Origin of the sequence: Acinetobacter sp. MD2(2019) (assembly GCF_035615615.1) — a bacterium.
In the GTDB taxonomy this organism is placed as follows: Bacteria; Pseudomonadota; Gammaproteobacteria; order Pseudomonadales; family Moraxellaceae; genus Acinetobacter.
In genome coordinates this window covers 1-115343 of record NZ_VTDU01000004.1, presented here as the reverse complement: position 1 = coordinate 115343, position 115343 = coordinate 1, and the positions used below count along the sequence as shown (strand labels likewise).

General features: G+C 40.5%; 102 protein-coding genes, 9 tRNA genes, 1 other RNA gene and 1 pseudogene (1 of these 113 running past the window's edge). 57 read left to right on the top strand and 56 right to left on the bottom strand.

The annotated features are described in order from the left end of the window. Nucleotides 1-729: the 5' portion of a diacylglycerol/lipid kinase family protein gene (locus I2F62_RS03735; protein ID WP_324625677.1), read on the bottom strand. The gene continues 213 nt to the left of window position 1, outside the view; only the first 729 of its 942 coding nucleotides appear in the window; it begins with the start codon at nt 727-729; the stop codon falls past the left edge of the window. A 380-nt stretch (nt 730-1109) separates the two neighbouring features. Here I2F62_RS03735 and I2F62_RS03730 point away from each other — a divergent pair, with 380 nt between their 5' ends. Then, nucleotides 1110-2954 carry a phosphoenolpyruvate carboxykinase (GTP) gene (locus tag I2F62_RS03730; RefSeq protein ID WP_324625742.1) on the top strand — a complete coding sequence of 615 codons (1845 nt, stop codon included), beginning with the start codon at nt 1110-1112 and terminating at the stop codon, nt 2952-2954. A gap of 84 nt (nt 2955-3038) precedes the next feature. Continuing rightward, nucleotides 3039-3443 carry a hypothetical protein gene (locus tag I2F62_RS03725; protein WP_324625676.1) on the top strand — a complete coding sequence of 135 codons (405 nt, stop codon included), beginning with the start codon at nt 3039-3041 and terminating at the stop codon, nt 3441-3443. A gap of 78 nt (nt 3444-3521) precedes the next feature. Here the strand turns inward: I2F62_RS03725 and I2F62_RS03720 are convergent, their stop codons facing one another. Further along, complete coding sequence (locus tag I2F62_RS03720) at nt 3522-4820, bottom strand: MFS transporter (RefSeq protein ID WP_324625675.1); 1299 nt, start codon at nt 4818-4820, stop codon at nt 3522-3524. Nucleotides 4821-5054: 234 nt separating this feature from the next. Between I2F62_RS03720 and I2F62_RS03715 the strand changes: the two genes are divergently transcribed. Both I2F62_RS03715 and I2F62_RS03710 read left to right on the top strand, forming a co-directional pair. Further along, nucleotides 5055-5477 carry a hypothetical protein gene (locus I2F62_RS03715; RefSeq protein ID WP_324625674.1) on the top strand — a complete coding sequence of 141 codons (423 nt, stop codon included), beginning with the start codon at nt 5055-5057 and terminating at the stop codon, nt 5475-5477. 52 nt (nt 5478-5529) lie between these two features. Then, entirely contained in the window at nt 5530-6363 is an 834-nt protein-coding gene (locus I2F62_RS03710) for a DMT family transporter (protein ID WP_324625673.1), read from the top strand. On the opposite strand, the gene I2F62_RS03705 is transcribed toward I2F62_RS03710, so the two are convergent. After that, complete coding sequence (locus I2F62_RS03705) at nt 6360-7034, bottom strand: class I SAM-dependent methyltransferase (RefSeq protein WP_324625672.1); 675 nt, start codon at nt 7032-7034, stop codon at nt 6360-6362. The two genes, I2F62_RS03710 and I2F62_RS03705, sit on opposite strands and share 4 nt — an antisense overlap. 81 nt (nt 7035-7115) lie before the next feature. Next, nucleotides 7116-7964, bottom strand: coding sequence for a bifunctional methylenetetrahydrofolate dehydrogenase/methenyltetrahydrofolate cyclohydrolase FolD (gene folD / locus I2F62_RS03700; protein ID WP_324625671.1), 849 nt, complete (start codon nt 7962-7964; stop codon nt 7116-7118). Between the two features lie 153 nt (nt 7965-8117). Here folD and I2F62_RS03695 point away from each other — a divergent pair. The 6 genes from I2F62_RS03695 (at nt 8118) to lon (ending at nt 12410) form a co-directional block, all read left to right on the top strand. Then, nucleotides 8118-8191, top strand: a tRNA-Cys gene (locus I2F62_RS03695). 10 nt (nt 8192-8201) lie between these two features. Continuing rightward, nucleotides 8202-8287, top strand: a tRNA-Leu gene (locus tag I2F62_RS03690). Nucleotides 8288-8676: 389 nt separating this feature from the next. Then, a tRNA-Leu gene (locus tag I2F62_RS03685) sits at nt 8677-8762 on the top strand. A 252-nt stretch (nt 8763-9014) separates the two neighbouring features. After that, nucleotides 9015-9100: transfer RNA gene (locus tag I2F62_RS03680), tRNA-Leu, on the top strand. Nucleotides 9101-9262: 162 nt separating this feature from the next. Then, the gene (locus I2F62_RS03675) at nt 9263-9856 is read left to right on the top strand and encodes a 5-formyltetrahydrofolate cyclo-ligase (protein ID WP_324625670.1); all 594 of its coding nucleotides are present in this window, start codon (nt 9263-9265) and stop codon (nt 9854-9856) included. Between the two features lie 124 nt (nt 9857-9980). Next, the gene (gene lon, locus I2F62_RS03670) at nt 9981-12410 is read left to right on the top strand and encodes an endopeptidase La (RefSeq protein ID WP_324625669.1); all 2430 of its coding nucleotides are present in this window, start codon (nt 9981-9983) and stop codon (nt 12408-12410) included. Between the two features lie 83 nt (nt 12411-12493). On the opposite strand, the gene I2F62_RS03665 is transcribed toward lon, so the two are convergent. Continuing rightward, a complete protein-coding gene (locus I2F62_RS03665; protein ID WP_324625668.1) occupies nt 12494-12862 on the bottom strand; it encodes an RcnB family protein in 369 nt (122 codons plus the stop codon). A gap of 300 nt (nt 12863-13162) precedes the next feature. Here I2F62_RS03665 and rlmH point away from each other — a divergent pair, with 300 nt between their 5' ends. Beyond that, nucleotides 13163-13642, top strand: coding sequence for a 23S rRNA (pseudouridine(1915)-N(3))-methyltransferase RlmH (gene rlmH, locus I2F62_RS03660; protein WP_324625667.1), 480 nt, complete (start codon nt 13163-13165; stop codon nt 13640-13642). 33 nt (nt 13643-13675) lie between these two features. Next, nucleotides 13676-14452, top strand: coding sequence for a class III extradiol ring-cleavage dioxygenase (locus I2F62_RS03655; RefSeq protein WP_324625666.1), 777 nt, complete (start codon nt 13676-13678; stop codon nt 14450-14452). A 13-nt stretch (nt 14453-14465) separates the two neighbouring features. On the opposite strand, the gene I2F62_RS03650 is transcribed toward I2F62_RS03655, so the two are convergent. Beyond that, a complete protein-coding gene (locus I2F62_RS03650; RefSeq protein ID WP_324625665.1) occupies nt 14466-15284 on the bottom strand; it encodes a class III extradiol ring-cleavage dioxygenase in 819 nt (272 codons plus the stop codon). A 213-nt stretch (nt 15285-15497) separates the two neighbouring features. On the opposite strand from I2F62_RS03650, the gene yegQ reads away from it, so the two are divergent. After that, nucleotides 15498-16871, top strand: a complete 1374-nt coding sequence (yegQ, locus tag I2F62_RS03645; protein WP_324625741.1) for a tRNA 5-hydroxyuridine modification protein YegQ — start codon at nt 15498-15500, stop codon at nt 16869-16871. 2 nt (nt 16872-16873) lie between these two features. Further along, complete coding sequence (locus I2F62_RS03640) at nt 16874-17122, top strand: YfhL family 4Fe-4S dicluster ferredoxin (protein WP_324625663.1); 249 nt, start codon at nt 16874-16876, stop codon at nt 17120-17122. 44 nt (nt 17123-17166) lie between these two features. Here I2F62_RS03640 and ahpF read toward each other — a convergent pair whose 3' ends face one another. The 3 genes from ahpF to glyA form a co-directional block, all read right to left on the bottom strand. Beyond that, a complete protein-coding gene (gene ahpF, locus I2F62_RS03635) occupies nt 17167-18732 on the bottom strand; it encodes an alkyl hydroperoxide reductase subunit F (protein ID WP_324625662.1) in 1566 nt (521 codons plus the stop codon). Between the two features lie 113 nt (nt 18733-18845). Continuing rightward, nucleotides 18846-19964 carry an acyltransferase gene (locus I2F62_RS03630; RefSeq protein ID WP_324625661.1) on the bottom strand — a complete coding sequence of 373 codons (1119 nt, stop codon included), beginning with the start codon at nt 19962-19964 and terminating at the stop codon, nt 18846-18848. Between the two features lie 78 nt (nt 19965-20042). Further along, nucleotides 20043-21296 (bottom strand): serine hydroxymethyltransferase, encoded by a 1254-nt coding sequence (glyA, locus tag I2F62_RS03625; protein WP_324625660.1) that lies wholly within the window; start codon nt 21294-21296, stop codon nt 20043-20045. Between the two features lie 309 nt (nt 21297-21605). On the opposite strand from glyA, the gene I2F62_RS03620 reads away from it, so the two are divergent. The 3 genes from I2F62_RS03620 (at nt 21606) to I2F62_RS03610 (ending at nt 24891) form a co-directional block, all read left to right on the top strand. After that, the gene (locus tag I2F62_RS03620) at nt 21606-22295 is read left to right on the top strand and encodes a putative quorum-sensing-regulated virulence factor (protein ID WP_324625659.1); all 690 of its coding nucleotides are present in this window, start codon (nt 21606-21608) and stop codon (nt 22293-22295) included. 155 nt (nt 22296-22450) lie between these two features. Further along, entirely contained in the window at nt 22451-23440 is a 990-nt protein-coding gene (locus I2F62_RS03615) for a LysR family transcriptional regulator (RefSeq protein WP_324625658.1), read from the top strand. 119 nt (nt 23441-23559) lie between these two features. Then, nucleotides 23560-24891, top strand: a complete 1332-nt coding sequence (locus I2F62_RS03610) for a hemolysin family protein (protein WP_324625657.1) — start codon at nt 23560-23562, stop codon at nt 24889-24891. 586 nt (nt 24892-25477) lie between these two features. Here I2F62_RS03610 and lysS read toward each other — a convergent pair. Next, entirely contained in the window at nt 25478-27007 is a 1530-nt protein-coding gene (lysS, locus tag I2F62_RS03605; RefSeq protein ID WP_324625656.1) for a lysine--tRNA ligase, read from the bottom strand. A gap of 254 nt (nt 27008-27261) precedes the next feature. On the opposite strand from lysS, the gene I2F62_RS03600 reads away from it, so the two are divergent. Together I2F62_RS03600 and I2F62_RS03595 are read left to right on the top strand one after the other, a co-directional pair. Next, the gene (locus tag I2F62_RS03600; RefSeq protein ID WP_324625655.1) at nt 27262-27774 is read left to right on the top strand and encodes a YqiA/YcfP family alpha/beta fold hydrolase; all 513 of its coding nucleotides are present in this window, start codon (nt 27262-27264) and stop codon (nt 27772-27774) included. Between the two features lie 52 nt (nt 27775-27826). Beyond that, nucleotides 27827-28270, top strand: coding sequence for a GNAT family N-acetyltransferase (locus I2F62_RS03595; RefSeq protein ID WP_324625654.1), 444 nt, complete (start codon nt 27827-27829; stop codon nt 28268-28270). 41 nt (nt 28271-28311) lie between these two features. On the opposite strand, the gene I2F62_RS03590 is transcribed toward I2F62_RS03595, so the two are convergent. Continuing rightward, nucleotides 28312-28854 (bottom strand): adenine phosphoribosyltransferase, encoded by a 543-nt coding sequence (locus I2F62_RS03590; protein ID WP_324625653.1) that lies wholly within the window; start codon nt 28852-28854, stop codon nt 28312-28314. Between the two features lie 399 nt (nt 28855-29253). Here I2F62_RS03590 and rubA point away from each other — a divergent pair, with 399 nt between their 5' ends. From rubA to oxyR, 4 genes are read left to right on the top strand one after another with little or no spacing between them, the layout of a single operon-like run. Next, nucleotides 29254-29418, top strand: a complete 165-nt coding sequence (gene rubA / locus I2F62_RS03585) for a rubredoxin RubA (RefSeq protein ID WP_324625652.1) — start codon at nt 29254-29256, stop codon at nt 29416-29418. Between the two features lie 60 nt (nt 29419-29478). Continuing rightward, on the top strand, nt 29479-30654 hold the full coding sequence (locus I2F62_RS03580; protein WP_324625651.1) for an FAD-dependent oxidoreductase: 1176 nt from the start codon (nt 29479-29481) through the stop codon (nt 30652-30654). A 29-nt stretch (nt 30655-30683) separates the two neighbouring features. Then, a complete protein-coding gene (locus I2F62_RS03575; protein WP_324625650.1) occupies nt 30684-31622 on the top strand; it encodes an alpha/beta hydrolase in 939 nt (312 codons plus the stop codon). Between the two features lie 15 nt (nt 31623-31637). Then, entirely contained in the window at nt 31638-32540 is a 903-nt protein-coding gene (gene oxyR, locus I2F62_RS03570; RefSeq protein WP_324625649.1) for a LysR family transcriptional regulator OxyR, read from the top strand. Nucleotides 32541-32733: 193 nt separating this feature from the next. Here oxyR and gyrA read toward each other — a convergent pair whose 3' ends face one another. Together gyrA and glnA are read right to left on the bottom strand one after the other, a co-directional pair. Next, nucleotides 32734-35439, bottom strand: coding sequence for a DNA gyrase subunit A (gene gyrA, locus I2F62_RS03565; RefSeq protein WP_324625648.1), 2706 nt, complete (start codon nt 35437-35439; stop codon nt 32734-32736). A 365-nt stretch (nt 35440-35804) separates the two neighbouring features. Then, nucleotides 35805-37214: a type I glutamate--ammonia ligase gene (glnA, locus tag I2F62_RS03560; RefSeq protein ID WP_324625647.1), complete on the bottom strand. Its 1410-nt coding sequence runs from the start codon at nt 37212-37214 to the stop codon at nt 35805-35807. 753 nt (nt 37215-37967) lie between these two features. Here glnA and I2F62_RS03555 point away from each other — a divergent pair. From I2F62_RS03555 to I2F62_RS03540, 4 genes are all read left to right on the top strand, one after another. Next, entirely contained in the window at nt 37968-38552 is a 585-nt protein-coding gene (locus I2F62_RS03555; protein WP_324625646.1) for an aminodeoxychorismate/anthranilate synthase component II, read from the top strand. Next, nucleotides 38553-39602, top strand: coding sequence for an anthranilate phosphoribosyltransferase (trpD, locus tag I2F62_RS03550; protein ID WP_324625645.1), 1050 nt, complete (start codon nt 38553-38555; stop codon nt 39600-39602). It abuts the gene before it with no gap. A 10-nt stretch (nt 39603-39612) separates the two neighbouring features. Beyond that, complete coding sequence (trpC, locus tag I2F62_RS03545; protein WP_324625644.1) at nt 39613-40419, top strand: indole-3-glycerol phosphate synthase TrpC; 807 nt, start codon at nt 39613-39615, stop codon at nt 40417-40419. 143 nt (nt 40420-40562) lie between these two features. Then, nucleotides 40563-41267 carry a Smr/MutS family protein gene (locus I2F62_RS03540; protein WP_324625643.1) on the top strand — a complete coding sequence of 235 codons (705 nt, stop codon included), beginning with the start codon at nt 40563-40565 and terminating at the stop codon, nt 41265-41267. Between the two features lie 10 nt (nt 41268-41277). Here the strand turns inward: I2F62_RS03540 and xdhC are convergent, their stop codons facing one another. The 3 genes from xdhC to xdhA are packed head-to-tail and all read right to left on the bottom strand — an operon-like array spanning nt 41278 to nt 46152. Further along, complete coding sequence (gene xdhC / locus I2F62_RS03535) at nt 41278-42258, bottom strand: xanthine dehydrogenase accessory protein XdhC (protein WP_324625642.1); 981 nt, start codon at nt 42256-42258, stop codon at nt 41278-41280. Nucleotides 42259-42272: 14 nt separating this feature from the next. Further along, nucleotides 42273-44654, bottom strand: coding sequence for a xanthine dehydrogenase molybdopterin binding subunit (gene xdhB / locus I2F62_RS03530; protein WP_324625641.1), 2382 nt, complete (start codon nt 44652-44654; stop codon nt 42273-42275). 1 nt (nt 44655) lies between these two features. Beyond that, nucleotides 44656-46152, bottom strand: coding sequence for a xanthine dehydrogenase small subunit (gene xdhA, locus I2F62_RS03525; RefSeq protein WP_324625640.1), 1497 nt, complete (start codon nt 46150-46152; stop codon nt 44656-44658). 392 nt (nt 46153-46544) lie between these two features. Between xdhA and folE the strand changes: the two genes are divergently transcribed. Beyond that, nucleotides 46545-47093 carry a GTP cyclohydrolase I FolE gene (gene folE / locus I2F62_RS03520; RefSeq protein ID WP_324625639.1) on the top strand — a complete coding sequence of 183 codons (549 nt, stop codon included), beginning with the start codon at nt 46545-46547 and terminating at the stop codon, nt 47091-47093. 34 nt (nt 47094-47127) lie between these two features. On the opposite strand, the gene I2F62_RS03515 is transcribed toward folE, so the two are convergent. Further along, nucleotides 47128-47952, bottom strand: a complete 825-nt coding sequence (locus I2F62_RS03515; protein ID WP_324625638.1) for a DUF817 family protein — start codon at nt 47950-47952, stop codon at nt 47128-47130. A 4-nt stretch (nt 47953-47956) separates the two neighbouring features. Then, complete coding sequence (gene hemE / locus I2F62_RS03510) at nt 47957-49030, bottom strand: uroporphyrinogen decarboxylase (RefSeq protein WP_324625637.1); 1074 nt, start codon at nt 49028-49030, stop codon at nt 47957-47959. Nucleotides 49031-49354: 324 nt separating this feature from the next. Here hemE and I2F62_RS03505 point away from each other — a divergent pair, with 324 nt between their 5' ends. Then, nucleotides 49355-50587, top strand: coding sequence for a L,D-transpeptidase (locus I2F62_RS03505; RefSeq protein WP_324625636.1), 1233 nt, complete (start codon nt 49355-49357; stop codon nt 50585-50587). 68 nt (nt 50588-50655) lie between these two features. On the opposite strand, the gene sohB is transcribed toward I2F62_RS03505, so the two are convergent. From sohB to I2F62_RS03470, 7 genes are all read right to left on the bottom strand, one after another. Next, the gene (gene sohB / locus I2F62_RS03500; protein WP_324625635.1) at nt 50656-51618 is read right to left on the bottom strand and encodes a protease SohB; all 963 of its coding nucleotides are present in this window, start codon (nt 51616-51618) and stop codon (nt 50656-50658) included. 269 nt (nt 51619-51887) lie between these two features. Next, nucleotides 51888-52721, bottom strand: a complete 834-nt coding sequence (gene pstB / locus I2F62_RS03495; protein WP_324625740.1) for a phosphate ABC transporter ATP-binding protein PstB — start codon at nt 52719-52721, stop codon at nt 51888-51890. Between the two features lie 100 nt (nt 52722-52821). Continuing rightward, a complete protein-coding gene (gene pstA / locus I2F62_RS03490) occupies nt 52822-54207 on the bottom strand; it encodes a phosphate ABC transporter permease PstA (RefSeq protein ID WP_324625634.1) in 1386 nt (461 codons plus the stop codon). Further along, nucleotides 54204-55583: a phosphate ABC transporter permease subunit PstC gene (gene pstC, locus I2F62_RS03485; RefSeq protein ID WP_324625633.1), complete on the bottom strand. Its 1380-nt coding sequence runs from the start codon at nt 55581-55583 to the stop codon at nt 54204-54206. Before pstC ends, pstA begins: the two co-directional genes overlap by 4 nt. A 71-nt stretch (nt 55584-55654) precedes the next feature. Further along, complete coding sequence (locus I2F62_RS03480) at nt 55655-56683, bottom strand: substrate-binding domain-containing protein (protein WP_324625632.1); 1029 nt, start codon at nt 56681-56683, stop codon at nt 55655-55657. 317 nt (nt 56684-57000) lie between these two features. Continuing rightward, nucleotides 57001-58533 carry an aspartate aminotransferase family protein gene (locus I2F62_RS03475; RefSeq protein ID WP_324625631.1) on the bottom strand — a complete coding sequence of 511 codons (1533 nt, stop codon included), beginning with the start codon at nt 58531-58533 and terminating at the stop codon, nt 57001-57003. 3 nt (nt 58534-58536) lie between these two features. Next, entirely contained in the window at nt 58537-59907 is a 1371-nt protein-coding gene (locus I2F62_RS03470; RefSeq protein WP_324625630.1) for a diaminobutyrate--2-oxoglutarate transaminase, read from the bottom strand. A gap of 506 nt (nt 59908-60413) precedes the next feature. Between I2F62_RS03470 and I2F62_RS03465 the strand changes: the two genes are divergently transcribed. Together I2F62_RS03465 and I2F62_RS03460 are read left to right on the top strand one after the other, a co-directional pair. Then, complete coding sequence (locus I2F62_RS03465; protein ID WP_324625629.1) at nt 60414-61118, top strand: SIMPL domain-containing protein; 705 nt, start codon at nt 60414-60416, stop codon at nt 61116-61118. A 27-nt stretch (nt 61119-61145) separates the two neighbouring features. After that, a complete protein-coding gene (locus I2F62_RS03460; RefSeq protein WP_324625627.1) occupies nt 61146-61508 on the top strand; it encodes a hypothetical protein in 363 nt (120 codons plus the stop codon). 32 nt (nt 61509-61540) lie between these two features. Here the strand turns inward: I2F62_RS03460 and I2F62_RS03455 are convergent, their stop codons facing one another. Both I2F62_RS03455 and I2F62_RS03450 read right to left on the bottom strand, forming a co-directional pair. Next, entirely contained in the window at nt 61541-62635 is a 1095-nt protein-coding gene (locus tag I2F62_RS03455; RefSeq protein WP_324625626.1) for an acyl-CoA desaturase, read from the bottom strand. A 15-nt stretch (nt 62636-62650) separates the two neighbouring features. After that, nucleotides 62651-63718: an iron-sulfur cluster-binding domain-containing protein gene (locus I2F62_RS03450; RefSeq protein ID WP_324625625.1), complete on the bottom strand. Its 1068-nt coding sequence runs from the start codon at nt 63716-63718 to the stop codon at nt 62651-62653. Between the two features lie 225 nt (nt 63719-63943). On the opposite strand from I2F62_RS03450, the pseudogene fabR reads away from it, so the two are divergent. Beyond that, nucleotides 63944-64567: pseudogene (fabR, locus tag I2F62_RS03445) on the top strand (HTH-type transcriptional repressor FabR); the annotation flags it as partial. A gap of 191 nt (nt 64568-64758) precedes the next feature. Continuing rightward, a complete protein-coding gene (locus I2F62_RS03440) occupies nt 64759-65772 on the top strand; it encodes an AI-2E family transporter (protein WP_324625624.1) in 1014 nt (337 codons plus the stop codon). A gap of 40 nt (nt 65773-65812) precedes the next feature. On the opposite strand, the gene I2F62_RS03435 is transcribed toward I2F62_RS03440, so the two are convergent. The 7 genes from I2F62_RS03435 to I2F62_RS03405 form a co-directional block, all read right to left on the bottom strand. After that, nucleotides 65813-66133, bottom strand: a complete 321-nt coding sequence (locus I2F62_RS03435; RefSeq protein ID WP_324625623.1) for a hypothetical protein — start codon at nt 66131-66133, stop codon at nt 65813-65815. Nucleotides 66134-66256: 123 nt separating this feature from the next. After that, nucleotides 66257-69094: an RNA polymerase-associated protein RapA gene (rapA, locus tag I2F62_RS03430; RefSeq protein ID WP_324625622.1), complete on the bottom strand. Its 2838-nt coding sequence runs from the start codon at nt 69092-69094 to the stop codon at nt 66257-66259. 130 nt (nt 69095-69224) lie between these two features. Then, nucleotides 69225-69869 (bottom strand): RluA family pseudouridine synthase, encoded by a 645-nt coding sequence (locus I2F62_RS03425; RefSeq protein ID WP_324625621.1) that lies wholly within the window; start codon nt 69867-69869, stop codon nt 69225-69227. Nucleotides 69870-70103: 234 nt separating this feature from the next. After that, on the bottom strand, nt 70104-71408 hold the full coding sequence (gene hemL, locus I2F62_RS03420; protein ID WP_324625620.1) for a glutamate-1-semialdehyde 2,1-aminomutase: 1305 nt from the start codon (nt 71406-71408) through the stop codon (nt 70104-70106). A gap of 25 nt (nt 71409-71433) precedes the next feature. After that, the gene (thiE, locus tag I2F62_RS03415; RefSeq protein WP_324625619.1) at nt 71434-72063 is read right to left on the bottom strand and encodes a thiamine phosphate synthase; all 630 of its coding nucleotides are present in this window, start codon (nt 72061-72063) and stop codon (nt 71434-71436) included. A gap of 108 nt (nt 72064-72171) precedes the next feature. Next, nucleotides 72172-72963, bottom strand: a complete 792-nt coding sequence (locus tag I2F62_RS03410) for an OmpW/AlkL family protein (RefSeq protein WP_324625618.1) — start codon at nt 72961-72963, stop codon at nt 72172-72174. Between the two features lie 187 nt (nt 72964-73150). Continuing rightward, the gene (locus I2F62_RS03405) at nt 73151-73909 is read right to left on the bottom strand and encodes an OmpW/AlkL family protein (protein ID WP_324625617.1); all 759 of its coding nucleotides are present in this window, start codon (nt 73907-73909) and stop codon (nt 73151-73153) included. A 306-nt stretch (nt 73910-74215) separates the two neighbouring features. On the opposite strand from I2F62_RS03405, the gene I2F62_RS03400 reads away from it, so the two are divergent. Next, nucleotides 74216-75661, top strand: coding sequence for a CHAD domain-containing protein (locus I2F62_RS03400; RefSeq protein ID WP_324625616.1), 1446 nt, complete (start codon nt 74216-74218; stop codon nt 75659-75661). 55 nt (nt 75662-75716) lie between these two features. On the opposite strand, the gene I2F62_RS03395 is transcribed toward I2F62_RS03400, so the two are convergent. Continuing rightward, nucleotides 75717-76349: a hypothetical protein gene (locus tag I2F62_RS03395; protein WP_324625615.1), complete on the bottom strand. Its 633-nt coding sequence runs from the start codon at nt 76347-76349 to the stop codon at nt 75717-75719. Nucleotides 76350-76453: 104 nt separating this feature from the next. On the opposite strand from I2F62_RS03395, the gene I2F62_RS03390 reads away from it, so the two are divergent. Next, nucleotides 76454-76837, top strand: coding sequence for a DUF3144 domain-containing protein (locus tag I2F62_RS03390; RefSeq protein ID WP_324625614.1), 384 nt, complete (start codon nt 76454-76456; stop codon nt 76835-76837). 55 nt (nt 76838-76892) lie between these two features. On the opposite strand, the gene I2F62_RS03385 is transcribed toward I2F62_RS03390, so the two are convergent. The 6 genes from I2F62_RS03385 to I2F62_RS03360 all read right to left on the bottom strand — a co-directional run bounded on the left by I2F62_RS03385 (nt 76893) and on the right by I2F62_RS03360 (nt 85516). Then, nucleotides 76893-79664, bottom strand: a complete 2772-nt coding sequence (locus tag I2F62_RS03385) for a M16 family metallopeptidase (protein ID WP_420713711.1) — start codon at nt 79662-79664, stop codon at nt 76893-76895. Between the two features lie 153 nt (nt 79665-79817). Beyond that, nucleotides 79818-80936, bottom strand: a complete 1119-nt coding sequence (locus I2F62_RS03380; RefSeq protein ID WP_324625612.1) for an acyltransferase — start codon at nt 80934-80936, stop codon at nt 79818-79820. A gap of 149 nt (nt 80937-81085) precedes the next feature. After that, complete coding sequence (gene pgaD / locus I2F62_RS03375) at nt 81086-81499, bottom strand: poly-beta-1,6-N-acetyl-D-glucosamine biosynthesis protein PgaD (protein WP_324625611.1); 414 nt, start codon at nt 81497-81499, stop codon at nt 81086-81088. Nucleotides 81500-81513: 14 nt separating this feature from the next. After that, nucleotides 81514-82779, bottom strand: coding sequence for a poly-beta-1,6-N-acetyl-D-glucosamine synthase (gene pgaC / locus I2F62_RS03370; RefSeq protein WP_324625610.1), 1266 nt, complete (start codon nt 82777-82779; stop codon nt 81514-81516). Nucleotides 82780-82787: 8 nt separating this feature from the next. Beyond that, nucleotides 82788-84794 carry a poly-beta-1,6-N-acetyl-D-glucosamine N-deacetylase PgaB gene (gene pgaB / locus I2F62_RS03365; RefSeq protein ID WP_420713709.1) on the bottom strand — a complete coding sequence of 669 codons (2007 nt, stop codon included), beginning with the start codon at nt 84792-84794 and terminating at the stop codon, nt 82788-82790. Nucleotides 84795-85177: 383 nt separating this feature from the next. Then, the gene (locus I2F62_RS03360; RefSeq protein ID WP_324625609.1) at nt 85178-85516 is read right to left on the bottom strand and encodes an FKBP-type peptidyl-prolyl cis-trans isomerase; all 339 of its coding nucleotides are present in this window, start codon (nt 85514-85516) and stop codon (nt 85178-85180) included. A gap of 373 nt (nt 85517-85889) precedes the next feature. Between I2F62_RS03360 and I2F62_RS03355 the strand changes: the two genes are divergently transcribed. Then, on the top strand, nt 85890-86162 hold the full coding sequence (locus tag I2F62_RS03355; protein WP_324625608.1) for a hypothetical protein: 273 nt from the start codon (nt 85890-85892) through the stop codon (nt 86160-86162). Between the two features lie 63 nt (nt 86163-86225). Here the strand turns inward: I2F62_RS03355 and I2F62_RS03350 are convergent, their stop codons facing one another. Next, a complete protein-coding gene (locus I2F62_RS03350) occupies nt 86226-86756 on the bottom strand; it encodes an acyl-CoA thioesterase (protein WP_324625607.1) in 531 nt (176 codons plus the stop codon). A gap of 279 nt (nt 86757-87035) precedes the next feature. On the opposite strand from I2F62_RS03350, the gene aqpZ reads away from it, so the two are divergent. Next, nucleotides 87036-87731, top strand: a complete 696-nt coding sequence (gene aqpZ / locus I2F62_RS03345; protein ID WP_324625606.1) for an aquaporin Z — start codon at nt 87036-87038, stop codon at nt 87729-87731. A gap of 188 nt (nt 87732-87919) precedes the next feature. Here the strand turns inward: aqpZ and I2F62_RS03340 are convergent, their stop codons facing one another. Further along, nucleotides 87920-88936 carry a patatin-like phospholipase family protein gene (locus tag I2F62_RS03340; RefSeq protein WP_324625605.1) on the bottom strand — a complete coding sequence of 339 codons (1017 nt, stop codon included), beginning with the start codon at nt 88934-88936 and terminating at the stop codon, nt 87920-87922. A gap of 135 nt (nt 88937-89071) precedes the next feature. On the opposite strand from I2F62_RS03340, the gene I2F62_RS03335 reads away from it, so the two are divergent. Further along, entirely contained in the window at nt 89072-89863 is a 792-nt protein-coding gene (locus tag I2F62_RS03335; protein ID WP_324625739.1) for a YdcF family protein, read from the top strand. A gap of 44 nt (nt 89864-89907) precedes the next feature. Here I2F62_RS03335 and eat read toward each other — a convergent pair whose 3' ends face one another. Beyond that, the gene (eat, locus tag I2F62_RS03330; protein ID WP_324625604.1) at nt 89908-91281 is read right to left on the bottom strand and encodes an ethanolamine permease; all 1374 of its coding nucleotides are present in this window, start codon (nt 91279-91281) and stop codon (nt 89908-89910) included. A gap of 233 nt (nt 91282-91514) precedes the next feature. Here eat and I2F62_RS03325 point away from each other — a divergent pair, with 233 nt between their 5' ends. Both I2F62_RS03325 and I2F62_RS03320 read left to right on the top strand, forming a co-directional pair. Next, nucleotides 91515-92522: a phosphotransferase enzyme family protein gene (locus I2F62_RS03325; protein ID WP_324625738.1), complete on the top strand. Its 1008-nt coding sequence runs from the start codon at nt 91515-91517 to the stop codon at nt 92520-92522. A gap of 393 nt (nt 92523-92915) precedes the next feature. Then, nucleotides 92916-93953: an AraC family transcriptional regulator gene (locus tag I2F62_RS03320; RefSeq protein ID WP_324625603.1), complete on the top strand. Its 1038-nt coding sequence runs from the start codon at nt 92916-92918 to the stop codon at nt 93951-93953. Here the strand turns inward: I2F62_RS03320 and I2F62_RS03315 are convergent. Then, the gene (locus I2F62_RS03315; RefSeq protein WP_324625602.1) at nt 93900-94232 is read right to left on the bottom strand and encodes a hypothetical protein; all 333 of its coding nucleotides are present in this window, start codon (nt 94230-94232) and stop codon (nt 93900-93902) included. The two genes, I2F62_RS03320 and I2F62_RS03315, sit on opposite strands and share 54 nt — an antisense overlap. 375 nt (nt 94233-94607) lie before the next feature. Beyond that, complete coding sequence (locus I2F62_RS03310) at nt 94608-95951, bottom strand: aspartate aminotransferase family protein (RefSeq protein WP_324625601.1); 1344 nt, start codon at nt 95949-95951, stop codon at nt 94608-94610. Between the two features lie 182 nt (nt 95952-96133). On the opposite strand from I2F62_RS03310, the gene I2F62_RS03305 reads away from it, so the two are divergent. Further along, a complete protein-coding gene (locus I2F62_RS03305; protein ID WP_324625600.1) occupies nt 96134-96910 on the top strand; it encodes a DeoR/GlpR family DNA-binding transcription regulator in 777 nt (258 codons plus the stop codon). A 39-nt stretch (nt 96911-96949) separates the two neighbouring features. Here I2F62_RS03305 and I2F62_RS03300 read toward each other — a convergent pair. From I2F62_RS03300 to coaD, 4 genes are all read right to left on the bottom strand, one after another. Continuing rightward, nucleotides 96950-97026: transfer RNA gene (locus tag I2F62_RS03300), tRNA-Met, on the bottom strand. A gap of 61 nt (nt 97027-97087) precedes the next feature. After that, an RNA gene (gene rnpB, locus I2F62_RS03295) (RNase P RNA component class A) lies at nt 97088-97444 on the bottom strand. 20 nt (nt 97445-97464) lie between these two features. Then, a complete protein-coding gene (locus tag I2F62_RS03290; RefSeq protein ID WP_324625599.1) occupies nt 97465-97734 on the bottom strand; it encodes a YfhL family 4Fe-4S dicluster ferredoxin in 270 nt (89 codons plus the stop codon). Nucleotides 97735-97744: 10 nt separating this feature from the next. Continuing rightward, the gene (gene coaD / locus I2F62_RS03285) at nt 97745-98233 is read right to left on the bottom strand and encodes a pantetheine-phosphate adenylyltransferase (RefSeq protein ID WP_324625598.1); all 489 of its coding nucleotides are present in this window, start codon (nt 98231-98233) and stop codon (nt 97745-97747) included. A gap of 147 nt (nt 98234-98380) precedes the next feature. On the opposite strand from coaD, the gene smpB reads away from it, so the two are divergent. Continuing rightward, nucleotides 98381-98857 (top strand): SsrA-binding protein SmpB, encoded by a 477-nt coding sequence (gene smpB, locus I2F62_RS03280; RefSeq protein ID WP_324625597.1) that lies wholly within the window; start codon nt 98381-98383, stop codon nt 98855-98857. Nucleotides 98858-98959: 102 nt separating this feature from the next. Continuing rightward, complete coding sequence (locus I2F62_RS03275) at nt 98960-99607, top strand: TonB family protein (protein ID WP_324625596.1); 648 nt, start codon at nt 98960-98962, stop codon at nt 99605-99607. Between the two features lie 53 nt (nt 99608-99660). On the opposite strand, the gene I2F62_RS03270 is transcribed toward I2F62_RS03275, so the two are convergent. Genes I2F62_RS03270 through rluD form a run of 3 tightly spaced genes read right to left on the bottom strand, consistent with a single transcriptional unit; the run spans nt 99661 to nt 102101 of the window. Next, nucleotides 99661-100212, bottom strand: coding sequence for a flavodoxin family protein (locus I2F62_RS03270; protein ID WP_324625595.1), 552 nt, complete (start codon nt 100210-100212; stop codon nt 99661-99663). Nucleotides 100213-100255: 43 nt separating this feature from the next. Then, entirely contained in the window at nt 100256-100993 is a 738-nt protein-coding gene (gene pgeF / locus I2F62_RS03265) for a peptidoglycan editing factor PgeF (RefSeq protein ID WP_324625594.1), read from the bottom strand. A gap of 55 nt (nt 100994-101048) precedes the next feature. After that, on the bottom strand, nt 101049-102101 hold the full coding sequence (gene rluD, locus I2F62_RS03260) for a 23S rRNA pseudouridine(1911/1915/1917) synthase RluD (protein ID WP_324625593.1): 1053 nt from the start codon (nt 102099-102101) through the stop codon (nt 101049-101051). Between the two features lie 72 nt (nt 102102-102173). Here rluD and I2F62_RS03255 point away from each other — a divergent pair, with 72 nt between their 5' ends. Together I2F62_RS03255 and I2F62_RS03250 are read left to right on the top strand one after the other, a co-directional pair. Next, nucleotides 102174-103238, top strand: a complete 1065-nt coding sequence (locus tag I2F62_RS03255; RefSeq protein WP_324625592.1) for an outer membrane protein assembly factor BamD — start codon at nt 102174-102176, stop codon at nt 103236-103238. Between the two features lie 128 nt (nt 103239-103366). After that, on the top strand, nt 103367-105232 hold the full coding sequence (locus tag I2F62_RS03250) for a DNA primase (RefSeq protein WP_324625591.1): 1866 nt from the start codon (nt 103367-103369) through the stop codon (nt 105230-105232). Between the two features lie 66 nt (nt 105233-105298). Here the strand turns inward: I2F62_RS03250 and I2F62_RS03245 are convergent, their stop codons facing one another. Beyond that, nucleotides 105299-105589 carry a hypothetical protein gene (locus tag I2F62_RS03245; protein WP_324625590.1) on the bottom strand — a complete coding sequence of 97 codons (291 nt, stop codon included), beginning with the start codon at nt 105587-105589 and terminating at the stop codon, nt 105299-105301. Between the two features lie 257 nt (nt 105590-105846). Beyond that, nucleotides 105847-107139: a glutamyl-tRNA reductase gene (gene hemA / locus I2F62_RS03240; protein ID WP_324625589.1), complete on the bottom strand. Its 1293-nt coding sequence runs from the start codon at nt 107137-107139 to the stop codon at nt 105847-105849. 150 nt (nt 107140-107289) lie between these two features. Between hemA and I2F62_RS03235 the strand changes: the two genes are divergently transcribed. The 12 genes from I2F62_RS03235 (at nt 107290) to I2F62_RS03180 (ending at nt 115192) form a co-directional block, all read left to right on the top strand. Beyond that, complete coding sequence (locus I2F62_RS03235) at nt 107290-108963, top strand: tetratricopeptide repeat protein (RefSeq protein WP_324625737.1); 1674 nt, start codon at nt 107290-107292, stop codon at nt 108961-108963. After that, nucleotides 108947-109543 (top strand): lipoprotein insertase outer membrane protein LolB, encoded by a 597-nt coding sequence (lolB, locus tag I2F62_RS03230; protein ID WP_324625588.1) that lies wholly within the window; start codon nt 108947-108949, stop codon nt 109541-109543. The genes I2F62_RS03235 and lolB overlap by 17 nt, the downstream gene beginning before the upstream one ends. 12 nt (nt 109544-109555) lie before the next feature. Beyond that, nucleotides 109556-110386 carry a 4-(cytidine 5'-diphospho)-2-C-methyl-D-erythritol kinase gene (gene ispE, locus I2F62_RS03225; protein WP_324625587.1) on the top strand — a complete coding sequence of 277 codons (831 nt, stop codon included), beginning with the start codon at nt 109556-109558 and terminating at the stop codon, nt 110384-110386. 2 nt (nt 110387-110388) lie between these two features. Beyond that, nucleotides 110389-110463, top strand: a tRNA-Gln gene (locus tag I2F62_RS03220). A gap of 26 nt (nt 110464-110489) precedes the next feature. Then, nucleotides 110490-110564: transfer RNA gene (locus I2F62_RS03215), tRNA-Gln, on the top strand. An 18-nt stretch (nt 110565-110582) separates the two neighbouring features. Continuing rightward, nucleotides 110583-110657: transfer RNA gene (locus tag I2F62_RS03210), tRNA-Gln, on the top strand. A gap of 75 nt (nt 110658-110732) precedes the next feature. Then, a tRNA-Gln gene (locus tag I2F62_RS03205) sits at nt 110733-110807 on the top strand. 38 nt (nt 110808-110845) lie between these two features. Continuing rightward, entirely contained in the window at nt 110846-111799 is a 954-nt protein-coding gene (locus I2F62_RS03200; protein ID WP_324625586.1) for a ribose-phosphate pyrophosphokinase, read from the top strand. Nucleotides 111800-111898: 99 nt separating this feature from the next. After that, complete coding sequence (gene rplY, locus I2F62_RS03195; protein WP_324625585.1) at nt 111899-112195, top strand: 50S ribosomal protein L25; 297 nt, start codon at nt 111899-111901, stop codon at nt 112193-112195. Nucleotides 112196-112217: 22 nt separating this feature from the next. Then, nucleotides 112218-112799, top strand: coding sequence for an aminoacyl-tRNA hydrolase (gene pth, locus I2F62_RS03190; RefSeq protein WP_324625584.1), 582 nt, complete (start codon nt 112218-112220; stop codon nt 112797-112799). 117 nt (nt 112800-112916) lie between these two features. Continuing rightward, a complete protein-coding gene (gene panD, locus I2F62_RS03185) occupies nt 112917-113297 on the top strand; it encodes an aspartate 1-decarboxylase (protein WP_324625583.1) in 381 nt (126 codons plus the stop codon). Between the two features lie 92 nt (nt 113298-113389). After that, the gene (locus I2F62_RS03180) at nt 113390-115192 is read left to right on the top strand and encodes a hypothetical protein (RefSeq protein ID WP_324625582.1); all 1803 of its coding nucleotides are present in this window, start codon (nt 113390-113392) and stop codon (nt 115190-115192) included. A gap of 7 nt (nt 115193-115199) precedes the next feature. On the opposite strand, the gene I2F62_RS03175 is transcribed toward I2F62_RS03180, so the two are convergent. Next, on the bottom strand, nt 115200-115343 hold a 144-nt coding region (locus tag I2F62_RS03175), incomplete at its 5' end, for an integrase core domain-containing protein (protein WP_324625736.1).

Here is a 115343-nt window from a genome sequence, read left to right as displayed (position 1 = left end):
CAAAACAGCCAAAGGTGTGCTTTTTGCAACCACAATACCCGCCAGTCGTCCCTCTTTTGCACCCTGAGCAATTTTTAAATTGAGCTCTTGTAATTGTAATGTATTATTGCCAAAAAAAATGAGCGGCGTTTTGACCGGATATTTTTCTCCATCGACAACAATTTCTAGCTTTAACTCTGGATATTTCCGAAACAACACATCTAAAGCAGAAGTATATGCATGAATTTTAAAGCGCCCTAACCACCGATTGTAATATTCCCGTTTTTCGATAAATAACGGATACAAGCCCAAACTGGCATTATTTAAATACACCAAATGATTCAACCGTGCCACATGAATGGGTAAGCTTTGCCCGGTCGCAATCACCTTTGCAGCATCCAATAAATTTAAAGGAATGTTATAGGCGCGAGCAACATAGTTAAATGTGCCTAATGGCAAAACCCCCAGAGGAATATCGGTTTTCATTAAATATCCTGCCACTGAATTTAAAGTACCATCACCACCTGCGGCAACCACAACGCCCTTATTTTCAAATTGCTGATGGCGATGCAGAATTTCTTGCATCGCCTGATCAATGGATTTTTTTTCGCAAAACTCGAAAACTTGTATTTCAAATCCGTAATCTGTAAAAATTGTCATCATTTGTTCATACACATCTTCTTTTTGTTGTGCATGAAATCCAGATTTTTCGTTATATAAAATTGAAAGTGGCTTCAGCAATTTGACCATTTCACCCTCCTTTTTGTTTATTGTGATTGTTTTTTATCCACAAAAAAGTGATTTTATGTAAAAATAGCACAGATAAAAGCAATCTGAAGTTAATTTTTGGAACATTTACTCTAATTATTAAATATATGAAATAAATTAACATTTTAAAAATAAATGTTTTTATTTTTAATATTTTAATTAGAAATAACAAGAAACAACAAACCTAAGCACATGTTTTAAAACAATAATATTTTCTGCACTTTTCCTGTATCAAGTTCAGCCACATTCCAACATCTTAAATTCTGTTCATGTTTATGTTTTAATAGCCGCACTTTTCAACACACTCACGATCAGCGCTTGTTGTTATCTAGGTGTGTTTGGTTTCCTTATTATCAAAGGCCATCAACATGACTCAAGTGAATGCACCTGAATTCGTACGCCATCCTAAGCTGATTGCATGGGTGGAAGAAATTGCTCAATTAACCAAACCAGCAAAAATCGAATGGTGTGACGGCAGCGAAGAAGAACATCAACGTCTTATTGATTTGATGATTGCGAACGGCACGATGCAAAAACTGAACCAAGAAAAGCATCCAGGTTCTTATTTAGCTAATTCAGACCCTTCTGACGTTGCACGTGTTGAAGACCGTACTTATATCTGTTCAGAAAAACAAGAAGATGCTGGCGCAACGAACAACTGGGAAGACCCGGCAATCATGCGCGAAAAATTAAATGGCTTGTTTGATGGTGCTATGCAAGGCCGTACCATGTACGTGGTTCCTTTTTCTATGGGCCCACTCGGTAGCCATATTGCACATATTGGCATTGAAATTACAGATTCTCCGTACGTTGCGGTTAGCATGCGTAAAATGGCGCGTATGGGTAAAGCGGTATATGACGTATTAGGTACCGATGGCGAGTTTATTCCTTGTGTACATACCGTTGGTGCACCTTTGGCTGAAGGTCAAGCTGACGCTGTTTGGCCGTGTAACAAAGAAAAATATATTGTTCATTACCCGGAAACTCGCGAAATCTGGTCTTTTGGTTCGGGTTATGGCGGCAACGCATTACTCGGCAAAAAATGTCTTGCGCTACGTATTGCATCGGTAATGGGCCGTGAGCAAGGTTGGTTAGCTGAACATATGCTTATTTTGGGCGTAACCAATCCAAAAGGTGAAAAACACTATATCGCAGCAGCATTCCCTTCTGCATGTGGTAAAACCAACTTTGCAATGCTCATTCCACCTGCAGGTTATGAAGGTTGGAAAATTGAAACTGTAGGCGATGATATTGCTTGGATTAAACCAGGCGAAGATGGCCGCTTATATGCAATTAACCCTGAAGCAGGTTTCTTTGGTGTTGCACCAGGTACAAATACCAAAACCAATCCAAACTGTATTGCAACCATGCATAAAGACGTGATCTACACTAACGTTGCAGTTACAGATGATGGTCAAGTGTGGTGGGAAGGCTTAACTAAAGAAGTTCCAGCAAACCTAACCACATGGAAAGGTCAGCCATACGCTGAAGGTGAAAAAGCAGCTCACCCTAACTCACGTTTCACGGTATCGGCTTCACAATGTCCATCAATTGATGCAGACTGGGAAAATCCAAAAGGTGTTCCTATTTCAGCATTTATCTTCGGTGGTCGCCGTGCGGACACTGTGCCGTTAATTAGCGAAGCATTCGATTGGGTGGATGGTGTTTATAAAGCTGCAACGATGGGTTCTGAAACCACTGCAGCTGCTGTGGGTCAGCAAGGTGTTGTCCGCCGCGACCCATTTGCAATGTTGCCGTTTACAGGCTACAACATGGCAGATTACTTTAACCATTGGTTAGAACTTGGTCAAACCGTAGGTGCTAAAGCGCAAGCAGCTGGCAATCAATTACCAAAAATCTTTAACGTGAACTGGTTCCGCCGCGATGAAAATGGTCAATTCGTATGGCCGGGCTTTGGTCAAAATACACGTGTTCTAGAGTGGATTATTGACCGTGTTGAAGGTCGTGCCAATGCAGTTGAAACACCAATCGGTTTCGTTCCAACCTATAACGACATTAATTGGACAGGTACAGATTTCTCTGAAGCCGACTTTGAAAAAGTCACTTCTCAAGATAAAGCTCTTTGGTTAAAAGAAATTGAAAGCCACACAGAATTGTTCGACAAACTTGGTAAACGTTTACCAAAAGCGTTAAAGCAACGTCAAGCAGAGTTGTTACAAGCACTTGAAGCATCAGATGCCGCTTAAAAGCAAATGAGAAATAAAAGCCACCTAATGTGGCTTTTATTTTGCTCCATTCAATTTATAACTAGACCATTAAAGGATAATCCTTTGAAAAAATATTTAATGCTCACAGGCTTAAGCTTAATGCTAAGCAGTCAAATTTATGCAACTACGCCTAATGCTCAAACAAACGCAAGCACCAATACTCAAGTAAAGCACTTGGCACCAGTTTGTTTAATTGAAGGCGTCCCGACAACAGCCTATACCGAAATTAAGCGTATCAAAATTGCCAAAGGCACTTTTGGTAGTGTGACTGACCTTTACCCACGCATTCAAGAAAGAGCACAACATTTAGGTGCTACTGCCATTATTAACTACCATTCAACACAACGTTTTGGTTTTTGGCCTTGGCGATTTGTTCGACCTGTAATGACAGGAACAGCAGTTAAATGGCAATCCAACACAGCTCCTGACTGCAAAACCTTAGGTGGTCTCGAACTTAAAGGCAGCTAATTAACATATTCTCTGCAATAAAAATACCAGCCAATGATTGGCTGGTATTTTTATTATTGAGTGCGTTAACAGCAAAAACTAGTGATCATGATGTAAATATTCAGGTTCTTTAGGTAAGGCCCAACTGCATAAGAAACAAATCACTAGCATGACAATCACATAAATAAAGAAGGTATTTTCAATACCCGCACCTTTAAACTGTAAGGCAACCGCAGGCGCAGAACCACCAAAAATGGCATTTGCGATAGCATAAGAAAAACCAACACCTAATGCGCGCACATGTGCGGGAAACATTTCAGCTTTGATTAAACCACTAATGGAGGTATAAAAGCTAAGCAGCATCATTAGGAAAATCAGCAGCAAGGTCACCAAAACAGGCGAGCCGCTGACAGAGCGCATACCAATCACCATGACGGGATAAATAGAAATAGCCAATGATGCGCTAAAAATAAGCATCGATTTACGTCGTCCAATCCGATCTGCAATTGCACCGAACAGAGGTTGAGCCAACATAAAGACAAAAAGCGCAGCTGTCATCATTAAGCCCACCGTTTTTCCTGAAATACCCAATGCAGTAATGTAGGTTTTTGAATAAACGGTAATGACATAAAAACTTAAAGATCCTGCTGCGGTATAGCCCACAACCAGTAAGAATGACTTCCAATGCTTTGCAAAAAGCTCTTTTAGACTGCCAGACTCTTCGCGCTGAGTATCATCATCAGATAAGGTTTCTTCTAAGCGACGGCGTGCAAGCAAAGACAATAAAGCGGTAATCCCACCAATCACAAATGGAATTCTCCAACCGCCATCTTGTAGTTGCTGTTCACTCATCAGCATGAGCATAATTACCCCAAGTAAGCTTGCAAGCAATTGACCGCCAGACAAGGTGACATATTGGAACGATGCGTAAAATCCACGTTTACCTTTTAAAGCAATTTCGCTCATGTAGGTGGCAACAGCGCCATACTCACCACCCACCGAAAGCCCTTGCAGTAACCGAACCAATAACAGTAAAAATGGTGCCACCATGCCAACCTGAGCATAGGTAGGCAATGCAGCAAATAAGAAAGAGCTGACTGCCATTAAGCAAATCGAAATGACCATCGATTGTTTTCGGCCGTATTTGTCTGCAATTCGTCCAAATACCCAGCTACCTATCGGTCGCATAAAGAAGCTTGCTGCAAAAACGCCCCAAACATATACTGATTTGGTCGTAGAGTTCATATCGGGTGCAGTTAAGGCGTGCTGAAAATAAACCGCAAAAACGGCATAAATATAAAAATCAAACCACTCAACTAAATTTCCCGATGCCGCCCCCACAATACCAAAAATTCGTTTCCGTTTTTCTTCTGGACTATATACATGTTCAGTCGTCATGCGCACGCTCCTCTTGCATTATTATTTAACTTAAGAATGTATGTTTGCAGTAATATGCCAAGTGATGTGAACTAATCCCCTAACTTGATTAGATATATCACATTTTTGGTTAAATTTTCGTAATCACCAACAAAAGTCGCATGCGATCTCGATTATTTTGTAACCACAACAAACAGATGAGTATTTCATCTGGCTATGGCATACTAAAGCCAAAATGCCATAGGTTAAATCCGCATGAACACAACATTAAAATTAATGAGTTTCGCACTTTTTGCAGCAGGTCTAAGTGCATGCCAAAATATGCCACAAAGTTATAATGGCAACTCAGGCTACAAAGTTGAAAGCCAAAGTAGTAACAGCGCAATTATTAGCTACACCTTAGCAGTACATGCTAATCAAAATGTAAATACCACCAAATTAGAAAACGTATGTAAGCGCGTTTTGGGTTCAAACCAAAATTATAAAGTGGATATTTTAAGTAGTTCAGAAATCATTAACCCTGCAAGCTTGCCTCAGCAAAGTGGTGTACAAATTGGTAGCAGTAATGCCACTTTTGGTTTAAGCAATACGAGCAGTAATGACAATGTTACGCTTCGCAACACCATGCAAACTCACCCAAGCACATTAACCGTTGTGCGCTACCGTTGTTCTTCTTAACGTGTCTTTAACTCAACCTTTAAAATAAAACGTTACGATTCATCGGTCAGCCATGTCCGTTAACGTATTTATTATTCTGTTATTTGCTGCCTGCTTACATGCTTCTTGGAATGCAATTATAAAATCAGGCAGCAATAAACATATGACCACCTGTTTGGTTACCACAACCGCAGCCATTATTGCGCTCATCTTTTTACCCTTTTTACCGCAGCCTCATTTGAGCAGTTGGCCATATCTTGCCTGCTCTGTAGTTTTACAAATCATTTATTTTAGCTTAATTGCAAAAACCTACCATGTGACCGATATGGCGCAAAGCTATCCACTCATGCGAGGAACAGCACCATTTTTAGTCGCCATATTTTCAACTGTTGTTTTAGCTGAAAAACTGCATTTTGGCGCGTGGTGCGGCATCACGCTTATTTGCTTGGGTATTTTTGCCATTATTGCCCGTTGGCATCAAAAAAATCGAATCGGTATTTATCTAACATTCATCAATGCCGTTGTAATTGCCAGTTATACACTCATTGATGGAATAGGCGTGCGTGCATCTCACAGCCCAATTGCCTATACCTTGTGGATTTATTTGCTGACGGGTCTTGTTCTAGGCGTTTGGATGCTTAAAACACAAAAAATGACGTTCATTGCATACGCGCAGAAAAATTGGCATTTGGGATTAATGGGTGGGATTGGCAGCATTATCTCTTATGCTTTGGCGTTATGGGCGATGACGCTCTACCCAATTGCAATGATTTCCGCTTTTAGAGAAACCTCAATTTTATTCGCGCTACTCATTTCAAGATTCATGTTAAAAGAAAAATTTTCGCTGAATCGCATCATTGCTGCTATTTTTATTTTCACTGGCGCAATGTTGTTAAAACTCAGTTAAGGCAGACTTCGATAAAAACTTACCAAATTAAATTCTTTGGCTTCATCTAAATCCGGCCAAGTGGTTGCCTGTTTTTCCATCATTTTTACATAATTGGGATGATCGAAATGTCTTACCCGACTGTCTGCCACCCAAACATTTTGCGTAATTTTCAAAAAATCATCTAAGAAAAATCGATTGCATTGATCATATAAAACATCGGCAGCCAAAAGAACATCGACGGGTTCAGCCCGATATAAATCATCTAAATATTCGAGTTCAACGGCATTTAATTGGGCATTTGCATGGCAAGCAGCCAAACTGATTGGATCAATATCACAGCAAATCACACGTTTTGCACCTGCCAGCTTTGCAGCAATGGCAACCACGCCAGAACCTGAACCGAAATCGAGTACAGTTTTACCTTGTACCTGTTCAGGATGCTCTAATAACCACTGCGCCATCGCCAAACCAGATGCCCAGCAAAAAATCCAATATGGTGTATTTTCCCAAATCTGGCGAATGACTTCATCATCCAATCGTTCTGTGGGAAAAACTGGTGGAATTAACCATAACTTTATTGGCGTTTTGGGTAATTGCTGCACCATAAGCGTGCTATTTGGAATCACGTTATGTAACGCAGCTTGCAATACGTTCGGAATATTTACACTTGGATTTTCGACATGCAACATCAATATACGTCCTGTTAAACATAAAAAATCACCATGCCAATACAAAATCGGCAATGGTGATTTAAAAACAGCAAACTCGATTTAAGCAAAGGCTTTTTCAGCAGCTTCAACAGTTTGACGAATTAACGTAGTAATGGTCATTGGTCCAACACCACCCGGTACAGGCGTATATGCAGATGCAACAGCTTCAATTCCAGTTAATTGAATATCGCCAACACCGCCACCATCACGCGGATGAAAACCTGCGTCCACAACCACTGCACCCGGCTTAATCCAATCTTTTTGAATGAGTTCGGCTTTACCCACTGCACCCACAATAATATCGGCTTGTTTGACAAACTCAGCTAAATTTTGTGTACGCGAATGGCAAATGGTCACCGTTGCATTCGCTTCTAGTAACATTGCGGCCATTGGTTTGCCTAAAATTGCAGAACGACCGACCACAACCGCATGTTTGCCAGCAATTTCAATGTTATTGGCTTTTAAAATGCTCATAATTCCTGCAGGTGTTGCAGAGCCATACGCGGCTTCACCCATTGCCATGCGGCCATACCCTAAGCAGGTCACACCATCGACATCTTTTTCAAGGCTAATCGCATCGAAACATGCGCGCTCGTCAATTTGCTCAGGCACAGGATGTTGTAGCAAAATGCCGTGCACATCGGGATTGGCATTTAGCTTTTCAATTTCAGCCAACAATTGTTCAGTTGTCGTGCTTTGTGGTAACTCAATTTTTAACGAATCCATTCCCACGCGGCGGCAAGCATTACCTTTCATGCGCACATACGTTGCCGAAGCACCATCATCGCCCACCAAAATGGTGGCTAAAATTGGAGTACGACCTGTTTTTGCTTTCAGCACTTCTACTCGTGCAAGTAAATCAGCTTCAATTTGTTTTGCTAACGCTTTTCCATCAAGAACCAAGGCCACAATGCTTCTCCAAAGGTGGATATCAACTAATTTTCTAAATAATACATGATTATTTAAGCGAATTTATTTTAGATGTTGTTTTTATGTGCATATCAATCACAACGCCTATTGTTTTTTTTTCAAAGGTTGCTAATATACGCATCAACAAGACGCGGCGGGGTGGCAGAGTGGTCATGCAGCGGACTGCAACTCCGTGGACGCCGGTTCGATTCCGACCTCCGCCTCCATCTTGTTAAAGCCCGAGTGGTGAAATCGGTAGACACAGGGGATTTAAAATCCCCCGCCCACAAAGCGTGCCAGTTCGAGTCTGGCCTCGGGCACCATTCTTATACATTAAGATGGTGCAAATAAAAATCCAGCGAAAGCTGGTTTTTTTATGCCTAAAATTAGCGTTTCTTCCAAAAAGTTGAACCAAGCATTTTGGATTTTTCTGACCATTAAAGCGATTTCAATTTTGAATCATCAAAAATAAGCGCAAGCAACATAAACAGCAGAACAACTCAATTCAGTTTCTTTTGAACCCCTATCCTTCCCCCAAAAAACCGATCATCTTTCGATTGTTTCAATATTATGATTTTCGACTATTTTATAACCACATCGCCCGCTTCACCATTTTATTCAACATCAACTATGTTTTACTTGGATAAAACATCTGCAAATAAACCAAACAAGGCTTGCCAAAGCGAAACGGATTCTCTATGATTGCGCCCATGCCCGAGTGGTGAAATCGGTAGACACAGGGGATTTAAAATCCCCCGCCCACAAAGCGTGCCAGTTCGAGTCTGGCCTCGGGCACCATTATTATACTTTAAGATGGTGCAAATAAAATACCCAGCGAAGGCTGGTTTTTTTATGCCTAAAAAAAGCAAAACGTCTTGTTCATTTCCCTTCTGGTTTTTCAAGCCCTGCTTGTAAAATGATTTAAACTCGCTCAATTTCACTGTTATGTAAAAAAGCCGATGATTAAAAAATAGGTGCTTGCCTAAAACATCGCCATACAAATTAAAAATACTTGCGAATACAATTACTTTAATCTATTATTGCGCCCATGCCCGAGTGGTGAAACCGGTAGACACAGGGGATTTAAAATCCCCCGCCCACAAAGCGTGCCAGTTCGAGTCTGGCCTCGGGCACCATTCTTATATTTTAAGATGGTGCAAATAAAATACCCAGCGAAAGCTGGTTTTTTTATGTCTGTTGTTTTTGCAGTTGTCCCCAATAGCCTGACTTAGCGTGCCTTGTGTTCACTAAAAATTATAAGTACACTTTTTTTGACAATTTATTCAAAGTCTAAGGCAATGTCTTTATCTATTGCAGAAGTTAAAATATTACGCAAACAACTCAGAAAACAGCGCAGACAACTTTCTTCTTTTGAGCAAAAACAAGCTGCAGCACAACTATTACAACGAGTACGCCGTCTACCACAATTTAAATCTGCCCGAAATGTGGGTCTGTATTTACATGCTTTTGGTGAAATTGAAACTCACGCACTGATAGATTTGTGTTTTAAATGGGCCAAAGCTGTTTATTTACCGCAAGTATCCCCTACACGCTTTGGCTTACGTTGGATCAAAATTACCCGCAACCAATGGCAAAATCGTAGGTTTTCTTGGCATCCTTTAGGCATGCAAGAACCCAAACAACGTGGCAAAAATGTGCAATGTCTAGATTTATTAATTTTACCTTTACTTGGGTGTGATTCGCGTGGTACACGTTTAGGTATGGGGGGGGGCTTTTATGACCGTACATTACAACTTGCGCATCAATCTCCTTATCGCTTAGGCATTGCACATGACTTTCAGTATTTATCGAAGACTGTGCCAAGACAAGTTTGGGATCAGGCCTTGCACGGCTTATGTACACCGCAACGTTATTATAAATTTAAATCCTAAATTGGTTTTGTTTTAATCAAATCCTGACTATTTTAGTTTTTTTCCGCCCTTTTACCCTTGTAATTTAAAAAAAGCACATCACTATTATTTTCATGGCAACACTGTTGTCACTCAAGGAGTGCCCATGACTGAACAAATTTTAAATAACGAAAGTTCTGAAGAACAAGTCGTTCCAAACGTATTACCATTATTGGCACTACGTGATGTAGTGGTCTATCCACACATGCAAATCGCGCTGTTTGTTGGTCGTGAAAAATCAATTAAAGCAGTCGATGTGGCGCGTGAAAGTGACAATTTGGTTTTTGTGGTTGCACAAAAAGACTCTCTCACTGAAGATATTGATCAAGAGAACTTGTATCAATACGGTACAGTTGCGAAAATTGTCCAAGTTGTGAATCATGAAAATGATGAGAATTGCATTAAAGTGTTAATCGAAGGTTTACACCGTGCCAAACTCGAACAAATTATTGATCACGAAGAATATTTCACTGCAGAACATAAACAAAGCCCAATTCATGTGCTGTTAGATGCAGATGCACAGGCTGAACGACTACAAGAATTAAAAGCGCTTTTTGCACAATACGCCGAAGCAAAATTACGTAATTCGCGTGAACTCGTTGCAGCAGCCAACAAAATTACTGACCTATTACAATTGTTATTCTTTGTCGCAACACGCGTACCATTGAATATCGATGTGAAACAAAATTTCTTAGAGCAAGATGAATTTGAAGCACACTTCAAAGAATTGGTGACATATTTATTGCATCAATCTGAAGAGCAACAAATTGAACAAACTTTGCATGACAGCGTTAAACGTCAAATGGAAAAGAATCAACGCGAATATTTTCTCAATGAAAAAATGAAAGTGATTCAGCGCGAACTTTCCGACATGAATGACGGCGCTGAAGATGAAATTTCAGAATTGGAAAAACGCTTAAGCGAAGCCGATTTACCCGAGCATGTGCGTAAAAAAGCCGATGCAGAATTCCGTAAGCTTAAATCGATGCAACCTGCCTCAAGCGAAGCTGCGGTGGTGCGTAATTACCTCGATGTGATTTTAGATACGCCTTGGAACAAGGCCAGCAAAGTCAGCATTAATTTGGCAAAAGCCCAAGATATTTTAGATACTGACCACTACGGCTTAGACGAAGTTAAAGAACGTATTGTTGAATATCTTGCGGTTCAGTCGCGCGTTAAAAAGCTGCGCGGTCCGATTCTTTGTTTGGTTGGCCCGCCGGGTGTGGGTAAAACCTCTTTAGGTGAGTCGATTGCCAAAGCAACGGGACGCGAATTTGTGCGTATGGCCTTAGGTGGCGTACGTGATGAAGCCGAAATCCGTGGACATCGCCGTACCTATATTGGTGCGATGCCGGGTAAAGTCGTGCAATCATTAACCAAAGTAGGTGTAAAAAATCCACTATTCTTGCTTGATGAAATCGACAAAATGGCGCAAGACTACCGTGGCGATCCTGCATCTGCATTGCTTGAAGTGTTAGATCCATCTCAAAATAGTAAGTTTAACGACCACTATTTAGATTTAGATCTAGACTTATCTGAAGTGATGTTTATTTGTACTGCAAACAGTATGAATATTCCTGAAGCCTTGCTTGACCGAATGGAAGTGATTCGCTTACCGGGCTATACCGAAGATGAAAAAGTCAATATTGCATCACGCTACTTAGTGCCTAAAGCAATTAAAGACAATGGCTTACGCGGTAAAGAACTCAGCATTCATGAAGAAGCGATTCGTGACATTGTGCGCCGTTACACTCGTGAAGCAGGTGTACGTAGTTTAGAGCGTGAAGTGTCTAAAATTGCACGTAAAGTGGTGAAAGAGTCTGTCAGCAAAAAAGCCAAAAACTTGCATGTTGATGTGACTACAGAAAACTTGCCAGATTACTTGGGCGTACATAAATTTGACTTTGGTATTGCCGAAGAAGAAGCGCAAGTCGGTCGTGTCAATGGTTTGGCTTGGACATCTGTAGGTGGCGAATTGCTGACCATTGAAGTGGCAGCAGTGAAAGGTAAAGGTAAATTCATTACCACAGGGTCACTGGGCGATGTGATGAAAGAATCCATTACCACTGCCATGACCGTTGTACGTACTCGTGCAGATGAACTTGGAATTGAAGCTTCTCGTTTTGATGAAACAGACATTCATGTGCATTTGCCTGAAGGTGCAACGCCAAAAGATGGTCCATCTGCAGGTTTAGCATTAACGCTGGCGTTGGTTTCAGCTTTTACAGGCATTCCAATTCGTGCAGATATCGCAATGACTGGTGAAACTACGCTTGGTGGTCGTGCGCTACGTATTGGCGGTTTGAAAGAAAAACTACTGGCGGCTCACCGTGGTGGTATTCAAACGGTGTTTATTCCTCAAGAAAATGTCCGCGATTTAAAAGAAATTCCTGAGAATGTTAAAGCAGGTTTAGAAATTAAAGCGGTTAAGAGTATTGATGATATTTTGCCAGCAGCGTTACTTGAAATGCCAAAACCTTTGGTGAAAGCACCGATTGTGAAAGCACTTGACGAAGGCAAAGCTGCTCGACATTAAGTTTTATCTAACAAAAAAGCCTCACTTTTAGTGGGGCTTTTTTATGTAAGCTGAAAAATTTACATCAGCCAATTTAGGATTTTTTAATGCGATCCCAATAAAATTGCGGTAATTAAACTCGATGCTGCTGCAACCAAAACATAATCACCATGGACTCGCTTCCAATGATGCCCGTGTGGTGGTGGAGGTAAACCTTGCTCACGCCAATCGACATCGTAACGGTGGTCGCAATATTCTGGAGGTAACGACTGCCCTTCATACCAACTATGCACAGGATGATAATCATGCGGATGCTGCCACATAGGCGGTGGTCCCCAATTTTGCGGTGGTGGTGGCGGAGGTGCATACTCCCTTGGTTCTGGATCGGCGTAGTAAACCCAGTGATCCGCCATGGCAAGGCTTGAATTGAACGTTGTTCCTATAAAAAATAGCGTCATCCAAAAGCGTTTCATTACAGTACATCTCCTTTACTTAAAGCACTGTGACTGCATCTAGATCCAAATTCAGATGACTATTTATTTGCGATCCATCTACATATTGGCATTGTATAAATAGATCTAGCACAAACCATGCGGCTTGGTTTTAAACCTGTTATGATTTTTAAATGCGTGGTAGACAATTGCATCTTATTATTATTTTTAATCTGTCATTAATCTTAGTCCGAACATCATTCAAAGCCATCTCCACTTGCGCCGAACTAAAGCTCATTTTTCAGTTATAATCACCTGCTTTATTATTTTTAGCGCTGATCTATGAAAATTCGTATTCTCACCATTGGACAAAAGATGCCGGCTTGGGTACTGACTGGTGTAGAAGATTATCTCAAGCGGATTCAACCTTTTGTACAAACCCAATTTGTTGAACTGCCGATGGCAAAACGCGGAAAAAATGATTCAGAAGCAGATATTTTAAAATACTGCCAAACTGAGGGCGAAGCCATTTTAGCTGCACTAAAACCGAATGAAAATTTGATTGCACTTGAAGTGGGTGGACGAGAACTGAGCACTGAAAAATTAGCTTCAACCATGCAAACATGGATGCTAGACGGGCAAGATATTGCACTGGCAATTGGTGGCCCCGATGGACTCAGCGATGCGGTACGCAACGCAGCAAAATGGCACTGGTCGTTATCGAAACTGACCTTACCTCATCCATTGGTACGCGTTATGCTCATTGAGCAGCTTTACCGTGCGATGAGCATCAATCACAACCATCCATACCACCGCGCTTAAGCGTGTTTGTTTAAGTTGGATTTTTAGCGCTTTATGAATTTACAAACTCTTCCCGGATTATTTATTTCGCATGGTTCGCCCATGTTGGCATTAGACCCTGAAAAAACGGGGCCAGCCTTACAACGCTTAAGTATTAATTTACCAACACCCAAAGCAATTATTGTCATGTCGGCACATTGGGAAAGTGATGCGCTTGAAGTCAGCACTGCAATTCGCCCTGAAACATGGCATGATTTTCGTGGCTTCCCGAAAGAGCTGTATCAGATCCGCTATCCTGCCGCGGGCGATCCTGCACTTGCAGAGCAGTTATTGGCTTTATTTGCCGATGCAGGTTTTCAGGCACATGCCAATAGCACTCGCCCACGCGACCATGCCGTGTGGATGCCGCTTTTACATATGTATCCCGAAGCCGATATTCCCGTCATTACCATTTCTTTGCCGACAACTTTTAGTGCCCAAATGCTCTATCAACTCGGGCAAGTGATTGCCGTTTTAAGGCAACAACAAACTCTGATTGTTGGCTCTGGCAGCATTACGCATAATTTAGCCACACTGACATGGCAAACGCCGCAGGCGAATGCACCAGATTGGGCAACGCAATTTCGCCAATATGTGGTACACAAGCTACAACATCACGACTTTGACGCAGTTTTAGACTGGAAAAATCTGCCTTTTATTCGGCAGAATCATCCTAGCTTTGAGCACCTTGCACCCCTGTTTTTTGCCATGGGCACAGGACCTCGCTTTAGCTTAGTCCATCATAGTTTTTCGATGGGCAGTTTAGGGATGGATATTTATCGTTTCGATTAAACACCGGCAATTTTTACATGCCTAAGGCAAAATTCGAGACCCAAAGCCCCCCCACAAATTCTGTTTCATGGTAGTTTCTCACCGCTAACTCATCTTCTGCTGCACCCACCGCCACCATTAATGGCAATAAATGCTCTTCACGTGGATGCGCAATCCGTGCGGCAGGTGCAGTCGCCCAATCATTTAATAAAGCGCTGCGCTGCTCACCTTGGTGTTCAACCACTGTGTCATATAACCATTCATCAAAGGCTTGCGATGGTTTAGAGGCCAAATAATTAAATTGGCTTAAGTTATGGTAACTCAAGCCACTGCCAATAATTAATACGTTCTCATCTCGTAAAGGTGCAAGTGCCCGTCCAAGCTCGATATGTGCTTGCGGATCTAAACCACGTTTTAACGACAACTGTACAACCGGAATATCTGCGGCTGGGTGAATCACCTGCATCGGTGAAAACATGCCATGATCATAGCCACGCGTTGCATTGGCGCGTACATCAATTTGTGCATTTTGCAGTAATGTCATGACACGCTCTGCCAATTCAGGCGAGCCTTGTGACGGATATTTCACCTGATAAGTATAGTCCGGAAAACCACCATAATCATAAATCATGCCCGGCTGCGCCGCAGACTGAACCGTAAATTCAGCTTCTTCCCAGTGCGCAGAGATCATTAAAATTGCTTTTGGTTGTACGACTAAAGCTGGCAATAACGATGCTAATGCATCTGCCAATACCGAATAGACAGTTTCTAACTGCTCTGGCATCCACGGCCAAGGGCCACCACCATGCGATACAAAATACACCGGTTGACGCGTTGTTGTTGAATTTAGCATAACTGCAACTCTTTTTATATTATTGAATTTTATTAACTTTAAAATTTTAAAGCGCAAGATACAAGCCAAATAATAGAACACTCTATTAAGGATATGAAACGTTACTTGGTTTAACAACTACAGCAGAATCTTGAGTAATTTACTAGGTTGAGTGTAATTGATTGAATGCTTAAAATATTCCCATACTTTTTTTAAGACTTTATTTTGTCTCCAATGAAAACAGAACTTCTTTCCCCTGCCGGTTCACTCAAAAATATGCGTTATGCTTTTGCTTATGGCGCAGATGCGGTATATGCCGGGCAACCACGTTATAGTTTACGTGTGCGCAATAATGAATTTGATCATGACAATTTAAAAATTGGCATTGAAGAAGCACACGCGTTAGGCAAGAAGTTTTATGTGGTGGTCAACATCCAAGCGCATAACAGCAAACTGAAAAACTTTATCCGAGATTTAACGCCCATTATTGCCATGCAACCAGATGCTTTAATTATGTCGGATGCTGGATTAATTATGCTAGTCCGTGAGCATTTTCCAGACGTGCCCATTCATCTTTCCGTACAAGCCAATGCCATTAATTGGGCCACTGTAAAATTTTGGCAAAATTATGGACTGAGTCGGGTGATTTTATCGCGTGAGCTTTCTATTGAAGAAATTGCTGAAATTAAACAGCATGTGCCCAATATTGAACTTGAAGTCTTTGTGCACGGTGCACTGTGCATGGCGTATTCAGGCCGTTGCATGTTGTCGGGTTATATGAATAAACGCGATGCAAACCAAGGCGCATGCACCAATGCCTGCCGATGGGAATACAAAATTCATGCTGCAACCGAAGATGCAACGGGCGATGTTGTCTTAGCAACCCACAAGCAAACAGAAAAAAACTGTTGTAAAAATTCGCCTACTTCTTCACATTTTGCTGAACCCGTTTTAATACAACGAGATCAAGAAGACATGTTCGCTGCCGAAGAAGATGAACATGGCAGCTATTTTATGAACTCAAAAGATTTACGTGCCGTACAACATGTCGAACGTTTAAGTCAAATTGGTGTTGCATCTTTAAAAATTGAAGGCCGAACCAAATCTTTTTTTTACTGCGCCCGAACTGCTCAAATTTATCGTAAAGCACTGGATGATGCACACGCAGGTCGAGCGTTCGATTCAAACCTTGTGATGCAACTTGAAGGTTTAGCCAATCGTGGCTATACCGAAGGTTTTTTAAGACGTCATGTGCACAGCGATTATCAAAACTATGAAGATGGATCATCGCGGTTTGATTATCAGCAGTTTTGTGGTGAAGTTTTAACGCGCTCGGGCAGATATGTAAAAGTAGAGGTAAAAAACCGCTTTAGCGTTGGCGATACGCTCGAATTAATGACACCGCAAGGCAACCTCATTTTTACTCTACAAAATATGTTTGATTTAAACAACCAACCCATTACAGATGCCAAAGGCTCAGGATATATCATACAAATTGAGATTGATCCGCAGATTGACATTCACTTTGGATTATTAATTCGCCATTTACCGAATGCAAAAACCGATATTAGTGCCGCATCATTGGCTTATGTTGCTAAGGTCAATTAAAAATGGCTTTATTGATTACATCCGACTGTATAAATTGCGATATGTGTTTAGCTGAATGTCCGAACAATGCCATTTCGGAAGGAACAGAAATTTATGAAATTGATGCGCAGCATTGCACTGAATGCGTTGGATTTTATGAAGCGCCAACATGTATTGAGGTTTGCCCAATTCATTGTATTGAAAAAGACCCGAATCATTTAGAAGATTCAACGCAATTATTAAAAAAATTTCAGGCACTTAAACTGGTTTAAAAATAAAAAAGCCCATGTAAAAACATGGGCTTTTTTGAATGGGCTTATAAGCCTGAACGAATAATATAATCAAAGGCAGACAATGCAGCTTTTGCACCTTCACCTGTGGCAATAATAATTTGCTTATACGGCACAGTGGTACAATCTCCCGCCGCGAACACCCCTTTTACATTGGTTTCATTGCGTTCGTTAATCACAATTTCACCCTGTTTAGACAATTCAATTGGGCTGTCTTTTAAGAAATCGGTATTCGGTAATAAACCGATTTGTACAAAAATGCCTGCCAATTCAATGTGGTGTTCTTGATTAGTATTACGATCAAGGTAGTTTAATCCTGTCACTTGCTCGCCATCGCCAACAACTTCAGTGGTTTGTGCATTTTTAATCACAGTGGTATTGGGCAAGCTGTTGAGTTTATCTTGCAATACTTGGTCGGCACGTAAGGTATCACCAAATTCTAATAAGGTGACATGCTCGACAATACCAGCCAAGTCAATTGCTGCTTCAACGCCAGAGTTACCACCACCTACAACTGCAACACGTTTGCCTTTAAAAAGTGGACCATCACAGTGTGGGCAATATGCTACACCACGAGTACGGTACTCTTTTTCACCGGTAACGTTCATTTCTCTCCAACGTGCACCTGTAGAAAGAATAACGGTTTTAGACTGAAGTTTTGCACCATTTTCCAGTTCAATTTCAACCAATCCATTCGCTGTTTGGTCTGCACCGCTAATATGGCGAACACGTTGAAGATTCATTAAATCTACATCATACTCACGCACATGTGCTTCTAAATCTGCCGCAAATTTTGGCCCTTGGGTTTTTTGAATTGAACTGAAGTTTTCAATGTCCATGGTGTCCATGACTTGTCCACCAAAACGCTCAGCCACAATGCCAGTTGCAATACCTTTACGTGCTGCATAAATTGCAGAGGTTGCACCGGCTGGGCCACCACCCACAATCAGTACATCAAACTCGCCTTTGGCATTCATTGCAGCAGCATCTTTTTCAGCCGCATTCACATCCAAGCTCGCCACAATTTCTTCAAGTGTCATACGACCTTGGCCAATATGCTCATTGTTTTTAAACAACATCGGCACTGCCATAATTTTGCGTTGTTCCACTTCATCTTGGAAGAACGCACCATCAATCATGGTTGCTGTGGTTTCTGGGTTGTAAATTGCAATTAAGTTTAGTGCTTGTACAACGTCTGGACAGTTATGGCAGCTTAGCGATACAAAAACATCAAAATCGGCTTTTAAGTTCAAACCTTTAATTTGGTTTAACACTTCGTCAGACACTTTTGGCGCATAACCAGACACTTGCAATAATGCCAAAATAAGTGAGGTAAATTCATGCCCCATTGGCAAGCCAGCAAAGAAAATACGTGGCTGTTGCCCTGCTTTTGCCACACCAAAACTTGGACGGCGTGCATTTTCCCCATCAAAACGTGCAGTGACTAATTCAGATAATTCTGCAATTTCAGTCACCAATTCTTTAATTTGCTGCGCTTTATCTGAATCGTCTAAAGCTGCAACCAATTCAATTGGGCTTTCTAAACGTTCAAGATAAGCTTTTAATTGTGTTTTAATATTTTGGTCTAACATGATGATTCTCTCTAATCGAGCCAATTTTTTAACTTGTATGTATAGTACTGCAGCATGCAAAATTGTAGAAACAGTATATTTTCATGTTATTAATCGGTTTTTTGAATTAATTTTCAATGTCCGCTTAAAAACCATTTTCTGATGTTTTTGTTTAACGGCGTTGAATAATACTTTTCAATAACAGCCGCCAACAAACACGCAAGTATTAGAAAAACAGGCAATAAAATAAGTTTGGCCAAAGCTGATGTTTGCGCTGGAACAAAAACCACCTTCATTAAACCCAAAACCATTAAATGAAATAAATACAGCTCGTAACTACGTTTTCCAAGCCAAATCCACAGATGTTGCCATTTGCTTAACAGGGTTTGCGACATTTTTTCTGGCTGATGCTTAAAGGATAAAATCAAAATGGCCGTTAAACTGGCAAAAACACTCATCGACCAAGGTGCAACGAGTTTAATTGGCGCGTATAGATACAACGTAACCATTGCGGTCATCACCGTATATTGCAGCCAACGCTGTGCCAATATTGCACTATTTAATTTCTGCCACAACAATGCCGCTAAGCAACCTATGGCAATCGCGTCAAAGCTAGAAAAATAATGGTAAAGATAGGCTTCGTTGGAATCTAAAAATTTCAGCGTACGAAAATACGGGGCGTAAGCAATTACGGCAAGCAGAAACATCACCAAAGCCGTTTTATGCCGTAAAACCAAACATAAAAGCGGAAAAAACAAATAAAAAACTTCTTCGACCGATAAAGACCACAACACACCTAAGGCATAGTTTACCCAACCATATTGGATAATTAAAAGATTCATCCAAAAACTAAAAGCTGCAAATAGAGTTAAGGGATATGAAACAGCCTGTCCATTCGGTGCATGATTCACAAAAGGCGGCAGATTAAAAAGACCTAGCACCGTCACCAAGCCCACCAACAAAACCAAACATGGCATAATCCGCGCAATGCGACGAATATAAAAATCGCGTAGTTTAAGCTGAGACAACTGCGTATAACGCGCTAAGCTATGCTGAGTAATTAAAAAGCCTGAAATAACAAAGAACATGGTGACACCATAATTGCCGTTTCTTGCCAGTAACGTACTCAAACTTTCTCCAAAAATGTGAACACCAAGCCATGTGTCCTGCAATTTATAAGGAATATTAAAATGGTGTAATAACACCAGTAACACTGAAACGCCACGCAATATATCGATGGAACGCAGATACATCGTTATTCTGTCCTTTTTTTCATTTTTTAAATATAAAAAAGCCCCCTTTTAAAGGAGGCCTATTAAAACAAGCTTTAATTATGCAGCATAAACTGGGAATTTTGCACAAACTGCTGCAACTTTCTCTTGTACCGCAGCAATTACAGCTTCGTCACCTTTGCTGTCTAAAATGTCTGCAATCCAACCCGCAAGTGCAACAACTTCAGCTTCACCAAAACCGCGTGTGGTTACTGCAGGTGTACCAATACGGATACCTGAAGTGACAAATGGAGAACGTGGGTCATTTGGTACTGAGTTTTTATTTACAGTAATGTGCGCTGCACCTAACCATGCATCAGCTTCTTTACCAGTAATGTCTTGCTTAATTAACGAAAGCAAGAACAAGTGGTTGTCTGTACCACCAGACACAATATCGTAACCACGTTCAATCAGAACTTTGGCCATGGCTTGTGCATTTTTAACCACTTGATGTTGATACGTCTTAAACTCATCGCCCATCGCTTCTTTAAAGCACACCGCTTTCGCTGCAATGGCATGCATTAACGGCCCGCCTTGATTACCAGGGAACACCGCAGATTGAAGTTTTTTCTCAATCTCTTCATTGGCTTTAGCAAGGATTAAACCAGAACGTGGACCACGAAGGGTTTTATGCGTGGTAGTGGTGGTTACATCAGCAATTTGTACAGGGTTTGGATAAACACCTGCAGCAACTAAACCTGCAACGTGTGCCATATCAACAAACAGGTAAGCACCGACTTTGTCTGCAATGTCACGGAAACGCTGCCAATCAACCACACGACTATAAGCCGAGAAACCTGCAAGAATCATACGTGGTTTGTGTTCAACCGCTAAACGCTCTACTTCTTCGTAATCAATTTCGCCAGTTTCAGGGTTTAAACCGTACTGAATTGCGTTATATGTTTTACCAGAGAAGTTAACATGTGAACCATGGGTTAAGTGACCACCATGTGCCAAACTCATACCTAAAACGGTGTCGCCTGGGTTTAATAGTGCAAGGTAAACCGCAGCATTGGCTTGTGAACCTGCGTGAGGTTGTACGTTGGCATAATCTGCACCAAACAATTCTTTAGCACGGTCAATCGCCAATTGTTCAATGACGTCTACATATTCACAACCGCCGTAGTAGCGTTTACCAGGATAACCTTCAGCATATTTATTGGTTAATTTGCTTCCTTGTGCTTCCATAACTGCTGGTGAGCAATAGTTTTCAGAAGCAATCAGTTCAATGTGCGCTTCTTGACGCGCATCTTCTGACACAATGACTTTTGCTAAATCTGGGTCGAATTCAGAAATAGAGATGTTGGCAAACATTAGCGAGGGTCCTATTATGTAGGGCTTTTAAGCCGTGCTAAAATCGTAGGTTATTCTAACAGATAATTCATCTATTTAGGCATCAACTTTACCCAAGATTCAATAAAATTCTATTTGCCTTTTTCTGTACATTTTATTTGCCTTTTTTAAAAATTTACTTGCCATTCAAATATAGTTATTTAATAACCGTATCAATTCCAATATTTGAAACGCGCTGATCTTTAGCCATAATTTTTGTGATTGAATATGGCATCTTGAACGAACTGGTTTATACTCTTTTCTGAATGTTTTTTAGTGTTTCGTTATTCTATGCAAACCATTATTTTAGATACAGAAACTCATACGCTGAATGGTCTTCCCATTGAAATTGCTTATGCGCCCATTCAAATTCAAGACGGCAAACTGACCTTAAATAAACAGCAAATTTTTGATCAGTTTTATCAGGTGCATGAACCCATTTCTTATGCGGCAATGGCGGTTCATCATATTTTAGAATCAGATTTAATCGATCAACCCGATTACACCAGCTTTAAGCTGCCAAGCGATACCCAATACATTATCGGTCATAATGTCGATTATGATATTCAAGCGATTGCGCGTTGTGGTATTGATGTCAGTCACTTAAAGCCAATTTGTACCCTCGCACTTGCTCGTTTGGTTTGGCCGAATGCCGAAGCACACAATATTTCTGCGCTGATTTATCAAATTAGTAAAGGAAGCGCAAAAGCACGCGAACTGCTTAAAGGTGCACATCGTGCCGATGCAGACATTATTTTAACTGCCAATATTTTAATGCACATCATTGCACATTTAGGCATTCAGTCGGTTGAAGAACTGTATTTGGCTTCGGAAGATGCACGTATTCCCAAAAGCATGAGTTTTGGTAAACATAAAGGCACTGCCATTTCAGATTTACCTGCCGACTACGTAAAATGGCTATTGCGTCAGGACGATTTAGACACCTACTTAAGAACCGCTTTAGAAAAAACAGGTTTTTAAAATGACCTTTTAAAAATCAATGCTCTAAGTCAACAGATTGCATTCAGCCATGCTTTAAACTGTTTTGATCTTTTTTACAGCATTTCCAACACAAATGACTTTGCTTGTGGCATAATTTTAATTAATTTCTTGGTGTTATTGTCGGTATTTTTTATATGAATCTGGAGCGGGTTGATTTAAATCTATTGATTTACCTTGATGTTTTGTTAAGGGAAAAAAACGTAACTCGTGCAGCGGAACAATTGGGTGTCACACAACCTGCGATGAGTAACATCCTTCGTAGATTACGAACCCTATTTAACGATCCGCTACTCATTCGTTCGTCTGAAGGAATGACTCCGACCGAGCGCGCTTTAGAATTACAACCTCGAATTCGCGATGTATTGTCCGATTTATCCATGATTTTAGAACCTCGCACTGAGTTTCGACCATACACCAGTAATCGTGTATTTAGAATTATGACTTCAGATTATGCCGAAGCGACATTAGTGCCTCGTTTAGTCAAAGCCTTACGCTCTGAAGCACCCAATGTGGTTCTCGACTTTTTAACCCCAAGCGATGTGTCTTATCGTGACATGGAACAAGGTAAAGTCGATTTAGCCATTAACCGCTTTAATGAAATTCCGCAAAGTTTCCACCAAGTTTTGGTTTGGCGCGACAGTTTTTCGTGTTTGCTAAATCCGAAACACCCAAATGTAAACAATTTAAATTTAAAGAATTATTTAGAAGCACACCATATTTGGGTGTCTAAAACAGGAATGGGCATTGGTTTTGGGGTGAATCCCGATAAACAAGCTGGCTTAGGCTGGATTGATCAAGCCCTCGAACGCATCGGACAAAAACGTAAAATTTCAGTCTTTACACGACATTATCAAATGCCTGCATTATTGGCACGTAATGTCGATTTAATTGCTACTTTGCCGAGTCGCATTGCCCGCTTACAGGCGGTCAATGAAGAACTGATTATTAAAGATCCACCCTTTTATATTCCTGAAATTGAATTAAAAATGGCGTGGTGTCCTCTTTTACATCATCACCCTGCACACCGTTGGTTACGCCAACTGATTTTATATGTTGCACGGCAGATGATTGAAGAAGAAAATAAAGAATTTCTAACCAACCATTCGCAACTTTCTCAGTATTAAATGATTTTTAACATTCGCTAACGATTCCGTGCTTTCGGATGATATTAGTTGTATCACCGAATAGCATTTTGTGTTAAAAATTATTCAATAATGAAGAATCTATAAACAACAGGTGCATTGTGAGTCTGTTCCAAAATATCCTTATTATCATTGTTCTTATTATAGGGGCAGGATTTTTAGCCTTAACAGAAATTGCCCTCGCAGGCGCACGTAAAGTCAAACTTAAAATTCTTGCAGAATCAGGCGATGAACGCGCACAAAAAGTCTTAGATATCCAAGAAAATTCCGCAGATTTTTTTGCAGCATCTCAAATTGGGTTAAATGCTGTAGCAATTTTAGGCGGTATTATTGGTGAACCGGCTTTTCGCCCCTTCTTTGTCAGTCTACTAGAACGCTTTTATCCAAGTCCTTGGACTGAATCGATTGGCTTTGGTTTATCATTCACTTTAGTGACATCGCTATTTATTCTTTTTGCCGACCTCATGCCAAAACGTTTGGCGATGATTGCACCGGAAAAAATTGCCGTTTTAGTCATTCATCCCATTCAAATCTATATTAAAATTTGTAAACCTTTGGCATGGGTGATTAACGCCATTGCCAATTTGCTGTTTCGTTTATTCAAAGTAAATACCATTCGCGATGACAATATCACTTTTGATGATATTTCAGCGGTAATGGATGCAGGTGCACAAGCCGGCGTTTTACTGAAACAAGAACATCATTTCATTGAAAATGTATTTGAGCTTGAAGAGCGTAATGTTCCATCTAGCATGACCACACGTGAAAATGTGATTTACTTTACAATGAAAGAATCTGAATACAGCATTCGCCAAAAATTAGCGGAATATCCATTTTCTAAGTTTTTGGTGTGTAATGAAAATATTGACCAAGTGATTGGTTATGTCGATGCAAAAGATATTTTGGTGCGTATTTTAAATAATCAATCGATTAACCAACTGAATGAGTCAACCATTCGTAATGTGTTAACCATCCCTGACACGCTAAACTTGTCTGAAGTTCTCGACCGATTCCGTTCCACCAAAGAAAAATTTGCCGTCGTTATTAACGAATATGCTTTTGTGGTGGGTGTCATTACCTTAAGTGACATTATGATTACCGTAATGGGCGATTGGGTGACGCCAACTGAAGATGATTTACAAATCATTAAGCGTGACAATAATTCATGGCTCATTGATGGCAGCACGCCAATTGAAGATGTCAAACATGCGCTCGAAATTGACCAAATTCCAGATGAAGAACACTACGAAACACTTGCAGGGTTTATGATGTTCCGCTTACGTAAAATTCCACGTCCAGCAGATTTTGTCGAATTTGAGAACTATAAGTTTGAAGTGGTCGATGTGGATCATTTTAAAATTGACCAATTGCTTGTTACACGCATTATAGATAACAATGATGTTAAGCCTGAAGAACCAGACAGCACATCTTAAATACATGTTTTACAATAACGCTTAAGCATCTTCAAATGAAGGTGCTTTTTTTATTGGTAAGGCAATTTGCATCAAGTAAGGTGTGTTTTAATTTTAAAAGCCGATTTTGATTATTATTTTATTTAGGAACAAAAAAGCATCCTTGCTTATGTGCTACGCCGGATGACGTATCTTAGGATTTAGAACACAGACATCATTTTAGTACGATGTTTTTTCTAAAAGACCTTTCAATTTCCGAAGAATGAAGATCATTTTTATTACCTCTGGTGATTGTCTTAATTTGTGTGTCATATTTTAGCGTGTTTTGACTGCAATATAATACTTTAGTCGTATGATTTTTTAGCATAGTAGTATGCATTTAATGCCAATAGAATAAAAACCTAAAATTGATCGATGCTGCATCAGCATAACAAAGTACCGCACCATTTTATAAAAAGTGTACGCGGGCTTTTAACATTCAAGAATCTTTTGTTGTATTTAATCAATGATTTTAAAAAATTGTAATTACATTTTCATGCCCTAACTTAATTAAAAAACAAAAAAACCTCAGCCAATAAATGACTGAGGTTTTTTAAAATGTAGTCGCTTAAACGTCTTTACGGCGCATATGCGGGAATAACAATACATCACGAATACTTGCCGCATTGGCAAACAACATCACTAAGCGGTCAATACCGATACCCTGACCTGCTGTTGGCGGCAAGCCATATTCAAGCGCTTCGATAAAGTCTGCATCGTAATGCATGGCTTCATCATCACCCGCATCTTTTTCAGCCACTTGGGCTTGGAAACGCTCTGCTTGGTCAATTGGGTCATTTAACTCGCTAAAACCATTTGCCAATTCACGACCACCAATGAAGAACTCGAAACGGTCAGTAATATGTGGATTATGATCGTTACGGCGTGCCAATGGAGAAGTTTCAGCAGGATATTCAGTAATAAAGGTTGGCTGACGTAATTGAGTTTCAACTGTTTCTTCAAACACAATCGTCTGCAATTTCCCTAAACCAAAACCAGGTTTCACTTGCTCTTTTAACACCTCTTGGGTGAACTTGGCTAAGAATTCACGGTCATTGACGTTTTCAGGAGTAAAGCTTGGGTTATGCTCTAAAATGGCATCAAACATTGAAATTTTCTTGAATGGGCCTTTGAAGCTATACACTTCTTCGCCATAAGGCACATCGGTAGAACCTAAAATATCAAGCGCTAATTTTTCTAGCATATTTTCGGTTAATTCCATCAAGTCTTTATAGTCAGCATAGGCTTGATAGAATTCAATCATGGTAAATTCAGGGTTATGACGCGTAGACACCCCTTCGTTACGGAAGTTACGGTTAATTTCGAACACACGCTCAAAACCACCGACAACCAAACGCTTTAAATAAAGTTCAGGTGCAATACGCAAATACAAATCCATGTCTAAGGCATTGTGATGCGTCACAAATGGACGAGCCGATGCGCCCCCCGGAATGATATGCATCATTGGGGTTTCAACTTCCATAAAACGTTGGTCTGCTAAATATTGACGAATACCAGCAACCACTTTGGCACGAATTTCAAAGGTTTTACGGGTTTCTTCATTCACAATTAAGTCGAGATAACGCTTACGATATTTCGCTTCTGTGTCGCTTAAACCGTGGAATTTATCGGGTAATGGACGCAACGATTTGGTTAATAACTCAAAACCTTCCAAATGCACGTATAAATCGCCTTTACCCGAACGACCAATATAACCTGATGCAGCAATAATATCGCCCAAATCTAAGCTTTTAATGGTTTCTAGTGTTTCTGCCGGCAAACCTTTACGGTCGACATATAACTGAATACGTCCAGTCATATCTTGTAAAACCATGAACGAACCGCGGTTTAACATGACACGGCCAGCCAGTTTTACATAAACTTTTTCGCCAGCTTCAATTTCTTGTTTTGATAAATGCTCAAACTGAGATTGTAAATCGGCTGCGTAATGTTCACGTTTAAAGGTGTTTGGCCAAGGGCTTTGACCTGACTCAAGCGCCTTTTCTTGAATTTGCTTTAATTTGGCATGACGCTGTGCAATTAAATCGTTTTCGGAAATAGCGGGTTCAGAAGTCGATTGAGCGTTGTGTTGCGTCATCTCTGCCTCGAAAAAATAGTAAAAAGAAGCCACATAGCATAGCAGAATTCCATTATTTTTCGAGTATCTTGTGCGAGTTTGCTCGCAAAAAATCAACATTTTAGTTTTTTAGTTAAACCAAAGTTGATCTTAGACCATTCGCTAACTTTCAGTGCGGCAAAACATCCGTAGAATACCTAGTGAATTAACGTATTTTATAGATCACGTACATGTTTTTATCTGATTTTTCAGCAATACAAGATGAAATCACAACAATGAAAATGAATAACACTAAAATTTTATTTTTCCACGGCTTAGACTCATCTAAACAATCCACAAAATTCCACGCGATTGCATCGCGCCAAAAATATTGCATTGATGTTGATTATAGAAACTTAAATTTTGATACGGTCTATGCGTTTTATAGAAATATGATTCAGACCATTAAACCAGATTTATTGGTTGGTCATGGCGTGGGCGGCTATTGGGCACTCAAAATGTCTTTGGATTATCAACTGCCTGCCATTGTGGCAAATCCCAGTTTAGCGCCACGTTTTCGAAGTGACTATCCCGCCCTTCAAGAGTCCGATTTAGAACACGACATTCCACAATTTGCCTATCTTGAATTGGCCGATGAAGTTTTAGATATGCACCAAACCTTGTCGGTTTTAGAACGTTTTATGATTGTGCATACTTATGCAGGTGGCTACCACCGTTTAGAACATCCAGAGCACCTTAATTTATTAATCCAACATTTTGAAAACACACTATATTCTACAAAAAAATAATGTTATTTTGATTCAAAGAAAATATTACAACATAAAAAAGGACACAATGCTGATGTATATTCGAGCCGTTCAAATTGCCGATTACCCAGAATGGCTCACGCTTTGGCAGGGCTATCAACAATTTTACTCAACGCAATTAACGGACGAGGTCAGCAAAACCACTTTCCAACGTTTTTTAGATATTAACGAACCTGTGTTTTGTCATGTCATGGAACATGAAGGCAAGCTGATTGGTTTTGTTCATTTTATTTTTCATCGCAGCACATGGTCTGTTGGCAATTATTGTTATTTACAAGATTTATTTGTCGACTCAAATTATAGAAGATTAAAAATTGGGCAACAACTGATTGAAAATGTTTACGCAACTGCAAATGAAGCCGAATGCTCACGCGTCTATTGGCTAACCCACGAAAGTAATGCAGCGGCACGCCATTTATACGACCAAATTGCGCAAAATGCTGGATTCATCCAATATCGTAAAAATTTAAATATGTAAAAAAAAGCTGACACACAGTCAGCTTTTTAAAATCGTTCCGTTTAAGCCACGGCAACTTGTTTTGGTTTTTCGCTTTCTTTAACAACCGACCACACTTTCATGCCTAAATCTGCATGAACATCGTCTAAATCAAGTAAAATAGATGCACCCAAAACAGTCATATGACATTTCTCAGCCAAGCTATGTACTGCCTTTAAGGTTCCACCAGTTGCCAAAACATCATCGACTAAAATAACGTTTTGTGGCTCTAAGTTGGCAGACATTTCAAGTTTGTCGACACCATATTCTAGGCTATATCCCACGCCTACAACTGGCGGTGGTAACTTACCTGCTTTACGAACCAAGATTAAACCTTTGTTCAAATGTTGTGCTAAAAAGCTTGCCAATACAAAACCACGCGCTTCAACCGCAACAAAGCTGTCGACTTGAGCAATTTGTTCAGCAGGAATACTTGCAACCAAAGCTTCGGCTAATTCTTGAATGTGATTGACCAATAATGGAGTCAAATCATAAAAACAAATTCCTGCTTTTGGAAAATTAGGAACTGTACGAATCTGAGTCCAAAAGGTCTGAGCAAAATTCATGGTAATAACACAACATAACTAAATTTGATCTAATTTTAATCTTTTTTCTAATTAAAGACCAGTTCGAATACAAATTTTCGCATCTAACCGAGCAATAAAAATACATAAATTATTGATTATTATATTAATAAAATAAAAGCAATTTATTTTTAGAGCAAACATTATAAAGTTTTATATTTTTTTCACACTCACACTTTAGTCTAAGCAATTCTAATAAAATCAAAATGATTCAAACTTTCGTCTGGGCATACACAATATCTATATCAAAAATCACTTAAATCCTTCGCTTGATTCGATATTTCATAAGGTAAAAGCATCGACATGTTGTAAAATAACTGTAAACCTTGCTGAACATACAGGCTGACAGGCTAAATCCCCATCAGCACTTTGGAGAAACACATGAAAAAATATCAATGCATCGTTTGTGGATGGATTTACGACGAAGCAGCGGGCTGGCCTGATGATGGTATTGCACCGGGAACAGCTTGGGAAGACGTTCCTGAAGATTGGACTTGCCCAGATTGTGGCGTATCTAAAGCCGATTTTGAAATGATTGAAATTTAATATGTAAAGGCCATGTCAGTGCATGGTCTTTTTTTATACCTTTAATTTGTTGGAGTGACTATGCAGCCCATGATTATTATTGGCTCTGGTATGGCAGGCTATACCCTAGCTCGAGAATACAGAAAACTTAATAAAGAGCAGCCGTTAATTATGCTTTGTGCCGATGATGGCGCAAGTTACGCTAAGCCGACCTTATCCAATGCACTGGCAAGCAATAAGCATCCCACACAAATTGCATTGGCGGATGCCAATAAAATGGCCGAACAGCTGAATATGCAAATTATTACCCATGCTTGGGTGACTGCCGTTGATTCCGAACAACACACATTAAGCTATACACAAAACCAGCAAACTTTTGAACTCGAATTTAGTCAATTAATTCTTGCTGTTGGTGCAAATCCGATTCGCCTTGCCATTTCAGGCGATGGTAGTGATGATATCCACCTGATCAATTCTTTAACCGATTACCGCGCTTTTCGCGAACATTTAGATTTACAGCAACAACAACGGATTGTCATTTTAGGGGCAGGTTTAATTGGCTGTGAATTTGCAAACGATTTGCATCAAGCGGGACACGCAGCAACAGTGATTGATTTAGCGCCGCAACCTTTGGGTCGTTTATTGCCCGCACATGTTGCTTCAGCCTTCCAACAAAAACTACAACAATCTGGCGTGCGCTTTATTTTAGAAACCACGGTCGACCGTGTAAGCAAAATAGATCAGCATTATTTAATTACTTTAGCCAATGGTCATAGTATAGAAGCCGATGCTGTTATTTGCGCGATTGGTTTGCAACCCAATATTGAACTTGCAAAACAAACGGGTATAAATACCAGCCGTGGCATTATCACCAACACCCTTATGCAAACCAATTTGCAGCATATTTATGCGCTCGGTGACTGTGCTGAAGTCAATGGCACCTTACTTCCATATGTAATGCCATTAATGCAGCAAGCACGCGCCCTTGCGAAAACCTTGGCAGGTGAACATACGCAGGTTCACTACCCTGCCATGCCCGTTGCAGTCAAAACTCCTGCTGCACCGTTAACCGTCTTGCCGCCACCGCAAAATGTTGTTGTAAATTGGGAAACTGAATATTTAGAAGATGGTTTAGTATCCAAAGCCATCGACAGTGAAAATATGTTGCGTGGTTTCGTTTTGTTGGGTGCAACAGCTGCAAAACAGCGGCTAAGCTTAACAAAATTAGTACCTGATTTAATTCCTGCTCAGGTTTAATAAAATTACACCATAATGAGGAGGTTTAAATGAACACATCGCTCGTATTGAAACCTTCTTCTGAATCTAGTTTTATGCAAGAAACTACCGTCAATTTAGACAACGGCCTGCAATTGCATGTCGAAATTGGCGGTAATCCTGAGCATCCATGTATCTTATTGATCATGGGGCTTGGGGCACAAATGATTTTATGGCCAGATGCTTTTTGCAAAGCGCTGATTGATCAGGGCTTTTGCCTGATCCGTTTTGATAACCGCGATGTTGGTTTATCTTCCAAAGTGCAATCGTCTAGCGTTTCATCAAAACAATTATTGGTGTTCATGGCGCGCTTTGCCGTGGGTTTAAAAAATCATGGTGCGCCCTATAATCTTGAAGATATGGCCGATGATGTGGCATTACTGATTGATCATCTTCAAATTCAACCGTGCCATGTGCTTGGTGCCTCTATGGGCGGTATGATTGCCCAAATTTTAGCTGCGAAATATCCCCAAAAAGTTCAAAAACTCGGCTTACTGTTTACCAGTAATAATCGCCCTTTTTTGCCCACACCCGGCTTTAGACAATTAAAAATGCTGTTGCAGAAACGCCCTAACCATGAAGATGAGATTATTCAACAATCCGTCAAACTGTATAAATTAATCGGATCGCCTAATTTCACCCAATTTTCAGAAGTAAAACACATGGCGCAACGTGCTTATCGGCGCAGTTACTCACCCAGAGGTGTACTTCAACAGCTTTTAGCCATATTATGTAGCGGATCGCTTTATCCATGGAATAAACAAATTCAACAAGACACTTTAGTGGTGCATGGTGCACGCGATGGCTTATTAAGACCCAAACATGGACAAAGTGTTGCTCGTGCAATTAAAGGTGCAAAGTTTGAATTAATTGCCGGAATGGGGCATGATATCCCAGCACATTTCATTCCACACTTGAGTGACTTATTTTCTTCTCATTTTAAATCTTAAAAGTACTAGGACATTATGGCTGCATTACCCTCTTTAAGACAGCTTTCTTATTTAGTTACGCTGTCTGAAACATTGCACTTTACCGAGGCAGCGCGCCGTTCCTTCGTAACCCAATCCACTTTATCTGGTGGAATTATGGAGCTTGAACGACTTTTAGGTGGCGTTTTGGTTGAACGAGATCGTCAAAATGTAAGATTAACCCCGTTAGGAGAACAAGTGGTTGGCCGTGCACGCGTGCTGCTTGCCGATGCGCAAGACTTAATGCGTCTGAGCCGCGAAATGAGTGAACCCTTAACTGGCGATTTGCATTTAGGCATTATTCCTACGGTTGCACCGTTTATTCTGACTCAACTTTTAGATGAAGTGCATCGTCAACTTCCAAAAATACAATTACATTTACACGAAGCCCAAAGTGAAAAAATTGTTGAGCGCTTAGAACACGGCAATCTTGACATGATTATTTTGGCGCTTCCTTTTGACACAAGAGGCTTAAAAGTTGCAGAAATTGCAAAAGAGGATTTGGTTTTAGTCCACAATAAATCAGATCAGCAAAGCGTTCGCGCAACCGATCTGGATGATTTAGATCTGTCTCGCTTAATGTTGTTAGAAGAAGGTCATTGTTTGCGCGACCACGTTTTAAGTGCCTGTCCTTTGGGCGAGCGCAAAAATGATCATCATTTAAAAGCCAGCTCGCTACCAACACTGGTTGAAATGGTTTCATCTAACTTGGGCTATACGCTTTTGCCAGAAATTGCATTGCAACGGCAAATGCTGCAATACGATAATAGCCTGCAAGTGAAACATATTGAAAATGCGCCAACCCGAACTATTGCGCTGGTTACGCGTAAAAGTACCCCGCTCCACAGCGAATTTGATGTGCTTGCCGATATTCTAAAAAAGATTATTCAACCGCAGTAAATCAAATATAAAGATAAAAGCCGACACTCAATATATTTTAAGTGTCGGCTTTTTATTTTTTCTATTTTTTACGATGGATTTTTAGCCTTATAAAATTACTATTCATTTTAAATCTCTCAAAAAAAAAGAACCTCATGTGAGGTTCTTTTTTAATGCGCTACCACGTTAAAACATAACGCTAGAAGGAATAGTATTATTCAGCATCCGGCTCAGCGGTTTGATTTTCATCTTTTACGATCACTTCGCCTTCAACTTCTTCAGTCAGCAAGATTTCATCATCTTCTACTGCTTCAATTGAAACAACACCCACCAACACTTCAGCATCACTTAATCGAATTAAACGAACGCCTTGCGCATTACGGCCTGTGGTTGCAACTTCTGAAGCACGCGTACGCACCAACGTTCCACCATCAGAAATGAGCATCAACTCTTTGCTTGCATCAATGGACACAGCACCGACCAATTCACCATTACGTTCTGAGGTTTTAATGGCGATAATGCCTTTACCACCACGTTTTTTGGTTGGGAAATCGTCGACTGGTGTACGTTTACCGTAACCATTGGTACTTGCACACAACACTTCGCCGGTTTCAGGAACAACCACTAAAGATACAATACGGCTAACCACATTCGATTCTGTTGAATCTTCGCTGTCGTCCGCGTCATCGTTATCTACATCGGTTTCTTCACTGTCTACCGCAGATGCTAAGCTAACACGCATACCACGTACACCTTTAGCACTACGCCCCATTGCACGGACGTCAGTTTCTGCAAAACGAATGGCTTTACCTTCGTTCGAGAACAACATAATTTGCTGCTGACCATCGGTGATAGCCACACCAATTAAGGTGTCTTCATCATTAAATTCAATGGCACGTAAACCATTGGCACGAATGTTGGCAAATTGAGATAACTCAACTCGTTTCACGGTGCCTGATGCTGTTGCCATAAAGACATAATGATTTTCAGGAAATTCAGTTACAGGCAAAATGGCGGTAATGGTTTCGGTTGCATCCAACGGCAACAAGTTCACCATTGGACGACCTTTAGCACCACGCGAAGCTTGCGGAACCTCAAAGGCACGTAGGCGATACACTTTACCCACATTGGTAAAGCATAATACCGTTGCATGGTTTGAAGTGACAATTAAATGCTGAATGTAATCGTCTTCTTTCATGCTGGTTGCAGATTTACCACGACCACCACGGCGCTGCGCTTGATAATCAGACAGCGGCTGAGTTTTGGCATAACCTGTTTTGGAAACAGTCAACACCACTTGCTCTTCAGGAATTAAATCTTCACGGCAGAAATCTACCCCCGATTCCACAATTTGTGTACGGCGTTCATCGCCATATTGTTGTAGAACAAGCGCCAACTCTTCACGAATGACCGCCATCAACAAGTTAAAGTCGTTCAAAATAGCAGTTAATTCAGCAATTTGTGCCAAAATTTCAGTATATTCTGCGTGAAGTTTATCTTGCTCTAAACCGGTTAAACGATGCAAACGCAATTCTAAAATTGCACCAACTTGCGTTGGAGACAAACGATACAATTGCTCAGAAAGCCCAAATGGTCGGTTTTTATCTTCACCTTCAATTTCGTCTGGACGTACTGAAATTGCACCCGCTTTTTCAAGCAACGCAACCACACCACCCGCAGCCCATTCACCAGCAAGCAAACGCTCACGCGCTTCGCTTGGATTGGCAGATGCTTTAATGGTGTCGATAATTTGGTCAATATTTGCTAACGCAACCGTTAAACCTTCTAAGATATGACCACGTTCACGCGCTTTACGCAATTCAAACATGGTACGGCGCGTCACCACTTCTTGACGATGACGAATAAATGCCGCAATAATATCTTTTAAGTTCATTAATTTAGGTTGGCCATTGTCTAGGCAAACCATGTTAATGCTGAATGAGTTTTGAAGCTGCGTATGCAAGAATAAATTATTGACCACAATTTCTGCATTTTCACCACGTTTTAAGTCAATGGCAATACGCATGCCTTCTTTGTCTGACTCATCACGTAGTTCAGAAATGCCTTCAAGTTTCTTTTCTTTAACCAATTCAGCAATACGCTCAATGGTTTTAGCTTTATTGACTTGATATGGAATTTCGGTAAATACAATAGTGGTACGTCCGGTTTTCTCATCTTCTTCAAAATGATATTTACCGCGAATATGTAGACGGCCTTTACCTGTACGGTAAGCATCAACAATGCCCGATTTACCATAGATAATACCGCCAGTTGGAAAATCTGGACCAGTAATATAGTCCATCAATCCTTCAACAGTAATATTTGGATTATCGGCATAAGCAAGGCAAGCATTAATGACTTCAGTCATGTTATGCGGTGCCATATTGGTTGCCATACCTACAGCAATACCAGTAGTACCGTTAATTAAGAGATTTGGAATACGCGTTGGCATGACCTGAGGAATACGCTCAGAGCCATCGTAGTTGTCTTCCCAATCGACCGTGTCTTTTTCAAGATCGGCTAAAATTTCGTGGGTCAGCTTTTGCATGCGCACTTCGGTATAACGCATAGCTGCTGCACTGTCACCATCGACAGAACCAAAGTTACCCTGACCATCGACCAACATATAACGCAAGCTAAAATCTTGCGCCATACGAACAATGGTTTCATAAACCGCAGAATCACCATGTGGGTGATATTTACCAATCACATCCCCGACAACACGGGCAGATTTTTTATAGGCTTTGTTATAGTCGTTGCCCAGCTCGTGCATGGCATATAGCACACGACGATGAACAGGTTTCAGGCCATCTCTTACATCAGGCAATGCACGAGAAACAATAACACTCATTGCATAATCAAGATATGAGTTTTTGAGTTCATCCTCAATGGCAATCGGTCGAATTTCCGATACGCTCATGCATACTCCTTCGTACTCAGTAGTTACAGACTACTTTTGTATTAACACATCAAATTTAACTTCAAAAAAAGGAAGCTAATATCAAAAAATATAGCCGATTATAATAGCATAACATCGCTTTAAATTTCGAATCTGTGTATTAAAAATAACGCTCAAAACAACTTGGTAAAATACAAATTTACGTTACAGGATATCTACGGGAAAAGGACCATTAAAGCCTGCGGATTTCAGATAAATTGAAACTGAATGAAAAATTGCGCCATAAATCGCTTAGATGCTAAGCACATCAAGCCAAAATATTTTTAGGATAAAGTTTATAGATATAAAAAAAGCCCGCATAAAGCGAGCTTCTTTTTATAACCCAATTACAGGCTATAGTACATATCAAATTCAACTGGATGCGTTGTTGTATTTAAACGACGAACGTCTTCCATTTTCAATTCGATATAAGCATCTAGCATTTCTTTTGTGAACACGCCACCTTTTAACAAGAACTCGTGATCCGCTTGAAGCGCTTCTAACGCCATTTCTAGGCTGTGCGCAACTGTTGGGATTTGAGCTTCTTCTTCAGGAGGTAAGTCATACAAGTTTTTGTCTGCTGCTTCACCTGGATGGATTTTGTTTTGAATACCATCAATACCCGCCATCAACAATGCAGCAAAACCTAAGTATGGGTTCATCATTGGATCTGGGAAACGTGCTTCAATACGTTTGCCTTTCGGGCTAGACACGTAAGGAATACGGATAGATGCAGAACGGTTACGCGCTGAGTAAGCCAACATAATTGGCGCTTCAAAGTGTGGAACCAAACGCTTATAAGAGTTGGTAGATGGGTTAGTAATTGCGTTCAATGCACGAGCATGTTTAATTACACCACCAATGAAGAACAATGCCATTTCTGACAAGCCTGCATATTCATCACCAGCAAACAAGTTTTTGCCATCTTTAGAGATTGACATGTGAACGTGCATACCAGAACCGTTATCGCCAACCATTGGTTTAGGCATAAAGGTTGCAGTTTTTGCATATTGGTGCGCAACGTTCCAAACTGCATATTTGAACTGTTGTACTTCGTCCGCTTTACGAACCATAGTGTTGAAGCTGACACCAATTTCTAATTGGCAAGATGCAACTTCGTGGTGATGTACTTCTACACGACCAGGGCCCATGATGTCTTCGATTTTCGCACACATTTCTGCACGCATATCGTGATGAGAATCTACAGGAGGAACTGGGAAGTAACCACCTTTAACGCGTGGACGGTGACCTGAGTTACCTGATTCGTAATCTTTACCTGTAGACCAAGCCGCTTCTTCAGCAATTAACGTGTGACGCGCGCCAGACATGTCGATGTCCCACTTCACTTCGTCAAATACGAAAAATTCTGGTTCAGGACCAAAGAATGCAGTATCACCAATTCCTGTAGATTTTAAGTACTCTTCTGCACGATGCGCAATTGAACGTGGGTCACGCTCATAACCTTGACCAGTAGATGGCTCGATCACATCACAAGTCACAACCACTGTTGCTTCTGCAAAGAATGGGTCAAGGAAGCAAGTTTCTGCGTCTGGACGCAAAATCATGTCAGATGCTTCAATGCCTTTCCAACCTGCAATTGAAGAACCATCAAACATTTTGCCGTCTTCAAAAGTATCTTCATCAATTGAATCTGCAGGGTAAGTTACGTGCTGCTCTTTACCTTTAGTATCTGTAAAGCGAAAATCGACCCATTTAGCGCCACTTTCTTCGATGAGTTCAAGGACCTTGTTCGCCATGTTCTTTATGCTCCAATAAAGTATTTTTATTGCACTTATGCAGTGCGTGTTACAAGTTGTACGTAATAAAGCAACTCCCGTGCCAACTTATAAAAACCGAGTCAATCTATGCATAACTATATATATAAAATAGATTTAAGCATCGTATTTCTACTGCGTTATACGTTGCATCCTTAAAATGCACCATATTCTAGCATTTTACGCGATACAGTGATTTTAAAGTTAGCACAAACACACCAAAATAGTGCATAAATTTATAAATCCATCGCTGTTTTTAGCAGCCCTATTTTCAGCCGTGTTTTTTTGATGATTTAAGCATCAACTGAACTAAAAATTAGCTGACCAAAAAAAAGCATAAATAAGATTTAGACCTTTCGTTAAATGCAATATGGATCTTCACACACCATAAATTCATTGTTCAATATGAATAACAGATGACGATAAAAACCTACATTCAATGCATTTTTGTTGCGGCTTGCAACGTAATTTGCTTTTTTAAATCTAGCAAATTGACTGTCAATGTTGACTCAAAGTTTTTCAATCGAAATAGTTCATTGAAGCATTGCGCGATTTTTTTATTGAGGCGTTGCTGCATTGTATTTATAAGCCTGTCACAAGTGAGATAAATTCTGATAAAGTAGTGACTTAACCAAATGGCTTTTTTTACTCCAAACTTTAAAAACGACTCGTTTTTAAGAGTAACCATAAAAGTTAAAAAGGATATTTATTTAAATTTCAAAAGGTTGAATTAAAATGCTTCTGATGTTGGACAATTACGACTCTTTTACCTATAACATCGTGCAATATTTTGGCGAGTTAAACCAAGAAGTAAAAGTAGTTCGCAATGATGAAGTCACATTAGAGGACATTGAACGATGGCAGCCAAAATATTTGGTCATTGGTCCCGGCCCTTGCACACCGACTGAAGCTGGAATTTCGATTGCTGCCATTCATCATTTTGCAGGGAAAATTCCCTTACTGGGGGTCTGCCTTGGGCATCAAGCGATCGGTCAAGCCTTTGGTGGCAATATTGTGCGGGCAAAAACCGTGATGCATGGTCGTTTATCCGACATGTATCATTCAGATCAAGGTATTTTTAGCCATTTGCCGTCACCATTTTCCGCCACGCGCTATCACTCTTTGGTGATTGAACAAGAAAGCTTGCCTGACTGCCTAGAAGTGACCTGTTGGACCAATGAAACAGATGGCTCGATGGAAGAAATTATGGGTGTCAAACACAAAACCCTGCCTATTGAAGGGGTGCAGTTCCATCCTGAATCCATTTTAAGCCAGCATGGACACCAAATCTTCAAGAATTTTTTAGAGATTTATGCATAAATGAATATTCAACAGGCGTTAAATCTCATCACTAAAAATATTCATTTGACCCAAGCGCAAATGGAAGATGTCATGCGTAGCATCATGCAAGGTGAAGCCACAGAAGCACAAATTGGTGCGCTGATGATGGGACTACGCATGAAAGGCGAAAGTATTGATGAAATTACTGCCGCTGCACGGGTGATGCGTGAATTTGCCATTAAAATTGATGTCAGCGACATTCCTTATTTGGTCGATATCGTCGGCACAGGCGGTGACGGTCAAAACCTGTTTAATGTGTCTACCGCTGCCAGTTTTGTGATTGCTGCCGCAGGTGCAAGCATTGCCAAACATGGTAATCGTGGGGTTTCAAGTAAATCGGGTTCTTCCGATTTACTTGAGCAAGCAGGCATTCAGCTTGATTTAGATATGCAACAAACTGAACGCTGCATACGTGAAATGGGCATCGGTTTTTTATTCGCACCGAATCATCATAAAGCCATGAAATATGCAGTCGGACCACGTCGTGAACTGGGTATTCGAAGCATTTTTAATATGCTTGGTCCACTCACTAATCCGGCTGGAGTAAAACGCTTTGTGATTGGTGTTTTTTCAGATGAACTTTGTCGCCCAATTGCTGAAGTCATGAAACAACTTGGTGCTGAGCACGTCATGGTGGTGCATTCTAAAGATGGGCTCGATGAAATCAGTTTAGCTGCAGCAACCTACGTTGCCGAACTTAAACATGGTGATATTACCGAATGGACGCTTCATCCTGAAGATGTGGCGATTGAATCACAAACATTAACGGGTTTAATGGTTGCAGATGCATCGGAAAGTTTAAAACTCATTAAAGATGCATTAGGTCGAAACAAATCGGATATTGGCGAAAAAGCCGCACATATGATTGCTTTAAATGCGGGCGCAGGGCTATATGTGTCGGGCTTAAGCACATCGTACAAACAAGGTGTGGCCTTAGCGCACGATATTATTTACGGCGGACAAGCACTTGAAAAAATGAGTATTTTGTCTGAATTTACCAAAGCACTTAAAGAATACGCAAGCCACTGAGGTTATCCAAATGATTCAAATTCAAAATACCATTTTGGGTAAAATCGTTGATCGCAAACATCAAGAATTGGCAGATCGTTTAAAACAACGCAGTCTAAAAGATGTTGAGGAATGGGCAAAACAAGCCACGCCAGTGCGTGGTTTTGCAGCGTCTTTACGCAGTAAACGCCCTGGTGTGATTGCGGAAATTAAAAAAGCATCGCCATCTAAAGGTGTGATTCGTGCGGACTTTAATCCTGCTGAAATTGCTGAGCAATATGAACAGGCCGGTGCAGCTTGTTTGTCTGTGCTGACCGATGTCGATTTCTTTCAGGGTGCTGACCAAAATATCGCGATTGCCAGAAACCATTGTAAGCTTCCAGCGTTGCGTAAGGATTTTTTAGTTGATCCTTATAATGTGATTGAGGCTCGTGCTTTACAAGCAGACTGTATTTTATTGATTGTGGCGTGTTTGTCTGATCAACAGCTTGAAGAAATGTCAAAAACTGCATTTGAATATGATCTTGACGTTTTGGTTGAAGTGCATGACGAAGCCGAATTAGAGCGTGCTTTAAAATTAGATGAACGTTGTTTGTTGGGTGTGAATAATCGTAATTTAAAAACCTTTGATGTGGATTTAAATACATCAATTCGTTTGAAAAAATTACTCGAACCTTCACGCTTACTGATTACCGAAAGTGGCATTGCCACCCCTGCTGATGTTGCAATGATGCAAGCGCATGACATTCACTCATTTTTAGTCGGCGAAAGTTTTATGAAGCAAGCTCGACCAGATCAAGCATTTACAGATCTGTTCGGCACACCACAACAACTTTAATTTTTTTGATAACAATAGAATCATTTTGTTTCTAAGGATAAGTGATTCTATTGTTATTGAATAGTTTGATCTTTTTATTTATTCCTCTTTTAATCCTATAATGATCTTAATCATTTTCTTTATTGTGATTTTTTATCGTAATCATGAGCAAACACGACACTTCTCTCTCCAAAGCCCAACAAGATTTGTTAAAAGAGTTTAAAAAACAAATCTCGAACGGCCAGGAAAAACCAGCCAAGCAACAGACGGCCAATAAACAACCTATTTACAATGGCCCTGAAGTCCCAACTGAGGATGACAGCCAACTCTTTAGTAAGGCATTGCAAGGTGTAAAACCCATCGATCATGGCAATATCGCCGATATTAAACCAAGCCGTAGTAAAAAAGTTGATGCTCAAACACTGGCAAAGCGTGCAGCAGCAGAAGGCGGTGCTGACACTGAAATGACTGAAATTTCAGATACACAAGCCATTTTGAACCCTGTTGCGAGTCAAGCAAGCTTAAGCTATCGCATTGCAACCTTGCAGCACAAAGTCTTTGAAGATTTAAAAGCAGGAAAATTACGCTGGTTTGAAGCGGTCGATCTACATGGTTGCACTGTTGAGCAGGCACGTTCAGCGGTCTTACAGATTCTTCAAATCGCAAAAAATGAAAATCAAAATGTGATTAAAATTGTACATGGCAAAGGCCCTGAAGCGATTTTAAAAACTTATGTGAATGGTTGGTTACGTCAACATCGCGATGTACTAGCGTTTGTCAGCGCACCTGAAAACCAAGGCGGTACAGGTGCGGTATTGGTTTTACTCAAACGTGCAGAAAAAAATCCAAAATATGACGCTAAGAAATGATTCACTTGAATCATTTCTTGCGATCAAACAACTGAAGCAGGTCAGCGACCACTGAAACTGCAATAATCGCGGGTTGTTTGGATGTAATTCCATCTATTCCGATGGGACAGACCAGACGCTGCAATTCAGTTTCAGTATAACCTCTAGCTTGCATACGTTTTTCAAAAATGGCGCGCTTACTTTTCGAGCCAATCATTCCCACATAAGCAAAGGGTTGCTGTGTCGGTTTCAGTGCTTCAAAACACAATTGTAAATCTAACTGATGATCATGGGTGAGAATTAAAATTGCACCCGATCGGTCAAAATGCGTGATTTCGGCTTCGGGAACATCGCTACTGATACAACGCACCTGATTCTGCACATCTTGCGGGAATATATCATCACGATTATCCACCCAAGTGATTTGTACCCCAATCGGGAGCAAACAGCGCACAATCGCTTCGCCGACATGCCCTGCCCCGAAAATCATGACTCGCATCGCATAAGGTTGAACCGTTTGCGTCCACTGCCAAGCGGTATTGCTTTGATCAAATTTGGGCGTGCTGTGGAGTGGTTGATGTGTTCCAATATGCCACGTTGAAGCCTGATCAAGTCGAGTAGAGCGCACAATCGTTTGACCAGTTTGCCATGCCTGATGATAAGCAAGCAGGTCATCTTTGCTCGGCGCTATCTTTTCAAATAACAGCCACATCACTCCGCCACAACATTGTCCCAAACGCGCACTTAAATTAAAACGCTCGACAAAACGGATGCGCGGCTCTGATCCTGTTAGCATGGCTTGTGCAATATCAATAGCTTGAAACTCAAGATGCCCACCGCCAATGGTATCGGACTGTTGCCACTGTTGCTGGGAATCAAACCTTAACAACATGCTGGCACCGACTTCTCTTGGGGTTGAACCATCGGCACGAACCACGCTAACCAAAACCATTGGGCGCTCATCATTCGCCCAACCGTTTAAATCAGTCCACCACTGTAAATGTTGTTGCATCACCAACCTTCCAACTAGCGAAGTCTTGGCTGTGGCTGATCTGCAAGAGCATGCCCACGACCAATCGCAATCGCACGCAGGATTTCTTCTGCTGTTGCAGGTGCATTTAACTCAAGCGGTGCATTGTCAGGAATCGCCGCTTGTACGGCCTGACGAATGGCAGAAAATACCGAAAGACCCAGCATGAATGGTGGCTCACCAACAGCTTTAGAACGATAAATGGTATCTGCCGCATTTTGATTATCAAATAATTTGACATTGAACACATGCGGAATATCAGCACTGGTTGGAATTTTATAGGTCGAGGGCGCATGGGTGAATAAACGCCCTGCATGCGGCCCTTGTGGCTGCCAATATAGCTCTTCAGTGGTTAACCAACCCATGCCTTGAATAAATCCACCTTCAATCTGTCCAATATCAATGGCTGGGTTAATCGAACGCCCAACATCATGCAAAATATCGGTACGTAACACTTTCATTTCGCCAGTGAGGGTATCAATCGCTACTTCACTCACCGCTGCACCATAGGCATAGTAGAAAAATGGACGACCTAAATGGTTGACTTGATCATAATGAATTTCAGGAGTTTTATAGAAACCGCTATCCCACAATTGTACCCGTGCCATATAAGCACGATTGACCAAATCATTAAAATTAAATGATTGTCCATTGCCCGTAGTGACTGTACTATTTTCAAACTGAATTTGATCTGTACCACTTTGGCTAATTTCAGCCGCAAGTTTGGCTAAACGCTCACGAATTTTAATACAGGCATTTTGCACCGCTTTACCATTTAAATCCGCCCCACTCGATGCCGCCGTAGCTGAGGTATTGGGTACACGTGAAGTATCGGTCGCAATCAATCGAACTTGTTCAATCGGGAGTCCTAATTCATGCGCAGCGACTTGGCGGACTTTGGTATATAAGCCCTGTCCCATTTCTGTTCCGCCATGCGTAATCGCGACTGTGCCATCCATGTACACATAAACCAGCGCACCGGCTTGGTTATAATGTACAGCGTTGAATGAAATACCAAACATCAATGGCGTTAATGCAATCCCTCGTTTAATGGTTGTATTGTGCTGATTAAATTGTGCAATCGCCTGTTTGCGTGCGTGATATTGACTGCTGTGTAATAATTCTTCCACTATTTTAGGTGCAACGTTATCTCTAACTTCTGCACCATAATGCATGTGGTCACGACCGTTGCCTGGCTGTTCTGCAAAAAAATTACGTTGACGGACAGAAACCGGATCGATCTTTAAATGTCGAGCAATATCATCAATGATGACTTCTATTGCAAACATGCCTTGCGGACCACCAAAACCACGATAAGCCGTATTGGATACCGTATTGGTTTTACAGCGTAAATTACGCAGTTGCACTGCATTTAGATAATAGGCATTACCAATATGACAAATCGCACGCTCATTCACAGGACCAGATAAATCGGCTGAAAAACCACAATTGGATGCCAATTGCACTTTTAAACCTTGTAACAGTCCATCATCGTCAAACGCCACCGACCATTCATAGGCAAAACCATGACGTTTACCGGTTGAGCTCATATCATCGTCACGGTCTAAACGCAATTTACTTGGACGACCTGTTTTTTGTGCCACCAAAGAAGCAATACATGCCCATTGCGCTGATTGTGATTCTTTACCACCAAAGCCACCGCCCATACGACGTGCTTCAACACTGACCTGATGCATATGGTAGCCCAATGCATGACAGATGAGTAATTGCATCTCAGTTGGATGTTGGGTCGAACAATAGACTTTTAGGGTTGTATCTTCCTGTGGCACAGCATAGGAAATTTGACCTTCCAAATAAAAATGTTCTTGCCCACCCAATTCAATTTGACCACTGAGCTGATGCGCTGCCGTTGCAAAGGCAGCATCCACTTCACCGTGACTGAAATCGACAGGTGGCAACACCCAAGACTCCTGCTCAATGGCATCTTGAATGCTTAAAATTGGGATGTCTGCGGCATATTCAATTTTTGCCAAACGCACTGCTTGTCTTGCTTGTTGATAAGTTTTGGCAGCGACAACGAATAAAGCCTGACCATAAAATTCAACCTGATCTTTGGCAAAGATCGGATCATCTTTAACAATGGGCCCCCAATTGTTTTCAATCGTGACATCATCTGCACTATAAACCGCATAAACACCTTCAGCAGCACGAACGGCGCTTAAATCGAAAGTCGTGATTTTGCCTTTGGCACATTTAGAAAACCCCACAGCCAAATGTAAGGTATTTTCAAGCTCAGGCAAATCATCTATATAGGTTGCTTGCCCGGTCACATGTAAATGTGCGCTTTCATGTGGAATCGAATCGCCCGCTTTGGCTGATTTTTTGGGGATGTTTAAATGTTCTACAGACTGATTCATGTTACACCTCCACCAAAGCAATCAAATCATCCACACGGGCGATTGGCGTCTCTTCAATCTTTTCTAAATAAAAACGTTGTAAACAGTTTTGTGCGACCTGTAAGCGATAAGCACTACTCGCTCGTCCATCGCTTAAAGGTTGATAATCCTCTGCCATGGCAACTTGTGCTGCGGCAATGGTTTCAGCAGACATCACTTGCCCCAACAACACCGCTTCGGCATGTTTGGCACGTTTTGGAATGGCCGCCATTCCACCAAATGCAATTTTGATGGATTGCACCACTTGATGGTCATCCAGTTCACAGCTAACTGCCGCACACACTGCCGAAATATCTTGTTCATAGCGTTTGGCAATTTTATAGGTCGCAAATTTAAACGCAGCCTGTTTTTCACGAATTGGAATTAGAATCGCTTCGACAAATTCACCTGCCTGCAACGCAGTTTTTTGATAATCCAAATAATAATCTTCTAATGCGATGTCTCGGGTTTGTTCACCATGGCGTAAACGCAAGACGGTATCCAGCGTAATTAAAGCTGGCATTGAATCGCCAATTGGCGAACCATTGGCAATATTCCCACCAAGCGTACCCGCATTTTTAATCGGCATTGAGGCAAAACGACGTTGTAATTCCTTAAAATCTGGATAAATTTCAGCGATTTTAGAAAGTGCATCACTCAGGCTGACATTTGCACCAATCAACAAATGATGATTTTCAATCGCAATTTTCTTTAATTCTTGAACTTGTCCAATGTACAGCATATCGCCTAAATCACGTCCCATTTTAGTGACCCAAAGTCCAACATCGGTACTGCCTGCCACGATGCGTGCTTGCGGATATTGCTGACGTAATGCAGCAAAATCGTCTACAGTTTTCGGTGCAAAAAATTGCTGACCTTGATATTCAAGTTGCAAGGCAGGTAAAGCATGAATTTTTTTGAGTGCATCAATAATATTCTGGCGTGCTAACATGGCTTTAGGATAATCAAACGATTTTTGCGCAGCATCTAAAATTGGACGGTAGCCAGTACAACGGCATAAATTCCCTGAGATATAATCACTGACTGTGTCCTTTGAAGGGACTTGTGCTTCGTTTTCATACATCGACCACAGCGACATGATAAAACCGGGTGTACAAAAACCACATTGCGAACCGTGTAACTCAACCATTGCTTGTTGTACAGGATGTAAATTATTTTCAGTCGATGGCACCAGATGTTGTAAATCTTCCACGGTAAATAGTGCTTTTCCATCCAATGTCGGTAAAAACTGGATACACGCATTGACACTACGCAATTGCAATTGTTCACCCACCAACTCGCCGATGACAACGGTGCAGGCTCCACAATCTCCTTCTGCACAACCTTCTTTGGTACCTGTTTGGCGCGCTTTGTTCTGTGTATATTCACGTAAAAACTGTAGTACGGTTGTGGTTGGCGCAACATGTTGAACCTGGTGGGTCTGCCCACGAAAAAAGAAACTGATTGGGCGTTCTAACATGTTTTCTCCTTGTGCCTCGGTCGACTTATCTCTTCAAAAAATACATTAGCAAATATAATGCCAACCTATTTTTATGTTCATGCTGTATACATCAAAGTATTTCTCTAGCTGAAAAAAATGACGTTCATTTAATTTGGCGTGGATAATCTACGTTAAGATGTATATCTCTCATTCTAGATTTAGCATAAAGATTCACAGAAAACGAGCCTGTTGTTTATAAACTTAAGTTTATATTTGGGTTTGATCGGTTGATTTGAACCAATAGACATCTGTGCTATTTAAGCTAAAAACTGCAAGTCTATAAAATAGCAAGATGAGCTATGAACATCAGGTCATGTTTCTGCTACAATACTCAGCTTGTTTAACCGAGTAAGTCAATACGTCTTATGTCCATGCAGCAATCTTACGAAAAAATACTCACAGCCGTTGGTGAAGATCTAAATCGCCCGGGCTTAAAAGACACCCCTATTCGTGCCGCTAGAGCGTTTTCGTATTTGACATCGGGCTACGACAAAAGCCTTGAAGAAGTAACCAATAACGCGGTGTTTCCATCAGACAACCGTGAAATGGTGTTGGTCAAAAACATTGAATTTTATTCTTTATGTGAACATCATTTATTGCCATTTTATGGTCGTGTTCACATTGCATACTTACCCGAAGGCAACGTATTAGGTCTTTCTAAGTTTGCACGTATTACCGAAATGTTCGCACGTCGCTTACAAATCCAAGAAAACCTAACTCAGCAAATTGCCGAAGCGGTGGCAGAAGTTACGCAAGCGCGCGGTGTGGCCGTTGTGATTGACTCGGCACATATGTGTATGATGATGCGTGGTGTAGGCAAGCAAAGCTCAACCACTCGCACTGTGTCATTTATCGGTGATTTTAAAACCGATGCTGATGCACGTCGTGAGTTTTTAACTGCCGTGCCTGAAAGTTATTAATTCAAGTCCGCGATGAAATGAAGGCAAGTCAATCTTACTTGCCTTTTTTATTGGCCATAGTATTGATTGTCCAAGTACCTTGTTTATCTCGCTGACCCAAAATTTTTAAAATGAGCACCAAACTTAATAACAATAACAAATACCAAGAGCCAATTTTCCCCCACCAAACCACTTGCCAACCATTTTCTTGATTTGGATAGACCCAAATATCATAAAAGGTACTAATATTTTCAGCAATCCAAATTAAAAAAGCCAAGAAAACCAGTAACAATAACATTGGGATTTGATAGCTGCGCTGATCTATTCTTAAGGTTGCCTTGGTCTTCCAAAAAATAGCGATGCTCCACACAAATAAAATACTGCGTAAATCATGAATAAAAAACTTACTCATAAAGTTAATATAGGACACAATGGCCAAGCACAGCATGTGATTAGACGGTGGTAATTTTTGAAATGACACCTCAAATAAACGAATGGCACGCGCAAAAAAACTTCCAATTGCCGAATACATAAAGCCTGCAAATAACGGCACTGTAAGAATTTTTAACACCGCAGGTTCAGGATACTGCCATGAACCCACATGGGGATCGGTGAGGATCAACTCCATCACCATTGCCATAACATGAAATAAAGCAATTACTTTGGCTTCAGCCAAAGTTTCTAAATGAAAATACAGCATCAACAGTTGAATTGCGACAGCAGCAAAAAATAAATAGTCATAACGATAAAAACCGAAAAAGGATTGACCATCCATCGATGCGCTAAGCGCAAAAGCAAGCAATAACAAAATGCCAAAAAGCGCAGCGGCAATAGCACGCTGCGCTGTAAAAATAAAACCTTGCGTAAATAAAGTTAACAACGCATTAACCTAAATACTTTGCACTATATTCATGTACCGTATCGACAAAGACTTTAGCGCGTTCAGGCTCAACCCACTGAGTAATCCCATGCCCAAGATTAGCCACATAACCTGTTTTTTCACCGCAAGCATATGCATCGTCTAACATGGCTTGAACAGAAGCTTGAATAATGGCAGGCGAACCATATAAAGTCGCAGGGTCTAAATTTCCTTGCAATGCCACACGCCCTTGCACCGCTTGGCGTGCATCAGCTAATGAGGTTGTCCAATCTAGACCTAAAGCATCTGCACCTGTTGCAATCATTGGCGCTAACCACTGACCGCCACCTTTGGTAAATACTATAATCGGAATTTTTCGCCCTTCGTGCTCGCGCTTTAAACCTACAATAATTTTTTGCATATATTGCAGCGAAAAAGCTTGGTATTCGCGATGCGCTAACGCCCCGCCCCAACTGTCAAAAATTTGGATGGCCTGTGCACCGGCATCAATTTGAGCATTTAAATAGTCAATCACAGAATCGGCCAAATGGCTCAGCAAAGCATGTAACACTTCGGGCTGTGCATACATCATTTGCTTGGTAAAACGAAAATCTTTACTTGAACCGCCTTCAATCATATAAGTGGCTAAGGTCCAAGGGCTACCTGAAAACCCAATTAAAGGGACACTGCCACCCAACGCACTGCGAATCGCCGTTACGGCATTCATCACATAATCAAGGTCAGATTTTGCATTTAATTTAGGCAATGCTGCAACATCTTGCGCAGTGCGAACGGTTTTTTTAAATTTTGGCCCTTCGCCTGTTTCAAAATACAACCCTAAACCCAAAGCATCGGGAATGGTGAGAATATCGGAAAATAAAATGGCTGCATCTAAATCATAACGGCGCAGTGGTTGTAGCGTCACTTCACAAGCAAAGTCTGTGTTTTTGCATAACGATAAAAAATCCCCAGCTTGCGCACGGGTCGCACGATATTCTGGTAAATAGCGGCCTGCTTGACGCATCATCCATACAGGTGTGGTATCTACAGGTTCACGCAATAACGCACGTAAGAAACGATCATTTTTTAAAGTCGTCACGCTCTTTCCAATCAATTTTTTAAATTGCCATATGATAACAAAAACCTTTTATCGACTGTAAATTTTTCCAATAGATTCACAGCAAACCGACATAGAACATGTTTTTTGCAAAATCTAGATGAATTTTCAATATTTTAAGTTGACCACAAGCATTGAGAATCTGTCTGTGTTTAAACTTAAATAAACACATGCAAATTAAATAGTGTAATAACACAAGTTTATCTACGTAACAGATACGAAATAATTAATGCAACACGTTTTAATTTCTGTAATACTGATCACGTTTTTTGTCACAAATACATTTTTTATTTAAGGTTTTATTCAATGTTTGTTCGCTCATTACTCGCTGTAAGTTTAAGCTGCATCATGCTGAACACTGCTTTTGCAGCATCTCATGCAGAGCAACCATTAACACCTCAAAAAGTAGCCTCTGCGCCTGTTGAAGATCCTATCGATCCATTATCTTTAGATACTAAAGCGGCGTCTCAGGTGATGGGTAGTGATGCTGCTTCTGAGGTTAAACCAGATACTGCGGCATCTGAAGCTCAAATTAGCCAGCAAGAACAAAAAAATCTAAATCAAGTTACAAATACGGTTAAACGTATTGATAATACCACTGAAAAAAATACCAAAGCGCCAACCAATAGCAATAAAGCGGCTTGGACACTCGATAATTTAAATAATGTTGAATGGTATTCAAATATTGGCAGAGGTCAATTCCCTGTGTACGCACGTGCACAAGTGATGCTCAATAATATGCATGCATCGCCAGGGGCAATTGATGGTTCAAGTGGTAAAAACACCTTAAAAGCATTGGCATCATTCCAACAAATGAATGGCTTAACCGCAACAGGTGAATTGGATCAAGCAACGTGGAATGCGCTGGTTGAAAAACAAACCAAACCTGCCTACATGGAATACACCATTACCGCAGATGACTTAAAAGGTCCATATGCGCCAAGTATTCCACATGACTACGCACTACAAGCCAAAATGAAAGGCCTGTATTACACCCGCGTCACTGAAATGCTGGGTGAGAAATTCCATATGGATGAAGCTTTTTTAAAGCAACTGAATCCAAAAGCGAATTTCAAAACTGTAGGCGAAAAAATTCTTGTTGCCAATGTTCGTAATAACTTATCTGAAAATATTCATTTAATTATTGCGCACAAAGGTGCAAAACAACTGTATTTATTTAATGATCGCAACCAAATGGTCGGTTCATTCCCTGCAACCATCGGTAGTTCAGATACGCCATCTCCGACTGGAAGCTATAAAGTAGTTGGCGTTGCAAAAAATCCATACTATGGTTATTCACCAAGTAACTTTGTGCAAGGTAAAAACTTAAAACCATTAACCCTTCCACCTGGTCCAAACGGTCCTGTAGGCAATATTTGGATTGGTTTAAGTAAAAAATCTTTTGGTATTCACGGTACACCGAATCCATCAGCCATTTCTAAAACAGCATCACATGGTTGCATTCGCTTAACCAACTGGGATGCCAATGATTTAGGCAGTAAAGTCAAAGCTGGTGTGACCGTTAAATTCATTGAATGATTTAACGGAACAGCCATAAAAAAAACCAGATCAATTGATCTGGTTTTTTGTTTTTAGCATTGTAAAGATTAAAGTTTTGGATCACGCATTTGCACTAAAGATTGATTGGCACGCGCGGCATAATCTATCATTTTATCTAGCATTGAAGGAATCAGTTGATCGGTTATTTGTGCTGCCTGAAAACCGAGTTTCTCGCCTAAGGTAGGTTTACGGCGAGTACCGATTAAGTACACATCGTGCTGCTGCAGTAACTCTAAAACAAAGGCATCAGAGGTTTGTAGCTGATCGACCAAATTCAGATCTAACGCATCTTGCCCATACCAATGCTCGCCCGTTGCGACTTTATCTATGTTTAATTTTGGTCGATATTTTTCAACAAAGTGTTTAAACAATTGGTGGGTTTGCTGCAATTCTTCTTCAAATTTCGCTTTCCCTTCTTTGGTATTTTCACCAAACATGGTCACAGTACGCTTATACTGACCTGCGGTATACAGTTCAAAATCGACATGGTTTTCACGCAATAAACGATTAAAATTAGGCACTTGTGCAACGACACCAATTGAACCCAAAATGGCAAATGGCGCTGCAACAATTTCATTGGCAATGCATGCCATCATATAACCGCCACTGGCCGCAACTTTATCTACTGTAATCGTTACATGAAAACCAGCATCGCGTAAACGAACCAATTGCGCTGCCGCCAAACCATAGCCATGCACCATACCACCCGGACTTTCTAGGCGAACCACCACACGGTCTTGCCCAGCTTTTGCAGAAGCCAAAACCAAAGTGACTTCTTCACGCAATTGGGCAACAGCAGAGGCTTTTACATCACCATTAAAATCAATCACATAAATCTTTTGACCCGATTTTTTTCGTGCCTTGGCTTCTTTTGCCAGTTGCTGATTAAACTGTAATAACTCCAATTTAGATGCTGTGGCCTGAACAATCTTTTTGCGCTGTTCGTTCAAACGTGCATTTAAATGGGTGATATTCATTTCAGACGGAAGCTTTGGCAAATGAAATAACATAGATCTTAATTCTCAATTTATTTAGTACTTTAAAGTTAGATTAGGGCAATATGGATTTTTTTCAATCGATGATCAGAGATTATTGTATTGATGATGTGTCTATTATTTTGGCTAGGATCATCTTTACTAGCAAATATCATTAACGTGTTCAAATTTTAGATGTGCTGCATATTCTAGTTTAAACAGCAAAAGAACAATGATTGAAAAAAGCATAAAAAACGAAGCGCTCAAGCTTCGTTTGTAAATCAGCAATTTAAAGATACAACAGCTTAACCAAAACGGCCTGTAATATAGGCTTCAGTTAATTGATGGTCTGGCTGAGTAAAGACTTTTTCGGTTGAATTGACTTCAATTAATTCGCCCAAGTGAAAATATGCGGTACGATGCGATACACGTGCTGCCTGTTGCATTGAATGGGTTACAATCGCAATGGTGTACTGGGTAGACAGCTCTGAAATCAGTTCTTCAATTTTAGCTGTCGCAATCGGGTCAAGTGCCGAGCATGGTTCATCCATTAAAATCACTTCAGGGCTGACAGCAATGGTACGTGCAATACATAAGCGCTGCTGCTGACCACCCGAAAGTCCCGTCCCCGACTGACTTAAACGGTCTTTCACTTCATCCCAAAGGCCAGCTTTTCGCAGGCTGTTTTCAACAATTTCTTCTAGATCGTATTTATCACGTGCCAAACCATGCAACTTAGGCCCATAAGCGACATTATCAAAAATAGATTTTGGAAATGGATTCGGTTTTTGAAATACCATGCCGACTTGGGCACGTAATAACACTACATCTAAACTACGATCGTAAATATCTTGGTTATCTAACAAAACCTGACCTTGTACACGACAGCCTTCAATGGTGTCATTCATACGGTTTAAGGTACGTAAAAAGGTCGATTTACCACAACCTGAAGGGCCAATAAATGCAATCACTTCGTTTTGGTGAATATTTAAATCAATGCCTTTAATGGCTTCGGTTTCACCGTAATAGACATGCACACCTTGGGTTGCAATTTTAATTTCTGCTTCGGCCTTTTGTTTTGCATTTTCTGGCTGTGCATTTTGCTCGACATGCACATGAATTGAAGGCGTCACAGGCATTTTTGCAGTTGGTTTTTGTTGATGTTCAGTCACATGCATGTCCTGTTTTTCAAATATTCTACGTTCAGCAGTATTATTCATCATCTTTATTACCTTTATATTACCAACGCACTTCAAATTTTTTGCGTAGCCAAATGGCAAAACTATTTAAACCAATCATTAAGGCAAGCAACACAATAATTGCCGCTGCGGTACGACCTTCAAAGAAGTTACGTAATTCATTGCCTTGCCATAAGAAAATTTGAACAGGTAATGCGGTTGATTGGTCAATCGGGGTCGTTGGAACACTGGCAACAAAAGCACTCATGCCAATTAAAAGTAACGGTGCTGTTTCGCCTAAGGCTTGCGCCACACCAATAATGGCACCGGTTAAAATACCCGGTAACGCAAGTGGCAACACATGATGAAACACAGTTTGAATTTTCGATGCACCCAAACCTTGTGCGGCTTGACGAATCGATGGTGGCACTGCTTTTAATGCAGCGCGTGTGGTAATAATAACGGTTGGCAAAGTCATTAAACTTAATACCAAACCACCTACCAATGGTGCAGAAAGCGGTAAATGCATCCAGCCAATAAAAATTGCGGCACCCAATAAACCAAACACAATTGAAGGAACTGCAGCCAAATTATTAATATTCACTTCAATAATATCGGTTAAAAGACGCTTCTTGGCAAATTCTTCTAAATAGATCGCACTGGCAACACCAATTGGGATTGAAACAAAAATCACAATCAGCATCATAAATAACGAGCCCATGAATGCTCCTGCTAAACCACTGGTGGCAGGTGAACTCCGTGAGTCGGTATTGGTAAAAATTTTAAAGTTAAATTGCTGCGTCAGCAGATCCTTTTGAACCAACGTATCGGCTAAATGACGAACTTCAGGGCTCAGTTGTTGCTGATCGTCTGGTAAGCTACGGTCAATTTCTCCACTTACCCATACATCCACATTGGCATCGGCAAGTAATTTAATTTGCTTGGTTTTCCCAACAAGACTTGGGTCTGCAAACACCATATCACGTAACCGATACGATTCTGAGCTACTATAAATACTGCTTAAATCATCTTGATATTGTTTTAAGCTTGGATCTTTGCTTTCCATCCCTTTAACCAGTAACGCATCCCAATCGACCATACCCATTTTGGTTTGCCAATCAATATAACGCTGTTGATATTGCGCGGGGCTTTCTTGTGCCAACTTCACCGGTTTAGGGCCGGCATCAATCAGTTTAGGATCGAAATACACAGGAACAGTTATGCTCGCTTGCCAAAACGCAGGAATGCCTTTTTGCAAAATACTACTAAATAAAATTGCCACAAAGCTTAAGCCAATAATGACAGATGTGAGCCCTAAAAAACGAAAAGTCTTTTCTTTGCGATGACGTTTGGCTAAAGTTTGGGAAATTGCACGTTTTCTTTTTTCACGTGCTTCAGCCGCCGCTTTCGGGTCAAATGCTGGAACAGCAGAATTGGTCATACTCATTCGTATTGCTCGCGATATTTACGCACAATATAAAGTGCAACAATGTTTAAACCTAAGGTAATCACAAACAAGGTCAGACCCAGTGCAAAAGCCACCAAGGCTTGAGGGCTGGCAAAATCGGTATCGCCTGTCAGCTGATTCACAATGGTGACCGTGACCGTAGAAACCGCTTGTAAAGGATTACTATGCAACAATGGACTATTGCCCGCAGCGAGAACCACAATCATGGTTTCACCAATGGCACGTGACGCCGCCAATAAGAATGCCCCAATAATGCCCGGTAATGCCGCAGGCAAAACCACCTGACGAATGGTTTCAGATTGTGTTGCGCCTAGACCCAATGAGCCATCCCGCAACGTTCTTGGAACTTGGGTAATAATGTCATCTGACAAAGACGAGACAAAAGGAATAATCATAATTCCCATCACCACGCCTGCGGTGAGCGCACTGGTGGCATTAATATCTAAACCGATTAATTGACCAATTTGTTTTAAAAATGGACCGGCCACCATTAATGCAAAAACACCATACACAATGGTTGGTATACCGGCCAAAATTTCAATAATCGGCTTGGTTAAAGCACGAAAACGAGGGGAAGCATATTCGGCCAAGTAAATTGCAATCATTAAACCAACGGGAATTGCCACCAGCAGTGCAATTGCACTGACCATGAGCGTGCCCCAAAGCAAAGGCAATAAGCCATAGCTGCCTTCGGCATTACCCGTTGTGCTAAAGCCCGGATTCCACTCGGTGCCAAAAAAGAACGCGCTAGGACTGACAAAATGGAAAAAGCGTAAGGCTTCGCTCAACATCGACATCACAATACCAAGCGTGGTCAAAATGGCCACACCGGAACATAGCGCTAAACTAATTTTTATGACTTTTTCTACGCTATTGCGCGCGCGATATTTTTGCTTAATTTTATTTTTGGCAATGAGCAATCCCACCAATGCCACGCAAACCACCACCGCAAATTTTGCATAACTGCCAATATGGCTAATCTGCGCATATTGTGCTGCAGCTTCACGTTCATAATCTGTTGGATGATCGGTCACACCAAATCCTGTCGCCAGTGCATGGATACGATCGAGCAACACGCCCTGACCTGCTGCATCTAAATGCGCCATGACTTCGGCAGGAACATGATTGAATGCCACTTGGCGCAAAATTGAAGGTTCAATCAAATTCCATAATACAAAAATGATGAATGCAGGAATGCCGCACCACACCGCAACCAAAGCCCCATAATAGCCCGGACGTGAATGCAAACTTACCGTATTTTTTCCAACACCGGCAAGCTGCCGACTTTTTTTCAAGCCAAGTTGGTAGGCCATTGCAATTAATGCAAGTAACACACCTAAAAGAAGCAGATTCATCGTATCTTTGCCCAAATTGGTTTTTCATTCAAAAACCCAATATGGCTGCTGCCATATTGGGTCAAATTGACTTACTTCACAGATTTTCCAGCTTTAAAATCGGCCAGTACTTTTGCACGTTCAGCATCCGACATGGCAATTAAACCGGCTTTTTCAATTTTAGAGCCTTTGCCTGAAATTTTCTTATTTAAGAAGAATTCAACGTACTGTGGCAAACCTTTGACTGAAACAAGGTGCTCACCTTTAACATACATATACAATGGGCGAGACACTATATAACTGCCGTTTAACACGGTTTTCTCTGATGGAACCACATTGTTTACGCTTGCTACGCGCAGCTTGTCACGGTTCGAATCATAATAACCTAAACCAAATACACCCACCGCACTTGGATTGGTTTTTAAACGTGCTAATGTTTCGGTGTAATCACCAGAAATTTCAACCACACGACCATCTTTACGGAAAGTCGAGCAGGCTTTTTCACGCTCATCTTTGCCTAACTTTTTAAAGTAGTCGTAAGTTTCACAGCCCGCATTAACCATTTTTTCTTGGAACACTTCACGCGTACCGTGGTTCGATGCCGGAATGACTAAAGTAATCGGTTCGTTCGGTAAGGTTGGATCAATCTGATTCCAGCGCGTATATGGGTTCGGCACCAACTTACCGTTGGATGGTAATTTTTCCGCCAAGGCTGCAAAAATATGATAAGGCTTTAATTTATAAGCGGCTTTATGTGAGTTTGATGCAAACACAATGCCATCATATCCCACTTTAACTTCTTGAATTTTGTTTACACCTGCTTTTTTACAAGTGGCAATTTCAGTGTCTTTAATTTTACGTGAGGCATTGGCAATATCAATGGTATTGTCGGCAACGCCCTGACAGAACTGCTTTAAACCGCCACCAGTACCACCAGAACCCACCACCGGCGTTTTATATTGCGGAAAAGTATTTCCGAATTCTTCTGCAACAATACTTGCATAAGGTAAAACGGTTGAAGAACCTGCAATTTGAATGGTATCTCGCGCAGCGTGCGCACCTGTTGCAACAATAGTGCAGGTGGTTGCTAAAGCCAGTCCGATTTTGTTATTCAACTTCATTGTCATCTCTCTGTGCGTGTAACGCGTTTTCGTTATTTAATCAAAAACATTAAGTTTTCCTTGGATACAGGCATTTTGAGGTGTTTATATGACACTCAAATTACAGAAATATTACGCTTTAATGATAATAAAAAACAATATATCAAAAATAAAATTCTTTTAATTTCAACAACTAAAAGATTTAACACAGCATCATCTGCACTTTGTTTTCATCATTTTGTCATATTTAGAAAGCATAAAGTAAGCGCATTAACGAGAAAAACAAAAAAGCCTCCACGAGTGGAGGCTTTATTTATATACCGTTTATATCATCGAGCTTAGTCGATTGCAGGCACATAGGTACCAGCTTGGATGGCATCTTTAATGCGATCGCTTTCAGCCAATACCATTGCCAACAACCCTTGTACGTTTTCAAGGGTTGCAACCGGACTTAACGTGGTCATTTTTAACGATTGAACATCGCCAACTTTGGTCACACCAATGTTCGCATCGCCACGCGCAAAGAGTTCGTCTGCAATGTTTTGGTTTAAAGTATCAACCAATTCCGCAGGATAATTTTGCGGTACAACACGGAACAACACCGATGCAAACTGTGGTTGAACCAACAATTCTAAACCGTTCGTTGCTTCAATATAGTCGGCAACGTCACGCGTTAAAGACACACCATGGTCAATCATTGAGCCATAAAGTTCTTCACCTAAAGCTTCAATGGTCATCCACAATTTTAACGCATCAAAACGGCGTGTAGTTTGTAATGACTTCGAAACAAGGTTCGGTACGCCATGCTCTTCATCGTAAGCTGAGTTTAAATACTCGGCTTCATAATGCATAAAGCGATAGTTGGCTTCATTCTTAAGCAAGAATGCACCACAGCTAATGCTTTGGAAATAATGCTTATGGAAATCCAGCGTCACTGAATCAGAAAGCTCAATGCCGTCTAACAACGTACGATGATCGTTCGATAAAATCAGTGCACCACCCCATGCCGCATCGATATGCATCCACGCGCCATATTGAGTTGTGATTTCACGGATTTTTTTCAGTGGATCAATCGCGCCTGCATCAGTTGTACCGGCAGTTGCGACCACACAGGCTACAATTTTGCCTTCGGCTTTTAATTGTGCCATGGTGCGTTCAAGTGCATCGACATCCATTTGGGCGTTACTGTTTACAGGCACGGTCACTACTGACTGAAAGCCCATTCCCATCATCGCCATGTTCTTTTGCACAGAGAAATGTGCATTTTCAGAACAAATCACTTTCACATTTTTCAATGCTTCGTTTGGAATACCATCACGCTGAACCGACCACGGCTGACCGTTTTCGTCTGACCAGTTTTTAGAAATACACCAATCGCGTGCAAGCAATACGCCCATTAAGTTTGACTGTGTACCACCCGAGGTAAATACCCCAGCTTGGCCTGCACCATAACCGACTTTTTGACGAAGCCAGTCAATTAACTGCACTTCCATGAGTGAACCCGCTGGGCTTTGATCCCAAGAGTCCATCGACTGGTTGGTCGCGTTAATTAACACTTCGGCGATTTGACTGGTCACCATAGTTGGGCAGTGCAAATGCGCAAGTGAGTAAGGATGATGTACTTTTAAGCTTTTATTTAAGAACAGTTCAACCATGCGCGACAATGAGTCGTGCAAGCCAATACCGTCTTTAGACGGTTGAAAAGCAATTGCTGAACGCAATTCTTTAATGCTGCCGCCTGTATACATTTTGTCGTTTTGCAACCATGCAGCAACGGATTTAACCGCTTGCTCCATTGCTGACTGATAGTCAGCAATAGAACCCGCATCATTGCAGAGTAACGCTTTACGATGTTCTGCAAAATCAACCATGGATTAGCCTCGCACCGACTCAATTGCTTGTGCAACTGATTTTTTGAAACGTGCAATCACTTCAACGCATTCATCGTGAGAAATGATTAATGGGCAAAGCAGACGAATGACTGTACCGTTACGGCCGCCTTTTTCTAACAACAATTGGTTGTTAAAACATGCGGTTTGAATTGCAGCAGCAAGTGCACCATCACCGGGGAAAGAACCCATATGGTCAGCAGTTAGGCGTTCATCGACAATTTCAACGCCAATCATTAAACCACGGCCACGCACGTTACCAATACATGGAAATTCTTGTGCTAATTTTTTCAATTCAGCTTGTAAGAAATCACCACGTTCTTGGGCATTTTGCGCCAAGTTTTGCGTTTTAATGGTGTCTAATACCGCTAAACCTGTGCCCATCGCCATTTGGTTACCACGGAAAGTACCGGTGTGACCTGCTGGTTGCCAAGCATCAAATTTACGTTTAATACCCAATACCGCAAGTGGCAAACCACCACCTACTGCTTTAGACATCACAATTACGTCTGGCTCAATACCTGCATGTTCAAAGGCAAACATTTTACCTGAACGTGCAAAGCCCGCTTGAACTTCGTCTAAAATAAGCACGATGTCGTGTTTTGCAGTCACTTCACGGATTTTTTGCAACCATTTTACAGGTGCAGTCACTACGCCGCCTTCACCTTGAATCGCTTCAAGAATCACAGCAGCAGGCTTGGTTACGCCACTTTCAACATCTTCAATAAAGTTTTCGAAGAAATAAGTTAAAGCATCTACACCCGCTTCACCGCCTAAGCCTAATGGGCAACGGTATTCGTGCGGATATGGCATAAACTGCACGCCCGGCATAAGGTTATTCACTGCATTTTTTGCAGATAAATTACCAGTCATGGCAAGTGAACCATGCGTCATGCCATGATAGCCACCAGAAAAGCTAATCACTGTGCTACGTCCAGTATAAGTTTTTGCTAATTTTACTGCTGCTTCAGTCGCATCTGCACCAGATGGACCACAGAACTGTAAGCAATAGGCTTCTTTGCCACCCGGAAGGTGTGACAATAAGCTTTCAGTAAAAGCATCTTTTAACGGAGTAGTTAAATCTAATGTATGTAATGGCAGACCACTAGTGAGTGTGTCTTGAATACTTTTGATCACCGCAGGATGATTATGGCCTAATGCCAATGTACCCGCCCCAGCTAAACAATCGAGGTACTTTGTACCTTCAACATCGGTAACCCAACAACCAAGTGCTTCCGCTATCGCTAACGGTAATTTACGTGGATAACTACGAACATTCGATTCCATCTGACTTTGGCGAGTCAAGTAGTATTCGTTTGTGGAAGTGGTGGCAGGATTTACAGAAGTAACGCTCATATCGAATTACCATCTCTGATATGGGTTGAAAGAAATAAGTCGGGTGACTTGTGGTCGTTTGACTCGGTGCTTGTAGGTTCTAGCTAGACCAACGAATTAGACCTAATAACTAGGAGGGCGATGATACGCTTTTTTAAATAAAAATAAAGCGTTTTTACATCTTTATTCAATCTAAACCATGCCCAAAAAGTCAGGTTTAAACTTCAGTTAAACACCCTAATTCAGCAACATGACAATTAGATGAATAACAATGAGTTAATTCAGGCAAATAGTTAAAACAAGTCAATGTTTTTAAATACAAAACAGTCGATTAAAAACATTGATCTATTTGATTAAAATTAAAACATTTTTTAGTTTTATCTGCTTAAAATCTTACAAAGAATCTACAAAAGTTTGCATTCGCGCATGTTAAAGCCACTAACATGATATAACGATAAAACCATCGCTTTTCATCCCATCTTTATGATGAATAAGATCAATTATTTTTTAGCTTTATAGGAAATGTTATGCATACTTTATTGAAGTCAGGATTGTTTATTTTGGCGGGTACTTTAAGCTGTGCCAGTTTCGCCCAAGATACAACACAAAGTTATAACATGATTAATTTGCAGGCCAATGCGTCACGCCAAGTGCTCAATGACCAAATGCAGGTGGTGCTGTATATTGAGAAAAATAATAAACAACCGGCTGTTTTGGCAACTGAAACCACCCAAGCCATGAACCAAGCATTGGCAAGTGCGCGTGCTTATCCGCAAATAAAAGTCACCACAGGCACGCAAACCACCCAACCTATTTACGATGATAAAAACAAACTGAAAGACTGGCGCTCATATGCCGAACTGCGTGTAGAAGGCACCGACTTTAAAGCGGTGAGTCAATTGGTAAGTCAATTACAAAATACCTTCCAAACCCAAAGCGTTCAATTTAACGTATCTGACGATTTACGCCGTAAAGTTGAAAACGAGCTGATGGTCGATGCATCAAAACAGTTTCAACAACGTGCCGAATCTCTCACCAAAGTATGGCATAAATCGAGCTATCAACTGGTGAATTTAAATATTAACAGCAATACCAATGCCTACGCTCAACCGTACTTAAGAGCCAATGTAATGAAAGCCGCTATGGACAGCGAAGCTGCACCAGTACAAGACGTTTCTGCGGGCGAAACAAAATTTAATGTTACTGCGAATGGTTCAATCCAGTTAAAATAAAACTGATTTATTTAGCAGAGCGATTGAATGAAATCTTTCTATGCCCATCATATCTCGTGCAGCCATGATGACGATGTATTCAATATTGGTTTAGCCGATGATGAGTTTGACCCTGTCGACTTTGTCATTTTGAGTCGTTTGGAAGAAGAAGGGACAAATCCCGATGAGCAAATTGGCTTGCTTGTGAACGACAGTGAACTTGAGTTTCAAAATGCCATTGTTTTAATTCGCTGTTTTGATATGCAAGTGGTGATTGAACTAAGTACAGATGTTGCCGAAGAATTAGAATATGACAGCATTCATATTGAACTGACCGCGCAGCGTGACGAGGTGCATCAAGCATTAAAAACACTGCTACGCGGTTCTAGCATTCCGCTTAAGTTCAATTAAAAAAAGCGCAGTGTTCACACTGCGCTTTTTTATTATTTTTTAAATGGCAACGCATATTTTAAAATGCGCCCAATCACCTGACCATATTGCTTAAATAAACTGGCATTGTTGTAATTTAAACCGTATTTTTTACATACCGCTTTGACCTTCGGTGCCATTTCTGGATAGCGTAATGACGGTATTTCAGGATACAAATGATGCTCAATTTGAAAGCTCAAATGCCCCGTTAAAATATGGAAAATTTTCGAACCGGTTAAATTCGATGATCCTCGAATTTGACGCATATACCAATGTCCGCGGCTTTCATCTTGCAAAACAGTTTTTGGAAACACTTCAGCATCTTTAGTGAAATGACCACAAAAAATAATACTAAATGTCCAAATATTACGTATGCCATTGGCCACCATATTGCCTAAAAACACTGGTGCAGCGCTCGGACCAGCAATTAATGGGAAAAACACATAATCCTTAAATAATTGCTTACCAATTTTGTTCTGTACTGGCTTCCATTCAGTCCATAATTGTTTGACAGTTTTACGCCCAAACAGCACCCGACCTAATTCAAGATTTTGAATGGCCACGCCCCATTGGAACAATAAACAAAACGGGATGCTATACAACGGTTGCAACAAATGCCCTTTTTTCCAACGTTGCTCAGGAAATAAACGGAGTAGACCATAACCGATATCATCATCCATTCCTTTAATATTGGTATAGGTGTGATGTTTGTAGTTATGCGTTTCACGCCAGTTATCTGCCGTACCTACAATATCCCATTCGTAATCCTGACCTTTAAATTTTGGATCGTTCATCCAGTCATATTGTCCATGCATGACATTATGACCCACTTCCATATTTTCTAAAATTTTAGACAGACCTAACAGACCTGAACCCAAAACAAATGCTGGTGGGAACCATCCTGCAAAAAGCAAAGCACGTCCTGCAATGCCGGTATAGCGCACCGCAGAATAAATACGGCGAATGTAATTGGCATCTTTTTCACCAATTTGCTGCAGGACATCTTGCTTAATTTGATCTAACTCTTGTGCAAATGCCGCCAATTGCTCTGGTGTTAAATCTCTATTTTTAGGATTTTTAAAATATTGCGTCTTGACTTGCATATTCATAATAAGATTCTCTTCTTAAAGATCTAACACCAAATCGCTTTTTGCAGAATTCACACAAATACGAATTAAATTGGCCGGTTCTGCATTTTCAGCACCGTTCCCCACATGTTTAGTTACACCGCTCACTTTGGTACAGGCACATTTATTACAAATGCCCATGCGACAACCAAATTCAGGCTTTAAATTGGCTTGTTCTAATGCATCTAATAACGGCTGCCCTTTGGCAACAGAAATCACTTTATTCGATTGAGCGAGCGTGATATTCACCACGCCTTCATCTTGAAACGAAATAGGGCTTAAGCTAAATGCTTCTGCTTCAAACTGCTTGGCATGTGTAAATAAACTTTCCGCGCGGTTCACAAAACCCGATGGCCCACAAGCCAATACACGCGTCTCATTTAACTGACCCAAGCCTTCTACATGTTGTTCATTTAAACGTTGTGCAGCTGGTTCATCGCGTGTACAAAATGCTGAAAACTGAAAATTTGGATATTTTTTCTGCCATGCTTCAAATGTATTTTTAAATGCAAGCCCAGTTGCATGCTGTGCCCAATACATTAAATGAATCTGGTAATTTTTAAGTTGATTGGTCTGCTCTAAAAAAGACAGTAAGCTAAACATAGGGGTAATCCCACTACCTGCTGCCAGTAAAATGAGCGCGTCAGACGATGCTGATACTTGCATATCGCCATACGGTTGACCAAACTCGATAACATCGCCGATTTGTGCTTGTTCGCACAACCACGAACTCACCAAACCTTGTTCCACTTTTTTAACCGTTAAAAGCACATGTTGTGAATCTAACTGAGTCAAGCTATAGGTGCGCTCGTAGCGGCGCCCTTCAATTTCAACCATTACAGGATGATGCTGCCCTGCCAAACCATATTTCATCTGGCGATTGCATTGAATGGTTAGACTATATGTGTCATCAGCAATGCATTCTTTTTTCACAATTCGCCCAAGCATTTGGTCGGTTGACCATAATGGATTGGCTTTTTTTAACCAAAAGTTGATTGCTCGGCGATCCATAATTGAATTCGAGAAAAAATCTACCCATGGATTTTTGCGTTGTATGATATGCATTGCAGGTCGTCTCAATTCTGCCTTTTCTAATTATTATACACATGTATATATATTTGTATAGCATTTCTGTATCTGATGAAATTGCATCGCTGCTATTCCTTATCTGCTCGGTCTAGGGCATAATTCGAATTAATGATTTGACCTAATTTTATATGGATATACATGTCGTTACTCTCTGAAAGCCCAAGCCAACGACCAGAACCTGAAATTCAGGTTAAAGTAACGCGTGGTGCAGGTAGACGAGCAACCATTACCAAAGAAGAATTATTTCAAGCCACCTTAAATTTAATTGGCCCACAAAAAAGCATCGCTTCTTTAAGTTTGCGTGAAATTGCGCGTGAAGCCGGTATTGCACCAAACAGCTTTTATCGTCACTTTAAGGATATTGATGAATTGGCCATTGCACTGATTAACCGTGCCGGTTTAGTGCTGCGTAAAATTATTCGTGAAGCACGCCTGCAAGCCAACCGACAAGACAGCGTGATTCGCAGCTCAATCGAAATTTTCTTACAACAATTAAATGATGATGAAGGCAATTTAGGTTTATTGCTGCGCGAAGGCTACACCGGTTCAACATCTTATAAAAAAGCCGTCGAACAACAACTGAGTTTCTTTCAGCAAGAACTCCAAGAAGATTTAATTCGTCTGGAACGGCTATTAAATCACAATAAAAAGTTGTCGCATCCCGACTTAGCCGCACAAGCAATTACCCAATTGGTGTTTAATATGGGCGCCAAAGTGCTTGATTTATCAAGCCATGAACGCAAACACGTTGCCGAGCAAACCATTACAATGATTCGGATGATTCTGCAAGGTTCACGTCATTTAGATAAAACTCAGTTGGATTAAGCATCCTGCAACTGAACCATTAAATTCTTCAAGATAAGTTAAGTTTCATACTTTTTGGCATATCTAACTCACGCTGAACCCGCTAGAATAAACTTTCTTAAGTGTGCGTCATATCTACAATTCAAATCGCTTGGCTTTGTGAAGTGTAGATTTTTTCCACACGATCTATTTCTTTTTTAGGCTCAGCGATCATGAATATTCTGCATGACAAACCGTATGTTTTAGCAAGCTACATCATTATTTTTGTCAGCCTATTGTGCATTATTCCTCTGCATTTATTGCCCAGTTTTTTTGCCGGTTTCATTATTTATGAAATTATTAATGCACTGAGCACCCTCTTTGATCGTTATATCGATAGCCACCGCGCAAAATTAATTATTAGTGTCGGCTTAAGCGTGATTATTGTTTCTTTACTGGCATTTTTATTAACAAGCTTAATTAGCTTTGTGGTGCATGACGTACAAGGTGTGGGTATTTCAACGGTTGGAAGTAAAGCAGATTTGGCACTTGAACAGCTTAGAGTGGAATTATCAAAATATATTCCTGTGTCGATTCCAAGTAGTGTAGCCGACCTAAAAAATGAAATTTTTGAATTACTTAAAGATAATGTTTCTATTTTACAGCACACCGGTTCGGACATTTTGCACAACATTGCCACCATGCTGATTGGCATGATTATTGGTATTTTGGTGTCTTTGCATAGTTTAAGTAGCAGCCCGCAACCTGCCTTTAAATTAGCCTTATTACAGCGTATTGATAAATTATCGACTTCTTTTCGTAATGTCGTTTTTGCTCAGTTTCAAATTTCTTTAATTAACACTGTACTGTTTATTGTCTTTGTTTTTATTATTTTACCGTTGTTTCATGTGCATTTGCCTTTTGCCAAAACCTTAACTATTTTGACTTTCATTTTTGGCTTAATTCCAATTGCCGGCAATTTAATGTCGAATACTTTAATTATTATTTCAGGGCTTACCGTTTCACTGCCAGTTGCTGGTGCAGCGCTTGCATATTTGGTCATTATTCATAAACTTGAATACTTCATTAATGCTCAAATTGTTGGAAATAAAATTAATGCCCGAGCATGGGAAGTTCTGTTGGCAATGCTCGTGTTTGAATCTATTTTTGGTTTTGGTGGTTTAATTGCAGCACCAATTTTTTATGCGTATTTAAAACGTGAATTACGAGATGCAGGTTTAATTTAAAATATGCATATCAATCAAAACCTGCAAAATGCAGTTTTTTTTATTCACACTTAATTTTATAGTCGACTTGATAACGCTGCATGCTTTGCAAAATCGGCTCAGGGTTATACTCAAGCTTAAGGGCCAAAGGTAGATATTGCTGCTGATAAACGCTTGGAAAGTCTTGGCAAATGATTTTTTTATGTGTTTGCTGCGTTGTTGTAGGTACAGATAAAATTACCAAATAACTTGCAAGTGTTGCATCGGCTTGTGAGAACTGCATTTCAAGCTGTTTTGTTTGAGGGGTGGCTTTTACTGTTTCAGAGTGAGGACAACCCAAAACAGTTAATGTAAAAGCACATAAAAATGAAACCGTTTCCATGTTCAATCCTTTTTATTGCTGATATTTAAGCATCTTCATGATCATTCTTTTCTATACATAAAACAAAAAAGGTGCTGTTTGTCGCACCTTTTTTGAGTAAAATCACAAAATAATGGTTTTAAATTAAGGTTTTACCACCACAAGCACCTGAATAGCTTCAGGTGTTAAAGCTAAACCATTCAGTAAATTTAAACCTTCTTGTTGTAATTTCTGCAAACGCTCAATTTCGTCCTGACGAATACTTGGATTGAACTGTTTTAGATACACCAAACGTTCAATTTCATATTGCCATTGTTGGCCATACACCGTTTTCGCCTGCTGAATTAATTCAGGCAATGCCGTTTTGGCTTGCTCTAAGGCTTGCTTATAGCGCGCTTCAATAATTTCACGACGTGCTTTCACCACTTGGCGGCTACTATTGCCATCTAAATGTTGTAAATACGGTCTTAAAATTCCCGGATCAATCTTAGACGATAAATCTTGTCCATTTTCACTAAGCAGCACACGAATTAACTGTTGCGGCAAACTTGCAGACAAATTCAAGGCTTTAGGGGCAATCACATCTAACTTAAACCACACTTCAAGCAGCACCGAACCTTGCTTTAATGCATTCGATTTAAGCAAAGAGACGTTGGTGCTACCAAATGATTGTGTGTTAATCATTTCCATCATGCTTTCAATGAATGGATGCTCTAACGTTAAATACTGTGCATCTTCACGAATTTGTGCTTGGTCGCGATAGAACGTTGCTGTAATGCCTTCTTCATCTAAGGTTAAACCTTGCACTTGCATTTGGTCGGTCGGTTTAATAATGACTGTGCCATTGCTTTGCTCGTCAAAGTCAATATTGGTTGACGACATAAAGCGTTTAACGAACATTGGCAATGTGGTGTTGTCGTCATAATCTTCAAGGGCTTGTACAATGCCTTGCGAAACCATTGGTCGGCAAGAATTGTATTCAAGCAAACGGTCGCGACCCGCCTGTAATTCTGCTTCTAAAGCTTCACGCTGCACATTTACCGCTTCAAGCAAATCTTCAAACTTTTGCCCTAAATCGCTTAGCAAGCAATCTTTTAATTCGACAATAAAGTTTTCTTGCAAAGTTTGAGCCGTTGGAGAAATTTGGCTAAAAATATTTAATGCTTCGTTGTACCAACGGAACATGCGTTCTTGTGCCGTACCCAATAAATATGGAATATGAATTTGAATACGATTTTGCTGACCAATACGGTCTAAACGTCCAATTCGCTGTTCTAAAATATCTGGATTGGATGGCAAGTCAAATAAAACCAAATCGCTTGCAAATTGGAAGTTACGCCCCTCTGAACCAATTTCAGAACACAATAAAATTTGTGCGCCATAACTGTCTTCGGCAAAGTAAGCTGCGGCTTGGTCACGCTCTAACAGGCTCATACCTTCGTGGAACATTGCCGTGCGAATACCTGCATGTAAACGCAGCGCGTTCTCTAAAGCTTCAACCACGGGTCCGCTTCGTGCAATAAGCAACACTTTTTTGTGTTTTAAATCTTTACGTAGCGCTTCCATTAACCACGCCACGCGTGGGTCTGTTTCCATCCAAGAACCATCTAATTGGTTTTCTTCAGGCCACATTTGTTCACGTAATTTTCCAGTTTTTGACCAACCTTCTGGTGCAACCAAGGCAACCGGCTGACAATCCCGTCCAGGGAAACCTTGAATGGCTTCGCGAGTATTACGGAATAAAATGCGCCCGGTGCCATGACGGTCTAATAATTCATGAATGGCTTGGTAGCGCTGCTCGGGCTGATCTTCAATTTTATGTCCCAACAAGCCTTCTAACGCAGATAAATGCTCATCATCTAAGGCATTTTCAGACATTAACACTTCAGCAATTTTTGCGGTGTGTTGATACTGTGCTTCTTCATCCAAGAAGCGATCTAAGCTGCTAAAACGCTGTGGATCGAGTAAACGTAAACGTGCAAAATGGCTTTCTACACCTAATTGTTCAGGGGTTGCGGTTAATAGCAATACACCTGCAATTTTTTCGGCGAGTTCTTCAACCAAGTCGTAACGGTCATTTCCGCCTTCTTCTTCGCTCCACATCAAATGATGTGCTTCATCGACCACCAGTAAATCAAACCCAGCTTCAACGGCTTGTTCACGTAAGTCATCATGGTCAATCATTAAATCGACACTGGCAATAATACATTGCTCAGTTAAAAATGGATTGAGTTCTGGATCGTGTTCCCGCATAGATGCAGTACGAGTTAAATCAAAAATAGAGAAGTTCAAATTGAAACGGCGACGCATTTCAATCATCCACTGATACTGCAGTGAATCTGGAACCAAAATAAGAATGCGTTCCGAACGACCCGTTTTGAGTTGTTGATGGATAATCAAACCCGCTTCAATGGTTTTACCTAAACCCACTTCATCGGCCAATAATACACGCGGTGCAAAACGCTTACCCACTTCGTGAGCAATATATAATTGATGCGGAATTAAACCCACACGCGCACCAATTAAACCTCGTAGTGGACTGGTATGCATATTGGCTTGTAATTGTAATGCTTCAATACGCAACTCGTACCACGCTTTGGTATCGACTTGGCTTGCCAATAAACGATCGAGCGGTTTAGACAGCTGAATTTGTGCACCAATACGGGTTTCGTTTAAGGCTTTACGCTCTTGCTCGCCATTGTCTAGGGTACGCAATACATTGTATCGAATCACCCCAAAGCGTTCATCTAAAGACTCAACGGTCCAAGATAAACCTTCTTGGTCATGCAATTCATCATTCACATTAAAGATAATGCGAGATAAAGGCGCATTGCTACGGGCATAGACGCGGGTTTCGTCACTTTTTGGGAATAAAACACTGACTGAGCGTTCATCGACATCGATTACAACACCAAGACCAAGTTCTGTTTCTGTATCGGATAACCAACGTTGACCAATAGCAAACTGTTGCAATTTTTTCACCTTTAATTTCACGTTTGCACTAAATTTTTACCAGTCACACAACCGATTCAAATTTAGCTCTATATATAAATATTTTTGCATAACTCGCATACAAACACGAGTTTATGCCGACAAATTTCAAAAAATCTTTTTAAAATGGGACTGGGCAGTCAAATGTCAGTGTTTGACCGGTTTTAGGATGCGAAAAACTTAAACTTGCTGCATGTAAACACAAGCGCGATGTCCAACTTTGCTGTTCTGCTGTGGCATATAACGTATCTCCCGCAATTGGATGACCTAAATATTGCATATGCACACGTAATTGATGTGAACGCCCTGTAATTGGGGTTAATTTCACCCGTGTAACGGGATGTCCATCAATTTCAAATTGTTCTAACACTTGCCAATGCGTAAGTGCAGGTTTGTTATGCTGTGCATCGACCATGTGTAAAGGTGGATGGTTGGGGTCATAGACCACAGGAATGTCGATGGTGCCTTCGCCAGTCAAATGCCCTGCGACCACAGCTTGATAAATTTTAGAAGTTTGACGATCTTGAAATTGCCGAGAAATATGGCTTTGGCTGGCTTTGTTTAATCCAAACACCAACAACCCCGAAGTATCTCGGTCTAAGCGATGAATTAATAAAGTATTTGGTTCGATTTCAACCAGACGCGTCAGCAAGCTGTCTTGCAACGCTTCGCCTTTACCTGGAACACTGAGTAAGCCTGAAGGTTTATGAATTACCATAAAATCATGATCGCGATGAATCAGATGTTCGGTTAAAAAATTACTCAAAACTTCGTCCCAGACCGATCTCGAAAATAAGCCGGCAATGATAAAAAGCTTAAGGTAGAAATACAATAGAAAAGATGTATTAAATACAATTCTTTTTTATTTTTACAACGATCATTTAAGCGCAATCAAAAAATGAAATGCCAAGCTGCATCATGTTTTTGCGACAAAAATAACTTGTTTAATCATAACAAAGGAGATGCATTGACATCTCCTTTGCTTAATCTCAAATACAATTTAAGCTTGTGCGTTTTTCATTTCGATAAACACTTCTTTAGCAGCTTGAATGGTGTAAGCAATATCTTCGTCGGAATGAGCCGCAGAAATAAAGCCGGCTTCAAATGCAGAAGGCGCCAAATGCACGCCACGGTCTAACAAACCATGGAAGAACTGTTTAAATGCATTCACATCACATTTTAAAATATGATCAAAGCTGCTAATTTCAGTTTGATCGGTAAAGTACAAACCAAACATAGCACCTGCTTGCTCTGTTTTAAATGCAATGCCGATATCGTCTGCGGCTTGTTGTAAACCACTTAACAGTTTGGCAAGTTGTGCACTAAGCTTGGTATAAAAGTCAGGTTGGCGTAAATGTTTAAACATGGTAATGCCTGCACGCATGGCTAATGGATTACCCGACAATGTTCCAGCCTGATAAACCCCACCAAGTGGCGCGATACATTGCATAATTTCGCGTTTTCCACCAAAGGCACCGACAGGCAAACCTGCACCAATAATTTTACCGAGCGTGGTTAAATCTGGTTTTACATTGTAATACGCTTGTGCCCCACCTAAAGCCACACGAAAACCGGTCATAACCTCATCAATAATAAAGACTGACTGGTACTCATCACAGACCGCACGAATGGTTTCTAAAAATCCAGCAATCGGTTTAACCAAATTCATATTGCCTGCCACAGGTTCAATGATCACGCAGGCAATCTCTGAACCAAATTTTTCAAAACATGCTTTGACCGCATCGATATCGTTATATGGCAATGTCAGAGTGTGTTTAGCAAAATCGGCAGGAACACCCTTTGATGTCGGTTCACCCAGAGTTAATAATCCAGAACCGGCTTTGACTAAAAGTGAATCTGAATGTCCGTGATAACAGCCTTCAAATTTTACAATTTTATCTCGACCTGTATAACCACGAGCCAAACGAATGGCAGACATGGTCGCTTCTGTTCCTGAATTGGTCATTCGAACCATTTCAATGGAAGGTACAATTTCACAAATTAAGTCAGCAAGTGTGGTTTCATGAATCGTTGGCGCACCAAAACTTAAACCGTCTTCTGCTGCTGATTGTACAGCCTTCACAATATCGGGATGTGAATGTCCCAAAATCATTGGCCCCCAAGAGCCGATATAATCGACATAACGTTTGCCGTCTACATCCCACAGATAAGCACCTTGCGCTTTTTCAATAAAGACTGGTGTTCCACCCACACCATTAAATGCACGCACAGGTGAATTGACTCCACCCGGAATATGTTTACTTGCCTGTTTAAATAGTTGCTCTTGTTTAGCAGATAAGCTCATGAAAAATCCAATCAAAATAACTGATTTATGAAACAGAGGCTGTTTCTTGAAATAATCCATCCCATGCAGCAATTCGTGCAGGAATGTCTTGAACATTTAAGGCTAATATATCACTAATTACCGCGCAAAGGTCAGCACCTTGCTCAAGGATGACTTTGGCATTTTCAACCGATAAACCACCAATCACACACAGTGGAACCTTAAATTCTTGACGTGCTTGTTGCAATGTTTCTGGGCTTAAGCGGCCAGCTTCTGGTTTGGTACTGGTTGCATACGCGGCACCAAAGGCCACATACGTGGCGCCCTCTTTAATGGCTTGACGTGCTAAATCGACAGAGTTGAGGCAGGTGCGCCCAATAATGACGCCTTGTGGCAAAGCTTGCAGTGCATCTAAAATAGATCCATCATCTTGCCCTAAATGCACACCAAGTCCAAATTGTTGCGCCAGTTTAATATCATCATTAATAATAAAAGGCGTTTGGTATTGCTCACATAGTTTTTTAATCTTTTCAACTTCAAAAGGTTGATCAACTTTGTCAACTTTTTTGCGGCGATATTGCAAAATAGCCACTTTTTTTGTGGCTAAAGCCGCTTCTAGTTTTTGCATCAGCTGCGGTAAATTGTCGTCATTCGTAATTAAATATAAACCACGCATTTTTAGTCATTCAATCCAATAAATGTCAGTTTAAGCATAGCGTAAAATTGATATTTTTTTAAAGAAAAAGCCGAGATAAAATCTCGGCTTTTAAACACAATGCTATAATTAGAAGCGATAACCAATGCCCAAATAAGTGGCAATTGGATTAATTTCAATATCACTTTCACCTTGTACAGCTGTTGTACCAGCACCTGTTGCAATATCTAATTTCGCACGGGTTTTTAAATGCGCATAAGTTACAGACGCAGTCATAAACCAATCTTTATTAAAATTATAATCTGCACCTAAAGTCGCAACAGGCGCAATCGCATCATCAATTTTAACTTTACTAATATTCATTCCAAGCTGCCCACCAGCTATTTGGCTATTGAGACTGCTATTTACGTTAGAACCTAATTTAAAGTCTGAGAAATGGGCATACATAATACCAGCCCCGACAAAAGGACGGAACTTACTGTCGATTGTACCAAATTGATATTTACCAAGCAGTGCAGGTGTATAGGCTTTGACTTTACCAACATCACCTAAAGATGAAAGATCAAGTCCTTTACCAGCGTTTACAAATACATTATTTTTAAGAATAACGCCTTTACCATCAATTTCCATTTTTGGTGGGACACCAGCAACCAGCTCTAGCGCCACATTATCATTGACATAATAATCAAATAAAAGTGCAGCGGTATCAGCATTTTTAATTTCAAAACCTGCATTTGGTGAATAATCAGCACCCAATAAACTGGAATTACCTGTCACACCCTGTTTTTTACCTTGCGGCATAATATGTAACCAACCTGCCGAAACAGAGAATGATTTACCATCGGATGTAGCTGCATGGCTTGTGGTGAATGCACAGCTGAGTAGTGCAGCAGGAATAACTACCTTAACGATTTTCTTCATAACTAATCTTCCTTTAGTCTTAGTCGAGTTTTGTTTTACTGTTAAATCGTGAATCCAATCACTTTTTCATTTTTTAGAATAATAATCCTAATTTTTTTGCTTTTGCTGTTTTGTTTTGTGACTGATGAGGTCATTTTTACCTCATCAGTCAATGCATAAATAATATTTTTGAGTTTCTATTGCATGCTTAGAAACGGTAGCCCAAACCTAAGTAAGTTACGATTGGGTTAATTTCGATTTTGCTTGAACCTGTCACCATTGTTTGACCAGAAGCATTATTTACGATATCAAGTTTGGCATGCGTACTTAAATGTACATAGCTTACAGATGCAGTTGCAAACCAGTTTGAGTTAATGTTGTAATCTGCACCAACAAATGCAACTGGTGCAATTGCATCATCAATACTTACATTACGAATTGACATTCCTTTGGTCGCAGCATCGCTACTTACAGCAGAATCCAATTTAAAATTAGAGAAGCGTGCATACATTAAACCTGCGCCAACATATGGGCGGAATTTGCTATTTACTGTACCAAAAGTATATTTACCAGTTAACACCGGGCTATAAACTTTTACATCACCCACTTTACTAAATTTATCTAAATTTAGTGCGCCACCTAATAATTGACCTTTGCCTTTAATATCTAACTTTGGTGGTGCACCCAAAACCAAACCTAAACTTGCATTATCATTCACTAAATAATCAAGTTTCAATTCAGCGGTGTCTCCATCTTCAAGTTCAAAACCTGCATTTGGTTCAAATTTTGAAGGTAGCTTAGTTGGTATATTACTAGTAGATTGCACACCCTGCTGCTTTCCTTGCGGCATAATGTGTGCCCAGCCTGCTGAAACAGCAACTGTTTTACCGTCAGAAGTTTCCGCGTGGCTTGCAAAGCTAAGAGCAAGTAAAGTAGCTGGTAAAAGCGCTTTGGTGATTTGTTTCATTAAGATATCCATTGTTTCATTTCGTTTTAGAAGTTTGTAGACTTCTGTGTAAATCTTTTGCGAATATTAGAATAATTACTTTAAAATACAATCATTTTTTTACGAAAAAAATATATCCAACATCAATTCTACCCACTAACAAATTGTTTTATATAAAAATATAAGATAAAAATCATACTTTATAGATGGCGCTTATTTGATTATTTTTAATACAAAAATATAATATTTATGATGAGCTATCTTCACCTTGTAATAAAATCGATTAAACTGTTACCTAAAGATCTTTTATTTTTATGGGAAAATAATATGTATGAAATTGAACTTAAACTACAAATTCCCGCACATAAATATCTCCTTCTGCACAAAGCATTTCTAACCAAAACAACGCAAAAAATTGATTTACATGCACGTTATTTTGATACCCAAGATTGTAAACTTGCCAAAAAGTTGATGGCTTTACGTATTCGAAAAGAAGGCGAACATTGGATTCAAACTTTTAAAAGTTCAGGTGAAAGTCATTTACAACGGTTTGAACATGAGTTCGATTTAGGCACATCGAAAAAAATTCCATCGTTAAATTTAGCGATTTACCAAAATGAGCCACAAGCACTGGCGTTGCTTAATCAGGCATTAGGTGAACATTGGCAAGCTTTAGAACTGCAATTCGAAACGATTGTGCAACGCCATTATCGAATAATTGATTTGAATCAATCCAAAATTGAAGTCTGCCTCGATTTAGGCAGCTTAAAAAGTCAGCAACACGAACGCCCGATTCAAGAAGTTGAATTTGAGCTTAAATCTGGACAAATTCATGATTTAATTGCACTAACCAGCCAATGGGTTAATCGTTACCATTTATGGCTAGATGTTCGCAGTAAAGCTGAACGCGGACATCTACTGGCACAAAACAAACGGGTTTCGCCCGCCACAACCATGCAAGCATTCCAATTAGATGCTCATTTATCTGCTGAAAATGCAATAAAAGCCATGGTTGCAAATTGCCTCGAACATATTTTGCCAAATGTGGCAGCCATTTCTGAACATATTGCCGATGCTTCACATGTGCACCAAGCACGCGTTGCGATTCGGCGTTTACGCAGTTTGCTTAAACATTTTTCGGGATGGTCAACACAAATGAATACCACTTGGAATAAGCAATTGGCTGAATTGTTTCGACAATTGGGAAATTCACGCGACCAAACGATTATTCAGCAAAGTATTTTACCTAAAATGAAAAAAGCAGGTTTGAACGTTCAACTTGCAACCACAATGAATGATGATGCTATTTTATCGTCTATTTTCCAAGATCCATTGACCACCCAGCTTTGGCTTGAGTTATTAGATTTTGCCTACACCCCCAACTTAGCACTAGATTCAACGTACAAACTCAAAACCAAAGCCGCCAAAGTACTAAAAAAATTGCATCATAAAATTGCAAAATCTGCGCTCAATTATAAAAAGCTCAATCTGACCCAAAAACATGATTTACGCAAAGAACTCAAAGCCTTACGCTATAATATCGAATTTGTACAAGGACTGTATTCCAAAAAAACCACGCAGCGTTATGTAAAAAAATTAGCATCGCTACAGAAAGTTTTTGGTCAATATCATGACATTTTATTGGTCGAGCAATTGTTGGATAATCAAAAACCTTCGCCTTCTCATACGTGGCTTAAACAGCAGCAAAAATGTTATGAAAAGGCATTGCGAAAAAAATTAAAAAAATTCTTAACCTTAGACGTTTTCTGGTAAAAGATATCAAAGCATTGTTCGCAATGCTTTGATTTTCACACTATAGATGATTGATTTATCTATATTTGCCAAAAATCTTCCACGTGCCATTATCGGCCAATGGATCACTATAACTATCACTGCGTTGCTTGCGTGGTTTCTCGCGTGCATCGACCAATTCAAAATCATCTTCGACCCCAAGCACAATTCCCGTGGTGTAAAATCGGGTGCGGGTGTACTCACTACTGCCATGTTGAAAAATATAGGTTCGTAAATCAATAAATTCACGATGTGCAACCAGTGCTGCCGTATCATCAGACTCAAGCCATGCACGCATCGCCACAACGTGATCATCATCAAATTGTCCACATTTATCGATTAAACTGGGCAATCCACGAAAAGTTTTCGATTCTTTGGCACGGGTTTTATTCAGCCGTACCCGATCGACATGGAAATAAAATAAAGGTAAATTTAAATGGCTGGGCAAATGAATGGCATCGATCGTTTCATCTTGCATAAACGGTTGGCATAAGGCTTGTGCGCGTTCAATAAGCGATTGCCACTGTTCAAAATAACGTTCAACTTGATGATTTTTCGCATAATAAATAGGTAAGCCTTCAACCAAAAGTAAATTCTGCGGTGGCCAAATACTTTGACGCAGTAATTGAATATCATGTTTTAAATTTTGGATTTCAATTGCATCTTGCATAGATCGCTCAAATTTAGCTTAGGCTATTTTAGAGTACGACAACAGTTTAGTTTCTGCAAGGCTTTGCCTATAATATGCGTTCTTTGATGTTGGATATGAGAACAATGACTCAAAAAATTCAGGCAACGGATGTTACCCAAGAAGAAGCTCAAAATGCGATTTTCTTTGAACGCGCAGATGATTTCATTAAACTTGCCAATGATTTTTGTCGTCCTGCAAAAGGTGAAACCCCAAATCCTGCTGAAAGACGCGCTCAAGTCAGTGCGGCGATGTTATTTTCTGCTGCGCGTTTTAATTCTTGGGTTGCCGCCAATAATTTCAAAGATGGCAACGAAATGCGTGAGGCCAAAGAGCAAGTCATTTCATATTTAATGCAGCAATTTCACATGATGCTAGAAGATAATTTTGACGAATATTGTGATCAATTTGAAAATTACCTACGTTTTCGCAAAAACGAAGATTTTCACACCCATAAACACGATCATTAAAATGCAAAATGGGCATTATCGATGAATACCCATTTTAGCTACTTCAGCGCGATACTTAAAATTTAGGTTCAGGCTGTGCCGTACCATAAGCATCGGCCATTACCTCAACCAAATGTGACGGCAGAATATACTTTTTAATCACCGCATCTACATCGGCTTTGGTTAAATTAGCATACGCCTGATCGCGGTCTGCCCTGTTTTGCATGGTCATGTTTTGACTTAACTGACTATTTAGCATTTTTTGAATTTTGCGGCTGTCATCTAATAAACTGGCTCGTTTTTTCAAAATTTTAGCTTTTGCGGATTCAAGCTCAATTTCCGTCACACCATGCTCAATCAAATCCTGTAAAATTGCATGCACCCCTGCCGACACCTGATCTGCCTTGCCGGGCGTATATTGAGTTGCAATGCTTAATGCGCCCACTGGACTAAATGCGCCTAAGGAAATTTCACTACCAAAGCCATAAATTAATTGGCGTTTTTCACGTAATTCTTTCCCTAAGCGCGAATTCAATTGTGAACCGCATAAAATTTCGCTCAGCACATATAAGGCAGGCGCATCTGGACTTGTATCGCCAACCGGTAAGTTCATTTCAGCGGCATAAAACCCAAATTCACGTTTTTCTGCCAAAGCATGTACTTTCTGCGCAGCATCGGCCTGATAGGCACTGATGATTCGTTGATGAGGTTGTTTAGATGACCAATTTGAAAAATTGTTCTGCAAAACACCCTGCATTGCTTTCGCATCAAAGGCGCCTGTAATCGCTATTTGTGCCTGATTAAAACCTACAAATTGTGCATAGAACTGCTGAATTTGTTGATTGGTCATTTGCTGCCATTTTAATTTTTCATACGCAGGTTCAGTGTGATAACGCACATCTTCAGGCTGATAATGCTCTGTTAAGCGCTGCAAAACCAAACCAGCAACCGTTGCAGGTTCAGTGTATGAACGGTCAAAACTGGCCAATGTTTGTGACTTAGCCAAGTCAAATTCAGAGGCGCTAAATGCAGGATGCTTCAATACATTCACAATATAATTAAAATAATCATTGAAGTGCGTTTTATCGGCCTGAATAGTAATTGTCATGCCCTGCATATTACCATCGACAGAAAATGTGCCGTTGGCGGCAATGCTTTGGTCTTGAATGTCTTGTAACGAATGCTGGGTAGAACCGCGCGTTAATAAATATGCAGTTAAATCTTTAATTTGGTCTTTCGCCCATAGCGATTTTTCATCGCCAAAATCGAAAGTGATTTTTGCATACACTTGATCATCTGGCGTTGCGGTTGGATTTAAAGCATAGCGCAAACCATTTTTCAGCTGGCTACGTTGAATATTTTGCTCAATTTTTGGATATTTCTGTAAATTACTACTTAAGTAGTTTTTTATATCTGCCTGATACGATTCAATATTTTTTAGCGGTTCAGCCGCAAGCGTGGGCTTATCTTTTGTCGCCGCGCTTGAGCTGTCTGTAGATGCTTGTAGCGCTTTCTTCTGGTCTTCTGCGGTAGGTAAAATATCAATAACGATACGATTTTTTGGCGTAAAGGTTTGCTTAAACACCCGATTAATCTCATCTACAGAGATATCTTGCGCGGCTTGTTGCTCGATAAAAAACTGATCCCATTTCCCGTTTTTATCTACCACATATTGGGTTAACACACTGGCCATGGTCGATGAACTATTCAAGATATTCACTAAACCATTTTTGAATAGATTTTTCACCCGCTGTACATCTGCCGCTTTAAAATCATTTTCTTGCTCTAGCCCTTGAATTAATGCTGTTTCCACCTTGTTTGCATCAAATTTTGGGGTATATAACGCCACTGCATTGGTCATGGTGTATGCAGGTTTATTAACTACTTCAAGCCCAGTATCGACAACCTTGCCCGTCACCACTAAATTTTTATACAACACGCCATTTGGCTCGAGCGTATATAAATATGGTGCAAATGACAGCGCTACGGCATTTTTATCATTCGGTTGTTCAAGATAAATTAAATTCTTGGTTAAATGACTGCCTTTGCGTTCCACAAAATGGCGCTGATTAATTTTGTTTAAGTCTAGCCAAGATACTGCTTGCGAATGTGGCAATGTTCGTGCTGGAATTACAGCAAAATTATGTTCAATGGCTTTTAGCACATTGGTTTTATCGAAATTTCCAGACATCACCATCACCGCATTATTGGGTGCGTACCATGTCCGATAATATTTTTGTAATTCATTGTGTTGAATTGAGGTCAGCTCTTTTAAATCGCCAATCGGTAAACGCCCGAGCGATTGATTGCCATACGCCGCTTTTAATAGTGCATCAACGCTTTCTACTCCAGGTTGATCCATGCGCATTTCGCGTTCACGGCGCACAATTTGAATTTCAGAGGCGACATATTTTTGTGGCAAACTTAAAGCGTCCATGCGTTGGGCTTCAAGTGCCAAGACCTGTTCAATGGCATTGAAATCTGGGCGCAGTGTGTTGGTATACACCGTGGAATAATATTCGGTATATGCGTTGTTTGCTGTGGTGTATTGGTCTAATTGGCGGCGAAATTCTTCGCCAGAAAGATTTTTTGTGCCCTTAAATGCCAAGTGCTCGAGTAAATGTGCTAAACCACCTTTACCTTTGGGATCGTTCAGTGAACCGGTCAAATAAACCATATTCATAAAAACTTTGTCGGCTTTGCCATTCGGTGCCAGTACGACTCTTAAGCCATTATCTAAACGGTATTCTTCAATATTATGCGAACTTTTTTCTAAAATGGGCTGTGCATATGCAGCCGTAGTTATCCCCCAAAAACACCACATGAGTGTCATGGTCTTGAATCGCATCATCTTTTTTCTCTGTTTCAATGGCTTATTTTTCAGGTTTACGATGATAAAAAATATTCATTCTCAAACATAGTGTTATTTTGCAAAAAATGAGCTTGCAACAAAAACAAAAAAACAGCGCTGAAGCACTGTTTTTTAACGCATCAATTTTATTTAATGAATAAATAGTTTGGCAAAACGTTGACTAACACGAACGGCAAAATCATCGACATATCGGCTATATAATGCTGAAACCAGCAAAATTGAGATTAAGCAAGTCATCACTGACAACAGTACCGATAAATCATAATTTAGATGTAACACCATTAAAATGTTAAATACGGGTAAACACACTAAATAAATCATCATCATATGTAATAAATAAATTGAAAACGACAATTTACCTAAATAAATAAATGCTGGACGATCAAAAAGATCAGATAACTTTTCGCAAAGCAAAATGCTGTAGACAATCAAAATACCCGAAAAGAAATTACAGTAATCGTAAGTTCGCCATCCCATGACTTCGTAAATCCACCGATACGCATGGCTGCTGTTATGTGCTCCAGCAAAATACAATCCCAATAAAAACATTGGCCAGCCCACAATGGCAGGAATTTTGCGACCGTACAAATACATGTAAGATCCAATCACAAAACTGAATAATCCTAAAAAGAAACGTTCATTAATGAAAAAACCCAGCAAAGGCAATAAGATTGAGCCAAGAAAAAATAAGGCTTTTTGATAATGATAAAGCAGCAACAATACAAACAACAGAATTGAGCCAAATAGCTCTATTTGCATGGTCCACAATACCCAGTTACTGCCACTTTGTGCAAATAAAAATGCGCCAATACTGCCTTCATAAGCGGCTTGCGCTAAAGTAATGGTACCCGTTGCATAGGACTGAAACCAACCATTCACCAAATCACTATTAATATGGGTAAACGATATTGCCGCCCATGCCAAAATGCAGGATAAAAATGCAGGAATGGCCAAGCGTGGATAACGTTTCAGTGACATTTCAGCCACTTTTTTCGGAATATTGCTATTTTTTAAAATGGCGTAGCTCAATACAAAACCACTTAAAACAAAAAATACAAATACCGCGGCCGTCCCCGAATACCAGAATGCAAATGGCGAATGGTGAATAAAATAATCCCATTGACCATGTGCCCGATCATCGGTACTAAAGTGATGTAAATATGGATAAAAACTTAAGGAGAGATGTGAAAAAACAACGGCAAGGCAGGCTAGCCCCCTGATACTTTCCGCGGCATTTAATTTGGCCATAGCATAATTGAATCTAGTCAAAAACTTGCAAAGAATAGAACCGAATATCTGAAGTTGCAAGCATAGTTAAGTGAGTTGTAAAAAAGGTAATTCAGCCAAATAAATGCATGAATTACCTAATTATAGATTAATAAAATCAATAAGATATATTATTCAACATGTTCAATTTTACCCTGTTCATTATGGTGAACAACGGTAATCTTTTTGTTACGTCCGTCAACAATTTCTTGTTCAGGAATATCGAAATAACGCGCATAGTCCATGGTTTCTTTGGCACGTACATGTTTGACTGTATGCGATGGAATTAACTTACACCATAAACACAACACCACTGCGCAAGCAATCAGCGTGATCATGTCCATCTGCAAGCCCGTCCAAAACGCATTAAACAGTTTATGAAATGCGTACGGCTTGTCATAGGCAATCAGGGTATACAATACCACCATTGGTCGCCACAATAAGAACCAGAAGCCCCATAACATTGCTGTTGTGGTGGTGGTCATATAGCGTCTGTGCCAAGGAAGTTTAGACCTTAAATCGATAATTAAAGAATCTGTACTCATATTTATACCTATTATTACGAGTCTGAACGTATACCACGGTCTGGGCTAACCCAGCGTGCACGTTTGTCATCACCTCTGGCCAATACTTTTGGAAAAGCAATGATGCTGGCGGTTACAGTAATCAACCAAAAAACAAATGGATACCAAATCATCCAATAATAGTTTTTGAATAAGGTTTTTTCGTAACGGCTATCCATCCACTTACTAATCATAAATTGGAATAAACAGGTTGCACCCAATAAAATTCCAGTGCCATAAGGTAAGAATGGTGAACTCATTTCTGGCAAGAATGAATTTGGAACGATTAAGTTTACAAACCAAATACAGGCTAAAATGAGCATCAAATAAGACCATACCAATGTTAAGCAAAGCTCAATCATTAATGGCCAAAGAAAGTTTAAACTTGGCTTAAACAAGACATCGAAGTTTTTAATCAGCACCTGAGCGCCGCCCATTGCCCAACGCAAACGTTGTTTATATAAACCGGTTAAGGTTTCTGGCATTAAAATCCAAACCAATGCATTCGGTTCAAATTCGACATCCCAGCCGGCTCTTTGCAATTTCCAAGTAATATCAATATCTTCGGTTAGCATATTGGGTGACCAATAACCCACTTCGTGTACTGCGGTTTTACGAAAAGCGGTAATGACACCTGACACAGTAAACAAACGACCAAACACGCGCTGAGCACGTTTAATCATACCCACAATAGATGAAAACTCACCGACTTGAATACGCCCAAGTAAAGTCGAACGTGTTCGAATACGAGGGTTTCCAGTCACGGCTGCAATTGTTTCATCGCGTAGAAAATGGCGAATCATCCATTTGGCAGCATGCGGATCTAACAAGGCATCGCCGTCAATCCCAATCAAATATTCGGCATCGGTTAACAAGCTACCTGCTTGTAACGCCATTGCTTTACCCTGATTTTGCGCCAAATGCACCACACGAAGCTTGTCATATTTCGCAGCAAGACGATCTAAAACTTCGGCAGTGTTATCTGAACTTCCGTCATTAATTGCAATCACTTCAAAATCTGGATAATCCAGTTTTAAGGCATGACTAATCGTTTCATCTGCATTATCGCTTTCGTTAAAGCACGGCACCAAAACCGCAACTTTTGGGTATTCGGTCAATGCAGGTGGTTGATCACACGGCGGATCTTTGCGTTCTTTAATATTGAACAACAATGCGCCCATCATCCACAAATACGACATAAACAGTGGATAATAGAACACAAAGGCCAACGCCGAGTGCCAGAAGTGATGCAATGCTGACATAAAAGCTCCTATCGTACGATACGATCAGGTTTTGAATCGAATGCTTGGCGCATGAGACCAACCTCAGGCAATCCTTTAATTGGATCGTCTGGGTAATAACCTACATGAATTGCACCTTGCTTATATAATGATTTGATCGTATCTGATAACTCTTGCGAGCTTACAGGCTGATTGGTACGCCAATTTTGTGCTTGTAACTCAAACACCGTTTTATACAATCCTTCTGGATATGTCTTCACACGCTTAACAATGTCTGAATAGAATTTATCTTTATCTTCAGCTTGTTCCATATATGGCATCGCCATAATTGCAGTAAAGTCATAACGCTTGATGGATTGTTCTAATGACTGCGCATACCAGTTTTCAGCATATGGATTTAATGCCACCTGTGCATATAAATTACGCGCGGTCATTAAGAAAGGTTGGTATTGACGCACTTCGCCTGCCAATTGCAATGCAAAATTATCAATATAATCTGTTTTGAACTTTGTCCATTTGGCAAGTTCGGCATCGTTTTTACGCACTGCTTCTAAGTCAGTCGATAAGCCCGCTTTTTTATATGCAGCCAACGCTTCAGGACTGTTATCTTCGTAATCAGACAGCGTAGTATCATCATGGAATAAAATTCCATTAAAGGTCGATGATTTCGCTAAGTCTTGATAAATATCACCAATCACACGGCGAGCAGGCTTAGAAAATGGGCTTAAACGAATATATCCCATATTCAAGTGGTCTGAATTTTTCGGTTGCTGCGTTACCACCAAATCTTTCGACACTGGATTACTTTTTGGTAATTCCCATGCCAATAACGGCATCCACGCATATAAACGCGTCACTTGCGTTCTTGACTGAATTTGCCATGCAACACGGTTAAATAAATCGGCACGAACGGGTAAATAACGATTTGGGAAATACACCATATCGGCCGAGCCATTCGCATCTGGGTCAGAGAAGGCTTGTAAATAAACCGTGGTAATATTCATTTGCTGGATACGATCGAGCAAATTACCTAAATTACGTTCTTGCTGCGCTGGATCTGGATCGTAAATATAGTCCAAATCGACATGCATAATTTTTTGCGGACGATGGTTATCGCCTAAGTTTTTGTCACGAACTTCAATTTCACGCGCCAAACTGTCTAAAGTCATATCGTGTTCAACCAAAATACGGTTAATCGCACTCAATGATTTTTTCAGATAAACAGGACCATCATCTAAGCTGATCGTAATCGGCATACCCAATGATTTCGCAATATTCACCGTTTGCAAATTATAGCGCCCATATGGCCAAACCATGACACGCGCCGCAGGAACGCCATGCGCTTTCATTTCGTCATTGTTTTTCTTTAAGTCGTCATAAATACGTTTGGCATAAGCCGCATCGCCTTCGTATTTTTTGGTTTTCGTATCGTAAATACGTGTAGTTGCAGCAGGTTCTGAGTTGCCTTGTGGATTCCCCAAAACACCGCGATGCAAGTTATAACTATGGCTTGCAATTTCTACATAACCACTTTGGCTCATTTCTTTAATTTGAGGCCAAGTTAAAATTTTATTCCGTGCGATGTGATCATCACCAAAATGAACCTGTTTATTTTCAGGGGTATCAACCCAAGAACCAACAATGGCTAAAACCACAGGAATTTTATTGGCTTTGACAAAAGGATATACGTCACGATAAAAAGATTCGTAACCGTCATCCACAGTCAGCAAAATAGGTTTTTCAGGCAATACTGCTTTGCCCTGATGCGCTTTTAATAATTGATCTACGCTAATAAAGTTAAAGCCACTTTTTTGTAAAAAATGGACTTGTTCTTCAAAATGTGCTGAATCGACTGCGTATTGCGGAATCAGCGCATCCTTATTATTTGTCGTAACTTCGTGATAACCAATAACTGTTAATGTTTTTGGATTAATTTTTGGCTTCTTTGCAGTGGCAGCATAAGCTGTTTGAGTTACGCTTGCAATTGCGACACTGACACATGTTGCAAGGACTGAACCCATAAAACGATTAAACATAATTGTTCCGTTTACAATCTAATTTCTTGATTGATCCCATCCAACAACTGGTTATATATTTCAACAATTAAACTGAAAAACCAAACCCTTGCTGCTTTAGACAGGTCGATGATAATGCACATTTTTGAGACTTAAACTGAAAACTAGCTTAAAAGCAAAGAATCTCCACAAAAAATTCATCTAAGCATGTTAAAGATACACCCTCATTTTATCACCTTTTCAGAGAATTCTCTGTAGATTTTATCTTTTGATGCAATCTAAATAGCAAGAACTATTTTAGGGCTAAAATGAAAAATAGCGTTTCTTTTTTGGTGCAACCACTCGCGCATAGACGATGAAAATCAACAATTTTTTGCGTGTAAGATTAATCCGCAACAAACAAATTATTCATCGCGCGTTTTCACATCAAATAATTCAATTTCAAAAATTAAGTTCGAATTTGCAGGAATAATATTGCCCATTTTGCGTTCACCATAAGCAAGATGTGCGGGAACAACCAATTTACGTTTTCCACCCACTTTCATTCCAACAATGCCCTGATCCCAGCCTTTAATAACTCGACCTGTACCAATCACACATTCAAAATAACGCCCGCGGTCAATCGATGCATCGAATTTAGTTCCGTCCTCTAACCAACCTGTATAATGTGTCGTAATTAAAGCGCCTTTAACCGCTTCTTTTCCTTCGCCCACTTTTAAATCAATAATTTCTAGCTCTTTCATTCCATCACACCTATTTTTTAACCAATTCTAGAATAGGTAAGATGCTATTAAATTATCTAAACCTACAACTTTAATCGCTTAAATCACAAAAAAAATGTTAAATGTGTCGCTACCTTCATTTCAGTTATAGCTAAAATGTATAGGAATTGCTTAATAAACACACGCTTAATATAAGATTTCACCACAATTTTCTGCTGTATCGTCACAGATCAATTGTATCTATTAACAATAGCCCAGAATGCGTAGAGAACAAGTAACGCCAAGGTTACGAATTGTCAGATTAATTGCCGAACGCGGCACATCCTTTTAGTATGAGCACATCCCGATACGACCATGTATCTGGATTTTTTACCAACGTTAAAAGGATGCCAAAATGAAACAAGTGAAAGCACTATTGCTCGCTGGATTAACGTCAATGACTGTTTCAACCGCGTTTGCAGCAACCAATACAACTGCCGCGATGGATACACCACCTCAGACCACACAAGCCGAACAACCAACCATTGTATCGACCCAAGAACAGCCGCAAATGAACGATAGCAGCCCAGCTGCATCAGATGCTGTTACAACAACATCATCATCTACAGATACCGCAACACCAACTTCACATACTACATCGAGCAAGCACCACAAAATGCATCACTAATCATTTTGTAATTGCATAAAAAAAGACTGTGGCGTGCTACCCACAGTCTTTTTTTGATCAAGATTATTTGGTCGCTTTTTTCGCGCTATCTTTATAAATGCTGCATGAAATTTGATGATTCTCTTGTAAACGCAATTGTTTACGTTGTTCTGCCGCTTCGAAACGGCAACGCTTCCAATCATTGTCTAATTTTAATGGCGGTACAGGTTGAGGCTGTCCCTGCTCATCTACCGCAACCATAGTGAAGAAACAACTGTTGGTATGGCGCATGCTGCGTTTACGAATATTTTGCGCTTCAACACGAATACCTATTTCCATAGATGTGCGACCCACATGGTTCACACTCGCAAGGAAAGTCACCAATTCGCCGACATAGATCGGTTCTTTAAATGTCACTTTGTCTACAGATAATGTCACCACATAGCTTCCAGAGTAACGGCTTGCACATGCATAAGCCACTTGGTCAAGAAGTTTCAGAATTACACCACCATGTACATTACCCGAAAAATTTGCCATGTCTGGGGTCATCAGAACAGTCATTGTTAATTCAGATTGATCTTCCAATGATTGTACGACTTGATCTAAAGGAGACATTTTTTGTATCCATGACTAAAGGAGTATTGACGCGCGATTATATATGAATTTTAAATTTTTTGTGCAATTTAGCCATCTGTTATACAAATTTTCCATGTCGTTTACACAACCCAACAGATAAACACATTCAAACCTTTCTGATCTTTTATCTATTCAACTATTTACAAAGATTTAATCAACATTAAAACAATAAATTGTAAACCAAAATTACAAATTATTTTAAAGCGTGACTTGTTTTGCTAATTTATTAAAGTCTTCTTAAAATAATAGTAATCGACTATGAATAAATATTTTGCAGAATTTATTGGTACGTTTTGGCTGGTATTTGGTGGCTGCGGTAGTGCCATATTCGCAGCAAGTTTTCCAGAATTAGGCATTGGATTTGCAGGCGTTGCCCTTGCCTTCGGCTTAACGGTACTGACTGGAGCCTATGCCTTCGGACATATTTCTGGCGGGCATTTTAATCCGGCTGTAAGCATTGGTTTATGGGTTGCTGGGCGTTTCAATAGCAAATATTTGGCTCAATACATTATTGTCCAAGTGACAGGCGGTATTCTGGCTGCATTTATATTGTTATTAATTGTGCAAGGTCAACAAGGTTTTACTGGCGTTGGCGGTTTTGCGAGTAATGGGTATGGCGACTTATCGCCAGGAAAGTACGCGTTAATGTCATGCTTGTTAATTGAAATTGTCTTAACTGCAATGTTCTTACTGGTTATTCTGGGCGCTACAGATAAACGCGCATTCACAGGTTTTGCACCCATTGCGATTGGCTTAGCATTAACCTTAATTCATTTAATTAGCATCCCTGTCACCAACACTTCGGTTAATCCTGCACGCAGTACCGCAGTGGCCATTTTTGCTGAAACAGCCGCTTTAAGTCAATTGTGGCTTTTTTGGGTAGCACCGATTATTGGTGCGGTGATTGGCGCGTTAATTTATAAGTTATTGGAACAAAAACAAACCGATCTTTAAAACCACTATCTAAATCAGATAATCTCAACTGTTAACTCTTAAAGAATGGACATCTTCATAAAAGAAGATGTCTTTTTTATTCAGCTCTCACACTCGTCAAAGCAAAAGTGTGATCACAACGAGTTTAATCAATTTTTGCTTAAACACATCATTCAAAGAAGCTTAATCAACTAATCATCAAACGCATGCTACTCATTGGGTTGATTTGATGTTTTAGATACATTCGCCAATTCATTGCTTGAATTTTTAAAAGCAAACGCATTACTACGTTCTTGAAGAATATGCTTAATGCTATTTATTTTGGCTTGGCTTGCTACCTCTCCTGCAAGCATGGTATTTGCACGCTCTTTTACATCAAAAATATGGGCTTTTTCTCGAATATCTGGACGAATGACCACATCGGCTTGCTGCAATTCTACTTGCGATAAATGCTGCTGCATAATATTAATATTTTGGTTAAATAAACCCCAAATATTATCTGTGACGGTATATTTAGGCTGGGCCAAAATATCAACCGCAATTACCACATCTGCACCTAATTGACGCGCCACCTCAACAGGAACAGGGCTAACCAAGCCGCCATCGACATATTCTTGTCCGGCAATATTTGCAGGAATAAACATACTTGGAATAGCAGCAGATGCACTGACCGCCTGCCCCGTATTCCCATAATTAAAAACAACTTTTTTACCTGTTTTTAGTTGTGTTGCCACAACAAATAAAGGAATTTTCATTTTTTCAAGTGGCAAATTATTCACTTGTTCATTAATAAAATCTTGAACTTTTTGACCATCTAAAAAGCCTTTTTTACGAATTTTAAATTCACGAACATCGTTCACTTTCATATTCAGTGCAATATCTTTCATTTGCTCGGCCGTCTTGCCGCTGGCATATAAAGCACCCGCTATACTGCCTGCACTGGTTCCTACAATAAAATCGGGATGAATGCCATTTTTTTCGAGCACATCAATTGCCCCAATATGTGCATAGCCACGGGCACCGCCACTACCCAAAACCAGTGCCACTACAGGACGATGCTGTTTTTCATGAATCGATTTAAAATCAATATGGTTTGGCTGCTCTGTCGCATTGTCTAATACAGCACTTTGCGCAACAGCGTCTGGCTGCGCAGCAGATGCTGTGGACAATCCTAGGCTATTTAAGACAAAAAAACTGCACGCAGCGGCAACCATCCACTTTTTCATTCAACACTCATTTTAAGCTCATTTTCTGCATATCTTACTGTGAAAAAAAATAATCACTATGAGCGTTTGTTTACAATATTGTTTCAACACTTTTATGATACAAGCCATCTAATCCTAAAATAATCACCACAGATGATGAATTGTATTACTCACACATGTCGTATCCTTTTAATCATTCTAGGCGGCATTCTTTGTATCGATAGCCTGTATTTACTCATGCTTGGAAAAATTCATATTGGGATTGTGCTGCCCTTATTTCTTGGCAGTGTATTGATCTGTATTGGCCTAAAATGGTCATCTTTACACTTATTTCTACAACAACATCACAAAACAAAAACGCTAGTTTGTATTGGCTGCGGCTTGTTCGCTGTTTGGTTGATATCCTTGGCTTACTTTGCAACGATTTTACACGCACAAAGTAACAATCAGACAACTGCTCCAAATGTACGCGCCATTATTGTTTTAGGCAGCGGAACGATTCATGGAAAACCCACTCCAACACTCGCGCTGCGCTTGGACCGTGCAGCAGAATTAGCCATGCAGCAACCCAAGACTTTACTCGTGCTGTCTGGCGGGCTCGATTTTGCAGCAAAACAGACCGAAGCTGCCATTATGGCAAAGTATTTACATGAGTATTATCCAAGCATTGCTTTAAACAGAATGATTTTAGAAGATAAAAGTACCAGCACTGAACTAAATTTAAAAAATAGCGCCCTATTATTACAACAACAGCAGATTGAAAAGACGATGCCCATTGCGATTGTCACCAGTGATTTTCATACTTTGCGCGCGCATGCGATTGCACAAAAACAAGGCTATACACAAAGCGTGATGCTTGGCGCAAAAACACCGTTACAAACCCGTTATAATGCTTGGCTTCGAGAATACTTTGCCTTTATTAGCGGTAAGATTTTGCAAGAATATTAAATACAAAAAAGCCCGAACTGTTCGGGCTTTTTCGCAATGATTGATTATTCAATGGTTGTTTTTAAGAGCTGCTGACTTTCTTCACTAGAGTCACGTTGTGCTTTAGTCATTAAGAAATAAATATAACCTACAACAATGAAGCCAATAAAGATTGCACCAATCATTGGGTTAAAGTAGAACATTGCAACAAAACAAAGGCTGGCAATTGTTAGTGCAATACCCGGAATAATTGGATAGCCTGGTGCCATAAATGAACGCGGTAAATCAGGCGCTGAACGGCGTAATTTAAACAAGCTTAACATGCTCATAATGTACATAAGCAATGCACCAAAGCAAGACATAGTAACGATTGCAGCGGTTAAACTCATGCCTTGAATGTTAATAAAGCTATCACTAAAAATAGCCATTACACCCACAACACCCCCCGCTAAAATTGCACGATGAGGCGTTTGAAAGCGTGAAAGTTTAGCTAAACTTTGTGGCAAGAAACCTGCACGACCTAGCGCAAAGATTTGACGTGAATAACCTAAAATAATGCCGTGGAAGCTTGCAACCAAACCAAATAAACCAATCCACACCAACATATGCATCCAAGATGAATTGTTACCAACCACCATTTTCATCGCTTGTGGTAATGGGTCATTAATGTTTGCAATGGTACGCCAATCACCCACGCCGCCGGCAAACACCATCACTAAAAGCGCCAATGAAACAAGCGTTAAAATACCTGTGATATATGCACGTGGAATGGTTTTTTTCGGATCTTTGGCTTCTTCTGCTGCCATAGCCGCACCTTCAATGGCCAAGAAAAACCAAATAGCAAATGGAATCGCTGCAAAAATACCCGACATTGCCGCGCCACTAAATTGATTTGAACCTGCCCACCCATTAAGTACAAAATTACTAAAGCTAAAGCCCGGCTGAACCACACCCACAAAGACCAATAACTCTATAACGGCTAAAATGGTCACAATAAGCTCAAATGTTGCAGCAATTCTGACCCCAACAATATTCAGCCCCATGAAGACCACATACGCACCCAGTGCAATCAATTTCGGATTAATGTCTGGAAATTGAACATTTAAGTACGCGCCAATCGCCATTGCAATTGCAGGTGGTGCAAAAACAAATTCAATTAACGTGGCGATGCCAGCCAAAAAACCACCCGTTTCACCAAAGGCTTTACGACTATAAGCAAATGGCCCACCTGCATGCGGAATTGCAGTGGTGAGTTCGGTAAAACTAAAAATAAAACAGGTGTACATAGTGGCAATAATTAACGTGGTAATTAAAAAGCCCAATGTTCCTGCAACACCCCAACCGTAACTCCAACCAAAGTACTCGCCAGAGATTACTAATCCAACCGCAATCCCCCACAAATGAAAGGTACCTAATGTCGGTTTTAGCTGACTACTCATCGCTTTCTCCCCTCAATAGAAGACTATAAATATTGTTTAGGCAACATCCTAATGTTGCATCGTGTTTAGATAATGCGACGGTCAGTCAGATGAAACTTGACATTAAAAGACAAGTTTTCATGGTTTATTGTCAAGTCTGCAAAATTCATTCTCGCATACGCTGTATACAAATAATGGATTGCGATCACTTGCATCCAAAGCCGATGACTTGTGATGTATGAGGTAATAGTATGATTTATGTTGAACAAAATGAATGTTTAGATGCAGCAACCCTACAGGCTTTAGCTGAAAAAGCCGTTGCACAATATCCTAAAAAATATCAAGGAAAGATTAATCTGCTGTGTCAGTCTGAAAATGCAACTTTTGTTGTGCGTACCGCAGAAACCAAATATGCGTTACGTCTTCATCGTCCGAATTATCACAACAAACAAAACATCGAAAGTGAATTAAACTGGCTCGATGCGCTGACACAAAGCGGCATTGCTGTACCGCAAGCCATTTTAAGCGAGCAAGGCGAACGCGTTCTCACCCTAGATTTAGATGATGGCAATATCCGTTATGCCGTGCTATTTAACTGGGTCGATGGCGATATGCCAACCACCGATGTTGATCCAACTGCATTTCAACAGCTCGGACAAATTACTGCAAAACTGCACCATCACAGCAAAACATGGCAAATTCCAGAACAGTTTGACCGCATTATTTGGAATCATGAAACCATGCTAGGAACAGACGGTCATTGGGGCGATTGGCGACATGCCCCCCACTTAAAAAGCAAAGACCATGCAATTGTTGAAGAAGCCATTCAATCGATTGGGCAAAAACTGGCAGATTTTGGTAAAACCTCCGATCGTTATGGTCTAATTCATGCAGATTTACGTTTAACCAATTTGCTTTTACAACAAGACCGAATTGGCGTGATTGATTTTGATGACTGCGGTATGAGCTGGTTTATGCACGATTTAGCCGCAGCCATCAGCTTCAATGAACACCTTGCCCCAGCCCAACAATGGGTTGAAAACTGGATTGAAGGTTATGAGCGCGTTGCACATATTAGTAATGAAGAATATGCCTTAATTCCAACATTTATTATGCAACGTCGTATTCAAATGATGGCTTGGATTGGCTCGCATGCACAAACGGAAATGGCGCTCAGCCTTGGCACCGATTGGGCAGACCATACCGTTCGGCTATGTAAAAAATATCTCAATACGCGTGATTTCCCTGTCGGTGCGGCATAACAAGCACGCAAAAATTAAAAAAACTTGGCTAAAATAGTGCACGATTTGAAAATAATCTATTTCAAAAAGATTGTTTTAGCCAAGCAAAACATTCAAAAAATACTTTTTCGCATGTTGTAAATATTTCAACCAATCCAATCATTCAAAACAAAGGTTTGTTTTGAATGGCTTTTCTTAAAAAAACACATTAATTAATTAATTAATTCAATTAAAGCAATCATTTAAAAAGGCAACAGATCGGTAACAAAATCCTATTCCTTTTTTCATGTAGATCTTTTATTGTTCTTTTACTGGTCACGGATCGACCAAAAACCAAACAAAAACTATTCTGGCATATTTTTTGCATTAATCTTAAATATAGCACAGTAATTAGGCAGATTAAGGATGAGTCATATGCAACATTTAAATAGTAGCACTGCACTTTTTAACACTGGCATGTGCAATCAAGGGGTCTTGTCTTCTGCTGCATCAGGTTTAAGTCATTTTATTTCATTCAAAGGTGCAGATGTTGACCGTGTTTTCGGCATCAGTGGAATTAATCCCGAATTGCTTAACAGCCCAACCTTAAGCCTACAACTGCCAAACTACTGTAAAGTATTAGAACAAGCCGCCGAACTTTCTGGCTGCGACAATTTTGGATTACACTACGGGCAACAATTTCAACCTAAATCGCTAGGACTGATTGGCTATATTGGACTCTGCTCTGCAACATTAGAAAGTGCACTGTTCAACATGACCAATTACTTTCATTTGCACCAAAAAGACACCCTCACTCGCATGGTCGATTTAGGCGATAGCTGGCGAATTGACTATCAAATTCATCACGGCGCCATTCTAATTCGCCGCCAAGACGCAGAACTCACTCTTGGCATGTTCATGAATGTAATTCGTGAAGTTTTAGGACCACACTATTCTCCCCGCGAGATTCATTTTGAACATACTCGCCCTGCCTTTTGGCAAGAACACAGTAAATTATTTAATGCCCCTGTCTATTTTGATCAACCTTTTAATTCTATTCTAATTGCTAAAAAAGACACTCAGCATCCTATGCCAAGTCACGACCCTATGTTATTGACCATGATGCTAGATACCTTGCGTTTACTGAATTTGAGCGTACAAAGCCAAAGTTTAACCGATCAGGTTCGCTCACATATTCAACTTGAATTGAGTGAAGGTGAGCCGAATTTAGAAAAAATCGCCCAAAATATTGGACTCAGTGGTTGCACACTCACTCGTCGTTTAAAATCGGATGGTTTCACCTTTACCGCGCTTGTCGATAAAGTCCGTTCAGAACTTGCTGAACAGTATATGAAACAAAAAAATATTCCGATTTCTGAAATGGCCTTTTTATTGGGTTATTCAGAAGCAAGTGCATTTTCACGCGCATTTAAGCGTTGGTTTGGGGTAAACCCACGGCAATGGCGCCATTAAAATTAAGGCTGTTGTTATAGTTTTTAACCCATTCAAGAAAAAGCTTAAGCGCCATTGACTGATATTTTTGCTTGAATAATACAAATAAAAAGGTGCTTTCGAACAAGCATATTGAGTTAAAATGGGTTGTAACTGCCCGTCTGCTACATATTGTTGCACCAAGTTTTCATAGACATAAATAATACCCAAATGTGCTAGACCAGCATCAACCATCATTTGGTCAGTATTAAAAATCAGATCGCCTAAAACCTTCTGTTCAATTCGCTTGCCCTCAAACATAAATTCCCATGCATACAATGCCCCACTTGGAAATTATCGCTAAATACAATTCAAGTTGTATCAAGCTTTAATCAATTACAGCGTTGCAACAGCAGCTAATCGCCCAACTTGGACAATAGCAAAAGCAATTATGTCATCGGCTAACAATTCTTAGATTCGCAAAATTAAACATTGGCAACATAAGGTACAAGCGACTGATTTAAGTTTATCGCATAAAACTTTGCGGCAATAGAATGATCTTTTTGTTCCTAAAGCGATTTGTGGTGAACACTACACAGAAAAAGAGTTGGCTTTTTTAGACAAATAATTTCATTTTTATATCGACTAAAAGCCCCATAAATTTTGTTCAACTTATGGGGTTCAGTTTACAAATAATTAAGCTGTAAGTTTACGAATCGATTGATCTAGAGCACTCACCAACCAATCAATATCATGTTCTTGGAATGCAAGTGGTGGGCGAAGTTTCAACACGTTACCATACGGTCCTGCAACCGAAGTTAAAACACGATGGGTGTTACGTAATTCTTCAATTAAATCCAAAGCCAATTGTTTGTCTGGCGTTTTACTGTCACGGTCTTTAACTAACTCAAAGCCAATAAATAAACCTGCACCACGTACATCGCCCACGCATTCATGCACATCCATCAGCTTGGTCAATTCGGCTTGTAATAACGCACCGACCCGTTTGCTGTGTGCTTGTAATTCTTCTTCCTGAATCACTTTTAACACTGCTTGCGCTGCCGCCATCGAAACTGGGTTACCACCAAAGGTATTGAAGTAAGGAATATTGTCGCTAAATGCAGCCAAGACATCACTTTTCGCCAATAAACCTGACACAGGAATCCCGTTACCCATTGGCTTACCGGTGGTAATCACGTCAGGCACGACCCCATGACGACCAAAGCCCCAGAATGAATCGCCTGTACGGGCAAAACCAGGTTGTACTTCATCGGCAATGAAAATACCGCCATTGGCATGCACCACATCAACTGCCTTTTTCAAGAAACCTGCTGGGTTTGGCATCACACCATCTGACGAGAAAATCGAATCGGCCATAAAGCCTGCAAATTTAATCCCCTTGGCATTCATGTCATCAATTTGTTGTTGAATTTGATCTGCAAACCACTCACCCAAATCTTCGGTTTGAATACGGTAATGATCGGGTGCTGGCACTAAGCGCGTGGTTGCATCCAAAGCCTGACCTGTCCCCAAAGCTGGCGAACAACCCGAGGTTAAGCTACTGGTGCCATGATACGACTCTTGCGAGACAATAATGCCTGTACCACCGCTAAATTCACGTGCAATACGAATCGCCAAATCATTCGCTTCTGAACCAGTACACATATACATGGCACGGTCAATTTCATCTGGCGTGGTTTTTAATAATTCTTCGGTATAGTTCAAAATATTTTCGTGTAAATAACGGGTATGCGTATTCAGCATTTGCATTTGTGCATTCACCGCTTCAATCACCGCAGGATGGCAATGCCCAATGCTTGCCACGTTGTTATACACATCTAAATATTTATTGCCGGCCGCATCCCAAAGATATTGCCCTTCACCCTTCACCAAATGCACAGGATTGCGATAAAACAAACGGTAAGATTCACCAAGTACTTTACTGCGTTTATCCGTTAATTTACGTGTTTCTGCATCCAAAGCATCGGCATGTTCTGCACGGAAACTGTTGGTATCCATAATCGTTGAGCGTGTTGCCATGAAGTTCTCCTCGGGTGAATCCTAATCTGTGTGCTAGGTCGTTTTTTGTCTATCCATTGATCATAATCCGAGTTTTTTTAAAATGCAATAAAATACACAAATACTTTTTTATACACAATTATGATTCGATTTTTCCAGCATTTGGCTTTACTATATCGGCTAAATATTTATTGAGAATGGCCATGTTGCAACAAGAACGCCTACATCGCATTCAGGCATTATTAAAAAAATTACAGCGTTTAAGTACTGAACGTGTCATGAATGAGTTGGAGATTTCGCGAGAAACTGCTCGCCGAGACATGATTGAACTTGAAGCACTTGGTGTTGCTAAACGTGTGCATGGTGGATTGGTTGCAACTGAAAGTATTGCTGTTGAAGCACCGCTGCATATTCGAAACACCCAATTTGCCAAAGAAAAACGCGCCATCGCACGCGCCGCGATTCAGCATTTACAATCGGGTCAAACCATTTTTTTGGATGCAGGCAGCACAACCTCTATTTTGGCAGAAGAACTGCGCACGCTTTCAGGTTTAACCATTTTAACCAACAGTTTACAGGCTGTATTTAATTTGACCATGGCCAGCGATGCCGAACAAATGAACCATGAAATTATTTTATTGGGTGGGCGTGTTCAACAACGCGCGCAAACCCAAGGTGAGCTGCTGATTCAAGAAATTTATCGCTATCAGGCAGATATTGCACTGTTATCGCCAGTTGGTATTCACCCAGCATACGGCGCGAGTAGCTTTTACACCGAAGAAGCACATATTGCCCAAGCCATGCTCAAACAAAGCCAGCAAACGATTATTTTGGCAGATCAGAGTAAATTAGATGTCATCAGCCGTGTAAATTATGCCAAACCGAGCGAAATTAGCGCTTTAATTAGCAATAAAGATGATAAATCAGAGATTGATTGCAGCGCTTATCAAAAAGCGTTTGCACACGTTGAATGGGTTTAAGGCATAAAAAAAGACCACGCGTGTGCGTGGTCTATAAAATGGTGGCTATGACGAGACTTGAACTTGTGACCCCCGCATTATGAGTGCGGTGCTCTAACCAACTGAGCTACATAGCCGAAAACTGTGCGCGCATTATCGTAACTTTAAGTTACAGCGTCAAGCTTTTTTTCAAAAATTTAAAGAAGTGAGCCTGTAAGCCGGGTTCTGTCGAGAACGATCATTCTTCTAGGCGTACAATCACTCGTACGCTCAAGCGACCTACCCGAATCCAGTACGGGCCGTACCTATTGGATTCCTATTTGGTCTTGCTTCTGGTGGGGTTTACCTTGCCGTGAACTGTTACCAGCCACGCGGTGCGCTCTTACCGCACCCTTTCACCCTTACCTCACGAATGAGGCGGTCTACTCTCTGCTGCACTTGCCGTCGGTTTACACCGCCCAGGCGTTACCTGGCACCCTGCCCTTTGAAGCCCGGACTTTCCTCCCCTGCTTTAGTCACGAAGACCTCCACAGCAGCGACCGTCCAGCTCACTTCGGCGCGTATAGTAACAAATCTTATTCTAAATTGCTTGTGTTTTTTTGCGCAATTAACCGTTCATATTTTTCGAGTAACTGATTTTGACTTTCAGCATGATTTGGGTCGAGCGGAATACAATCGACCGGACAAAAAAGCTGGCACTGCGGTTTGTCAAAATGCCCCACGCACTCGGTGCACAAGTCAGGATCAATTTCGTAAATCAGTTCGCCAAAATAAATTGCTTCATTCGGGCACACCGGTTCACAGACATCGCAATTGATACATTCATCGGTAATATATAAAGACACAAGCTAAACCTTATTTAGATTGATATTTACGATTAAAAGCATCGACCACATGCTGCGGCACAAATTTAGATACATCGCCATGTAAACGCGCAATTTCACGCACCATGGTTGATGAAATAAATGAATATTGTTCGGCTGGTGTTAAAAATACGGTTTCGAAATTCGGATCTAAAGTTCGATTCATATTCGCCAACTGAAATTCATATTCAAAATCAGACACCGCACGTAAACCACGCAAAACAGCCGTGGCTTTTTGTTCTTGAAAAAAGTTTACCAACAAGCCATCAAAACCAATAAATTCAACATTATTTAAATGGCTTAATGCTTCTTTTGCCAAGGCAACGCGTTCATCTAAAGAAAACAATGGATTTTTATGATGCCCAATGGCAATTGCGACCACCACTTCATCAAACATTTTTGATGCACGAACCACCAAGTCGACATGTCCTTTAGTAATTGGATCAAAAGTTCCCGGATAAATGACGCGTGTTTTAAACATCCAAATGTTCTCTCGTTTGAGCTCGAATGTGGCTATTTTAGCAAAAAGTTATTTTTTTAGCGAAGGACTCAAGCTGAAGTTGTTGAAAATACTTCACCTCTGCCCAAGTTTACGGCACAATAAGCATAGATTTGGATTGATGTGATTATGGCGAAAGCAACTGTAGTTAAGAAAAATAATGGCGGCACCATTGCGCAAAACAAACGTGCCCGTCACGATTATTTTATTGAAGAAAAATTTGAAGCAGGCTTGTCTTTACAAGGCTGGGAAGTCAAATCGTTACGTGCTGGGCGTATGAGTCTGGTAGAAAGCTACATCCTCTTTAAAAATGATGAAGCGTATTTGTTTGGCGCCCAGATTCAGCCATTGTTGTCTGCTTCAACGCATGTTGTGCCTGAAGCCACCCGCAGCCGAAAGTTACTTCTTTCGCGCCGTCAGCTTGAACAGCTCATGGGTGCTGTGCAACAAAAAGGCTATTCGTGTGTGCCATTGGCCTGTTACTGGAAAGGTCATTTAGCCAAGCTTGAAATTGCTTTGGTTAAAGGGAAACAATTGCACGACAAACGCGCCAGTGAAAAAGACCGCGATTGGCAACGCGACAAAGCACGTTTATTTCACAAGTAAATCACTAAATTGATTGCTCAAAAAGCTTGGGCAATCAATACTTAGATAACAACAACGCGTTAATCATCCTGCATATCTTGCCTATTTTTATAGGGTTTATTTATGAATACTGTAATAAAAACAATCGTTCGGTGTTGTATTCCTCTCTTGTTTAGCTTGAGTTTTCAAAGTTATGCCGCCGAGCCAAGCATCGCCAACTTGACGCAAAATCAAGTAAAATGGTTACGAAAGCCATATGTGAATATCAATAACAAAATTCTTTTAGGCTACGACAGAACCGCACAGATACTCTTTGAAACCAGTCCCAATGGGCAAATCACAGATGCCAAAATCATTAAAAGTAGTGGACTAGATAAAGTAGATAATATCCTACTCAAGGCCATTAAAAGTGCAAAATTAAGCCCTTATCAAGAAAACGGTGTCTATTACCCCGTCCGTGCGATGCAACCTTTTAGCATACTGGCTGATCGAACACCAAAAATTCTTTATGAACCTAACATTACGGTTTCTAAACGAATGCTTCAAGGTCAAGAACGCAGCATGACACTGTATGCAACAGCAGATAATAACGGCAACATTAACCAAGCTACAATTATTAAAAGCAGTGGTGTGGCTGAATTAGATGAATATGTATTGCAAGAATATCGTCAAAAAGTCAAATTTCATCCACTGATTATTAATGGCAAGCCATATCCAATTCAGGTCACACAAGATTTCACCTTTTCTAAAACACAAAACAGCGTTGATTAAGCGGATTAAAAATAACGGATGATCTTCGTGAATACGCGAAGATCATCAAAGGCTTAATGTATTCGATTTAACATTAACGCCAAATATTCACCAAACCACACTGCGGTGTCTAAATCACCTTGTGGTGGAGTTAGCTCAATCGGGGCATTATTTGATTGCGTCATTAACCCCAAATGACTGGCTAAACGATTCAAATCGGTTTCCGCTTGCCCAGTCGACAACAACGGTAAACCTACCCACATCATGCCATGCTGCATCGAAAATAAGTTAATTTGCTGTAAAACAGACAATTTATCGCCGCTTAAACCACCAGAATTTGCAAAACCTGCGGCAAGTTTGCCCTGCCACTTTCGGCTCATCCAACGTTTTGAGGTCGAGTCCATAAACATTTTAAAAGGGCCAGTTACACTACCCATGTACGTTGGGCTACCCCAAACAATGCCATCGGCTTGGTCAAGCAGATCCCACTCAATATGTTCTATCGACATGACATGAACAGCAACGCCAATTTTTTCTGCGCCCTTGGCAATATACTGAGCAATTTTTGCAGTGTGTCCATACGGACTATGATAAACAATAGCGAGTGTTTTAGATTGCACAGACATAATGGCAACAAAGCTAGAAAGAATAGGCCGATTTTATCATGTTTTACTGCATAAACACGAATGTTGCCATGCGCCCAGTTTTCGAATTACGGCGATAGGAAAAGTAATCTTCAGTTTGGGCAAAACTACAATCGCTTCCGCCTAAAATAAGGCTCACGCCATTTTGCTGTAAAATGTACCGTGCAATTGCGTATAAATCTGCATGGTACTTTCCTTCGTGTTGTCCGGCTTTAAAAGCAAATTCAAGCGGATATTTCGCACAAAACGCATCTTTCACGTCAACACCAATTTCGAAGTGCTGCTGACTAATACACGCTCCAAGCCACGCCCATGCCGGCTGTGTTTGCATAGTTGTAATGGTATTTTCGATAATACCACCGGCTAAACCACGCCAACCGGCATGCAAATTAGCGACTTCGGTTGCATCTGCATTGCCCAAAACTACAGGCAGGCAATCGGCTGTCATCATCATCAGTGCATGATTTTTTTGCTGTGTAACCAAGCCATCACCCACCAAAGGTTCAAAATAGACTTGCTCATTGACCGTATGGCAAAGCGTACTGTGAGTTTGGGTCATCCACGTCAGTTTTTCTACGCCATGTGGTGCAAATTCTGCCAACAATTGCATACGATGCTGTTGTACCCGTGCCGGATCATCCTGTACATGTAAGGCTAAATTAAAACCTGCTAAATCTGTTTGCATACTGGGCAGACATTGCGGATGTTGCAGTTTCGTCTGCCCCACAAAGACCCCTTTAGGTAATCCATCAACAAATTGCATGCTACTTTCCTTTTCTTTAGCAAGTTTCAATTTTTAGCACCATACTTTAAATATTTTAATACGCGCGGTCTTCTTCACGCAGTACTGCAACCAAATTGGCAAAATCTTCAGGCCAAGGCGCTTCAAAGGTCATTTCCTCACGGGTCCGTGGGTGGATTAACCCCAGTTTAGCCGCATGTAACGCTTGGCGTTTAAACCCACGCAATGTGCTTGCCAGCAATTCAGATGCACCCGCCGGAACGCGAATACGGCTCATATAAACGGGGTCACCAATTAAACCGTAGCCAATATAAGTAAAATGCACACGAATTTGATGCGTACGCCCTGTTTCAAGCTGTGCTTGCACACGGGTAAAATGTTGGAAACGTTCTTTAACGTTATAGTGCGTCACCGAGTCACGACCGCCCGGCAAAACCGTCATTTTCACCCGATCTACCGGATGGCGCTTAATCGGTTCATCAATTGTGCCACCAGCCACAATATTGCCGTACACCACCAAATCGTAAACGCGGTAAACCGACTTATTTGCCAATTGCTTAGTCAGTGAAAATTGCGCTTCTAAGTTTTTCGCCACCACCAGCAAACCACTGGTGTCTTTATCAATACGATGCACTAAACCTGCACGCGACAATTCTGACGCTTTTGGAAAGTGATACAACAAAGCATTGACTAAAGTGCCCGATGGATTGCCTGCGCCCGGATGCACAATCATACCCACAGGTTTATTGATGATGAGAATATCGTCATCTTCATAAATGATATCGAGCGGAATATTTTCTGGTTGGCTTGTGGTTTGCGCCTCAAGCTCAACCTCTAAAGTGAGGATTTCTTGCCCTTCACAGCGATATTTCGGTTTAATTTTGTTACCGTTTACTAACAAATAACCGTCTTTCATCCACTGTTTCAGTTTTTCACGCGAAAATTCAGCCCAAACCGTTGCTGCAACTTGGTCTATGCGTAATCCGATATACGAATCATCCAACTGAAATTGCAACGATAAATGTGTTGCAGTTGCTGGCGAATTATGATTATCTGCATCGTCAGCATCTTCAAGTAAATTGAAATCTGTTTCAGTGGAATTAGAATGAGAAGATTGTGTTGAAGTCATTTGGCTCATTAAGACAATAATGGTTTAATATTGCCATTGTAGCTCATTGCCCGTATTAACTGAGGAATTTTTATGTCGCTACCACGTTATAAAGTTACTATGCTCGCTCTTTCTTTAGGCATTGCAAGTACATTTGTGGGCTGTAGCAGTAATCCATCAAAAAAAGAAGTGGCCGATCTTGGGCCGAAAAGCTCTGAACAAGTCTATTTTGACTCAGCAGCAACCGCTTTAAATAAAGGTCAATATGCCGAAGCAGCCAAAAACCTGCAAGCAATTGATACCTATTTCCCAACGGGAGCGCATGCTGAACAAGCACAACTTGACTTAATCTATGTAAAATTCCAACAAAAAGATTATCCGGGTGTGGTGGCAGCAGCAGACCGCTTTATTCGTTTAAACCCAGATCATCCACAAGTTGCGTATGCGTATTATGCACGCGGTGTTGCCAACATGGAGCAAAACTATGATGGCATTATCCGTTATACCTCATTAAAGCAATCGCATCGTGATGTCAGCTATTTAAAAAGTGCCTATCAAAACTTTGTTGATTTAATTCGTCGTTTCCCATCCAGCCAATATTCGGTCGATGCAGCGTTACGTATGAAATACATCAACCAAGAATTGGCTGAACATGAAATGGAAGCAGCGCGCTTTAATATCGAGCGTAGCGCGTGGGTGGCTGCTGCACAACGTAGCCAATGGGTGATTGAACATTACCCACAAACCCCACAAATTCCTGAAGCCTTAGCAACCATTGCATATAGCTACAATAAATTGGGCGATAACACGACGGCGCAGCAATATACCAATATTCTTAAACTCAACTACCCTCAATTGGTTAAAGCCAATGGTAGCGTGAATTTAGCTGCAGCACGTAATGAAGGAAGTTTCGTCAATAAACTGACTTTAGGTATTTTTGGTCGTAGCGATGAAAATGCAGTGCAATCGAAAGACACCAGTAATACAAGCGAACGTAGCTTAACCAACCGTTTATCTTTTGGTTTACTTGGAAAATCTGAAACTGATGCGCAAGCAACACCAGCACCTGCTGAAGTTCAGGCAACGCCACAACCAGAAAAACCAAAACGCAGTTGGACTAATCGTCTAAGCTTTGGTTTGCTCGACAAGCCTGAATAAACCCATCCTGTTTTATACACAAGCAAAGGGCAAGTGAATCACTTGCCCTTTGGCATTTTGTATTTGCGGAATCTAGATGTGATACCATTGTTGCTGATTCCACTTTTTTACACACTGGCTTAAGTTTTATGGCGATTCCTCAACAAACCATTGATCAAATCTTAGATCGTACTGATTTAGTTGATCTGATTGGTCAGCGCGTAAAACTTAAAAAAACTGGACGAACCTATTCAGGTTGCTGTCCATTTCATCAGGAAAAAAGCCCTTCTTTTCACGTCTACCGCGACAAACAGTATTATCACTGCTTTGGCTGTCAAGCCAACGGTAACGCCATTCGCTTTTTAATGGATATCGATAATCGAAATTTTATCGAAGTGATGAAGGATTTAGCCAGCCAAGCCGGTATTGAGCTGCCTAAGGATAATCAAGACAATAAGAAACTTACTTATAAAAAAATGCTGCCGCAAGAGCCATCTGCACCGCCAGCTCCAAGCCAACTAGATGCACCTAATATCGATTTTCCACCCGATTTCGAAATGGATGCTAACGTCATGTTAGATCCGTTTTTAACCGATCCATCTTTAGATTTTGAAACGGCTGCAACCCAAGAAGGCAATTTATACGACCTACTTGAAAATGTTGCTATTTTTTATCAGCAACAACTGCCCAAAAGCACAACTGCACAGCGTTATTTTAAACATCGCGGTTTAAACGCACAAACCATTCAAAATTGGCGTTTAGGTTATGCCCCTGAAGATTGGCAGCACTTAGAACAGGCTTTCCCTGCAGACATAGACGGATTAAAACAACTTGGATTAATTCGTACCAGCGAAACAGGCCGTGATTTTGACTTACTTCGCGACCGCGTCATTTTCCCCATTCGAGACCATAAAGGGCGTGTGGTCGGCTTTGGTGGTCGTGCCTTAAATGACGAAATTAAACCGAAATATATTAACTCTCCAGATTCAGAAGTGTTTCACAAAAACCAATTGCTGTATGGTTTGTATGAAGGCACCAAAAATAAAGCACAAGACTGGTTCTTAGTTGAAGGCTATATGGATGTGATTGCACTACAGCAAGCAGGGATTTCTGGCGCAGTTGCCACACTGGGAACGGCCAGTAACACTGAGCACTTAAATTTACTCTTCAAGCGAAATCATCGTATTACGATTGCCTTCGATGGTGATGCTGCCGGACAAAAAGCCGCAAAACGCACACTTGAAATTGCGTTACCATTACTTAGTGATGGCCGTGAACTAAAATTCTTTATTCTACCCGATGAGCACGATCCAGATTCTTTAATTAGACAAGAAGGCATCGAAAAATTTCAACAACTTTGGCAACAAGCCCCATTATTGTCAGATTTTTTATTTGCGCTACTGACCCAGCAACATGACGTCTCAACCCCTGAAGGTAAAAGTCAGGTCATGGGCGAGTTACGCGGCTTAACCAATTTATTGCCTCAACAAGGTTCGTATCGCTACCTGCTCACACAAGCATTTCGAGAAAAACTTGGTTTAGGCAAACGTTATACACCACAAATTAGTCACGATGCATCGCTGTCTTTTAATATTCGTACCCGAAATGAAGATTTTGCGGTCGGCTTGCTAATTTGCCATCCATTTTTATATCCACAATTTGAAAAATTACGTGCTTATATCCAAGAAGATGAATTACTGGCTGCGGTATTGCAAACGCTTGACCAAATTTTTGAGCAACTTCCAGAAGACCAAGAACGTGCGATTTATTATGCCTTAGGTGCCTGCTATAACTTTAGAGATGCCTTAACCGACATTCTCCAACGTACCAATGTGTTACATTTAATTGAAACCCCTGAACAAGCATTCAACTTTGCAACAGACAATGCGCTATCGCTTCAAGAAAAATATTTAAAACTTAAAATTAAGAATCCGCAATCCTTACAAGAATCAATGAATTTGCGTAAACAGCTGAATGAATTAACTAAAAAAATTAGTTTAAGATTAGTCTCTTAATACAAATCGCCCAATAAAAAAGGTGAACACATGTTCACCTTTTTATTGCCTTACTTTAACGTTTTATTAATGAAAGAAAAAACGTTGGTAGGCAGGAATTAAAAACTTATGTACACCTTGGCGGCGCAAGCTTTGGCGCTGTGTTTTACGATCTTCAAACTCGCCATCAAACACGCCAACAGAAATTCCCTTCATATCAATTTTAAATTGTTCAGGAAGGTTTTCCAACACATTGCCTTTAGTATGACCCATCGTATGCATGACTTTATTTAAAATACGTTGCTGATACAAACGACTACGGTGAACAAAAGGTGAAGCGTGCGCCAACAGTTGGCTAAAATCTTGTGGAGTCTTCATAACAATCCCCTCGAACTCAGTCATATGGATGATGCATGCCCACGCATGCGACATAGCTTAAAATCAACCAATATCCTTTTCGGAGATTTTACTCATTACAAAATCTATTATACGTAAGTCGAATAAATAGCCAATATGCTAAAAACAAGCAAATTGGGAATGATGAAAATCATATTTTTTAAATGAATTAAATCAATTATTTACAGAAAATAAAGCTAAATACCATTTATGACTCAGGAGTCATACTTTTTTTTACATTAAGATTTTTTATGCTTAGGCGTACGTTGCGCCTTTAAAATGTCGTCTAAATGCTCATTTAACCACTCAAATTGAGCAGGATCTTCCGCGGTCGCCGCTTCTCGTAACAACAAAGATGTTGGATGCAGCAACTTTTGTGTCAGACGATGGGAAAACTGTTGCAATACTTGTGCTGGATCTTGCCCATCACTTAAACACTTTAGCGCCTGCGCCAATTCCAGTTGCTGATTTACTTCGCCTGCATTACGGTACTGCTGAATAATCCCAGAAGCTTCTTGAATCTTTTCTTGATTCAGCATTTGGGTCGCAAGTTGATTCACCATCACTTCAGCTTCAATTGCCGCTTGGCGACGCTGAGCGAGGTTTTCATCAATCACAGTTTGTAAATCATCAACACCGTATAAATAAACGCCATCCAACTGCTCAACTTTCGAGTCAATATCGCGAGGCACGGCCAAATCGACCATCAGCATTTGCTGATAACGACGTTTTTTTAAGGCTGTTTTGACATCAGAATATGAAATAACTTGGTGCAAACTGCCGGTGCAGCTTGAAATCACATCGGCACGGTATAAATTTTCAGACAAACTGTCGAATGGAATAATTTCTACATCTACAAATGCACTAATTTCTTGGGCAAGTTTTTCGGCACGCTCACGGCCACGGTTACAAATTAAAATTTTTGCAACACCCATATCGGCCATGTGCTTTGCCACTAGGCTATTCATTTCACCCGCAGCAACCATCATCACCACCAATTTTTCTGGGTGACTAAACACCTGTAGCGCAAGCTGCGCCACAGCATAGCCCATAGACACAGCATGACTACCAACGGCGGTTTCAGAGCGCACACGCTTGGCTGCATAAAAGGCATATTCAAAAATACGGTTTAAATGCCCAGAAACCGTTCCTGCATTTTTAGCCAAAGACAATGCAGCTTTCACTTGGCCTAAAATTTGTGGCTCACCTAACATTAACGAGTCAAGGCCACTGGCAACACGCATTAAATGTGTGACGGCTTGAATATTATCGTAGCGGTATACATGATTAAACAATTGATTAACATCAATACCGTTGGCTTGAGCTAGCCAATTCAATAAGATATCTGCATGTTCTGTCATCGCATAAATTTCAGTGCGATTACACGTTGAAACAACAACTAGATCATTGAGGTGCGACTGCGTGCATTGTTCAGACAATAGTGTGCTTAAGCGTTCTGCATTAAAAGCAACACGCTCACGTAATTCCACTGAGGCTGTTTGATGATTGACACCTATTGCGTAAAACGTCATGTCAGATCATCATTTCACTAAGATTATGCAAGTGCTATTGTGCGTCATCGGTGTCATAATAAGCATAAAAATGTGGATAAAGAAATTTTGCAACAAACTATTCGGCAACATTCAGCCCTGTTTATTCAACGCTATTCTAGCACAATCTTGATGCTAGGGAGCATGGTGTTGTGTGCTTATCCAAATAGTTATGCCCAAAATACCGCAACCCATTACAATCCAACCCCACTTAAGCAAGCCATGATTGCCGAATTTGCCTTGCAGTACCAACAACCTGCAACGGCTTTACACAACTATACTGTGCTTGCAATCCACACCAACTCGACCATTGCCAAGCAACGCGCACTAGACATTGCTTTAAGTGAAAATGATTTATATGCCGCGTTGGATATTGCCTCACAATGGGTAAGTGACGACCCCAAAGATGTGCCAGCGCTGTTTTATTTAGCGCACATTACCTTAAAAACGCATAAATATGAGATGACGGCATCTACACTGGATAAAATTTTAAATATCGACTCAGATGCAGATTTAGCTGAAATTTTGGCCGGGATTACCCCCGAATCGGCCGAAGATCGCACCACGCTTTTAAACGCCCTGCGCCAAAGTAAAGCGCGCAACAATCCATCTATTTTGGTACTTATTGCCAGTTTAGAAGCACAAAATGGCGAATCTGATTTGGCGCTCAAAAACTTACAAAAAGCATTAAAAAAACGTCCAAATGTCACCAGTTTTATTTTACTTAAAGCCAATCTACTCGAAGCTACTGGCGACCAAAAAGCCACCATGAATTGGTACGCTAAATCGAGCAAAAAGCATCGCTACAACTTAGAGGTTCATTTGGCTGAGGCAAAATATTTAATTAAAATTGAACAGCCACAACTTGCACTGAAAAAGCTTGAATATATTATTCGTACATGGCCCAATGCCGATGAAGCCATTTTTATTGCAGGCTTAACCAGTATCGATTTAAAACAGTACAATCAGGCAGAACAATTTTTATTACAACTTAAAGATTCCTCGCAATATCAAAATGATGCCTATTATTATTTAGCCATTAATGCCGAACGTAAAAAGCATTACGAAACGGCAAAAACCTATTACCGACTGGTCGATGGCAGCTTATACACGGTTTCTCGCCGAAATTTAGTCAATATTTACGACACCGAAGGCAAACTTGGCGATGCATTACGTTTTTTAACCCAAGAACGTGTGAATTATCCGCAACATGCGAGTTTTTTATACCAATTGCAGGCCGATATTTTAAAGAAAATTAACCATAAAGATGCTGCAATTGAACTGCTGGATGAAGCTATTCAAAATTTACCAGACGACCCCGATTTACTTTATGCGCAAGTCTTGTTGCTCGATCCTTATCAAGATCGTACGCGTTTAGAAAAAGACTTGAACAAATTATTGTCGATTGAACCCAATAGCGCGACATACTTAAATGCCTATGCCTATACGTTAGCATTGCAAAATAGACGTTTAGATGATGCGCGAAAATATGTCGAGCGCGCTTTAGAATATGCGCCTGACCAAGCCTCTATTTTAGATACTTATGGATTTATTACCTTTTTGCAAAATGATTACGCAGCAGCAATTCCTGCGTTAAAACAAGCATTTGCAATGAACGATAATGTTGACAGTGGTGTTCGTTTAGCGAAAGCATTGTACTTACAGGGAAACATGAAACAATTTAATGCGCTATTAAAGCAATTACAGCAACAATTCCCAAAAAATCCGCAAGTTACACAACTTAATAATTTACTTCTCCCAACCCAACACAAAACGAGTCTGGTTCACCATGCAGCGATTCACTAAATTCTGTTTAGGCGTATTTACTACAAGCAGTTTATTTTTAACCGGTTGTCAGCACTATCAAAAGCCAAACACTGGCTTAACCCCCACTGTAAATACCGACGATGCAACCCAACCCAGCACACAATTTGAATTACAAGGCAAAATTGGGGTTCGCACGCCACAACAATCTGGCAGCGCATTTTTTACGTGGCTGCAGCAGCAAGATCATTTCGAAATTGATCTCTCAGGGGCGCTAGGAATAGGCAAAACCCATATTGAAGGCACTCCCGGTTCAGTCACCTTAAATAGCGCAAAAACAGGGACAATTACCGCCACCACAGCAGAAGAGCTCCTTGAAAAAGCCACCGGTTGGCAAACCCCAATTACGCATTTAGTGCAATGGGTGCAAGCCAAACCCGCCACCAGCGATGCGCAAGTGCAATCCGATGCCGAACAGCGTCCCATTCAAATTATCGAAGATGATTGGAACGTCAGTTTAAGCTACAAAGATGATGCGAAATTGCCAAACAAACTTGTTTTACAACAAAATCTCGAAAATGGACAACAAAACCGTATTACAATGGTGATTCAGAATCGTTAAATTTTTCTATTTATGATCCGTGTGCCGTCCCCTGCAAAACTTAACCTGTTTTTACATATTACAGGCCAACTTGCCAATGGTTATCACCAACTACAGACTATTTTCCAACTAATTGATCTGTACGATTGGTTGGAATTTAGCCCATCATCCACCGCTGAAATTAAAATTAAAGGCTTAAATTCGGTCGAACAACAGCAGAATTTAATTTATAAAGCGGCAAAGTTAATTCAACCTTACGCCAGCCAGTTTTGTGGATTAAACATTCAAATCGAAAAAAATATTCCGATGGGTGCAGGCTTAGGTGGCGGCTCATCCAATGCAGCAACCACACTCATTGTGCTCAACCAACTTTGGCATTGTGGGCGAAATAAACAGCAATTGAGTCAACTTGCAATGCAACTTGGCGCAGATGTTCCTATTTTTGTACACGGTAAAAATGCGTGGGCAGAAGGCATTGGTGAACAGCTTAGTTTCATCAATTTGCCTAAAAAACAGTTCATTGCCTTAAAACCTGACTGTTTTATCAGCACTCAACTGCTTTTTTCACAAAAAAAGTTGACAAGAGATAGCAAGCAAACTAAATTTTGCGCCTATCAGCAAACGCCATCTGATTTTGGAAATAATTTTGAGCCTTTGGCAAGAAGTTTATATCCACAAGTCGATGAAGCAATGCAATATCTTGATCAGTTCGGAGTTGCAAAGCTTACAGGTACAGGTGCTTGTGTTTTTGTTGAAGTGATGGAAACGATGAATATTGAGTTCATTTTAAATCATTCACCATGTACAGCTTACTTGGTTAATAGTTTAGATGAGTCACCATTAAATCAGTTTTCAATTGCTTAGTTAGGGGCGTCGCCAAGTGGTAAGGCACCGGGTTTTGATCTCGGCATCCGTTGGTTCGAATCCAGCCGCCCCTGCCATCATCTGTATTAGAGTTTTGCATATTAGGGGCGTCGCCAAGTGGTAAGGCACCGGGTTTTGATCTCGGCATCCGTTGGTTCGAATCCAGCCGCCCCTGCCATTGCAAAAGTCTAAATTTAGGGGCGTCGCCAAGTGGTAAGGCACCGGGTTTTGATCTCGGCATCCGTTGGTTCGAATCCAGCCGCCCCTGCCAGTTTTTAAAAAGACAGAACAAAGCAAGATTATCTTGACAATACAAGATAAACCCTTTAAAGTTCTGCCACATATTAGGGGCGTCGCCAAGTGGTAAGGCACCGGGTTTTGATCTCGGCATCCGTTGGTTCGAATCCAGCCGCCCCTGCCATATTCTTCTAAACACATCTCAACCGCCAAGGGTGCTTCATGCCCAATCTTGTCGTTTTTAGTGGAAATGCTCATCCACAATTCGCTCAAAAAGTCGTAAGTCACTTACACATTCCTTTAGGTTCTGCTTCAGCGTCACGTTTTTCTGACGGCGAAATTGCAGTAGAAATTACTGAAAATGTGCGTGGTAAAGACGTTTTTATCGTGCAACCTACTTGTGCCCCAACCAATGATAACCTAATGGAAATCTTGGTAATGGCTGATGCATTGCGTCGTGCAAGTGCGGGTCGTATCACTGCTGTCATTCCTTACTTTGGCTACGCTCGTCAAGACCGTCGTCCTCGTTCTGCGCGTGTTCCAATTACCGCAAAAGTTGTGGCAGATATGCTGACAACCGTTGGAATTGACCGTGTAGTGATGATTGACCTTCACGCCGACCAAATCCAAGGTTTCTTCGACATTCCTGTAGATAACATCTACGGTACACCTGCATTACTTGCAGACCTTCGTCAGCAACAACACGACAATCTTGTCGTTGTTTCGCCAGATGTGGGTGGTGTAGTGCGTGCGCGTGCAGTAGCGAAGCAAATGGGTGACATCGATTTAGCGATTATTGACAAACGTCGTCAAAAAGCCAATGAATCTCAAGTGATGCACCTAATTGGTGATGTACGCGATCGTGACTGTGTCATCGTAGATGATATGGTCGATACCGCAGGTACATTGTGTAAAGCTGCCGATGCACTAAAACAATTTGGTGCGCGTCGTGTTGTGGCTTATGCAACGCATCCAGTTTTATCTGGTAAAGCGATTGAAAATTTACGCAACTCTGTGATTGATGAATTGGTCGTTACTGACACCATTCCTCTTTCAGATGAAGCGATTGCATTAGGTAAAATTCGCCAAGTTTCGGTTGCAAGCATGGTTGCTGAAACGATTCGTCGTATTAATAACGAAGAATCGATTAGCGCAATGTTTGACAGCTATCTATAAACTTCACGAGTTTTTCTATAAGCCCTGCTCTATTGCAGGGCTTTTACTCAACTAGATTGGTCGCAGATCTAGTTTTATTTAACTTAATGAGGATATCTCATGTCTAATTTCGTATTAAATGCTCAAGCACGTGCTGAAGATAACCAAGGGAAAGGTGCGAGCCGCCGCCTTCGTCATGCAGCACAAGTTCCTGCAATCATCTACGGTGGTGAAGCTGCACCTGTAGCAATCACTTTAGAACTTCGTGAGCTTGTAAAAGCTTTAGACAACAATGCATTCTTTGAAGAAGTTGTTCAAATCAAAGTAGGCGAAACTGTTGAAAACGTTAAAATCCAAGCGTTACAACGTCACCCTGCTAAAAACACACCAATGCACGCTGACTTTAAACGCGCGTAATTGGTTCTGAGCGTATTTTGTTGTGAATAACATCTCGCTCATTGTCGGTTTGGGCAATCCTGGAAAGGAATATGCTCAAACCCGACATAATGCTGGCTTTTGGTTTGTTGAACAACTGGCCGATCGTTACGGCATTTCGCTGAAAGCTGATCCTAAATTTTATGGAATCAGTGGTCGAGGCAATATAGAAGGTCACGATGTCCGTCTATTACTCCCAACAACCTTTATGAACCGTTCGGGTCAAAGTGTTGTGCCTTTTGCTAAGTTTTATCAAATTAACCCTGAAGCGATCCTTATCGCTCACGATGAACTAGATATGAATCCTGGTGTCATTCGCCTAAAAACAGGTGGAGGCCACGGTGGTCATAATGGTTTACGTGATATTGTCCCGCATATTGGTGCCAATTTTCATCGCTTACGTATTGGGATCGGGCATCCTGGTGCTAAAGATCGAGTTTCTGGTCATGTTTTAGGCAAAGCCCCTAAAAGTGAACAAGATCTTATGGATTCTGCCCTAGATTATGCGCTTTCAAAAACCAATCTTTTGGTGGATGGGCACATTTCTCAAGCCATGAATCAAATCAACGCCTACAAACCCACTTAAACTTTTCGTGATTTCCCTCTTGTCTGTTGTTTAATTTTTTAAACAGCACGTTCACTGCGTTTTGCTTAAAGAGAAAATCAGCACATCCCTATGATGTGTTTTTTAGGAGACGCTTTCATGTTATCGCGTTTATTAAAATGTAAAATCCACCGTGCGGTGGTCACGCATGCAGAATTGCATTATGAAGGTTCATGCGCCATTGATGGAACATTAATGGACTTAGCTGGCATTCGTGAATATGAAGAAATTCATATTTGGAATGTGAACAATGGCAAGCGCTTTACCACCTATGCTATTCGCGGTGAAAACAACTCAGGAATGATTTCGGTGAATGGCGGTGCAGCACACCAAGCAGAAGTCGGCGATACAGTCATTATTGCTACTTTTGCTGACTTTACCGAACAAGAGGCAGATGCACATCACCCTCGTTTAGTTTATGCCAATCCAGACAATACTGTAAATCACACAGCGAACTGTATTCCAGTTCAAGTGATGTGAAAAATCCCGCATTAAAATATGCGGGATTTTTTTGCATAGATTTATTAAGATATCTCATGAATAAATTAATGAAATATTTTTGAGTATCATCAATGACACCTTGGGAAAAACTTGATTTAGAGCCAACAATAGATCAAAGACAAATTAGAAAAGCATATGCAAAGCAATTAAAACTTATCGATCAAGACACTCAACCTGAAGCCTTCATTGAACTTCGCGAGGCACTGGCAGAAGCACAGCATGCTGCTGAGAATAATCTATATCAAACAGATAATGATGAAAATGAGAATAATTTTGAATGGCTAGATTCAGATACGGAAACTGAAGATATTCATCATCCTGATCAATTGTACTCAATGACGAATGCATTCGATATCGATTCATTATTTGAGAATCTAAAACAACACATTCAGCAACAAGATATTCATTTCAATATTCGTGCTGCACTTGCTGAATTTCATCAGCGGCTAAATGAACTTTCAAACACCGACTTGAAAAATTTATATCAAGATAAAATGGAGCAGTTATTATTAGAAAATGATTTAGATGATTTTTTGACAGTCCTTGATGATGCAAAATCGACTCAAGATGAAATCCAAAATGAACAACGCTCAACACCAATAGATTCATTTGATCCACACAATCTGCCGAATGATACCGAACAGACTGAATATTTAGCACTGTATCAAGTTTTATTACATCAAACAGGAAAAGCACTGTGGGAAGACGATATCAGTGATGAAACCTTTATTCTTTATGAGCAATTACTCGCATTACAATTTGACTTAACGTTGGCAGAACAAATCGAAATTAAGGATGAACTTACTCGCGTTCTTTCACAACTGAGAATTGAAGCACCAAGCACACAATATTTTAGATTTTTAAAATTATGGCATCAGGTTTATCCTGAAGATGCACAGGAATATAACGACAGTTTTTATGCACAAAATCTACAAGAAAGATTAAACGATTATTTACACAGATATAAAGATATTTCTCAACTCTCAAACGAAGATTATGATAATTTACAAATACTTTCGGGAAACAAACCGTTTGCACCTATTCGAACATATCAGTTTAATCGAAAATTAAAACGACAAACACCGAGCCTAAATTTATACGAAACAGCCCTACAAATTGGACTCACAAATACCGCATCAAATCATAATTTTCAATTCATAAAGTGCCTTAATCTTAACCAAAAACAGCATTTCCTATGGATCAATTTAGTGCTACTGGCAGGCCTTTACCAAATATTAGCTGTTTTCATTTATCCTGCACTCAATTACAGTCAAATCTTTACTGTTTGTGCAATAGTGACATATTTTTATGCCTATATTGTTCAACCAATTATACATGCAGAAATAGTTGTACTTTTAAATCAACAAGATGATCTAAAAAATTACACAATGATCTGGTTTTTTAGTGGATTAATACTTTGTGGAGTCACCCCTCTACTCAATTCAGATTTCAATTTTACTCTAACACTTATATGGTTAATATTTAGTATAATTCTGTTTGGTTGCATACAACAAAATGCCAAAGATGACACTAACAACGTTATTAATGAGAATCTGCAAGATGAAAAATGGATGATATATGCGATCCTTGCAGGCATTTGTGCTGCAATTGGATATTTATTCTATACGTTAGGTTTACAATCATCACCATGGCTAGGTTTATTTAGCCTCATGCCAATTGGCTGTTTATTATTACCTGATACATTCCGACCGTCATTTTTATTGTTTGGCAATCGTAGAAAAGAAACAGAACTCACAGAAACACAAATTTCATGGGCAAGCTCAATTATTATACTTCTACGTACAGGCATGATTTACTGGATTGGATCGGTAATACCCCCATTATTAATCGAATCTATAAGTAGAATATCCTAAGCCTTTATTATTGTTTAAAATTAGGTGGTCTACCATCAACTGACATATGTGGTCGTTCATGATTATAGAAGTATTGCCATGCTGTTGTATAGTTCTGAACGTCTTCAATATCTCGAAATAACTGCTGATTTAAACACTCATAACGTACTGT

Coding starts and splice junctions, on each gene's coding strand:
- I2F62_RS03720 (WP_324625675.1), bottom strand. CDS start 4,820: ATGACGACTGAACATGTATATAGTCCAGAAGAAAAACGGAAACGAATT.
- I2F62_RS03715 (WP_324625674.1), top strand. CDS start 5,055: ATGAACACAACATTAAAATTAATGAGTTTCGCACTTTTTGCAGCAGGT.
- I2F62_RS03710 (WP_324625673.1), top strand. CDS start 5,530: ATGTCCGTTAACGTATTTATTATTCTGTTATTTGCTGCCTGCTTACAT.
- I2F62_RS03705 (WP_324625672.1), bottom strand. CDS start 7,034: ATGTTGCATGTCGAAAATCCAAGTGTAAATATTCCGAACGTATTGCAA.
- I2F62_RS03675 (WP_324625670.1), top strand. CDS start 9,263: ATGTCTTTATCTATTGCAGAAGTTAAAATATTACGCAAACAACTCAGA.
- lon (WP_324625669.1), top strand. CDS start 9,981: ATGACTGAACAAATTTTAAATAACGAAAGTTCTGAAGAACAAGTCGTT.
- I2F62_RS03665 (WP_324625668.1), bottom strand. CDS start 12,862: ATGAAACGCTTTTGGATGACGCTATTTTTTATAGGAACAACGTTCAAT.
- rlmH (WP_324625667.1), top strand. CDS start 13,163: ATGAAAATTCGTATTCTCACCATTGGACAAAAGATGCCGGCTTGGGTA.
- I2F62_RS03655 (WP_324625666.1), top strand. CDS start 13,676: ATGAATTTACAAACTCTTCCCGGATTATTTATTTCGCATGGTTCGCCC.
- I2F62_RS03650 (WP_324625665.1), bottom strand. CDS start 15,284: ATGCTAAATTCAACAACAACGCGTCAACCGGTGTATTTTGTATCGCAT.
- yegQ (WP_324625741.1), top strand. CDS start 15,498: ATGAAAACAGAACTTCTTTCCCCTGCCGGTTCACTCAAAAATATGCGT.
- I2F62_RS03640 (WP_324625663.1), top strand. CDS start 16,874: ATGGCTTTATTGATTACATCCGACTGTATAAATTGCGATATGTGTTTA.
- ahpF (WP_324625662.1), bottom strand. CDS start 18,732: ATGTTAGACCAAAATATTAAAACACAATTAAAAGCTTATCTTGAACGT.
- I2F62_RS03630 (WP_324625661.1), bottom strand. CDS start 19,964: ATGTATCTGCGTTCCATCGATATATTGCGTGGCGTTTCAGTGTTACTG.
- glyA (WP_324625660.1), bottom strand. CDS start 21,296: ATGTTTGCCAACATCTCTATTTCTGAATTCGACCCAGATTTAGCAAAA.
- I2F62_RS03620 (WP_324625659.1), top strand. CDS start 21,606: ATGCAAACCATTATTTTAGATACAGAAACTCATACGCTGAATGGTCTT.
- I2F62_RS03615 (WP_324625658.1), top strand. CDS start 22,451: ATGAATCTGGAGCGGGTTGATTTAAATCTATTGATTTACCTTGATGTT.
- lysS (WP_324625656.1), bottom strand. CDS start 27,007: ATGACGCAACACAACGCTCAATCGACTTCTGAACCCGCTATTTCCGAA.
- I2F62_RS03600 (WP_324625655.1), top strand. CDS start 27,262: ATGAAAATGAATAACACTAAAATTTTATTTTTCCACGGCTTAGACTCA.
- I2F62_RS03595 (WP_324625654.1), top strand. CDS start 27,827: ATGTATATTCGAGCCGTTCAAATTGCCGATTACCCAGAATGGCTCACG.
- I2F62_RS03590 (WP_324625653.1), bottom strand. CDS start 28,854: ATGAATTTTGCTCAGACCTTTTGGACTCAGATTCGTACAGTTCCTAAT.
- rubA (WP_324625652.1), top strand. CDS start 29,254: ATGAAAAAATATCAATGCATCGTTTGTGGATGGATTTACGACGAAGCA.
- I2F62_RS03580 (WP_324625651.1), top strand. CDS start 29,479: ATGCAGCCCATGATTATTATTGGCTCTGGTATGGCAGGCTATACCCTA.
- I2F62_RS03575 (WP_324625650.1), top strand. CDS start 30,684: ATGAACACATCGCTCGTATTGAAACCTTCTTCTGAATCTAGTTTTATG.
- oxyR (WP_324625649.1), top strand. CDS start 31,638: ATGGCTGCATTACCCTCTTTAAGACAGCTTTCTTATTTAGTTACGCTG.
- gyrA (WP_324625648.1), bottom strand. CDS start 35,439: ATGAGCGTATCGGAAATTCGACCGATTGCCATTGAGGATGAACTCAAA.
- glnA (WP_324625647.1), bottom strand. CDS start 37,214: ATGGCGAACAAGGTCCTTGAACTCATCGAAGAAAGTGGCGCTAAATGG.
- I2F62_RS03555 (WP_324625646.1), top strand. CDS start 37,968: ATGCTTCTGATGTTGGACAATTACGACTCTTTTACCTATAACATCGTG.
- trpD (WP_324625645.1), top strand. CDS start 38,553: ATGAATATTCAACAGGCGTTAAATCTCATCACTAAAAATATTCATTTG.
- trpC (WP_324625644.1), top strand. CDS start 39,613: ATGATTCAAATTCAAAATACCATTTTGGGTAAAATCGTTGATCGCAAA.
- I2F62_RS03540 (WP_324625643.1), top strand. CDS start 40,563: ATGAGCAAACACGACACTTCTCTCTCCAAAGCCCAACAAGATTTGTTA.
- xdhC (WP_324625642.1), bottom strand. CDS start 42,258: ATGCAACAACATTTACAGTGGTGGACTGATTTAAACGGTTGGGCGAAT.
- xdhB (WP_324625641.1), bottom strand. CDS start 44,654: ATGAATCAGTCTGTAGAACATTTAAACATCCCCAAAAAATCAGCCAAA.
- xdhA (WP_324625640.1), bottom strand. CDS start 46,152: ATGTTAGAACGCCCAATCAGTTTCTTTTTTCGTGGGCAGACCCACCAG.
- folE (WP_324625639.1), top strand. CDS start 46,545: ATGCAGCAATCTTACGAAAAAATACTCACAGCCGTTGGTGAAGATCTA.
- I2F62_RS03505 (WP_324625636.1), top strand. CDS start 49,355: ATGTTTGTTCGCTCATTACTCGCTGTAAGTTTAAGCTGCATCATGCTG.
- sohB (WP_324625635.1), bottom strand. CDS start 51,618: ATGTTATTTCATTTGCCAAAGCTTCCGTCTGAAATGAATATCACCCAT.
- pstB (WP_324625740.1), bottom strand. CDS start 52,721: ATGCCTGTGACGCCTTCAATTCATGTGCATGTCGAGCAAAATGCACAG.
- pstA (WP_324625634.1), bottom strand. CDS start 54,207: ATGAGTATGACCAATTCTGCTGTTCCAGCATTTGACCCGAAAGCGGCG.
- pstC (WP_324625633.1), bottom strand. CDS start 55,583: ATGAATCTGCTTCTTTTAGGTGTGTTACTTGCATTAATTGCAATGGCC.
- I2F62_RS03480 (WP_324625632.1), bottom strand. CDS start 56,683: ATGAAGTTGAATAACAAAATCGGACTGGCTTTAGCAACCACCTGCACT.
- I2F62_RS03475 (WP_324625631.1), bottom strand. CDS start 58,533: ATGGTTGATTTTGCAGAACATCGTAAAGCGTTACTCTGCAATGATGCG.
- I2F62_RS03470 (WP_324625630.1), bottom strand. CDS start 59,907: ATGAGCGTTACTTCTGTAAATCCTGCCACCACTTCCACAAACGAATAC.
- I2F62_RS03465 (WP_324625629.1), top strand. CDS start 60,414: ATGCATACTTTATTGAAGTCAGGATTGTTTATTTTGGCGGGTACTTTA.
- I2F62_RS03460 (WP_324625627.1), top strand. CDS start 61,146: ATGAAATCTTTCTATGCCCATCATATCTCGTGCAGCCATGATGACGAT.
- I2F62_RS03455 (WP_324625626.1), bottom strand. CDS start 62,635: ATGAATATGCAAGTCAAGACGCAATATTTTAAAAATCCTAAAAATAGA.
- I2F62_RS03450 (WP_324625625.1), bottom strand. CDS start 63,718: ATGCATATCATACAACGCAAAAATCCATGGGTAGATTTTTTCTCGAAT.
- I2F62_RS03440 (WP_324625624.1), top strand. CDS start 64,759: ATGAATATTCTGCATGACAAACCGTATGTTTTAGCAAGCTACATCATT.
- I2F62_RS03435 (WP_324625623.1), bottom strand. CDS start 66,133: ATGGAAACGGTTTCATTTTTATGTGCTTTTACATTAACTGTTTTGGGT.
- hemL (WP_324625620.1), bottom strand. CDS start 71,408: ATGAGCTTATCTGCTAAACAAGAGCAACTATTTAAACAGGCAAGTAAA.
- thiE (WP_324625619.1), bottom strand. CDS start 72,063: ATGCGTGGTTTATATTTAATTACGAATGACGACAATTTACCGCAGCTG.
- I2F62_RS03410 (WP_324625618.1), bottom strand. CDS start 72,963: ATGAAGAAAATCGTTAAGGTAGTTATTCCTGCTGCACTACTCAGCTGT.
- I2F62_RS03405 (WP_324625617.1), bottom strand. CDS start 73,909: ATGAAACAAATCACCAAAGCGCTTTTACCAGCTACTTTACTTGCTCTT.
- I2F62_RS03400 (WP_324625616.1), top strand. CDS start 74,216: ATGTATGAAATTGAACTTAAACTACAAATTCCCGCACATAAATATCTC.
- I2F62_RS03395 (WP_324625615.1), bottom strand. CDS start 76,349: ATGCAAGATGCAATTGAAATCCAAAATTTAAAACATGATATTCAATTA.
- I2F62_RS03390 (WP_324625614.1), top strand. CDS start 76,454: ATGACTCAAAAAATTCAGGCAACGGATGTTACCCAAGAAGAAGCTCAA.
- I2F62_RS03385 (WP_420713711.1), bottom strand. CDS start 79,664: ATGCGATTCAAGACCATGACACTCATGTGGTGTTTTTGGGGGATAACT.
- I2F62_RS03380 (WP_324625612.1), bottom strand. CDS start 80,936: ATGGCCAAATTAAATGCCGCGGAAAGTATCAGGGGGCTAGCCTGCCTT.
- pgaD (WP_324625611.1), bottom strand. CDS start 81,499: ATGAGTACAGATTCTTTAATTATCGATTTAAGGTCTAAACTTCCTTGG.
- pgaC (WP_324625610.1), bottom strand. CDS start 82,779: ATGTCAGCATTGCATCACTTCTGGCACTCGGCGTTGGCCTTTGTGTTC.
- pgaB (WP_420713709.1), bottom strand. CDS start 84,794: ATGTTTAATCGTTTTATGGGTTCAGTCCTTGCAACATGTGTCAGTGTC.
- I2F62_RS03360 (WP_324625609.1), bottom strand. CDS start 85,516: ATGAAAGAGCTAGAAATTATTGATTTAAAAGTGGGCGAAGGAAAAGAA.
- I2F62_RS03355 (WP_324625608.1), top strand. CDS start 85,890: ATGAAACAAGTGAAAGCACTATTGCTCGCTGGATTAACGTCAATGACT.
- I2F62_RS03350 (WP_324625607.1), bottom strand. CDS start 86,756: ATGTCTCCTTTAGATCAAGTCGTACAATCATTGGAAGATCAATCTGAA.
- aqpZ (WP_324625606.1), top strand. CDS start 87,036: ATGAATAAATATTTTGCAGAATTTATTGGTACGTTTTGGCTGGTATTT.
- I2F62_RS03340 (WP_324625605.1), bottom strand. CDS start 88,936: ATGAAAAAGTGGATGGTTGCCGCTGCGTGCAGTTTTTTTGTCTTAAAT.
- I2F62_RS03335 (WP_324625739.1), top strand. CDS start 89,072: ATGAATTGTATTACTCACACATGTCGTATCCTTTTAATCATTCTAGGC.
- eat (WP_324625604.1), bottom strand. CDS start 91,281: ATGAGTAGTCAGCTAAAACCGACATTAGGTACCTTTCATTTGTGGGGG.
- I2F62_RS03320 (WP_324625603.1), top strand. CDS start 92,916: ATGCAACATTTAAATAGTAGCACTGCACTTTTTAACACTGGCATGTGC.
- I2F62_RS03315 (WP_324625602.1), bottom strand. CDS start 94,232: ATGTTTGAGGGCAAGCGAATTGAACAGAAGGTTTTAGGCGATCTGATT.
- I2F62_RS03310 (WP_324625601.1), bottom strand. CDS start 95,951: ATGGCAACACGCTCAACGATTATGGATACCAACAGTTTCCGTGCAGAA.
- I2F62_RS03305 (WP_324625600.1), top strand. CDS start 96,134: ATGTTGCAACAAGAACGCCTACATCGCATTCAGGCATTATTAAAAAAA.
- coaD (WP_324625598.1), bottom strand. CDS start 98,233: ATGTTTAAAACACGCGTCATTTATCCGGGAACTTTTGATCCAATTACT.
- smpB (WP_324625597.1), top strand. CDS start 98,381: ATGGCGAAAGCAACTGTAGTTAAGAAAAATAATGGCGGCACCATTGCG.
- I2F62_RS03275 (WP_324625596.1), top strand. CDS start 98,960: ATGAATACTGTAATAAAAACAATCGTTCGGTGTTGTATTCCTCTCTTG.
- I2F62_RS03270 (WP_324625595.1), bottom strand. CDS start 100,212: ATGTCTGTGCAATCTAAAACACTCGCTATTGTTTATCATAGTCCGTAT.
- pgeF (WP_324625594.1), bottom strand. CDS start 100,993: ATGCAATTTGTTGATGGATTACCTAAAGGGGTCTTTGTGGGGCAGACG.
- rluD (WP_324625593.1), bottom strand. CDS start 102,101: ATGACTTCAACACAATCTTCTCATTCTAATTCCACTGAAACAGATTTC.
- I2F62_RS03255 (WP_324625592.1), top strand. CDS start 102,174: ATGTCGCTACCACGTTATAAAGTTACTATGCTCGCTCTTTCTTTAGGC.
- I2F62_RS03250 (WP_324625591.1), top strand. CDS start 103,367: ATGGCGATTCCTCAACAAACCATTGATCAAATCTTAGATCGTACTGAT.
- I2F62_RS03245 (WP_324625590.1), bottom strand. CDS start 105,589: ATGAAGACTCCACAAGATTTTAGCCAACTGTTGGCGCACGCTTCACCT.
- hemA (WP_324625589.1), bottom strand. CDS start 107,139: ATGACGTTTTACGCAATAGGTGTCAATCATCAAACAGCCTCAGTGGAA.
- I2F62_RS03235 (WP_324625737.1), top strand. CDS start 107,290: ATGCTAGGGAGCATGGTGTTGTGTGCTTATCCAAATAGTTATGCCCAA.
- lolB (WP_324625588.1), top strand. CDS start 108,947: ATGCAGCGATTCACTAAATTCTGTTTAGGCGTATTTACTACAAGCAGT.
- ispE (WP_324625587.1), top strand. CDS start 109,556: ATGATCCGTGTGCCGTCCCCTGCAAAACTTAACCTGTTTTTACATATT.
- I2F62_RS03200 (WP_324625586.1), top strand. CDS start 110,846: ATGCCCAATCTTGTCGTTTTTAGTGGAAATGCTCATCCACAATTCGCT.
- rplY (WP_324625585.1), top strand. CDS start 111,899: ATGTCTAATTTCGTATTAAATGCTCAAGCACGTGCTGAAGATAACCAA.
- panD (WP_324625583.1), top strand. CDS start 112,917: ATGTTATCGCGTTTATTAAAATGTAAAATCCACCGTGCGGTGGTCACG.
- I2F62_RS03180 (WP_324625582.1), top strand. CDS start 113,390: ATGACACCTTGGGAAAAACTTGATTTAGAGCCAACAATAGATCAAAGA.